114 protein-coding genes (2 of these 114 cut by a window edge) are annotated in these 115,343 nt (G+C 46.2%); 101 read left to right on the forward strand and 13 right to left on the reverse strand.

Features of this window, described 5'->3' with window-relative positions; genetic code table 11:
* The 18 genes from MKX40_RS10655 to MKX40_RS10740 all read left to right on the forward strand — a co-directional run.
* Positions 1-3,043 carry the 3' portion of a phage tail tape measure protein gene (locus MKX40_RS10655; protein WP_339241409.1) on the forward strand. The gene continues 1,307 nt to the left of window position 1, outside the view, so only the last 3,043 of its 4,350 coding nucleotides appear in the window; the start codon falls outside the window, past its left edge; its stop codon occupies positions 3,041-3,043.
* Between the two features lie 4 nt (positions 3,044-3,047).
* Positions 3,048-3,608 (forward strand): distal tail protein Dit, encoded by a 561-nt coding sequence (locus MKX40_RS10660; RefSeq protein ID WP_339241411.1) that lies wholly within the window; start codon positions 3,048-3,050, stop codon positions 3,606-3,608.
* Between the two features lie 4 nt (positions 3,609-3,612).
* On the forward strand, positions 3,613-4,053 hold the full coding sequence (locus MKX40_RS10665) for a hypothetical protein (protein WP_339241413.1): 441 nt from the start codon (positions 3,613-3,615) through the stop codon (positions 4,051-4,053).
* A 13-nt stretch (positions 4,054-4,066) separates the two neighbouring features.
* Positions 4,067-5,875 carry a tail fiber protein gene (locus tag MKX40_RS10670; protein WP_339241414.1) on the forward strand — a complete coding sequence of 603 codons (1,809 nt, stop codon included), beginning with the start codon at positions 4,067-4,069 and terminating at the stop codon, positions 5,873-5,875.
* A gap of 5 nt (positions 5,876-5,880) precedes the next feature.
* Positions 5,881-6,213 carry a hypothetical protein gene (locus MKX40_RS10675; protein WP_339241418.1) on the forward strand — a complete coding sequence of 111 codons (333 nt, stop codon included), beginning with the start codon at positions 5,881-5,883 and terminating at the stop codon, positions 6,211-6,213.
* A gap of 55 nt (positions 6,214-6,268) precedes the next feature.
* Positions 6,269-6,400 (forward strand): hypothetical protein, encoded by a 132-nt coding sequence (locus MKX40_RS10680; RefSeq protein ID WP_315937635.1) that lies wholly within the window; start codon positions 6,269-6,271, stop codon positions 6,398-6,400.
* A 48-nt stretch (positions 6,401-6,448) separates the two neighbouring features.
* Complete coding sequence (locus tag MKX40_RS10685; RefSeq protein ID WP_339241420.1) at positions 6,449-6,970, forward strand: hypothetical protein; 522 nt, start codon at positions 6,449-6,451, stop codon at positions 6,968-6,970.
* A gap of 10 nt (positions 6,971-6,980) precedes the next feature.
* Entirely contained in the window at positions 6,981-9,098 is a 2,118-nt protein-coding gene (locus MKX40_RS10690) for a prophage endopeptidase tail family protein (RefSeq protein WP_339241422.1), read from the forward strand.
* Positions 9,099-9,138: 40 nt separating this feature from the next.
* Positions 9,139-9,690 carry a copper amine oxidase gene (locus MKX40_RS10695; RefSeq protein ID WP_339241424.1) on the forward strand — a complete coding sequence of 184 codons (552 nt, stop codon included), beginning with the start codon at positions 9,139-9,141 and terminating at the stop codon, positions 9,688-9,690.
* 68 nt (positions 9,691-9,758) lie between these two features.
* The gene (locus tag MKX40_RS10700; protein WP_339241427.1) at positions 9,759-9,947 is read left to right on the forward strand and encodes a hypothetical protein; all 189 of its coding nucleotides are present in this window, start codon (positions 9,759-9,761) and stop codon (positions 9,945-9,947) included.
* A 21-nt stretch (positions 9,948-9,968) separates the two neighbouring features.
* Positions 9,969-10,439: a phage holin family protein gene (locus tag MKX40_RS10705; RefSeq protein ID WP_339241430.1), complete on the forward strand. Its 471-nt coding sequence runs from the start codon at positions 9,969-9,971 to the stop codon at positions 10,437-10,439.
* A gap of 14 nt (positions 10,440-10,453) precedes the next feature.
* Positions 10,454-11,185 carry an N-acetylmuramoyl-L-alanine amidase gene (locus MKX40_RS10710; RefSeq protein WP_339241433.1) on the forward strand — a complete coding sequence of 244 codons (732 nt, stop codon included), beginning with the start codon at positions 10,454-10,456 and terminating at the stop codon, positions 11,183-11,185.
* A 162-nt stretch (positions 11,186-11,347) separates the two neighbouring features.
* A complete protein-coding gene (locus tag MKX40_RS10715; RefSeq protein WP_339241434.1) occupies positions 11,348-11,632 on the forward strand; it encodes a hypothetical protein in 285 nt (94 codons plus the stop codon).
* 12 nt (positions 11,633-11,644) lie between these two features.
* Complete coding sequence (locus MKX40_RS10720; RefSeq protein ID WP_339241436.1) at positions 11,645-11,977, forward strand: YolD-like family protein; 333 nt, start codon at positions 11,645-11,647, stop codon at positions 11,975-11,977.
* Between the two features lie 78 nt (positions 11,978-12,055).
* On the forward strand, positions 12,056-12,718 hold the full coding sequence (locus MKX40_RS10725) for a hypothetical protein (protein WP_339241437.1): 663 nt from the start codon (positions 12,056-12,058) through the stop codon (positions 12,716-12,718).
* Positions 12,711-13,196 carry an accessory gene regulator B family protein gene (locus MKX40_RS10730; protein WP_339241439.1) on the forward strand — a complete coding sequence of 162 codons (486 nt, stop codon included), beginning with the start codon at positions 12,711-12,713 and terminating at the stop codon, positions 13,194-13,196. The genes MKX40_RS10725 and MKX40_RS10730 overlap by 8 nt, the downstream gene beginning before the upstream one ends.
* A complete protein-coding gene (locus tag MKX40_RS10735) occupies positions 13,189-13,317 on the forward strand; it encodes a hypothetical protein (RefSeq protein ID WP_278294830.1) in 129 nt (42 codons plus the stop codon). The genes MKX40_RS10730 and MKX40_RS10735 overlap by 8 nt, the downstream gene beginning before the upstream one ends.
* Positions 13,318-13,326: 9 nt before the next feature.
* Complete coding sequence (locus MKX40_RS10740) at positions 13,327-13,692, forward strand: hypothetical protein (protein ID WP_339241443.1); 366 nt, start codon at positions 13,327-13,329, stop codon at positions 13,690-13,692.
* A 255-nt stretch (positions 13,693-13,947) separates the two neighbouring features.
* On the opposite strand, the gene MKX40_RS10745 is transcribed toward MKX40_RS10740, so the two are convergent.
* Complete coding sequence (locus tag MKX40_RS10745) at positions 13,948-14,166, reverse strand: helix-turn-helix transcriptional regulator (RefSeq protein ID WP_339241444.1); 219 nt, start codon at positions 14,164-14,166, stop codon at positions 13,948-13,950.
* Positions 14,167-14,270: 104 nt separating this feature from the next.
* Here MKX40_RS10745 and MKX40_RS10750 point away from each other — a divergent pair, with 104 nt between their 5' ends.
* Entirely contained in the window at positions 14,271-14,522 is a 252-nt protein-coding gene (locus MKX40_RS10750; RefSeq protein ID WP_339241446.1) for a hypothetical protein, read from the forward strand.
* A gap of 14 nt (positions 14,523-14,536) precedes the next feature.
* On the opposite strand, the gene MKX40_RS10755 is transcribed toward MKX40_RS10750, so the two are convergent.
* Positions 14,537-14,716 carry a hypothetical protein gene (locus tag MKX40_RS10755; RefSeq protein WP_339241448.1) on the reverse strand — a complete coding sequence of 60 codons (180 nt, stop codon included), beginning with the start codon at positions 14,714-14,716 and terminating at the stop codon, positions 14,537-14,539.
* 88 nt (positions 14,717-14,804) lie between these two features.
* On the opposite strand from MKX40_RS10755, the gene MKX40_RS10760 reads away from it, so the two are divergent.
* From MKX40_RS10760 to MKX40_RS10795, 8 genes are all read left to right on the forward strand, one after another.
* Entirely contained in the window at positions 14,805-15,155 is a 351-nt protein-coding gene (locus MKX40_RS10760) for a hypothetical protein (protein ID WP_339241450.1), read from the forward strand.
* 17 nt (positions 15,156-15,172) lie between these two features.
* Positions 15,173-15,886 (forward strand): class I SAM-dependent methyltransferase, encoded by a 714-nt coding sequence (locus tag MKX40_RS10765; RefSeq protein WP_339241453.1) that lies wholly within the window; start codon positions 15,173-15,175, stop codon positions 15,884-15,886.
* 67 nt (positions 15,887-15,953) lie between these two features.
* Positions 15,954-16,118 (forward strand): hypothetical protein, encoded by a 165-nt coding sequence (locus MKX40_RS10770; RefSeq protein WP_339241455.1) that lies wholly within the window; start codon positions 15,954-15,956, stop codon positions 16,116-16,118.
* Positions 16,119-16,302: 184 nt separating this feature from the next.
* Positions 16,303-16,740 (forward strand): GNAT family N-acetyltransferase, encoded by a 438-nt coding sequence (locus tag MKX40_RS10775; protein WP_339241456.1) that lies wholly within the window; start codon positions 16,303-16,305, stop codon positions 16,738-16,740.
* A gap of 215 nt (positions 16,741-16,955) precedes the next feature.
* The gene (locus MKX40_RS10780; RefSeq protein WP_339241458.1) at positions 16,956-17,414 is read left to right on the forward strand and encodes a MarR family transcriptional regulator; all 459 of its coding nucleotides are present in this window, start codon (positions 16,956-16,958) and stop codon (positions 17,412-17,414) included.
* Entirely contained in the window at positions 17,411-20,578 is a 3,168-nt protein-coding gene (locus MKX40_RS10785; protein ID WP_339241460.1) for an MMPL family transporter, read from the forward strand. Before MKX40_RS10780 ends, MKX40_RS10785 begins: the two co-directional genes overlap by 4 nt.
* Positions 20,579-20,784: 206 nt before the next feature.
* Positions 20,785-21,411 (forward strand): GDSL-type esterase/lipase family protein, encoded by a 627-nt coding sequence (locus tag MKX40_RS10790; protein WP_339241461.1) that lies wholly within the window; start codon positions 20,785-20,787, stop codon positions 21,409-21,411.
* Between the two features lie 92 nt (positions 21,412-21,503).
* Positions 21,504-22,565 carry a phosphotransferase gene (locus MKX40_RS10795; RefSeq protein ID WP_339241462.1) on the forward strand — a complete coding sequence of 354 codons (1,062 nt, stop codon included), beginning with the start codon at positions 21,504-21,506 and terminating at the stop codon, positions 22,563-22,565.
* A 113-nt stretch (positions 22,566-22,678) separates the two neighbouring features.
* On the opposite strand, the gene MKX40_RS10800 is transcribed toward MKX40_RS10795, so the two are convergent.
* From MKX40_RS10800 to MKX40_RS10810, 3 genes are all read right to left on the reverse strand, one after another.
* The gene (locus tag MKX40_RS10800; RefSeq protein ID WP_339241465.1) at positions 22,679-23,356 is read right to left on the reverse strand and encodes a tetratricopeptide repeat protein; all 678 of its coding nucleotides are present in this window, start codon (positions 23,354-23,356) and stop codon (positions 22,679-22,681) included.
* A 14-nt stretch (positions 23,357-23,370) separates the two neighbouring features.
* Positions 23,371-25,359, reverse strand: coding sequence for a translation factor GTPase family protein (locus MKX40_RS10805; protein ID WP_339241467.1), 1,989 nt, complete (start codon positions 25,357-25,359; stop codon positions 23,371-23,373).
* A 141-nt stretch (positions 25,360-25,500) separates the two neighbouring features.
* Complete coding sequence (locus tag MKX40_RS10810) at positions 25,501-26,376, reverse strand: AraC family transcriptional regulator (RefSeq protein WP_339241469.1); 876 nt, start codon at positions 26,374-26,376, stop codon at positions 25,501-25,503.
* Positions 26,377-26,568: 192 nt separating this feature from the next.
* Here MKX40_RS10810 and MKX40_RS10815 point away from each other — a divergent pair, with 192 nt between their 5' ends.
* Positions 26,569-28,086, forward strand: coding sequence for a tagaturonate reductase (locus MKX40_RS10815; protein ID WP_339241471.1), 1,518 nt, complete (start codon positions 26,569-26,571; stop codon positions 28,084-28,086).
* Positions 28,083-29,597: an altronate dehydratase family protein gene (locus MKX40_RS10820; RefSeq protein WP_339241473.1), complete on the forward strand. Its 1,515-nt coding sequence runs from the start codon at positions 28,083-28,085 to the stop codon at positions 29,595-29,597. Before MKX40_RS10815 ends, MKX40_RS10820 begins: the two co-directional genes overlap by 4 nt.
* Before the next feature lie 102 nt (positions 29,598-29,699).
* Here the strand turns inward: MKX40_RS10820 and MKX40_RS10825 are convergent, their stop codons facing one another.
* From MKX40_RS10825 to MKX40_RS10835, 3 genes are all read right to left on the reverse strand, one after another.
* Positions 29,700-30,386: a hypothetical protein gene (locus MKX40_RS10825; protein WP_339241475.1), complete on the reverse strand. Its 687-nt coding sequence runs from the start codon at positions 30,384-30,386 to the stop codon at positions 29,700-29,702.
* A 38-nt stretch (positions 30,387-30,424) separates the two neighbouring features.
* Entirely contained in the window at positions 30,425-31,378 is a 954-nt protein-coding gene (locus MKX40_RS10830; RefSeq protein ID WP_339241478.1) for a WYL domain-containing protein, read from the reverse strand.
* Between the two features lie 440 nt (positions 31,379-31,818).
* Positions 31,819-33,846: a beta-galactosidase gene (locus MKX40_RS10835; protein WP_339241480.1), complete on the reverse strand. Its 2,028-nt coding sequence runs from the start codon at positions 33,844-33,846 to the stop codon at positions 31,819-31,821.
* Positions 33,847-33,974: 128 nt separating this feature from the next.
* On the opposite strand from MKX40_RS10835, the gene MKX40_RS10840 reads away from it, so the two are divergent.
* The 16 genes from MKX40_RS10840 (at position 33,975) to coaD (ending at position 53,833) form a co-directional block, all read left to right on the forward strand.
* Positions 33,975-34,808, forward strand: coding sequence for an AraC family transcriptional regulator (locus MKX40_RS10840; protein WP_339241482.1), 834 nt, complete (start codon positions 33,975-33,977; stop codon positions 34,806-34,808).
* 144 nt (positions 34,809-34,952) lie between these two features.
* Complete coding sequence (locus MKX40_RS10845; protein WP_339241484.1) at positions 34,953-35,741, forward strand: alpha/beta hydrolase; 789 nt, start codon at positions 34,953-34,955, stop codon at positions 35,739-35,741.
* 36 nt (positions 35,742-35,777) lie between these two features.
* Complete coding sequence (locus tag MKX40_RS10850) at positions 35,778-36,440, forward strand: SGNH/GDSL hydrolase family protein (RefSeq protein ID WP_339241486.1); 663 nt, start codon at positions 35,778-35,780, stop codon at positions 36,438-36,440.
* A 15-nt stretch (positions 36,441-36,455) separates the two neighbouring features.
* Complete coding sequence (locus MKX40_RS10855) at positions 36,456-37,337, forward strand: SMP-30/gluconolactonase/LRE family protein (protein WP_339241488.1); 882 nt, start codon at positions 36,456-36,458, stop codon at positions 37,335-37,337.
* A 427-nt stretch (positions 37,338-37,764) separates the two neighbouring features.
* Positions 37,765-40,818, forward strand: coding sequence for a X2-like carbohydrate binding domain-containing protein (locus MKX40_RS10860; protein ID WP_339243018.1), 3,054 nt, complete (start codon positions 37,765-37,767; stop codon positions 40,816-40,818).
* Between the two features lie 273 nt (positions 40,819-41,091).
* Positions 41,092-42,636 carry a response regulator transcription factor gene (locus MKX40_RS10865; RefSeq protein WP_339241489.1) on the forward strand — a complete coding sequence of 515 codons (1,545 nt, stop codon included), beginning with the start codon at positions 41,092-41,094 and terminating at the stop codon, positions 42,634-42,636.
* Positions 42,637-42,654: 18 nt separating this feature from the next.
* Complete coding sequence (locus MKX40_RS10870) at positions 42,655-44,424, forward strand: sensor histidine kinase (protein WP_339241490.1); 1,770 nt, start codon at positions 42,655-42,657, stop codon at positions 44,422-44,424.
* Positions 44,425-44,766: 342 nt separating this feature from the next.
* The gene (locus MKX40_RS10875; RefSeq protein ID WP_339241492.1) at positions 44,767-46,059 is read left to right on the forward strand and encodes an extracellular solute-binding protein; all 1,293 of its coding nucleotides are present in this window, start codon (positions 44,767-44,769) and stop codon (positions 46,057-46,059) included.
* Positions 46,060-46,192: 133 nt separating this feature from the next.
* Positions 46,193-47,092 (forward strand): sugar ABC transporter permease, encoded by a 900-nt coding sequence (locus MKX40_RS10880; protein ID WP_253433650.1) that lies wholly within the window; start codon positions 46,193-46,195, stop codon positions 47,090-47,092.
* Positions 47,085-47,915: a carbohydrate ABC transporter permease gene (locus MKX40_RS10885; RefSeq protein WP_339241495.1), complete on the forward strand. Its 831-nt coding sequence runs from the start codon at positions 47,085-47,087 to the stop codon at positions 47,913-47,915. Before MKX40_RS10880 ends, MKX40_RS10885 begins: the two co-directional genes overlap by 8 nt.
* 159 nt (positions 47,916-48,074) lie before the next feature.
* Complete coding sequence (locus MKX40_RS10890; protein WP_339241496.1) at positions 48,075-51,122, forward strand: glycoside hydrolase family 2 TIM barrel-domain containing protein; 3,048 nt, start codon at positions 48,075-48,077, stop codon at positions 51,120-51,122.
* A gap of 168 nt (positions 51,123-51,290) precedes the next feature.
* Entirely contained in the window at positions 51,291-51,596 is a 306-nt protein-coding gene (locus tag MKX40_RS10895) for a hypothetical protein (RefSeq protein WP_339241499.1), read from the forward strand.
* A 40-nt stretch (positions 51,597-51,636) separates the two neighbouring features.
* The gene (locus MKX40_RS10900) at positions 51,637-51,918 is read left to right on the forward strand and encodes a hypothetical protein (protein WP_339241501.1); all 282 of its coding nucleotides are present in this window, start codon (positions 51,637-51,639) and stop codon (positions 51,916-51,918) included.
* A gap of 62 nt (positions 51,919-51,980) precedes the next feature.
* Positions 51,981-52,415, forward strand: coding sequence for a hypothetical protein (locus tag MKX40_RS10905; protein WP_339241503.1), 435 nt, complete (start codon positions 51,981-51,983; stop codon positions 52,413-52,415).
* A 301-nt stretch (positions 52,416-52,716) separates the two neighbouring features.
* Positions 52,717-53,325: a 16S rRNA (guanine(966)-N(2))-methyltransferase RsmD gene (gene rsmD / locus MKX40_RS10910; protein WP_253433670.1), complete on the forward strand. Its 609-nt coding sequence runs from the start codon at positions 52,717-52,719 to the stop codon at positions 53,323-53,325.
* 1 nt (position 53,326) lies between these two features.
* Positions 53,327-53,833 (forward strand): pantetheine-phosphate adenylyltransferase, encoded by a 507-nt coding sequence (gene coaD, locus MKX40_RS10915; RefSeq protein ID WP_085981453.1) that lies wholly within the window; start codon positions 53,327-53,329, stop codon positions 53,831-53,833.
* On the opposite strand, the gene MKX40_RS10920 is transcribed toward coaD, so the two are convergent.
* On the reverse strand, positions 53,811-55,148 hold the full coding sequence (locus MKX40_RS10920) for a nucleoside recognition domain-containing protein (RefSeq protein WP_339241508.1): 1,338 nt from the start codon (positions 55,146-55,148) through the stop codon (positions 53,811-53,813). The two genes, coaD and MKX40_RS10920, sit on opposite strands and share 23 nt — an antisense overlap.
* Before the next feature lie 314 nt (positions 55,149-55,462).
* Between MKX40_RS10920 and MKX40_RS10925 the strand changes: the two genes are divergently transcribed.
* Complete coding sequence (locus MKX40_RS10925; protein ID WP_339241510.1) at positions 55,463-56,503, forward strand: SepM family pheromone-processing serine protease; 1,041 nt, start codon at positions 55,463-55,465, stop codon at positions 56,501-56,503.
* Between the two features lie 282 nt (positions 56,504-56,785).
* On the opposite strand, the gene MKX40_RS10930 is transcribed toward MKX40_RS10925, so the two are convergent.
* Together MKX40_RS10930 and hmpA are read right to left on the reverse strand one after the other, a co-directional pair.
* Positions 56,786-58,018, reverse strand: coding sequence for a nucleotidyltransferase (locus MKX40_RS10930; protein ID WP_339241512.1), 1,233 nt, complete (start codon positions 58,016-58,018; stop codon positions 56,786-56,788).
* A 172-nt stretch (positions 58,019-58,190) separates the two neighbouring features.
* Entirely contained in the window at positions 58,191-59,426 is a 1,236-nt protein-coding gene (gene hmpA, locus MKX40_RS10935; RefSeq protein ID WP_339241514.1) for an NO-inducible flavohemoprotein, read from the reverse strand.
* A 462-nt stretch (positions 59,427-59,888) separates the two neighbouring features.
* On the opposite strand from hmpA, the gene MKX40_RS10940 reads away from it, so the two are divergent.
* From MKX40_RS10940 to MKX40_RS11040, 21 genes are all read left to right on the forward strand, one after another.
* Complete coding sequence (locus MKX40_RS10940; protein ID WP_253433686.1) at positions 59,889-60,395, forward strand: DUF177 domain-containing protein; 507 nt, start codon at positions 59,889-59,891, stop codon at positions 60,393-60,395.
* Between the two features lie 65 nt (positions 60,396-60,460).
* Positions 60,461-60,634 (forward strand): 50S ribosomal protein L32, encoded by a 174-nt coding sequence (gene rpmF / locus MKX40_RS10945; protein WP_017689233.1) that lies wholly within the window; start codon positions 60,461-60,463, stop codon positions 60,632-60,634.
* Between the two features lie 373 nt (positions 60,635-61,007).
* Entirely contained in the window at positions 61,008-61,556 is a 549-nt protein-coding gene (gene fapR / locus MKX40_RS10950; protein WP_047842457.1) for a transcription factor FapR, read from the forward strand.
* The gene (gene plsX, locus MKX40_RS10955; RefSeq protein ID WP_339241517.1) at positions 61,553-62,548 is read left to right on the forward strand and encodes a phosphate acyltransferase PlsX; all 996 of its coding nucleotides are present in this window, start codon (positions 61,553-61,555) and stop codon (positions 62,546-62,548) included. Before fapR ends, plsX begins: the two co-directional genes overlap by 4 nt.
* 8 nt (positions 62,549-62,556) lie before the next feature.
* Positions 62,557-63,546, forward strand: a complete 990-nt coding sequence (locus MKX40_RS10960; protein ID WP_339241519.1) for a beta-ketoacyl-ACP synthase III — start codon at positions 62,557-62,559, stop codon at positions 63,544-63,546.
* Positions 63,547-63,570: 24 nt separating this feature from the next.
* Positions 63,571-64,512, forward strand: a complete 942-nt coding sequence (gene fabD / locus MKX40_RS10965) for an ACP S-malonyltransferase (protein ID WP_339241521.1) — start codon at positions 63,571-63,573, stop codon at positions 64,510-64,512.
* A 210-nt stretch (positions 64,513-64,722) separates the two neighbouring features.
* Positions 64,723-65,472: a 3-oxoacyl-[acyl-carrier-protein] reductase gene (gene fabG, locus MKX40_RS10970; protein WP_017689228.1), complete on the forward strand. Its 750-nt coding sequence runs from the start codon at positions 64,723-64,725 to the stop codon at positions 65,470-65,472.
* 152 nt (positions 65,473-65,624) lie between these two features.
* On the forward strand, positions 65,625-65,858 hold the full coding sequence (gene acpP / locus MKX40_RS10975; RefSeq protein WP_024630176.1) for an acyl carrier protein: 234 nt from the start codon (positions 65,625-65,627) through the stop codon (positions 65,856-65,858).
* Between the two features lie 176 nt (positions 65,859-66,034).
* Complete coding sequence (gene fabF, locus MKX40_RS10980) at positions 66,035-67,273, forward strand: beta-ketoacyl-ACP synthase II (RefSeq protein WP_062833763.1); 1,239 nt, start codon at positions 66,035-66,037, stop codon at positions 67,271-67,273.
* Positions 67,274-67,286: 13 nt separating this feature from the next.
* Positions 67,287-67,991, forward strand: coding sequence for a ribonuclease III (gene rnc, locus MKX40_RS10985; RefSeq protein WP_091031948.1), 705 nt, complete (start codon positions 67,287-67,289; stop codon positions 67,989-67,991).
* A 371-nt stretch (positions 67,992-68,362) separates the two neighbouring features.
* Entirely contained in the window at positions 68,363-71,932 is a 3,570-nt protein-coding gene (gene smc, locus MKX40_RS10990) for a chromosome segregation protein SMC (protein ID WP_339241525.1), read from the forward strand.
* Between the two features lie 112 nt (positions 71,933-72,044).
* Positions 72,045-73,058: a signal recognition particle-docking protein FtsY gene (gene ftsY, locus MKX40_RS10995; protein ID WP_253433698.1), complete on the forward strand. Its 1,014-nt coding sequence runs from the start codon at positions 72,045-72,047 to the stop codon at positions 73,056-73,058.
* Between the two features lie 144 nt (positions 73,059-73,202).
* Positions 73,203-73,850 (forward strand): hemolysin III family protein, encoded by a 648-nt coding sequence (locus tag MKX40_RS11000; RefSeq protein WP_253433701.1) that lies wholly within the window; start codon positions 73,203-73,205, stop codon positions 73,848-73,850.
* A 262-nt stretch (positions 73,851-74,112) separates the two neighbouring features.
* Entirely contained in the window at positions 74,113-74,463 is a 351-nt protein-coding gene (gene ylxM, locus MKX40_RS11005) for a YlxM family DNA-binding protein (RefSeq protein WP_339241527.1), read from the forward strand.
* A 69-nt stretch (positions 74,464-74,532) separates the two neighbouring features.
* Positions 74,533-75,909 carry a signal recognition particle protein gene (ffh, locus tag MKX40_RS11010; protein ID WP_253433704.1) on the forward strand — a complete coding sequence of 459 codons (1,377 nt, stop codon included), beginning with the start codon at positions 74,533-74,535 and terminating at the stop codon, positions 75,907-75,909.
* Positions 75,910-75,962: 53 nt separating this feature from the next.
* Complete coding sequence (rpsP, locus tag MKX40_RS11015) at positions 75,963-76,235, forward strand: 30S ribosomal protein S16 (protein WP_017689219.1); 273 nt, start codon at positions 75,963-75,965, stop codon at positions 76,233-76,235.
* A gap of 23 nt (positions 76,236-76,258) precedes the next feature.
* On the forward strand, positions 76,259-76,489 hold the full coding sequence (locus MKX40_RS11020; protein WP_024630185.1) for a KH domain-containing protein: 231 nt from the start codon (positions 76,259-76,261) through the stop codon (positions 76,487-76,489).
* Between the two features lie 330 nt (positions 76,490-76,819).
* Entirely contained in the window at positions 76,820-77,332 is a 513-nt protein-coding gene (rimM, locus tag MKX40_RS11025; RefSeq protein ID WP_339241531.1) for a ribosome maturation factor RimM, read from the forward strand.
* 1 nt (position 77,333) lies between these two features.
* Positions 77,334-78,101, forward strand: coding sequence for a tRNA (guanosine(37)-N1)-methyltransferase TrmD (trmD, locus tag MKX40_RS11030; RefSeq protein WP_339241534.1), 768 nt, complete (start codon positions 77,334-77,336; stop codon positions 78,099-78,101).
* Positions 78,102-78,289: 188 nt separating this feature from the next.
* Positions 78,290-78,664: a VOC family protein gene (locus MKX40_RS11035; RefSeq protein ID WP_339241537.1), complete on the forward strand. Its 375-nt coding sequence runs from the start codon at positions 78,290-78,292 to the stop codon at positions 78,662-78,664.
* 148 nt (positions 78,665-78,812) lie between these two features.
* A complete protein-coding gene (locus MKX40_RS11040; protein ID WP_339241539.1) occupies positions 78,813-80,060 on the forward strand; it encodes a hypothetical protein in 1,248 nt (415 codons plus the stop codon).
* Between the two features lie 3 nt (positions 80,061-80,063).
* Here MKX40_RS11040 and MKX40_RS11045 read toward each other — a convergent pair whose 3' ends face one another.
* Entirely contained in the window at positions 80,064-81,029 is a 966-nt protein-coding gene (locus MKX40_RS11045) for a polysaccharide deacetylase family protein (protein ID WP_339241541.1), read from the reverse strand.
* Between the two features lie 394 nt (positions 81,030-81,423).
* Between MKX40_RS11045 and rplS the strand changes: the two genes are divergently transcribed.
* The 10 genes from rplS to MKX40_RS11095 all read left to right on the forward strand — a co-directional run bounded on the left by rplS (position 81,424) and on the right by MKX40_RS11095 (position 90,158).
* Entirely contained in the window at positions 81,424-81,765 is a 342-nt protein-coding gene (gene rplS / locus MKX40_RS11050) for a 50S ribosomal protein L19 (RefSeq protein ID WP_024630190.1), read from the forward strand.
* Between the two features lie 358 nt (positions 81,766-82,123).
* Positions 82,124-82,744 (forward strand): signal peptidase I, encoded by a 621-nt coding sequence (gene lepB, locus MKX40_RS11055; RefSeq protein ID WP_339241544.1) that lies wholly within the window; start codon positions 82,124-82,126, stop codon positions 82,742-82,744.
* 30 nt (positions 82,745-82,774) lie between these two features.
* Positions 82,775-83,638 (forward strand): ribosome biogenesis GTPase YlqF, encoded by an 864-nt coding sequence (ylqF, locus tag MKX40_RS11060; protein ID WP_339241545.1) that lies wholly within the window; start codon positions 82,775-82,777, stop codon positions 83,636-83,638.
* A 462-nt stretch (positions 83,639-84,100) separates the two neighbouring features.
* Positions 84,101-84,802, forward strand: coding sequence for a ribonuclease HII (locus tag MKX40_RS11065; RefSeq protein ID WP_339241547.1), 702 nt, complete (start codon positions 84,101-84,103; stop codon positions 84,800-84,802).
* A 30-nt stretch (positions 84,803-84,832) separates the two neighbouring features.
* Positions 84,833-86,899 (forward strand): DNA ligase, encoded by a 2,067-nt coding sequence (locus MKX40_RS11070; protein WP_339241550.1) that lies wholly within the window; start codon positions 84,833-84,835, stop codon positions 86,897-86,899.
* On the forward strand, positions 86,896-87,207 hold the full coding sequence (locus tag MKX40_RS11075) for an EscU/YscU/HrcU family type III secretion system export apparatus switch protein (protein ID WP_253433732.1): 312 nt from the start codon (positions 86,896-86,898) through the stop codon (positions 87,205-87,207). The genes MKX40_RS11070 and MKX40_RS11075 overlap by 4 nt, the downstream gene beginning before the upstream one ends.
* Entirely contained in the window at positions 87,201-87,599 is a 399-nt protein-coding gene (locus tag MKX40_RS11080) for a YraN family protein (RefSeq protein WP_339241553.1), read from the forward strand. Before MKX40_RS11075 ends, MKX40_RS11080 begins: the two co-directional genes overlap by 7 nt.
* A 319-nt stretch (positions 87,600-87,918) precedes the next feature.
* Positions 87,919-88,080 carry a paeninodin family lasso peptide gene (locus tag MKX40_RS11085; RefSeq protein ID WP_339241556.1) on the forward strand — a complete coding sequence of 54 codons (162 nt, stop codon included), beginning with the start codon at positions 87,919-87,921 and terminating at the stop codon, positions 88,078-88,080.
* Between the two features lie 56 nt (positions 88,081-88,136).
* Complete coding sequence (locus tag MKX40_RS11090; protein ID WP_339241558.1) at positions 88,137-89,312, forward strand: carboxypeptidase-like regulatory domain-containing protein; 1,176 nt, start codon at positions 88,137-88,139, stop codon at positions 89,310-89,312.
* A gap of 294 nt (positions 89,313-89,606) precedes the next feature.
* Positions 89,607-90,158: a nitroreductase gene (locus MKX40_RS11095; RefSeq protein WP_339241560.1), complete on the forward strand. Its 552-nt coding sequence runs from the start codon at positions 89,607-89,609 to the stop codon at positions 90,156-90,158.
* A gap of 183 nt (positions 90,159-90,341) precedes the next feature.
* On the opposite strand, the gene MKX40_RS11100 is transcribed toward MKX40_RS11095, so the two are convergent.
* The gene (locus tag MKX40_RS11100; RefSeq protein WP_339241562.1) at positions 90,342-91,952 is read right to left on the reverse strand and encodes a YifB family Mg chelatase-like AAA ATPase; all 1,611 of its coding nucleotides are present in this window, start codon (positions 91,950-91,952) and stop codon (positions 90,342-90,344) included.
* Positions 91,953-92,351: 399 nt separating this feature from the next.
* Between MKX40_RS11100 and MKX40_RS11105 the strand changes: the two genes are divergently transcribed.
* From MKX40_RS11105 to fliM, 24 genes are all read left to right on the forward strand, one after another.
* Complete coding sequence (locus MKX40_RS11105; RefSeq protein ID WP_339241564.1) at positions 92,352-92,807, forward strand: MarR family transcriptional regulator; 456 nt, start codon at positions 92,352-92,354, stop codon at positions 92,805-92,807.
* 242 nt (positions 92,808-93,049) lie between these two features.
* A complete protein-coding gene (sucC, locus tag MKX40_RS11110) occupies positions 93,050-94,210 on the forward strand; it encodes an ADP-forming succinate--CoA ligase subunit beta (protein WP_339241565.1) in 1,161 nt (386 codons plus the stop codon).
* A gap of 63 nt (positions 94,211-94,273) precedes the next feature.
* Positions 94,274-95,203, forward strand: a complete 930-nt coding sequence (sucD, locus tag MKX40_RS11115) for a succinate--CoA ligase subunit alpha (RefSeq protein WP_036609382.1) — start codon at positions 94,274-94,276, stop codon at positions 95,201-95,203.
* A gap of 245 nt (positions 95,204-95,448) precedes the next feature.
* Positions 95,449-96,579, forward strand: coding sequence for a DNA-processing protein DprA (dprA, locus tag MKX40_RS11120; protein WP_339241567.1), 1,131 nt, complete (start codon positions 95,449-95,451; stop codon positions 96,577-96,579).
* Between the two features lie 116 nt (positions 96,580-96,695).
* Entirely contained in the window at positions 96,696-98,795 is a 2,100-nt protein-coding gene (topA, locus tag MKX40_RS11125; protein WP_339241569.1) for a type I DNA topoisomerase, read from the forward strand.
* A 62-nt stretch (positions 98,796-98,857) separates the two neighbouring features.
* Complete coding sequence (gene trmFO / locus MKX40_RS11130) at positions 98,858-100,195, forward strand: FADH(2)-oxidizing methylenetetrahydrofolate--tRNA-(uracil(54)-C(5))-methyltransferase TrmFO (protein ID WP_036609377.1); 1,338 nt, start codon at positions 98,858-98,860, stop codon at positions 100,193-100,195.
* Between the two features lie 26 nt (positions 100,196-100,221).
* The gene (gene hslV, locus MKX40_RS11135) at positions 100,222-100,764 is read left to right on the forward strand and encodes an ATP-dependent protease subunit HslV (RefSeq protein ID WP_076208907.1); all 543 of its coding nucleotides are present in this window, start codon (positions 100,222-100,224) and stop codon (positions 100,762-100,764) included.
* Positions 100,765-100,880: 116 nt separating this feature from the next.
* The gene (gene hslU, locus MKX40_RS11140; RefSeq protein ID WP_339241570.1) at positions 100,881-102,281 is read left to right on the forward strand and encodes an ATP-dependent protease ATPase subunit HslU; all 1,401 of its coding nucleotides are present in this window, start codon (positions 100,881-100,883) and stop codon (positions 102,279-102,281) included.
* A gap of 977 nt (positions 102,282-103,258) precedes the next feature.
* Positions 103,259-103,666, forward strand: coding sequence for a flagellar basal body rod protein FlgB (gene flgB / locus MKX40_RS11145; protein WP_339241571.1), 408 nt, complete (start codon positions 103,259-103,261; stop codon positions 103,664-103,666).
* 6 nt (positions 103,667-103,672) lie between these two features.
* Complete coding sequence (flgC, locus tag MKX40_RS11150) at positions 103,673-104,122, forward strand: flagellar basal body rod protein FlgC (RefSeq protein ID WP_253433759.1); 450 nt, start codon at positions 103,673-103,675, stop codon at positions 104,120-104,122.
* 58 nt (positions 104,123-104,180) lie between these two features.
* The gene (gene fliE, locus MKX40_RS11155) at positions 104,181-104,492 is read left to right on the forward strand and encodes a flagellar hook-basal body complex protein FliE (RefSeq protein ID WP_253433762.1); all 312 of its coding nucleotides are present in this window, start codon (positions 104,181-104,183) and stop codon (positions 104,490-104,492) included.
* 137 nt (positions 104,493-104,629) lie between these two features.
* Positions 104,630-106,213: a flagellar basal-body MS-ring/collar protein FliF gene (fliF, locus tag MKX40_RS11160; RefSeq protein WP_339241576.1), complete on the forward strand. Its 1,584-nt coding sequence runs from the start codon at positions 104,630-104,632 to the stop codon at positions 106,211-106,213.
* Between the two features lie 11 nt (positions 106,214-106,224).
* The gene (gene fliG, locus MKX40_RS11165; protein ID WP_047842476.1) at positions 106,225-107,241 is read left to right on the forward strand and encodes a flagellar motor switch protein FliG; all 1,017 of its coding nucleotides are present in this window, start codon (positions 106,225-106,227) and stop codon (positions 107,239-107,241) included.
* Positions 107,234-108,097 (forward strand): FliH/SctL family protein, encoded by an 864-nt coding sequence (locus tag MKX40_RS11170; protein WP_253433768.1) that lies wholly within the window; start codon positions 107,234-107,236, stop codon positions 108,095-108,097. Before fliG ends, MKX40_RS11170 begins: the two co-directional genes overlap by 8 nt.
* Positions 108,084-109,403, forward strand: coding sequence for a flagellar protein export ATPase FliI (fliI, locus tag MKX40_RS11175; protein WP_339241579.1), 1,320 nt, complete (start codon positions 108,084-108,086; stop codon positions 109,401-109,403). Before MKX40_RS11170 ends, fliI begins: the two co-directional genes overlap by 14 nt.
* Positions 109,404-109,414: 11 nt before the next feature.
* On the forward strand, positions 109,415-109,867 hold the full coding sequence (gene fliJ / locus MKX40_RS11180; protein ID WP_339241582.1) for a flagellar export protein FliJ: 453 nt from the start codon (positions 109,415-109,417) through the stop codon (positions 109,865-109,867).
* Positions 109,868-109,910: 43 nt separating this feature from the next.
* Complete coding sequence (locus tag MKX40_RS11185) at positions 109,911-110,852, forward strand: kinesin (RefSeq protein WP_339241584.1); 942 nt, start codon at positions 109,911-109,913, stop codon at positions 110,850-110,852.
* Between the two features lie 40 nt (positions 110,853-110,892).
* Positions 110,893-112,281: a flagellar hook-length control protein FliK gene (locus tag MKX40_RS11190; RefSeq protein ID WP_339241586.1), complete on the forward strand. Its 1,389-nt coding sequence runs from the start codon at positions 110,893-110,895 to the stop codon at positions 112,279-112,281.
* A gap of 19 nt (positions 112,282-112,300) precedes the next feature.
* Entirely contained in the window at positions 112,301-112,858 is a 558-nt protein-coding gene (locus MKX40_RS11195) for a flagellar hook capping FlgD N-terminal domain-containing protein (protein WP_339241587.1), read from the forward strand.
* Positions 112,855-113,238, forward strand: coding sequence for a TIGR02530 family flagellar biosynthesis protein (locus MKX40_RS11200; protein WP_339241589.1), 384 nt, complete (start codon positions 112,855-112,857; stop codon positions 113,236-113,238). The genes MKX40_RS11195 and MKX40_RS11200 overlap by 4 nt, the downstream gene beginning before the upstream one ends.
* Positions 113,239-113,319: 81 nt before the next feature.
* On the forward strand, positions 113,320-114,138 hold the full coding sequence (gene flgG / locus MKX40_RS11205; protein WP_036609361.1) for a flagellar basal body rod protein FlgG: 819 nt from the start codon (positions 113,320-113,322) through the stop codon (positions 114,136-114,138).
* A 70-nt stretch (positions 114,139-114,208) separates the two neighbouring features.
* Positions 114,209-114,430, forward strand: a complete 222-nt coding sequence (locus MKX40_RS11210) for a flagellar FlbD family protein (protein ID WP_076208897.1) — start codon at positions 114,209-114,211, stop codon at positions 114,428-114,430.
* Positions 114,430-114,888: a flagellar basal body-associated FliL family protein gene (locus tag MKX40_RS11215; protein WP_339241590.1), complete on the forward strand. Its 459-nt coding sequence runs from the start codon at positions 114,430-114,432 to the stop codon at positions 114,886-114,888. The genes MKX40_RS11210 and MKX40_RS11215 overlap by 1 nt, the downstream gene beginning before the upstream one ends.
* 40 nt (positions 114,889-114,928) lie before the next feature.
* Positions 114,929-115,343, forward strand: the 5' portion of a protein-coding gene (fliM, locus tag MKX40_RS11220; protein ID WP_253433786.1) for a flagellar motor switch protein FliM. Its footprint extends 584 nt past the window's final position; the window shows 415 of its 999 coding nt (coding positions 1-415); its start codon is at positions 114,929-114,931; its stop codon lies beyond the right edge, outside the window.

A 115,343-nucleotide genomic window follows, 5' to 3' on the forward strand; every position in this document is an offset into this window, starting at 1 on the left:
TATCGAGGAATTCAAATCCGCCATGGAAGCTGTAGCGATAACGATTGGTGACAAATTCGCGCCAACAGTTAGACAAGTGACGGACCTCGTTACGGGATTGATGTTATCGTTCAATAATTTGAGTCCAAGCACGCAGAATGCCATTGTAGCGTTCGTGGCTATGTCGTCCATTGTGGCAGGCGGAACGGTGGCTGTGTATGCCCTACGCACAGCGTTGATTGCTCTTCAGGTAGCATTTCCGCCATTGCTTGCTGCATCACTTGCTATTGGTGCAGTTGCGGCGGCTACAGCTTATTTCAGAGGCAAAACAGATGAGGCGGTTGTCTCAGCTCAACAATTCGCACAGGCTCAAGAAGAAGTTAACCAAGCGCTTGGGAAAAGTCCTTTGACTAGAACGGTTCAAGAGGTTCAGGATTTGCAAGACCGAACCGCAAAATTAAACGTTGTTTTGGAGGAACGCGCTGTACTCCAAGAACGATTAAATGAAATTGAGGCCTTGCAATCTGAAGGTTTGGGAACGCCGCAATTGGTAAACGAGTTGTTTGAAATAAACGATCAACTAGCGGAAATGGATCAGAAGCTACGGGATATGGGCTTTGATGGCGTGGAGCAAGCGCAGATCAAGCTGGAGCAAATGAAAGATACGATTGACGAATCAGTGCCGGCACTACTGAAAATGAAAGATGCCGAAATTACTGATTTGGCGGCCAAGTACCAAAAGGTCGAAGCGATGGAAAAGCTAACGGCCAGATACAAAGAATTAGCTTCAGCTCAGACGTTGGATGCATCCCAAAAGCAGGAATTGATCAACACCACGGAGCAACTGAAGAAGCAATATCCAGATTTGAATGCTCTGCAAGATGAATCCGGACGGATCACGATTAAAAATATCGACATCATAGAAGACCATATCAACGCAGAGCGCAGTTTCATTGATATGTCGGCCAAAGCAGCCAACGCCTACCTGACACACCTGGAAGCGATGGCAAAGGCCAACAAAGCATCAGTGGAAGCTCAGATAAAGAACTTTGAAGCGCTGGCCCGTGCAATGAGCGCCGTCAGTAAGGCCAACAACACAAATCCGATGTTCAAAAATAAGGTCACGGGTATCGGCGGGGTGAGCGCAAACCCTACGTTCGAGAACTTCGCTAACGGCGGAGTGGACGAACAACTTACAGGACTCTATGACAAACAGAATATTGCTACTCAGAATCTATTGGAGGTTCAACGAGCAAAGGATTCACTAACATCGGGCGAGGCCTTCAAACCAGTGTCTGGCGGCGGCATTGACTTGTCCAAACCTCAGAAAGAAAAGAAAGCCAAAGCGGCCAAAGCTAAGAAGGAGAAGAAAGGGAAATCCGATGCTGAACTTGCCGCAGAAGCTAGGAAGAAAGCCTTTGATGCCGAAATGGCTACGGTACGTTACCAGGCGGATATGTATGATTGGTCTGCTGAGAAACAGATTGATGCGTACAACAAGGTTGCTTCAAAGCACAAACAGCATCTGAAAGAGACGGTAGAGGATCAGCGTACCTTGAATCTACAGATCAAACGTCTGCAGGAGGATAGTGTCAAATCCCGGTATGAATTTTCTGCGGAATGGATTGATAAAGATCAGCGCCGGATGGAAGAGTCGGGAAAAACGGAAGTCCAAATGGCTTCGGCTAAGCTAAGTGCCTGGACGCGTGTCCGGGATCGGTATAAAAAAGATTCGGAGCAATACAAAAAGGCCGATGAACAGGTGTACCAATCCAAAAAGGAACTAACGCGGCAGCTTGAAGCTGAGGAACGAAAACAATACCAAGCCTCTTCCGAATGGATCATCAAAGAAGAACGCCGCATGGAGGATTCCGGGAAAACAGAGCAAGAGATTTTAAAGATGAAGCTGGAGGCATGGACGCGGGTTCGGGACCGATACAAAAAGGATTCCGAACTATACAAGCAGGCTGACGAACAGGTATATCAAACCCGTAAAGCGCTACTACAGCAAACACAAAAGGAAACTGAAACGCTGCTCAAGAAGCAGAAGACCGCTGTTAACGATGCCAAGAAGGCCGAACTAGCGGCTATTGACGCGCGCAAAAAGGCATTTGTGGATGCTCAAAATGAAAAGATCAAAGCCATTGATGATCTGGTTAAGAAGGAGCAGGAAGCGAACAGCGATGCGGATTATGAAACGGAGCTTGCGAAGAAGCGGGCGCGGGTGGATCTGCTTAGTACGGCAGTAAGTCCGGAAGGAATCAAAGAACGGAACGACCTGATAGCTGAAATTGAACGTATGCAGCTTGAGCATTCGCGCGACTTGCGGAAAAGAGATCTGGAAGATCAGAAAGACAAGCTTGAGGATGAGAAATCCGAACAAGAGAAGGCGTTTGATGACGAAAAAACAGCAACGGAAGCCCGTTATGATGCATTGTCCCAAGCTTTTGAGGAACATGGGAATGACGTCAAATTGATCGAGAGCGCTGTTCAAGATTTCCGAGTCAACGCGAGCAAAGAAGCTAATGACCAAATCCTAACCGACCTAGACACCTTTGTAAGCCAATATCAGTCTAAGATGTCCTCTGTATCCAATCTGACTGGAAACTCGCAGCAGGCGCTAGATTTGCAGGAGTACAACGCAAACAAGGATGCATATAACGCAGCCAAGGCGACAGGGAACAAAACTGAAATGGAGCGACTGGCTCAACGCAATCAGGCAATACGTGATCTATACAAAGTTGATAAGGATACGGGCAAGATGGATAGTTTCGATGTGGGCGGCGTGGTTCCGGGTGCTCCTGGACAGCCTATGCAGGCCGTTGTTCATGGTGAAGAAGCAATTTTCAATCGTCACCAGCTCAACAATCTATTCCGATTGCTGGAGGTTCCAAAACTTACACTCAAACCCGAACAGGCTCCGGTGCCTGCCGCTCAGGTAACGAACCATATTGACCTGTCCACCGATACAGTCGTGCTGGAAGACAAGGCGGATATGGATATGTACAACAATGGCAAAGAGCGGTTGGCACGGAGTCTACAGCGACTTGGAATGAAGGGGTGATGATTTGAGTTATGACATTGATGTAAAAGTGAACGGGCAATGGATATCGGAACTTGGCGCGGTATTGGTCGGGCGAACATTGCCCACCTTGCCTGAAGCTGAGGAAAACACGGTCAAGCTCGCTGGGAGAGATGGAGAACTGGATTTCGGATCAACATATGCCACCCGACCACTTGAGTTGAGTTTCTATGTCATGGGTGACCGGACCGAGTATCACGGCATTGTGAACCGGCTGGCGAACATCTTTCATGCTAAACGCGGGGATCTGGAGTTGATCTTTTCGGACATACCCAAAAAGAGATACATGGCCCAATACCGGGATTCAGTTGATTACGATCAATCTTCGGTGAATCACCAGGTGAATTTTCCACTCAAGATGTACGATCCGTTCCCGGAGTCCAGCACAGAATTTGTTTTTGAAACAACTGTTACCCAACGATCAGCGGTAGTTAATATTCCATCTTCAGGCGATATTCCCACGCCTCCAAAGATGGTCCTGACCAATGTAGGCTCTACCACGATCCGAAATTTGAGACTGACCAATGAATATTTATTAGAGGGGTGAACCGATGAACATCAGTAAATATTTAGCGACCAAACAACTGAATGTATCAGCAAGAGGGGAAAAATTCACATTCCCAGATAGGCTATATGTCGCTCTTTATAATTCCGATCCGACCTGGAATGACACGGGGCAAGAGGTGGCTGGTGGAGGTTACGGCAGGCAAGTGATAACCTTTGCCGAACCTGCTCAAATTACAGTTCAAGAGTTTAACCCGATCACGGGTGTATTGATGAATAACATACAAAAGATGGCCATCAAGTCAGCGGCAGATGTAGCTTTTGCGGTAGCGACAGCCAATTGGGGCACGGTTACACACTTTGGACTGCGGGACGCTGTTACAGGTGGAAACCTTTATTATTTTGGGACGCTCGAAACACCACGGAGCATTTTGAACAATGACATTTTTAAATTTTTAACTGGGCAAGTGGAGATCCGATTGAACTAAGGAGGTATAAACGATGATTGAAACAATGTATCCGGCAGCCGTCAACAGTAGGCAGACGGAGCTGGCGACAGACATTGACGATACTCAGACCAGTTTCACGGTGCTGGACGGTTCGGTATTACCTCCTGCGCCTAACCAACTGGTGCTTGATCCAGCTAACGAAAACGCAGAAACAATACTTTATACCGAGAAGACAGGGAATGTGCTTACAGGTGTAACCAGAGCGTTTGAAGGAGTAGCTCAGTCATGGGGGGCAGGGACAAGGGTTGCCCGATTTTTCTCGGCTTATGATCACAACACATTCAAGGCCAACATTGAGGACTTAAACGAGCGATTAGAAAACATCCCTGCACCACAGGATGCATCTTTAACAGATAAGGGTATCGTCCAACTATCTAAGTCCACAACTGGCGATAGGGATACCATAGCAGCTACGGAATCCGCTGTAGGTGCCGTACAACATCAAGTCGGTAATCTGGCTGAATTACAGACCACGGACAAGGACAACCTGGTTGATGCGCTCAACGAGGTTTTTACACATGTCGATGAGGGGAAAGAGATTGTCAAAACCGCCGTCATCGTCAAAGGGGGAACGGTAGCAGGGACTTCCCCACACTCTTTTGCAGAGCTTGCGGATGGGATCGGGACGATTGAGACTGCAACGGTAATTAACGGCCAAGTGAAAACAAAGGTTACTTATGCAGAAAGCATCAATAGTAACGATCCCATCTATGCGAATATTGCTATTGGTGACGTAGTTGATTTACCGGATAGACCGCCTGGATCTTACAGCAGAAGTGTCGCATACAGCAAAGATGGTAAATACGTGGCTTTTGCTTTAGGTGTATCGCCTTTTGTTGCCATATACAAAATAACTAATGGGGAGTATACAAGACTTCCTGATCCATCGGTACTGCCAACTGGAGATGCGTATGCAGTGGCATTCAGTCCTGAAGGGGACTTGGTTGTCGGACACTCAACAACTCCATTCATTACGATTTATAAACGCAGCGGTGATACGTTTTCTAAAATAGCTAACCCTACTGTGCTACCGTCAGGTACCTCCACATGCATTGCATTTAGCCCTGATGGGATGTACTGGGCCATAGGACATAGCGGCGGCAGTCTGCTTACAGTTTATAAACGTAACGGAGACACCTTTACCAAATTAACAGCTACAGGGCACCCGAGTACGGTTAACGGTGTTGCATTTAGTCCGGACGGTGAGTATTTGGTCTTGGCGCATGTAACAACTCCATTCATGACAATTTTCAAGCGTAGTGGTGATACTTTTACAAAAATATCGAATCCATCTGCCCTACCAACCAGTAACGGAAGAGCCGTATGTTTTACCTCCGATGGGATACTAATAGTAGCCTATGAAGGGTCACCGTTCATTAGTTTGTATTCCCGGTCAGGTGACGTATTTACCAAAATGAGTGATTTGCCTGGTGCAGTGATGACTAGACCAGACGGTGTTGCGCTGAGCCCAGAAGGAGATGTGCTTGGCATAGCACATGCGGGGTATCCTTTTTTCACTACCTATTTACGCAAAGGGGTATCTTTTACTAAAATGACAGCCCCTGCAATCTTACCCGTAGCTAATGCGTTTAGCGTTGCTTTTAGTCCAGATGGCATGCGAGTTGCACTGGCATCTAATAGTTCCAGTGGAAGCCGATTTATCACTATGTACAAAAGAACGCTACAAGCATTCAAGAGCGACAACTCACTAGCCGGTGCTGTATCCGCTAATAGTTTGGGCTATGCTTTGGAAACTGGCGTGGCTGGCGAAGAAAAAGACGCAATCATTATTTGGAGGTAGATAGCATGTTATTTTACTTACAGTTAGACGGTGACATCATTCGGGATGTTATCCAATACGAACATGAGGGTTATCAACCAGCCGAACTATCAACACCGTTACCGATTGGCATCAACGCAGGCTATTACCGTTTGCAAGATGGTGTCCCGGTGTTGGATCAAGCGCTCAAGGATGAAGCGGACAAGGCAAGCCGCCCAGCCGATTACGTTGAACTGGAACGTAGGCTTGCGGAGTCTGAATCACGTAATGAGCAGCTTGCGGCAGAAAGCAATGCGAACCAATTAGCGCTCATGGAGCTTCACATGCTGGTACTGAGTGTATTGCCTGATGAGGGTTAAGCTTGCTCAGTTGTTGATCCGTTGGGTTGTAGCACTCATGAGAGGGGGTGACACCATGTTAGCTGTATACGTAATGATGATTCATAAAGGTTTGATCAAGCTGGAGCAAGTGCCAACAGGCAGCCGGGATAAAGTGGCTGCCGTGCTGGAAGCGGCAGAGATGGACCAAAACGGGAATATCGTGTAACAGGCGTTCCGACATCGGAGCGCTATTTTTTATGGAGAGGTGAAGGCCATGTTTAACAGAGGGGCTTTTAACCGCATGGCCTTTAACCGCCAAATATCCGTATTCGTCTTTGGCCGGGCAGTTGCTGACGTATCCGGTTCAGCCGTTGCCGCAGCCACGATGGAAATGACGGGTTCGGCGGTTATGGATGTCAGTGCGGGAGCGGCAGGAGATTTTGTCCGTGAAATCTCATTTGGGGCTGTTATGGATGTAGCTGCTGGCACCAAGGCGGATTTCATTCGGGAGATTACCAAACGGGCTGTGATGGATATTGGTTTTGGGGCAGTCGCTAAAGGTAGTAGGTACCATGTGGAGTTTCTTGAATTCACTGGACCATTCCGGCCAGGTGACAAAATCGAGATCGACGCCAAGACATTCCGGATTACTCAAAATGGTATCAATGCGGCTGGCCTTATGGAAGGTGATTTTTTCAATCTCAATGTAGGCGATAACCGAATCACATATACAGATCCAGAAACAAACCGTCAGGTGTTGCTAAGAATCACACACCGGGACCGGTTCTTGTATTAGGAGGATGTCCATGAAATACCTGAAGGTACTGGACAAGGATTTAAAACCAGAGGGATTCTTAACCCATGCATATGAGGTAGAACGGCGTAGACGGCTCAATTCTGATTATGAGCTGTCTTTTTTTGTGCCTATGACTTCGGATGATTACCGAGAGAAAATCAAGATCAAGGGCCATGTGATGGACGAGAACGGCCAGTATTATGTGATCCAAACGCGGGAACGTGTTCGGGATGGCAAGAAACTTACGGCTAGGATCGTTTGTACCCATATCATGTTCAAGATGAATGAATTCAAAGTGCCTTATGACCAATATCTCGAAGAGGCATATGGGGTCCATATCAGCCAAATGATTTCCCGTCTCTCACCGATCATGAACAACAAGTACACGTTTCGGGTAGATGACGTATTTGAATTGCAGGACATCAAGGATTGGGGCCGTACAACGGCACTGGAGGCATTCAACCATATCGTCAGATCCTATGGGGCTGAGGTGTGGGCAGATAACTTCACCATTCATTTGCGTAAGCGAGTGGGCGAGGATAAAGGTAAGCAGTACCGGATAGGCAAGGATATCATTCAGGATCAGTTCAAGGATGAAGGCAGCAATCTGGTTACCCGAATGTATTCACAGATGAAAGATGGCCGGACGTTTATTGGCATGTCTACAACATATCTGACAGCGGAGGAATTAAGCCTGCTGCAAGGTGTACCAGGAGCAATCCAAAATGGTAAACTCACTGTCAACTATCTGATATCGCCTTACGCCCAGTACTGGACCAACACAACTAACGTTTTCTATGATGGCGAAATGATTGATCAGGATATCGAAGATCCTGAGAAGTTGCTAAAGGCAACCCGAGAGGAATTGCGTAAGAAAGAGATTCCGGAAATCGAGATTGCCATTAACGCTGCGGACATCCATAAGATAGACCGAATCGAGTCGCCGCCGGACATGGGTGATATCGTATACGCCTATGACCCAGAAATGGAAATGCCCAATATTGAAATGCGGGTTATGGAAATGACTGAGTATCCGTTTTCGATGGATAAGCACACACAAGTTGTTCTGGCCAACTTTAAAGTTCAGGACTATGACGACATCATTGCAGACCTGGAACGATCCAAGCGGATCATGAATGACTTGCTATCTGGCGGTAAGATTCGTACAGACGTATTTGAGACGTTCGCCAAACAGGCTGTAATTGATATCAACAATTCCAAAACAGAGATCATATACGATCAGAGAGGCATATTGCTTCAGAGCAAGGCGATATCCCGGAACCAGGTCATTCTGACGTCAGACGGTATTATGTTGTCTACAGACGGAGGGTTAACGCCAAGGGTTGCCATTACAGCTAACGGTGTGGTGGCTGAGGCTATACGGGGCGTACTGGGTGATTTTGTTTCTATGGTTATTGGTAGCGGTAACTTGGTTACTAAGATCAACACGCAGGGGATCAGCTCAGGTCATGCTAATTACAATCAAGCGCCGTTCAGGGTGGATATGCAGGGCAATGTAGTTGCACGTTCAATTAAACTCACCGGGGAAATAGAAAATTCTGAAATGTTCAGTTCTGTAATTAGAGCATCAAAGATAATCGGTAATGAGATTGAAGGCGGAACGATCACAGGGGCATTAATCCGAACAGCGGCAAATGGTCGGCGTGTTGAACTGGATGTTCAGGGTTTTCGATCTTATGACGCGAATGGCCGGACAAGGATACAGATTGCTACAACTGAAGACGCAACTGCGGCAGCCCTTATTTTTAGGGATGCGAACGGTTCTTCAGTTGGTGAAATAAACTCTTATCTCAATAGCGGAACTCTAACAATGTACGGAAATTCGATAATAATCGGATCAAACAGCACGGGTAACCCTATCAGACTCCAAGGAGCGACTACTTTTGGCGGATCAGTAACGTTCGCAAATTCTAATATACTCGGAATTAATATATCAAATATCAATGGCCTTCAATCTCAGTTGGCTAACCTTCAATCTAATATCGACAACCTGTCACGGGCATTTTACAACCATACTCATAGTGTTACAACGGCGAATCACAACCATGGCAATAACGCTAACCTACCAGGAACAGGTGGCGGAACCTTTACCACCACTACTCCGTAATGTATCATAATAGGAAAATCGAACCAAAACGGAGGAGAATATGAAGAAGGTCGCATACATCGCAGGTGGGGTACTGATAGGATTAGTTGTTTCGACAGCGGGCGGAGCGTTTGCCGATACAGTTAAAAGCTTGGTTGGGAAAAAGGTGACAGGAGAATATACAGTTACTGTTGATGGAAAAAGGCTCACGGATAAGGGAGCGGTCATAGACTCAAAAGCAAATGTGCCTGCACGGGCTTTGTCTGAAGCGTTAGGAGCTGAGGTTAAGGTGGAAGGGAAAAATATATTTATAACATCCAGTCCTGAAAACAGTAATATAACAAGTCAATCTGATGTAGTTAATTCCGATAATAAGTACATGAAAGACACCAAGAGCAGTTTGGAAGCGCTAAAAGAAAGCACCGTCAATAGAGTGTTGGAGCCACTTATGGAAAGTCGGGCGCAAGTAGCAAAATGGCTTGAAGAGTCTGAGGAACAAAACAACCAATTGGCTGTTGAGGGCTGGTCAAAGCAATTGAAAGAATATGATGCCGATATAGCAAAACACAATGCAGAATTAAAGCTTATTGAAGAGGCACTAGCTACCAAATAACAAAATACCCACACTAATGAGTCCGTTACCCACGGGCTCTTTTTTTATGCCCGAAAGGAGGCGAGACATTGAAGGCGACACATCAAGTAGTGATAACAGCTGATATTTCCCGACCAGTTGAAGAGATTTCCGAAATCATTTCATTGTTCATCGGGATGCACCCAGCAGAAAAACAACAAGAGATATTACAGGCAGTGGATCAGTTGGTAGGCGATGCTTTAGCGGGATTGGTTTCAGATACAGCTTCAGATAAATAGAGAGAGAAAGTGGGGATTGCTATGCAAGAGGGGATGTCTGGTGTCATTAAAATGGTATCCGCAGCAGCAGGGGCTGGCGCGGGGTACCTCTATGGAGGTTGGGGCATTTTGATTAATGTACTACTGATTTTTGTTGTTGTAGATTGGATAACTGGATGGGCAGCAGCCTGGATTAAACATGAGCTGCGTAGCCGTGTAGGTTTTGAAGGAATCGCACGGAAAGCAGCCATTTTTTTGGTGGTGACCATTTCGTATTTTGTGGATATTATCGTAACCGGTGGAACGGGTATCATACGAGATGCTGTTATTTTCTTCTATTTAGCAAATGAGCTTTTGTCCATCACAGAAAACTTGGGTCGCATGGGCGTCCCTATGCCAGATGTGTTGCGTAATGCAGTGAAGATTTTTGAGTCTCGAAGTGCAGTCCCGGAAAATCCGAATCTCCCAGATCCACCGCAAGAAGAAACAACTACTCAAAAACCGGCAGTTTAGAAAGGGAGAGTACTATGACGAAAAAAGTATATATTGACGCAGGACATGGTGGTAAGGACCCTGGAGCGGTAGGTAATGGGCTTCAAGAAAAGGACATTGCATTAAAGGTGTCTCTCGGTATTAAGGCACGGCTGGAGTCGGCATATGAGGACGTGCAGGTGCTTCTTTCCAGATCGACAGACGTATTCTTGGAGCTGAAGGAACGGACGGTCAAAGCAAATGCTGCTGGTACTGACATCCTTGTTTCTATTCACTGCAATGCTGGAGGGGGCAAGGGCGGGTTTGAGACGTTCAGATATACATCAGCTTCCCAGAATAGTATTAAGCTTCAGGACACATTGCACAAAGCTATTATGGCCAAACTAGGCGGAACAGATCGGGGGCAGAAAGCACAGAACCTTCACATGGTCCGCGAATCCAAAATGCCGGCAGTTTTGACCGAGAACCTGTTTATTGATGTTGCGTCCGATGCGGATCGTTTAAAGCAGGCTATTGTGATTGAAGCGATTATTGATGGTCACGTCCAAGGAATCGCGACCTATCTGGGCCTAACAGCCAAGAAATCGAGTTCAGGTAAAGCGGATAACGGCGTAACGGCCATTGTTAACGGCAAGGAAATCGAGGGGGCTGTTCTTAATGGCGGAACAGTTTTAATCCCGTTGAGAGCCACAGGCGATAACATCCCTGGAGCTAAGGTCAATTGGGATAAGGCAACCAAGACTGCAAGACTTGATACACCTCTATAATCCCAATCGCTTGGGATTTACAAAAATTGAATAATGCATTAAGATGGAATTTAATCCGAAAGTATCGGTGACAAAGGCACTTCTGGCATAAAGCTGGAGGTGCCTTTTTTTGTTATTGATAAAAGAACGTGTGTTCGCATATAATATTCACGAGGTGATATCATGCTAACGGATTATCAAAGAAAGGTTCTTCGGATCTTATACAACTATAATAGTGGGCGGCGGCGATTACCAACAGTCCATGAGCTGACGGTTAAGACTGGCAAGCATAAGCCTGATGTTATGGCGGCACTGGATACACTTATAGCAGAGAGGTATATACATTGGGATGATAAGTCGGACACGGCCAATATCGTCATTCTGGAAGGCTGGGAGCGCGAAGGGGAACGTCCTAAAGTTGAACCAACTCGTTCGCAAGGAAACACCGATTACTGGACCCAATACTAAGGAGGGGTTATCATGAGCATCAAGTTGGCGGGAAACGGATTGTTTGAGTCGTCCAGAATGATATTGCCTGAACATAAGGAGGCTTGGTTGACACACGTCAAGGAACAGAAAAGACGTGTGAAGCCAGAATTAGATGAGCAGGAAATACAGCGGATCAGTGAAATTTTGGCGGAGTCATACAGTAGTAATTGTACAGTTGACTTGGTGTTGTTCAGCCCATTCGATGATGAAACTGTATCCGGTGTGGTTGTAGGTTTAAATACCTCCCGGCGTGAAGTTAAATTGATGTTAGATGAAGAATATCGATGGATCAAGTTAATTGAAATTATATCGGCTTCTACATAGTGTATTTGTATTTAATTGGCTATGTAATTGCCACTCCATCTATTATAATTGAGTCATTATTATAGTGGAGGGTTTTAAGTGGGGGTAATTGCTTATATCTTAATCGGCGCGTTTGATGTATTTGCTGTCCTGGCTTTAATGTTAAGGCTTTATCGTTTGCCAGTAAGGGACAGACTGTTAGAAAAGATTGTCTTTGCTATTTTAGCAGCAGTAGCATCTTATTTCATAAGGATTGTAATTGGAATACCTATGATAGATACTGCGGTTTTAATGCTCCTGGTTATACTTTTTATGCGTTATGTACTGGAGATCAAGCTATTTTACGCGGCTCTCATGTCTAGCGCGGGAATGAGCGCGTATGTTGCTATTCAATTAGCGTTAGCTATGGGTTACATGGCTATCGGCGGAAACGCCCAGGCAGTCATTGTGGAAACACATGGATACAAGGTGCAGTTGCTTCAGATCACAGCGATATGCATTGCCTACATTGTAGCATCTGTGATGACGCTGTTCCGCTGGGGATTCTCATTCATACCTCTACCGCCGCACGACTTCAATATTGCAGTCAATTATGAGAAAAACAAAGGGCTTTTAATTACTACAATTGGTGTGCTAATCTTCGTTTCATTTGCCATGATGCTATTGCTTAACTACATGATCGTTTTGTTGGTTCCGGCTGCATTATTGAGTTTCGGTATTTCATATTACTTCTCAAACCGGAGGGATTTGCAAATTGATTGAAACAATCTCTCGTAAGTATGCAATGTCCATAAAGAGAGCTTATCCCCCAGCAGATGCGGAAGTTATTGCCTATGAAGTTGGCCGGAAACTAAACTTTAATGCCACTATCATATTAACTCTGATTTTATCCTGGTTCACTGGACATTTAATAGGTTCGATTATTGCTATGAGTACATTTGCATTTGCTCGGAAAATTACTGGCGGTCTGCATCTTAATTTGACAATGTGCACTATCGTATCGGTGTCTTTATTTTCCATGGCACCTGTAATTCCCATGAGTACATTTACTGTGGTAATATTAAGCATACTCTTATCCATTTTTTACATGATGATCAATGCCGATCTATCACGTTGGTCAATAGTTATTGTCTGTCTTGCAAACATAAGCATCCTATCAGTCGAGGTTGTATTTGTATTGGCCGCGCAAATATTACTGGTATGGATACATCGAATGAAAGGGGGTGAACAGCATGAATGAAAAAAAAGCCAAAATGCTTTCACTAAAAATCGAGAAGCAAGCTGCCGATAATGTAGATAGCATGAAAGTGTTCATCGGATCACAACCAATGCCGGAGGCGCTTAAAAAGTTAAAAAAGTAGTGTGAATCTATGGATGAACTAAAATACCGCATCGCTGGATCGAGAACAATGAATGACAAAGAGATAGGGGAATATGATTTCTATAGTTTGACTGATCTATGTTATATTGACATGTTCAGTCCAGTTAAAAATTATTTAGTTCCGCATTATCATACAAGCAAAATATCTTTTACAGATGCTCGCAAATATGAGGCCGCTAAACAATTATTCCCCAATCTAGTACAGTTAGACAGCGGGTTGCTTGTAAACATGGATCAAGTAGAAACAATTGAAAAGACAAGGTTTGGCCTCATGGCTCATTTCCACGGTGGTCTTCAAAGGGAAATAGCAAAAAATAAAATCCACATGGAGATTGTCCGAGATAAAATGAGATAAGCCCGATATCCAATGGATAATCGGGCTTTCTTATATCATAATGTAATTGTAAATGTCAAGAAATTTCGATCCTAGTATAGGTTTATGGCAAGAGTGTATAAAATGTGACACTCTTCGACATATTCCACAAATTTCATGTGATATGCTTTATTTGGAAGTGAAGGGGGAGCTTTGAAAGGAGCTGTTAGATGATTTTTAATTGAAAAAGTATCTACCCATCTATACTTTTTCCCGGGGGACGCCTGCTTAAGGGCGTTAGAGTTCGATATGCCAGATGTACAAATCCTCAGCGTGGCAGTTGAGGATTCTAGATATAAGAACAGCGGCTTCGTAAGGCATTGGCTCGCGATTGTTGGCCCAATTAGAGATCCGTTGGGGAGTATACCCGGTTCTCCTAGATAACTGCGCCTGTGTTGTACGAGCCTCCTTAATCCTAACTTTAAGCAGACATCGGCCCCGGGAGATTTTAGTCACTTCAAATACTCCTTAGTCGGGGAAAACAATTTAGTTTCGAGGCACATTATAACACGATGGCAAATAGAGGTAAACATCTATACTTATATCATGGGGGATAACGGATGGATAATATTGATTCAGCATACATTGAAACTCAGTCCAAAGAGTTGACGGATATACTATGTGAAGAAAGACAGGAATTTTATAGAAAGCATACGATTTTGTTTCAAAGGTTACGTTTGCGACTACCTCTAGAGGCACGTGATGAATTAAGTCAACTTGAAGAACTTTTTAACGAAGGAATTATCAATGGAGTTGAAATGTATGCGATAGGATTAAAAGAAGGGATCATGTATAAAACAAAAAGCCCGTAATAACGGGCTTTTTTTTATACTGACAACATAATGGAACAGATACGTTTGTACCAACGGAAATGGTGTACAGGTTGTACGAAGCTTGCCCAACCAAAAAGGAATTGCTGACCGTCCCCCGTGCGGGTCATGGCACAGCGTTTCAAGTTGATCGCACCGGATATGAGGCGGCACTGGAATCCTTTATGAAGAACCATCTGTCGCATCCAGCATCGGTAATCCATTGATTTCTTATATTGTATTATGGGTATTCATGGATAGGACAGATGTGGAAGGGGGCGGAAGATGGCACGCACACAAAGGAAATGTTCTTACTGCCATGAAGGAATGGCAGAAGATGAGTTTAAGTGCAAATCTTGCGGTAATCTGGTTGCCACAAAAACGGCAATGCCTGAACAACCTTATATGACTGAATATGAAGAATCGGTATTGGATCGTTATTCCATCGTTTTGCTTGTACTGATTACACTTTTTCTCGCTCCGGTGGCTATTTCCATAGGTGGAGTCATGTTGTTTAACGACAGTTCATACAAGAGAGATACGGGTAAATTACTTGTAACGGCTGGATTGGTCATCATGTTCATTTTTTCAATCCTTTTATTCGCTGGTACCGGGACATTGACGTTTAATTTCTAAACTTTGGGGGTGTCTTAATGGGAAATGAACAATTTGAGGCTGCACGAAAAGCAGAGGCAGGTTATCATTCTAACTTCTATGAGAATAATGAATTATTCGCCTCGGGTACTTGGATGTCAAGGCCAATGCCTATGGTTATGGATATGCTGGAACGTATCCTCGCTCACAAGGAGGAACTGCGTGTCCTTGATCTGGGATGCGGAGTAGGAAGGCATACGATACCCATTGCACAGCGTCTTGCACAGACGAACAGTGAAGTCATCGGTGTGGATTTGCTGGACGAGGCTATAGATGGACTTCGCAAGTATGCGAAAGAATATAAGGTGGATCATCTCGTGCAAGCTGTAAAAGCAGACGTTGAGCATTATGCCATCGAGAAGGATCATTTTGACTTTATAGCTGCTTGTTCTTGTCTGGAACATGTATCGAATAAACTAGCATTCAAAGAAGCGCTAGAGCGGTTACAAGCAGGAACTCGAACAGGTGGCATTCATTGTATTACGATGAGTACCAATGTGGAGGAGAAAGAAATGAACTCAGGCCGTGATGTCGAGCCGTTAATTGAATTGAACCTGCCCACAGCCGAGGCTATCGCTATACTTGAGGAGGCTTATAAAGGCTGGAATATTCTGCTTCAAGAACATGTCACACAGACGATTGAAGAGGATAAGTATGATGAACCGACACAATTTCGTTGTGAACTGCTACGTTTCGCTGTGCAAAAGCAATAAATTCTCTGCCGGGACCTGATTAAAGCCCCGGCACTCTTATTGTTCCGTTGGGAGGGAGAAGTTAGGGATGAATACATACGTAATTGGGATGGATGGAGGAGGGAGCCACACCCGTGTGGCTGTCGCCGATCAGAACGGAAGGTTGTTATCCTATGTGCAAAAGGGAGGTTGCAATCGTTATCACGATATCCATGCCGAGCAACATGTGTTGGAAGGTATCGCGAGTATGTGACTCCGCTGCCGATAAGGCTGTTGGGGGCGCACTGTTGGATGCATATCATTTGGCGCAGATCAACGTTTCGGATAACATCTCGACTGTGCTTCAATCGGAACTGAATCGTTATACGACTTGAACTTTGCGAGGCTAACGACTACAATACGATAACGGAAACAAGCAAGGTATAGGAGGAATAAGGGTGTTAATTAATTTGAAATCACGCATAGAAGAACCGGTAGTACAGGAGCTGTTATCTTACTCGGTCTTTCCTGATCCGGATCATCTAAAACGTGCGTTGAAACAATATGTAGAGAATGACGAACTGTATCTGGCCGGATATGAAGCAGAGGAGCAATTGATCGGTCTGATCGGTTATGAGCATACAGGCTCCAGCGAGATTACCATCCACCATATTGCCGTTCTGCCGGAGAACCGCCTCAAAAATTATGGTCGCGGCATGATTTCACAGCTGCTGGAGAAATACAATCCTGACACTTTGATTGCAGAGACGGATCTGGAGGCCCTGGAGTTTTACCGGAATACGGGATTCATCGTATATAGTCTGGGCGAGCTTTATCCAGGTGTGGAGCGGTTCCGTTGTGTACTTGAAAAAGAGGAAGATACAGACGAAGAATAACGCAGAAGTGTTCTACTACTTTATAAAATAAATAGAGCATACGCATTACAGGATGTTGGATTTGGCAATTAGCTGAGTCGGACGTCCTGTTTTTTTATTGTTCTCATCAAAAAAAGCAGGAGTAAAGTATTGCTTTTTAATATAGTTTCATTATAGAATAGTTTCACAGGAGAATAGTTCGTTAAGCGAACTATATTGCGAAAGGAGAATGATGAATGAACAGACCGGATGCTGGAAGTTTGGTTAATCGCTATTTGGATGCTTCTTTCTTGGTAACCAAACGGTTTGATACCCAGATACGTGAACGTGTAGGGCAGATTTTGACGATGGATCAGTTCTGTTCCCTTCGACTTATTAATGAGAAGCAGACTTGTACACCCTCTGATCTGGCAGAACTATTATGTATAGGCAAGAGCAGTATTACTGCTCTGGTCAACAAGCTGGTGGATCGTGATCTGGTCGATCGTGCAGGGGATGAACGTGACCGCAGGGTCGTATATTTAACTCTGACGGACAACGGGCGACAGGTGTACAGGGAGACAGAACAGGAAATACAGCAGATTCTGGAGCCGTATCTGGTTCATTTTACACCGGAAGAGGTTCGGATTTTCATTGAATCTTTTGAGAAGCTGGCAGCTTTGCTAACGCATGAAGGAGGACAGGAGAACGAATGAGAGCGATACTGAAAGCAAGATGGTGGTTAATGGGGCTATGGGTGGTTGTAGCTGCCGTATTGATGTTTACCGCCCCTAACATGAGTGAGTTAATCCGGGAGAAGGGACAGTTTTCGGTTCCTGAAGGGTATTCTTCCACCCAGGCTGCAAAGATTCTGAATGAAGCTGCGGCACAAAAAGGAGAACAGCAGGGCAGCCAAATTGCTCTTGTATTTTATAATCCCGATGGTCTGGGTACCACGGGCAAACAAGAGGCAGAGAAGGCTGTTAAACAATTGGAGGCCGACAAAGAGAAGCTGGGCATTCTGTCCATTCTGGAACCTTTCTCCCAACCTGAATTGTCCGAGAAGATGATCTCGGCTGATGGCAAAACGATATTAACGTCGCTATCTATTGATCAGGGAGATCGTACAGTCAAGGAAATGCGGGAAGACCTGAATGAAACATTGAAGACCGTCAATGTGGAGCACTACATAACCGGTAAAGGTCTGATTGACGAGGATACCATTGAAAGTTCCCAAGAGGGGCTCAAGAAGTCAGAATATATTACCGTTGTCTTTATTTTACTCATTCTGTTCCTGGTGTTCCGTTCGTTTGTAGCTCCGTTTGTACCGCTGCTGACGGTGGGGATCAGTTACATTGTATCGCAACAGATTGTTGCATTCCTCGTGGATGGAGTCGACTTCCCGATATCAACGTTTACACAGATCTTTATGGTCGCCGTTATGTTCGGGATTGGTACGGATTATTGCATCCTGTTAATCAGTCGGTTCAAGGAAGAACTGGCTCATCATGAAAATACGTGGGACGCCATCATTGCTACCTATCGTACTGCGGGTAAAACGGTACTCTTCTCAGCACTGGCCGTGCTGGTTGGATTCATTGCGATCGGCTTTGCCCAGTTTATGTTGTATCGTTCTGCAGTTGCCGTAGCTGTGGGTATTGCCGTAATGATGCTCGCCTTGGTGACGATCGTTCCCTTCTTCATGGCGGTATTAGGCAAGAAGTTATTCTGGCCGTCGAAGGGTTCGCTTGAACATGCGGAGAGCAAGATCTATGGTGTAGCTGGCCGCTTCTCACTGAAACGTCCATGGGCTGCGCTGCTCATCGTTGCGGCTGTCTGTGTGCCTTTATTGGCAACCTACGATGGCAAACTGTCGTTCAACAGTCTCGATGAGATTGGGGAGAAATATGATTCCGTAAAAGCATTCAACATTATCTCCGACAGCTTTGGTCCGGGTGAATCGCTGCCGGGTCAGATCGTCATTCAGAACGATGAAGCGATGGATAATGCGAAGTATATGGCTGTAGCCGAGAAAATTAGCCGTGAAGTAGAGAAAGTGGCCGGAGTCTCTGGTGTCCGCAGTATGACACGACCTACGGGTGATGAGATTAAAGATTTTGAAGTTACACAGCAAGTGGGAACATTATCGGATGGACTGGGAGAAGGCAAGACGGGTCTGGACAAAATCCGTGATGGTCTGAGTGAAGCCAGCAGTCAGCTAAGTAAAAATGAACCCCAATTAAAAGAAGCTGCTGATGGGGCAGGAAAACTTACCCAAGGGACCTCGCAGTTGCAATCGGGTATCACGCAACTCAGTGAGGGACTTGGGCAGATTGAAAAAGGTATTCGAGATGGTTCCGCAGGTGCCGGTGAATTAAAAGCCGGGCTTCAGCAAGCCAAAACGAGTGCAGATCAACTTGCGCAGGCGAATAATCAGTTACTTGAAGCTTATCGTCAGGCGGGAGCTGGTGTCGCTGCACTGGGGGAAGGAACTCGTGAACTGGAGCAACAACTAAGCGGGGTCTCAACAGCTTTGACCAGTCTCTCCGAATCCTTCACAGCACTTGAAGAGCGATATCCTGAATTACAGCAAGATGCTGATTACCAGCGTATCAAAGGTACGATTGGTGAAACAGGTTCTGGTACAGCGCAGCTCGCTCAAGGTTTGGGTCAGATTCAGACCAAGCTGGGAGAAGCCGCTGCTGGAATTAATCAGGCCAATGAAGGTTTTGCCTCCGCAGCAGCCGGACAGAAGGCTCTTGCTGATGGTCTGGGCCAAATTGTAACGGGAATCAATCAGTTACAATCCGGTCTTAAACAGGCTGCTGATGGTCAGGGGAAAGTCATTAGTGAGATTCCTTCCATTCAGGATGGACTTGGCCAGCTTCAGGGTGGTCAGGAGAAAATGCAGCAAGGTTTCACGGATCTGAGTGGTCAGCTGACACAACTGACAGATGGACTGAACCAAAGTGTCGATGGCATCAAACAGGTTTCAGGAGGATTGGATTCGGCACAGGATTATCTGACGCAATTGCAAAATTCACCGGATTCGGATCTGGCAGGCTGGTACGTTCCTGAAGAAGCTCTGAACAGCAAAGACTTCAAACAGGTATTTGATACGTATCTTTCCGAAGATCGAAAAACGATGACGATTGATGTTATTTTTGCAGAGAATCCATACGGCACAGAAGCTATTGACCGTGTTCCTGACATTGAAGCGGCAGTACATCGTGCGGTACAAGGCAGTACGCTTGAAAAAGCAGACATAGCTATAGGTGGCGTGACAAGTACATTTGCAGATTTGCAGGAGATCTCGAATAATGACTATACACGTACTGTCATGCTGATGCTGGCGGGTACATTTATTATTCTGGTCGTGCTGCTTCGTTCGGTCATTATGCCATTGTATCTAATCGTTTCCTTATTACTGGCTTATTTCACATCAATGGCGTTAACCGAAGTGGTCTTTGTTAATATCCTTGGATTCGCAGGCATCAGCTGGGTTACTCCGTTCTTCGGATTTGTCATGCTGATTGCACTCGGTGTGGATTATAGCATCTTCCTGATGGATCGTTTCAATGAGAACAAAGCCATGAAAGTACAGGATGCCATATTGTACGCGATGAAAAACATGGGAACCGTTATTCTATCTGCAGCGGTCATTCTGAGCGGAACTTTTGCTGCGATGTATCCATCCGGTGTTCTCTCAATGATGCAGATTGCTACAGTAGTTCTTAGCGGGCTGATCCTGTACTCTCTGCTCTTCCTGCCATTCTTCGTGCCAGTGATGGTGAAGATGTTTGGCCGGGCGAACTGGTGGCCGTTCCCTAACAAGAAACAGGCGGATTCCGTTGAGTCGGATCGGACCATAGGCATGTAATATAATGCATTGCAATGAATGGATTAGGCTCTGCCGTGTTATGCGGCAGGGCTTTTTCTTTTTTTAAATCTGTAGAAAAACCACATCTTGTGCAAAAGAAAGGTGCTTGCCTAAGGACACCATCCCGCGCCTTGTCTTGCCACTCATCATAAGATATAGAGCAGTTCATTATTGTTCAGGAATTCACAGCAGAGAGGGGCGACGGGATGGTATATCGATATGTGGCTATAGGAGATTCATTAACGGTCGGTACAGGAGCGTTGCTGGGCACCGGCTTTGTTCCTTTATATCGGCGAATGGCAGAAATGAATGTTCGTACATTTGTATCTATGGAAAATATGGGCGTAAATGGACTGACGTCTGGGGGGATGTTGCAGATGATTTCTTCGCATCCCCGCGTACGGCAATCGCTGAGTGAGGCGGATATCATTACATTATCCATTGGCGGGAATGATCTGATTCGTACCTTTAAATCAAGTGGCGGCATACCCAATGCCAGTAAAATGACACAGGTGCTTGGAGAAACCCGCAGTAATGTATCCCAGATCATGAGGCACATTCGGCAGTTAAAGGGCAATAGTGAGTATATGGTCCGATCTATCGGATTGTACAACCCGTATCCACAAGCGACGGAAGCAGCCTACTGGGTGCGCCAATATAATTCATTTTTGAATGGAGCGGGATCGGGCAACTATGCGTGTGCTCAGGTTTATGACAAGTTCGAAGGTCGTGAGCGTGAGCTGTTGTTCTGGGACAGAGTGCATCCCAATGCGAGAGGCTATCGTGTTATTGCAGAGCAGCTTAATCGAACTGGATATTATCCGTTCTCATGATCACATTGGAACAGAACTAGACCGAGCGATGGACTTCCTTTAAGATAAATAAAAGACCGTTCCATTTTGAGAGATAAAGGGGTTAATTTTTGGTGCAAAATATCGAATCCGGTTCCCTCCATCATTCAGAGCAGCAACGTATATCCGAAGTGTTGGCCTCCTATGGTTTCACATCGGACTGGATAGGTGAGCGTGGAAAAGGTGGGATGAATAATTCTACCTACATGCTCCATATAGACGGAACGAGTTACGTAATGAGACAATATGAAACACATAATGATCCGATGAAAATCACCTTTGAACACGAGGTGCTGGAAGCCCTCCAACGTTCGAACTTTAAGCTTCATACACCTTCACCTGTAAGGCGGTTATCTGGCGAGGGGGATACCTTTCTTCCTGTAAAAGATACCCTCACAGGTCATACCAAAATTGCGACGCTGTTTCATTATCGGGAAGGTGTCAATCCCATCTGGCATAAGCCAGACCAATTATTTGGACTCGGTAAAGCGGCGGGGGCCCTGTCTTCTGTTATGGCAACGCTGGATATACCACTTGAACCTGTGTATCCACCGTACTATCGAATTCAGGACGCATATCCGCTCTGTTCACCAGAACGATTATTACAACTATGCGCATCGCCGCCAGAGGCATTAATCGCATGTGCGCATGAGCTGAAGCAACTGGGAGATGCGCTGCCAGATCTGTTTGATGCCCTGCGGGGAATGGAACAGTTGCCGCATCAATTGGTCCATGGGGACGTCAATGCCTCGAATGTTTTGTCAGATCAGCAAGATGGTGAAATCTGTGCCATTTTGGATTTTGAATTTGCGACATGGGATTTGCGGGTCATGGAGTTAGCTGTTCCGATGTCTGACCTTCTTACCATGGACAAGAGTGAAGATTGGATGTGGCAGGCACAAGAGGGACTGATCAGGGGATTTCGGGAACAGGTCAGCCTTGAACCGGAAGAGTTGTTAGCCATTCCTCGATTAATTCTGCTGCGCAGTCTGGATGTGGTCATGCATTTCATCAGTCGGATGTTCGAGGGCACAGATGAGCCGGAAGTGGCTGTGGATCAGATTAAGAAGCTCAAACAGCGGATGGACTGGATGCGTTTGAATGAAGAACGCCTGCGTGAGATTTTGGTATATTAATATCATTTTTATGAAAAAAGTGCACTGTTTCTGCTCATACGAGGGCAGAGATCAGTGCACTTTTATTAGTTAGAAGAGTGATATCTGAAGATTACATCGGATAACGGATGACACTACAATCCACGTTTGCGGAACCAACTGCGGACAGCCCAGCGGCGCTCCTGACGTTTCTTGTATTTGGGCAACGAACGATATACGTTCAACGATTGCTCGTAGGCCTGCTTCGCATCTGCATTACGTCCGAGGGAGCGATGAACCGAGCCTAGCAGATAATACGCTTCACTGGAAGAGGAATGAATCTCCTGAAATTGATGCACATAATCCAGCGCTTTATCTTCATGCGTATCTTTGAAGGCACCAGCAAGGGTTAGGTACGGGCGTCCGTACTTGACTCTGGGGTTGATCTCGAGGGCTTTTAAAATATGACGTTCTCCCTGTTCGATGTTACCCAGATGAAGCTCAGTCGTCCCCAGTGCCTCCCAGTACTCAGCTGATTGTTCGTATGGGCGCTCCAGTTCAAGCAATAAGGCATGTGCCTCACTGTAACGCTTGCGTTCAATTAACAGGCGAGCCAGTTCCAGCTTGGAAGAAACTTCATTGGGATTCATGGCAAGTTGTTGTCGAAGCCGGGAGATGTTACGCATACGCTTGAGAGGTTTGGTGAAGCTTGGGAACACCCCAACGTAACGACGATCCAGGAAATACAGGATAACGAGTAAAATGAGGATGGCAATGAACGGATTACCTACAATCCGCCATAGAAGGCCAAAGATAAGAAATTTAATAAGCACAGGTTCAACTCCATTTATGATGTAATCGCATTTCGTACACTTAAAATATATTTCGATTGGTCCAACGGATTAACTCCTCTACGTTTGCGAGCAGGGTTCACATCCGCAGGACAATCCTGGTATCCGGCAAATGAAGTGGTAAGCACTCCGCGGCCGCCAGTCTCGGAACGCAGCTTCACCGGATAATCCATTGACGTTGCAAGAGGCATTACTCCTTCAATGATACAACGTCCGCTTCCGATGACGGGGGCTTCGAAGGTTGCACGCATATGTACCAGATCGCTGAGGGCCTTACCGCCATATTCCTCCGGGACCGTTAATCGGAACTGAAGAAGGGGTTCCAGCAACGTGGTACCTGTTCTCGCTAATCCATCCATGATTCCCATAGGCGTGGCTACGACAAAATCCAGCGGATGGGTATGCCAGACATGATGTTCCCCTTCCACCAGTGTGATGCGCAGATCGGTTACTTCCCAACCAAGCATACCTTGAGACAAGGCTTCCGGAATCCGCCGTTCGACTTCATTCTGATAACGTAACAGCAGATCATCGGTCCTTACGGTTGAGGCATAGATCAGACCGCTTCCGCGAGGCAAAGGTTCAATCTTGAAGCGGAGGATGGCCCAGCAAGGCTTGGGCATCGTATAAGCGATGTAACCTTCTCCAGCTGTACAAGGCGTTTCCTTATAGATAACGGATGGCGGATCAAACACAACATCCAATCCGAAACGACTCCGTAACAGGCTGGATAAAATCTCAAGCTGAATGGTTCCCATGACCTTGAGATGCAGCTCTCGTTCCTCTGGCAACCATTGCAGGTCGAGCAAGGGGTCTTCGTCGGTCAACTCCTGCAATGCTGTCACAAGATCGGGGTAACGAGCCGGGTCCTTGCCATGTACTTGTACGGTCAACAAAGGCACAGCCATCTGTGGCAGAGGAGGCACACCCTCGGGACTGCCAATAATGTCCCCCACATGGGTGTCGCTCAGTCCGTACAGAGCAGCAATCTGTCCTGCGTGAACGCTACCTGTGTCGGCCCATTTCCGTCCATCCATACGGCGAATCTGCGTCACTTTCTCTTCAAGTTCCCGCGTCGAATTATGGATGGTGTCACGGTTGTGGAGACTACCACCATACATGCGAACGTAAGCCGTGCGTCCCATGGTGCGGTCACGTTCAATCTTGAACACAACTCCCGATACGGGAGAATCCACAGGTTGTGCAGGTGGAGGCAGAAATGCAAGGACTGAATCGAGCAGTGCCGTGACGCCGATGCCTTTGCTGGAAGCACCATAACATACCGGGAACATCTCACCCTGATGTACATAGTGCAGGAACGCTTCATTTAGATCGCTTTGGGATAACAAAGTCTCTTGGATGTAGGCTTCCATGACTTCTTCGTCCAGTTCAGCAAGTAATTCGATAAGACCTGGGATGGATGGTGTGTGATCTGACAGTGCAGCTTGATCATTATTCCATAGGGATTCGATGCCATGAAAAGTATCTTCATGGAGCTGATACGTTTGGATTTCGCATGCGAAAGGGGACAGGGTGGAACGAATCTGCTCCATGACTGCCGGGGCAGATGCGCCAACCCGATCCATTTTATTAATATAGATGATGGTTGGGATGCGAAGTGAACGAAGAGCATGCCAGATGGCTTCACTCTGGGCTTGAATTCCCTCTACTGCCGACAGAATGAGAATAGCACCATCCATCACTCGAAGTGTTCGCTCTACTTCAGAGCTGAAGTCAATATGCCCAGGCGTATCAATGAGGTCGATGATGGTATTCTTCCAGATCAGAGAGGTCATGGCTGCCTGAACGGATATGCCACGTTCTTTCTCAATGTCGAGTGAGTCTGTGGCTGTTGTTCCGTCATCTACACGTCCCGGACTGCGAACGACACCACTCTCATATAACATATGCTCGGTGGTCGTTGTTTTCCCTGCATCCACATGGGCGAAGATGCCAATATTCCTGCGATTCAATTCGTTTAACATGGAATGCCAAGCTCCTCTGACAACGGAATGCAATGTTTCCGACAAGTAATAATCCAGATTATCATACCACATCTTCCATATGGAAGAATATGTGGATATATATGATTCGTGCCAGGAACCTTCGACCAGGCTGATTCAATTTTAATGTGAACTGTTCATGGTTCTGCGGTAAGCTGCGGGCGTTGTACCGGTTAATTTTTTGAATTGACGATAAAAGTGGGGCAGACTGTCGAACCCGCAAGCATCAGCAACGGCTGCCATCGTCTCATCGCCCTGCACCAGATGTTCTTTCGCCATAATAACTCTTCGGGCTAATGCGTAATCCGTTAGAGTCATGCCCGTGTATCGTTTGAAGGCACGACTGAAGTGGGCTGGTGATACCGCAGCATACTGAGCCAGTTCATTCAGGGATAGGCCATTTCGAAGGTTATCGTCAATATGAGAGATCGTAGAAGAGAGCCATGAGGGTCCCGCAGCGGATTTCCCCGGGTTCGCAGGTCCCGCAGCTTCCAGACGTTCCAGAAAAATGAGCAACAGTTGTAGCCTCAACAGGGCCGCATGTGCGCTTAGATGATGACCGAGCTGAAGTTCGGTCTGTATATCATCAATAAGGGCTGCTACCTGTGATTGCTCTTGTGTACTCAGATGTCTCTTATACACTCGTTGTCTGCGACAACGTTCAAACAGGCTTAACATAGAAGAAGCAGCGCCTCCAGCGGTCGAGGCCAGCAATCCCGGGCTGAAGAACAATGCGGAAGATGTGACAGGATTTCCAGCATCCGGCAAGGCTCGATGAACTGTGCTGCCCGGAATAATGAACAGATCTCCTTCCTGCATATTTTCAAGTCCTGTATCAATAAAGATGCTTCCCTGACCCCGATATACATAGATAATTTCATGCCAGTCATGAAGATGATCCGGCAATTCATTCTGGGGAGATTTGGTGTCGCTGTACACCAGGCGGAACGGGATACCGGATTCTGCCTGAATAGTTGTACGAACAGGTGAACGTTCCATAAAGACTCCTTTCCAGACAATCGTCTTCAACGAGATGTTATACCTGGTCATGAGAGAGTATATTTACCGCAATATAAGCAATTTAATTTCCTTTTATTGATGATACAATGAATTTAAAGCGTTTACAATAAAAGGGTGCAGAGCCTTCGAACTGCATTCCGACAGTACAAATAATCGATGAGGTGAGTGTCCATGTCGGCAAGCACGAAACGGCCAGGGTTGAAGCTGAATTTACTGGGGAGCGACGGTCAGCGCAAGTGCAAGGAGATTATGGAGCGCCCCGTGAAGGTTTTGCAGATCGGAGAAGGTAATTTCTTGCGGGGATTTGCGGACTGGATGCTTCATGAGAGTGCCAGACAAGGCAAATTCCATGGAAGTGTAGCTGTTACCCAACCACGACCGGGAGGCAAGGCCAAGCTGGAACAGATTCGCGATCAGGATGGATTATATACGATGATTACGAGAGGTCTGTCTCAAGGGAAGCCGGTTGAGCGGACAGAGTTGATCTCCATTTTTTCACAGTGTATCAATCCGTATGAGGAATGGGATGCCTTTCTGAACTTGGCAGAACTGCCTTCACTTGAGTTCGTTATTTCCAATACAACTGAATCAGGATTGAAATATTCGTATGCGGACTATATCGAGGGTGAACCGGTTCAATCCTTTCCGGGGAAATTAACGGTGTTTCTGCATCGGCGATATTTGAAATTTGATGGTGACCCATCCAGAGGTTTGATTCATCTGCCATGTGAGCTGCTTGAAGGCAATGGGAATGTGCTGCGCAGTTGTGTCCTCCAGCATAGTGAGGATTATGGGTATTCAGATGGTTTTCGTTCATGGATCGAGAATCATAATCATTTCCTGAACAATCTGGTAGATCGAATTGTGACAGGTGCGCCGACCCGGGAGGAAACTGATTCATTGACGAATCGCTGGGGGTATGAGGATCAGTTGATTAATACGGCAGAGCCATATCATTTCTGGGCTATTCAGGGCGATGAATCATTGGACAAAAAACTTCCTCTTAAGCAGGCAGGTCTCAATGTACATTGGGTGAAAGATCTGAAGCCTTTCCAGATACGCAAGGTTCGTATTTTGAATGGGGCACATACCTTAATGTCATCCCTCGGCATTCTGCAAGGCAAGCAGCATGTGAGAGAAACGATGGAAGATCCGCATTTTGGCTCATGGATCAGGGAAGCTGTGCATCAGGAGATCGTTCCTGCCCTGGATATGCCCGATCATCAGCTGGACCAGTATGCGGAAGAAGTCTTCGAACGCTTCCTTAACCCGTACATTGATCACAAATTGCAAGATATTGCATTGAATACGATCGGAAAATTCAAGGTTCGTGTGCTGCCTACACTGTTGTCTTACGCGCAAAATCAGGGAAGTTGGCCAGTACGTTTAATTGAAGGATTTGCTGGATTATTATGTCTCTATCGTCCTGTGAATACGCCAGAGGGTTACAAGGCACAACGACTGAATGGGGATGACATTCTGTTGCGGGATGACCCCGATGTGCTGGGTGCTTTGGCCGCACACTGGGACGGTTATGACACGCTCAACAGGGATCAGAAGCAACTGGATCACCGGGTAGCGGCTGTGTTGTCGGATACTCTGATCTGGGGCGAAAATCTAGATGCAAGAGAAGGGCTGCGTGCAGCACTTGTTCGTGAAATCGGTTTGTTGGAAGGTGAAGGGAAATGAACACAACAAGTACAATCAATGATTGGATTGCCATTCAACCACAGGATGACGTCATTATAGCGCTTCGGGATTATGCCAAAGGAGAACAGATTACACTGCCAGACGGAGTTTCTTTTAATTTGCTGGATGACGTGCCCAAAGGGCATAAGATTGCTGTTCATACGCTGGCACCGGGTGATGATGTGATGAAGTATGGTTTCTCCATCGGGATTGCGAAAGAGCAGATTAGGCAGGGAAGCTGGATTCATAGTCACAACCTGAAGACGGGTCTGCACGGATTACTTGAATATGAGTACCAACCGGGAGTCCAGATTCAGACGGACATGCCTCCGGAACATCTGCGCTCATTCGATGGATATTTGCGTCCCAATGGTGAAGCAGGTATCCGTAATGAAATCTGGATTGTGAACACGGTTGGATGTATCAATAAAGTGTGTGAAGCTTTGGCACGTATGGGTCAGTCCCAGTTTGGAAGCCGGGTAGATGGTGTATTTCACTTTCCACATCCATTCGGGTGCTCACAGCTTGGCGATGATCTGAAGTATACACAACAGTTGCTGGCCTCTTTGGTGGAGCATCCGAATGCTGGAGGTGTGCTGGTCATCGGGCTGGGCTGTGAGAACAATCAGGTCGATGAATTCCGTGAGTGTATCGCTCCGGAATACCGAGGCAAAGTACGGTTTCTCAAAGCGCAAGAAACGGATGACGAGCTTGAGGAAGGACTTCGACTGATGGAAGAACTTGTGGAGATCGCCGAACATGAACAACGGCAGCCGCTTCCGCTCAGTAAACTCAAGATTGGTTTGAAGTGTGGTGGTTCGGATGGTTTATCCGGCATTACAGCCAATCCGCTGGTCGGTGCGGTTGCTGATATGTTGGTTGCTGCCGGGGGGACGGCTATTCTGACGGAAGTTCCGGAGATGTTTGGTGCGGAGACGATCTTGATGAATCGTGCTGCCAATGAGCAAGTATTTCACGATCTGGTGGACCTCGTGAACGGCTTCAAGCAATATTTTGTGAACCATGGCCAGAATATCTATGAGAATCCTTCACCTGGTAATAAGGCAGGTGGCATTACCACACTCGAGGAAAAGTCACTTGGATGTACGCAAAAGGGAGGGCGTTCTTCAGTCGTTGACGTTCTGCGCTATGGCAAACGTGTAACTCAAACTGGTCTGAATATTGTAGAAGCACCGGGTAATGATCTGGTGTCTGTCACGGCACTGTCTGCGGCAGGTGCACATATCGTGCTCTTCACAACAGGACGGGGCACTCCATTCGGAGGCCCGGTACCTACCGTCAAGATTGCGACTCAATCCGATCTTGCGAATCGAAAAAAACACTGGATCGACTTCAACGCAGGCCAACTGTTGGAGGGGCAGACGATGGATGAGGTCAAAGTACAGCTGTTCAGCCAACTGATTGACATTGCTTCAGGACGGTCTCATACACTCAGTGAGCAGCATGGATTCCGAGAGATTGCCATATTCAAGGATGGCGTGATTCTCTAAATCCATGCTGGATGGAGAGGACTATCGTCTGAGATGCATTATAAGGTAAACCACACAGCCAATTCCGGTTGAAATTTGCACGACAACCGGGATTGGCTTCATTTAGATTCCACGGATGCCCATTGCTTTGGTAATGCTTGATAATGCGGCGGAAGATGCGTGTTGCTGCAGTTGTGTAACCAGCAGCTCACGTGCTTCTTCTACGCTGCCTTCAAATGGTGTAATGCCATGACGTTGCATCCAGTGATCTGCGGTCTCATATGCGGAGCTGTTCCATGCGACTTTGCCTTCAACGAGGCCCTCTTTTTCTTTAGTTCCACTGATCACAATGGCAGCACAGCTCTGAAGGTCCAGTAGCCCGCGGTCAAATGCTTTTTTATCCTCTTTTGCCCCGAAACCGGCTTGTGATCGCAAGGCACGTCCATCGATACCTTCCTGATCTGCAATTAACGCATGGAGTTTGAACGCTTCACGGGAGAGCAACCCTGCTTCATACTGCTCCTGGGCGGTTCTGGAGTCGGAAAGCAGTCGGTGGACCCAAGGGAAGTATTCACGCGATACAAGAAGCGCTTTCTTTTTGACGAATTTTCCATATGCAGCGATGCCTTCTTCAGCCAGGCGTGAACGCCATAACCAGGGATCGCGTTCATCATCCTTGTGCCAATGTTCTTTGGGAGTTAGCGACGATAGAGAAGGGTATTCGGCGAATAGTGGTGCCAAAGGCAGCATCCCTATAGACTGGATGCGTTGTACTGCTTCTTCGTATGTTATAACGGGTTCATATGTCATGATATCAGCAGGCTCCTTTGAAAAGTATGATGAAGCGATTATTGGGTTGAAGCAATATATCTTCGGCTCACTTCCTCGGCATGCTGACGAATCTCGCTCCGGAGTTTGAGGGGCTCGATCACTTCAGCCTCACGTCCCAATCGGTAAAAAAACCGTACGGCCCAGTCCCATTCTCCTGGTGGACAGAGAAATGACAATTCCCAGAGATCTGGGGCAATTTCAATCATTTTTTCACCGATATGCTCGTCCTGTTCGGCTTCAACCATACCCCGATAACTCAGTCGTACTCTAACCAGAGTTGGCGGTTGTTCGGGAGGGATCGGCTTGTTGCGCTGTTGCTCTGCCTGTTCGCTTAACGCCTGTTCTTCCTGTGGCTCGATCGCCTTGACATCCATTATTCGATCGACCCGGAACAGACGCTGTTCACCATGTTCGATGGAATATGCTTCACAATACCAGAAGCCGGAGGAAGCATATACCCGTGTGGGACAGATATGTAGCCATCGCATACGTGATACGGAGCGGTACAGCACACTTAACCATCCTTGTTCAGGTATACAGGCCAGCAATGGATCGAGGTGATGAAGGATGTAATTGCGATCTGGAATGTGATGATGCAGTTGTTTGAGCATGGGATCAATTCGGGCCATGATATCATCTGGAATAATGGCTTTAACTTTGTTCATCAGAGTCCAGCGTTTCTCATGAAAGGGCGTGTCAGCGTAGCGACTCAGACCCTCAAGAGCGAATATGAGCGTCGCTGCCTCTACCGGGTCCAGTTGTAATGGGGGCAATACATAACCTTCCATTAAACTAAAACCACCTCCCGGACCCGAAATGGCAATAATGGGCACATTCATCTCGGAGAGGGACTGAATATCCCGGAGGATTGTACGACGGGAAACTTCGAATTTCTCACCTAATGAGTGTGCCGTTTCGTGACCATGCTGTAGTGCCATTACGATGGCAGCAAGCCGATTTGTTCTGTTCATGTCAGCCACTCCGTTTCGATCTTTGCGCCGCCGGAAAGTGATGTCGTAGTTATACTTACTATTGTAACAACGATTAAGTGACATCATGAGTGTCACCAATATTTCAGCTGTTCATCATTTTATGATAGTTCAGCAACAGGGTTCACAAGCAAGTTCCGGCAGGCATTGTTAAAATGTATGTCTCGTCCAATTCGCTTTGCAATGTGATATTTCCTTCTATTAATTAAACCACAGATCATGCCAAAAACCCGTATCCAGTGTGAACGGATACGGGAAGTAGCAGCTTATAGATTGCAGAAGAGGATAAAGGTATGAAAATTATACCAATATCCTTGCTGAACACAATAACAAGCACAAAAGGAATAAATATGTGACACTTTGTATCACGGGTATTTCTGCCACATGATGTGCTTCCAATGATTCGAATGAAGCGAAATTACTTATTTCATTTCGAGCAATTGCACCCCGCGGGCCTCAATCTCAACATTTTCCGACAGTTCGCGTTGGGTGAGCAGATCATGAGCCTGGGCTGTACCGAGATCATAGGATTGCGTAGTTGCGTTATGGTTCATGACAAACAGGTAAGGTTTGCCGTCTTTGGTACGTGCGCTTACTTCAACACCTTCCGGTGTCTCAAGCAAGGACTCTACATTCTTGGCTGCTGCAAGCTGTCCCAACAAACCATCCAGGAAGCGTTCATCCGGGTCGGATGCAACGTACCAAGCTTCACCTTGGCCAAAGGTATTCCGTGTCACCACAGGCATGCCTTTATAAAAGTCGTCTCCATACTCCGCGATGACTTCGGCTCCTTCACTGTGCAGCAGGTCACACAGCATGCCGCAGCCATATTCTCCTTTGAGATCGCCGTAGGCTTCTTTGAGAACAATGCGATTCTTTTGCTCCGGCAGCAGGGCATCAATCTCCTCCACCCAGATACCGAGCAGTTTACGGAGTTCTCCCGGATATCCACCTGTGGTTACGAGATCGTTCTCATTCACAATGCCACTGAAGAAGGTCGTCAGGAACGTTCCACCTGCTTCAACATACTTCTCCAGTTTGGCGGCAAATCCTGGTTTAACCATGTAAAGGACAGGGGCAAGGACAATGTCGTATTTGCTCATATCCGTATCCACACTGATGATATCTACTTGTATGTTGCGGCGGAAGAAGGCTGCATAATATTTATGGATCTGATCCACATAGTTCAGGGCAACTGTAGGTCCGCTTGATTTTTCAATGGCCCACCAGTTATCCCAGTCGAACACAATCGCTACTTTGGATTCAACAGATGCATCCAACGTGGTGTCACCAAGGATCTGCAATTCCTTGCCGAGCTCAGCGACTTCGCGGAATACACGTGTATTCTCGTGTCCAGCATGTTCGATAACTGCACCATGATACTTCTCACAGGCACCGATGGAGCGGCGAAGCTGGAAGAACATGATGGTATCGGCCCCGTGCGCAACAGATTGATAACTCCACAGACGCATGACACCTGGACGTTTCAGCGAATTATACGGCTGCCAGTTCTGCTGACTTGGTGTTTGTTCCATAAGCATGAACGGTTGACCATCCTTCAATCCGCGCATAAGGTCATGAGCCATGGCCGTGAAGCTGACAGGTGTTGCGAGACCGGGATAGCTGTCCCACGAGACGATATCCATATGTTTTGCCCATTTGAAATAGTCCAATTGCTTGAAGAAGCCCATCAGATTGGTCGTCACAACGGAGTCCGGAATGTGTTTTTTGATCGCATCGTACTCTAACAGATAACAATCCAGCATGCTGTCGGAGTTAAAGCGAGAGTAGTCCAGCGAGATTCCCTGGAATGTTGAATTGTTGTTCCCCCAATGTTCGCTCAGGTTGCTTGGAAGTACAATCTCGTCCCAATCGTAGAAGGTATGCCCCCAGAAATTCGTGTTCCATGCTTGGTTGACCCGTTCCAGAGTCTGATAACGTTCCTTCAGATACACGCGGAATGCTTTCTCACAGTTATCACAGTAACAATCACCGCCATATTCATTGGAGATGTGCCATACGAGAACTGCGGGGTGATCCTTGTATCGTTCGGCCAGTTTATCTGCAATCTTCTCAGCGTATTTGCGATAGGTTGGGCTGTTGGGACAGGAATTATGTCGCCCGCCGAATTTGCGTTTGCGTCCGTCAGCATCTACACGAAGCACGTCTGGATATTTCTTCGCCATCCAGGCCGGATGGGCAGCCGTACTCGTTGCAAGGCATATATAGACACCATTCTCATATAGACGATTAATCAGTTGGTCGAGTTCTTCAAAACGGTAAGTAACTTCATCAGGCTGAATCAATGCCCATGAGAATACGTTGATCGTGGCAATATCAATGCCTGCCAATTGGAACATGCGCAGGTCTTCAAGGTGGGTTTCGTGATCCCACTGTTCCGGGTTATAATCGCCGCCGTAGAACATTTTGGGTAGTTTGCTGCTAATCAATGTGTTCACCTCTTGTATAAGAATAATCCTATACTATATGATACATATGACTTTTAAAATATAATAAAAGTAATGACTCATATAAGAATACGGAAGTCTAATTCAGCCTATACCTAAGGAGGCATCCCATGTTTATCTCACCCCGACATCAACGATATTTCATGACATCACGTGATCACCCGCTGCCTCTTTATATTGAGAGTCTGGGTTATAACGGCAATCAGGAGAAGGTGTCCAGACCTGCGGGGTATCCCTGTTATCACTGGCTTCAGACCGTGAAGGGAGCCGGAGAATTCAAGTTTGTTGGGTCCACGGTCATACTGGGGGAAGCATCCGGTATTTTGCTGCCTCCGAATGAACCGCATGAATATGTGCGCGCTCAGGGGGAGTGGGAGACACTATACATTACATTTGGCGGTTCGCAGTGTCCGGCAATCATGGAGTCACTTGGTCTGGGTGAAGCGGCATTCCATCAGTGGGAGAAGGGCAACCCATTTAACAATTACGGCCAGGAGGTACTGGAGTCAATCAGCAGTGATCAAGATTTGTCGGGACTCGAAGCGTCAGCGGATATATACCGATTTCTGATTATGCTCAAAAAACATGGTATGACGGGCAATCGTCATTCCATCTCACATGCCGTGGAGAGATTGGCCCCACTCATTGCATTCATGGAGCAGCATTATGGGAATCCCGAGATTGGGCTTGAACATATGGCTGCCGTTACGGGGATCTCATCCAGGCATTTGAACACCTTGTTCAAACAGTCTTTTGGCATGACAGCCTATAGTTATTTCATTCTGCTGCGTATTCGCAAAGCCAAGGAAATCATGACAGGTGATACTGCCCTGACGATTAAGGAAACTGCAATTCGGGTTGGCTTTCGGGATTCAAGCCATTTTGTTGCTACTTTTCGCAGGATTGAGGGAGTGACTCCCGAACAGTTCCGTAATTTGTACTAACTTGTACTCAAATGATTAAAAAGTGATGCCAGGAAGGTATTGATGCATGAGGGTCATTGCCGTTATGATGGTATCGATTCCTGAGATTCGAAAACGTTTAAACGGACACTTAGTATCCGTTCTACTTGGAGAGGATGATTGAAGATGACAACCACGATACCCTTATGGGATCATGCTGCACCTTATGCAGCGCAGGGTCATGAAGACGACATGCCACATTTGATTCCATTTATTCAGCCCGGTTCCGAGAGCGCTGTCATTGTATGCCCTGGTGGTGGCTATGGATTTTTGGCTGATCATGAAGGTGCTCCAATAGCCGAATTGCTGAACCGTGCAGGCATCAGTGCATTTGTCCTGAAATATCGGGTGGCACCTCACCAGCATCCAGCACCGATAACAGATGGTCAGCGTGCCATACGTTATGTTCGTGCGCATGCCGAGCAGTACGGCATCAATCCTGCCAAGATTGCAGTACTTGGTTTCTCCGCAGGAGGACATCTTGCAGCAACACTGGGAACGCTGTATGACGAGGGACAACACGATCATGAGGATCGTATTGAACGCCAGAGTTCACGCCCGGACCGGGTTATTCTCTGTTATCCGGTCATTACGATGGAGTCCTATGGACATGCCGGTTCCCGTGAAAATTTGCTTGGATCTGATGCGTCTGCCGAGCAGATTAAAGCTTTCAGCGCGGAGCAGCAGGTGAGAGCGGATGCTCCTGAAGCGTTCATCTGGCACACCAGTGATGACCAGGCAGTACCTGTAGAGAATAGCTTGCGTTATGCACTGGCATTGGGTGCGCATGGCATTCCTTATGACTTGCATGTTTTTGAAAAGGGCTCACATGGACTTGGATTGGCTGAGGACAACCCCGCCGTTCGGGTATGGTCGGATCTATGCTTGACGTGGCTTAAGAACCAAGGCTGGTAATTATATTAGCGCTTTAGAGCGAAGGAGTAAATGACAATGAAATTGCAGAAAAATGATAAGCTTCTGTTTATCGGAGATTCGATCACAGACTGTGGTCGGGAACATCCTGTAGGCGAAGGAAGTTCAGGTCTGGGCCATGGTTATGTAGCGCAAGTCTATGCCCTGTTGCGATCCATCTATCCGGAATTGATGTTGCGTGTCCAGAATGTGGGTAATAGTGGGAATACGATTCGTGATCTGAAACAGCGCTGGGATCGTGATGTGCTGGACCTTAAACCGGATTGGCTCACAATCATGATCGGTATTAACGATGTATGGCGTCAGTTTGATAACCCACTCTCAACAGACTCCCATGTGTTTCTTGAAGAATACGAATCCACATTGCGTGAACTGGTGGCTTCGGTTCGTCCCAACCTAAAAGGACTGGTATTGATGACGCCTTATTACCTTGAGGCCAATCCGGAAGATCCGATGCGGGCCACGATGGATATCTACGGAGAAGCGGTACGCAGGGTTGCCAGCGAGTATGATGCGGTGTATGTGGATACACAGGCTGCATTTGCTCCATTTTGGGATCATTTCTATACGTCTGTGCTGACTTATGACCGGGTACATCCGGATGCAACGGGCCATATGGTACTGTCCAAAGCATTTTTGGATGCCATCGGATTCGAATGGTCGGGCGGCGTCAAATCTTAAAAAGGACGTGATGGCATGAGCAATGTAACTATTGCAGTACAAACCCCCGCATTGCTAGGGGAAGGGCCGAGCTGGGATGCGGAGAACAATCGATTATTGTGGGTAGATATTGAAAGTTTCAAGGTGCATGTGTATGATCCGGCTACAGGTCAGGATCAAGCTTATGATGTGGGTGAACATGTCGGCGCGGTTGTTCCGTATCGGGGTGACGAGGTTGTGGTTGCATTACGCAGTGGGTTTCATACGTTTCACCTGATTACGGGTGAGCTGCATGCCATTGAGGACCCCGAACAAGATAAGGATACCAATCGGTTTAATGATGGCAAGTGTGATGCAAAGGGCCGTTTCTGGGCAGGCACGATGAGCATGAATAATAAAAGCAAAGCCGGATCATTGTATTGTTTGGAGGAAGGACAACCTGTTCGCACGATGGTACAAGGTGTATCTACATCCAACGGTCTGGGTTGGAGTCCGGACCGGAAGACCATGTATTATATTGATACTCCTACACGTTCGATTGACCGGTTTGATTTTGATCTGACAGCAGGTACGATACAGAATCGGACAAGTGTCATTCATATACCGGAGGAATTCGGTTTTCCGGATGGCATGACGGTTGATGGTGAGGGCATGCTGTGGGTTGCACATTGGGGCGGAGGAAGAATCACTCGCTGGAACCCGGATACATCTGAACTGTTGCAACAGATTGATATACCGGCAGATCAGGTAACCTCCTGCTGTTTTGGCGGACCCGATCTCGAAGAACTTTACATTACAACAGCACGTATAGGGATTAAGGAAGAACGTCTGAAAGCGACGCCGGATGCGGGTTCACTGTTTGTCGTCAGACCGGGAGTTAAAGGTCAGGAGACTCATGCCTATGGTAGCTCGAAATAAACAGGTGCCAATCATGTAGTGAACTTCTGTCTGGTCGGCCAGGTAAGAAATGATTCATTTTGTACTCTTATATAAAATATAACATGTCGAAAGGTGCTGTTCTAACAGCATCTTTTTTTATTGTACAGACAAGTTTAAACACTAAAAATATTTTACAAAAAACGATTTCGACAGAGGGGTTTAGGGATTTCCATCGAATGTTATTTATTGAAAGTATTATCCATATAACCGTGAATTAAGAATGATTATGTAAGCGCTTAACAATAAGGCTGGAGGGAGGTGAGGCTTCTTGTATCAAGGGATGCATTGATTCGTCTGGCACGCCATCATCAGCACGATGAGACAGCGGGGATAGACCAAAATGCAGTAACAAAGTTAAAGAGGAGGATAAGTTGATATGAGAACGTTTATGGGGAAATTACGAATCATGAGCCTGACAGTTGCTGTAGTAACTGCTTCGCTGGGAGGACTTGCTGGAACTACATCGGCGGCGCCGAGTGAAGCCTATGAGTGGAAAAATGTGGTGACAGGTGCAGGAGGCGGGTTTGTACCGGGTATTATTTTCAACGAATCTGAAAAGGATCTGATCTATGCCCGTACGGATATCGGGGGAGCCTATCGCTGGAATGCGGATGACGAGAGCTGGATACCCTTAACGGATTTTGTTGGCTGGGATGACTGGAACAAGAATGGTGTGGACGCACTGGCTACGGACCCGGTTGATCCTGATCGCGTGTATATGGCAGTTGGGACGTATACGAACTCGTGGGACCAAAATAATGGTTCCATCTTGCGTTCTACGGATCGGGGAGGTACATGGCAGACTACAACACTTCCGTTCAAAGTGGGCGGTAACATGCCAGGACGTTCGATGGGCGAACGCTTGAGCGTGGATCCGAATGATAACCGTATCCTGTATTTCGGTGCACGAAGTGGTCATGGATTATGGAAAAGTACTGATTACGGTGTGACCTGGAACGAAGTCACAAGCTTCCCGAATCCGGGGAATTATGTGCAAGACCCTTCGAATGAGTATACCAGTGACATCGTAGGCCTGGCATGGATTACGTTTGACAAAACAACAGGTTCGGCAGGGCAGGCAACCCAGACTATCTATGTGGGTGTTGCGGATAAAGCTCAGAGTGTATATAGAAGTACGAATGGCGGCCTGACCTGGTCAGCTGTTGCGGGTCAACCAACAGGTTATATCCCGCATCATGGTGTGTTTGATTCAGATGGAAGCCTCTATATTACGTACAGCGATGGTGTTGGACCCTATGATGGGACAAAAGGTGACGTTTGGAAACTGAACACGTCAACAGGTGTCTGGACCAACATCAGCCCTGTTCCAAGCAGCAGCACGGATAATTATTTTGGATATGGCGGATTGGCTGTCGATGCCCAGAATCCCGGTACATTGATGGTTGCGACATTGAATTCCTGGTGGCCTGATGCCACGTTGTTCCGCAGTACAGATGGGGGAGCGACATGGACACGCATATGGGAATTTGATGGATATCCGAACCGGAAGTTACGGTATACACAGGATATTTCGGCAGCGCCATGGCTCACATTTGGCACGAATCCTGCCCCACCCGAAACTACTCCAAAACTGGGCTGGATGATCGGTGATCTGGAGATTGATCCGTTTGATTCGGATCGCATGATGTATGGAACAGGTGCTACGATCTATGGAACAAAGAACCTGACAGACTGGGATGATGACGAAAAAATCAATATTTCAGTGATGGCTAAAGGTGTTGAAGAGATTGCAGTACTGGATCTGATCAGCCCGCCAAGTGGTGCACATTTGGTAAGCGGATTGGGGGATGTCTCCGGATTCCGTCATAACAATCTGGACCAGGCGCCAGCGACCATATTTACGAGTCCGAACTATCCTTCCACAGAAAGTCTGGATTTTGCAGAGTTAAGTCCGAATACGATGGTTCGCGTAGGGAAAGCAGATTATGCTGCCGATCCAAATGCAAGATCCATTGGTTTGTCCAGTGATGGAGGCACGACATGGTATAAAGCAAGTGCAGAACCTGCCGGCACAACCGGAGGGGGGACTGTAGCCATCTCTGCAGATGGTAACCGACTGGTATGGAGCACGTCAGACAAAGGTGTACATTACTCGACTGGTGGCAATTCCTGGACGGCAAGTACGGGGATACCTGCACAGGCGAAAGTGGTTTCAGATCGTGTCAACCCTAACAAATTCTATGGATTCGCAGCGGGCAAAATCTATGTGAGTGTGAATGGTGGCGCTACCTTCACGGCATCATCTGCGACCGGACTTCCAGTGGAAGGAAATGCCGATCTGGATGCCGTTCCAGGTGTTGAAGGTGAACTATGGTTTGCAGGTGGTAGTGAGGAAGCAGGTCCTTACGGATTGTGGCATTCCACGGATTCAGGAGCGACATTCACGAAGCTTGCCAATGTAGAGGAAGCAGACAGTATCGGATTTGGTAAAGCGGCCCCTGGGCAGAACGTTGTTGCGTTATATACGGTTGCACAGATCGATGGAACACGTGGATTCTTCCGCTCCGATGACGGTGGGGCCAATTGGGTTCGTATCAACGATGATCAGCATCAGTATGCTCGTGTAACCACAATTACAGGTGATCCACGTTTGTATGGCAGAGTATATCTCGGAACGAATGGCCGTGGAATTTTGTATGCTGACCGTGTTGGAGGTAACAATGGCGGAGGAGACGGCGGGGGTACAACACCAGTAACCAACTCTGCGATTACACCAGTTACAGCCGAATTTGATCGCAAAGCCGATAATCAGGTTAATATTCCAGTCACGTTAACGCTGAACGGCAATACACTTGTATCCATTCGTAATGGGAATGCAACGCTGGTTTCGGGTACAGATTACACGTTAACAGGCAATGAGGTCGTATTGAGTAAAAATTATCTGGCTTCCCTGCCAAATGGCGCAGCGGCACTAACCTTTCAATTCAGCGCAGGCGCTCATGCTACCTTGAATCTGCTCATCAAAGACACGACAGCTGCACCAGCTGGAACCATCCGCATTGAAATGTTTAATAGCAACACATCGGCAACGGGCAACTCCATCAGCCCCAAATTCAAACTGACGAATACGGGCACTACAGCATTGGATCTGTCTGATGTGAAAATCAGATACTATTACACGATAAACGGTGAACAGCCTCAGAACTTCTTCGCTGACTGGGCGACAGCCGGCAGTTCGAATGTAACAGGTACATTCAGTGCACTCAATCCAGTACGGACGGGTGCTGATCACGTGCTTGAGATCGGCTTCACAGCCTCGGCTGGAATATTAAATGCAGGACAAAGCACGGAAATCCATACTCGCATCTCCAAGAGCAATTGGACCAACTATACGCAAACGGATGATTATTCTTTTGCAGGCAGTCAGACCGCCTATACGGAGTGGTCCAAAGTCACGGGTTATATCGCGGGAAGTCTCCAGTGGGGAATTGAACCATAAGGGATAGATTTAACATAATAAAAGATTGAAAATAGGGGTCCTGATTCGCCAAATGATCGAAAGGCGATTCAGGACTTCTTATTTTGTCGAAATATAGTGTAAACTATAGATAGTTACCATTGAATATACGATCGTTTTAGGATATAAAAAGATGTACAATCAATTTAATTTTAATGTAACCGCTAACACTGGAAAGTGTTTATAACCGATATATAATAAGTTGGTATAGCCTGTACAGATATAGAGGAAAGATTAGACAAGGGGGTCGCGATCATGAACCGGTTGTGCAAGGTGCTGATTGTTGACGATGAGTTTCTGGTAAGGCAGGGCATAAAGCATCATATGAACTGGGAAGCAGAAGGATTTATCATTGTGGGTGAAGCTTCCAACGGTGAAGAAGGATTACAGCAGGTGAGCCTGTTAAAACCGGATATTGTGATTACTGACATTGTCATGCCTGTCATGGATGGTGAAACGTTTGTCCGTACACTAAAAGCCAATAATCCGCAGATTGAAGTTATTGTACTTAGCAGTTTCAGTGAGTTCGAATATGTACGATCTACGCTTCAGCACGGAGCAGCAGATTATATACTGAAACCGAAGCTGGACACGAATGAATTATTGCAGGTCCTTCAACGCACAGCGGGTAAAATTCCGGAGCTGCAGTTTGAGCCGTCGCACGATGGCTGGAGACTTGGACAGCTGATGGAGAAGATGTTATCCGGATTTACATTGGATGAAGATAGTGAAATGGCGATGATACGAGATACCTTTCCCCACAAATCCTTCCGTTTACTTGTGTATGAACCGATGGATGCTGGGAATCGACTGAAGCTGGATCAGGAACAGATGGAATCCAGGCTCCGCAGTGATCTGCCTGAAGTGGAATGTGCTATGGTTCCGGCAGAGGGTACATTACCTGTGATGCTTCTTAATGTCGATCCCGCGAGAGATGGCTGGTTGGTTGAACGGATTAGACAGTTGGCGAGTGAAAAAGCTACAGGAGAAGGCGGTCCTGGTTGGGTACTTAGTGAAAGCTTTACTTCATTTGAACAGATGGGTGTTGTCTATCGCGAACGCCTGATTAAACTGATGGAATATCGCTTCTATTATAAGGATCGACCCATTCTGGTGTATGGTGAACTGCCTCCACTGCATCCCGCTGGTTATCAGTTTAATGTGAATATGTTCTTACAGCATGTGAAGCGTAACCGGGTCGAAACGGCAAGAGAGTATCTACAGGAACATGCGACAACCCTTGGACGGGATTATATTGCCGATGTGTTTGAGATCAAATCATTTCTCGGTAACTTGATCTTCAATGTGACCATTACCCTCGCGGATATGGATGTTCAGTCTTCCGGGTTGGAAGAGAGCAAATATACGTATTTCAAAAATGTGGACGGGGCTTTGAGTCTGGACGAAGTCATGACTGTACTTGATCAGTTTATGACGGAAGTTCAGGAGTGCACCGCTGGTGCAGGTGGAAAACGAAGTGACCCGAATATGAAGATGCTGCTGGACTATATGCATGAGCATTTTGACCAGCCACTCGGACTTGCTGAAGTAGCCAAGCACTTTCATTTCAATCCATCGTATTTATCCAGTTATTTTTCATCTCACAAAAAAGAAGGATTTAATGAATATCTGAATAAAATTCGGATTGAAAAAGCCGAGGAACTGCTGCGATCCGATGATGTAACGATCTCTGAAATTAGCAGTATGGTAGGCTATTCCGATCATAGTTATTTTTGCAAAGTGTTCAAAAAATTCACCGGACTATCACCAAGCCGATACCGGCGCAAATTCTGGGCATAAAGTCAGAAGGATAAGATCATGAAGAAATGGATGAACAGATTATCTCGTCTCGGTTTATTTCCCAAGTTGTTTCTGGTTATGGTCATCAGTATTGTTCTCGTCTCTGTACTCATCTTATGGACGACCATTCATATGTCTACCAATCTGTTTACCGAGACGTTCAGTATCACAAACTCCAAAGTGCTTAATCAGATCAAGACCAATTTTGAGTCTTTTAATGAATCGATTGCTGCGGTTACCAATAATGTAACTCAAAGTGGTGCCATTCGGGGATTTCTGTCTGAGGGGGATGCAGACTCAGTCTCAACGGCCAAATCTTTCTATAATATGCGTGAAACCATGAACCGGGTTCAAACCATTATCGAGTCATATGAAGTGGGGATTACCATTGTGGGTGTGAACGGACGAAGTTTCTCCACCAATCCGGCTTACATTAAGAAGACAGGAGATGAATTGAAGCAGGAGCCTATTACTAAAGAAGCGCTCGAGTCGCCGAGTCGGCTAATCTTTGACTATTACCGTGGTGATACCAGTGAAGGCGAACTGCAGATGATTTCTGCAACAAAGGCATTGACGGATCGAACAAGAAGTCATATATACGGGACACTTTATGTCACGATGAGAGAAGTGGAGTTCCAACAGTTCTATTCCAGTTTCACGAGTCGGGGTAATGATGTGGTCATTATGAACGAAAAGGGCGAAATCATATCTTCAAACCGTATGGACTGGATCGGAACAATTCAGCCGGAGCTACTCACATATGCTAAGGATTTGAGTGGGGACGCTTCGAAAAGTATTAATGCTCGTGTCATGGGGCAGGAGAGCATTGTTCTATCCGAGTATTTACCCTTTTATCGGTTTTACCTGATTAATGTGGTGGATAAAGATATGGCGATGGGGCAGCTCATTGACATGAAGACGGTTGCGTTGATCTGTACAGCGATCGTTATCGGTGCGCTTGTTCTGGTGTTTCTGATTACCAGCCAAATCACCAAATCACTGCGCAGACTGGTGAAGCAGATGTCTAATATCACGAAAAGTGATCTGGATAACTACATACCGGTTAGTGGCAGTTACGAGAGTCGGCAACTGGGCCATGCGTACAACTACATGCTTGATGAATTGCATGATTATGTGGATCAATTAGTACAGACACAGCATGAACAACGAAACGCAGAGCTTGCGGCATTACAGAGTCAGATTAATCCTCATTTCTTGTACAATACACTTGCATCTGTCAAAGTGCTGGTGCAACAAGGCAACAAGGACAGGGCTGCGGATACCATTAATGCCTTGATTGGATTGCTGCAAAATACGATCAGTGATGTGAGTCAAACGGTTACAGTGGAGCAAGAAGTCGAGAATCTGAAAAATTATGTCTTCATTAATCACGTCAGATACGGTGGCCGGATTAAAGCAGCTTTTTACGTTGCTCCGGATTGTACACACTATCATGTACCCAAACTGATGATCCAGCCGTTTATCGAGAACGCATTTTTCCATGGATTTATCAAGAAAGACACGGGTACGATTCATGTCATGGTGTCCAGAGCAGGAGAATCACTTATCTGTGAAATTATGGATAATGGCGATGGTATTGAAGGATTTGTCATGGGAGAAACGTTGCCCAATCCGAAAAATAATCGTCAACTTTTCAGCGGAATCGGTATTCGCAATGTACATGACCGTATTGAGTTATTATATGGTTCGCCTTATGGTGTTACCATTATGAGTAAAGTCGGGGAAGGGACGAGAGTCACCGTTACACTGCCTTTAATCACGGGTTGAATTCTAGCCTGTTTCAATTGAATACGATTAAAATCATGATCCCTCGTGGCTGTATTTTTGCAGAAACGGGGGATTTTGGTGTGTCAGAGTTGCAATGAAAACACATATTTGTACGATTTCAAGATCAAGATAATACAAAATCAAAAGAAATTACAAAAAACCAAATTTAATGCAAACGGTTTCTGTAAAGGTTTTCATTGTGGCAATAAGATGACAAATCCGCACAAAATTATTACTAACGAATGGAGATATGGGAATGATAAGATGAATACATCGAAAGCAACCGCTTTCAGAAAACGCAAACAAATTACACACAAAGAGGTCGAAGGGGAGTTGAACGTTTTGAAAAAAATGTGGGTATTGATGCTCGTTACAGTACTGCTGTTGTCCGCATGTTCATCCGGTGGTGGAGGTAATTCTGCCAGTGGTGGAGATGAAAAAACAAACGAAATTACGATCTGGGCTTGGGACAAAGCATTTAATGTCGCTGCTCTTGAACAAGCAAAAGAAATTTATCAAAAAGAAAATCCTGATTTGAAGATCAACATCATTGAGAATGCTCAAGATGCGATTATCCAGAAGCTGAACACAGGATTGAACTCTGGAACAAGCAGCGGTCTTCCAAACATTGTATTGATTGAAGACTATCGTGCACAAAGCTTCCTGAGTGCGTATCCGGATGCGTTTAAAGATTTGTCTTCTACAATTAAAGCTTCCGATTTTGCAGATTACAAAATTGGACCAACTTCTTATGAGGGCAAACAATATGGAGTTCCATTTGACTCCGGCGTAGCAGGTTTGTACTACAGAACGGATTTGTTGGAACAAGCGGGCTACAAGTCTGCTGACCTGCAAGACATCACTTGGGATGATTACATCCAAATCGGTAAAGATGTAAAAGCAAAAACAGGTAAAGAGCTGCTGTCTCTTGACCCGAATGATCTTGGAATCATTCGCATGATGATCCAAACAGCAGGCAAATGGTACACTGCAGAAGATGGCAAGACACCTGACATCAGCAGTAACCCTGCATTGAAAGAAGCTTTCGAAACGTACAAAAAAATGATGGATGCCAACATTGTTAAATTGCACTCTGACTGGAGTCAATTCGTTGCCAACGCCAATAACGGTAGCGTAGCAACAATTCCTACAGGTAACTGGTTCTCACCATCTGTACGTCAAGAAGCATCCCAATCCGGTAAATGGGCTGTAGCTCCAATGCCGAAAATGGCTGGTCAATCTAACTCTGTACATGCATCCAACTTGGGCGGTAGCTCATGGTATGTTATGAACAATGTACCTGGTGCAGATCAAGCAGCTGACTTCATGGCTAAAACATTTGGTTCTGACAAACAATTGTACCAAGACTTGTTGACAAACATTGGTGCGATCGGTACCTACAAACCAGCTACTGATGGTGATGCGTACAACAAGCCAGATGAGTTCTTCAGCGGTCAAAAAATCTTCAGTGATTTCGCAAATTGGACCAAAGAAATTCCAAATGTAAACTATGGTAGCAACACATATGCAATTGAAGACATTCTGGTTGTTGAAATGCAAGCGTACCTGAATGGTAAATCAATTGATGAAGTTTTGGCTGAAGCACAAAAACAAGCTGAAGCACAATTAAACTAGGATACCCAAGGTAACTTATAGAACCCAAGGTAACTCGGAGCCGTCTCCCTTGTCTGGCGCAAGTCGAACCGGATAAGGCGAGAGGCTCTGTGGGTTCTATCCATGTTCCGTGGAGAGAGAGAGGAGCCATACTGTGAAAGCCATAAATACAGGAGACAGTCTCCAAAAGAAAAGTAATTTGACTGGATGGGCTTTTGTTTTGCTGGCTGTTATCGGAATTGTAGCATTTTACTTCTATCCGATGATTCAAGCGCTGCTCTTATCATTCAAGTCTGGCAAAGGGGCCAATCTTGAATTTTCGGGCCTTGCGAACTACAAAAGATTGTTAGTTGATACCACGTTCCGCACAGCATTATCGAACACATTCATCTACTTGATCATTCAAGTGCCAGTAATGATTATTCTCGGTTTGTTTATTTCCGTATTGCTGAATGACAGCACACTGCGCTTCCGGAGTTTCTTCCGCACAGCCATTTTCTTGCCTTGTGTAACTTCATTGGTAGCCTATTCTGTTGTATTCAAATATTTGTTTGCACCGGATGGAATGGTCAATCAATTCTTGATGGGCTTGCACATAATTGGTGATCCAATTCAATGGATCACAGACCCGTTCTGGGCTAAAATTACGATCATAATCGCCGTTACTTGGCGTTGGACCGGATATAACATGATTTTCTATCTGTCATCTCTGCAGAATATCGATCAATCGATCTATGAAGCAGCCAAAATAGACGGAGCCAATGCATTCACCCAATTTTTCAAAATTACAGTTCCTTTGCTCAAACCCATTATCCTCTTCACGTCGATCACATCAACGATTGGTACTTTGCAAATCTTCGATGAGATTATGAATATTACGAAGGGTGGTCCAGGTAATGCGACCATGTCGATCTCACAGTATATCTACAACCTTTCGTTCAAATATTCACCGGACTTTGGATATGCAGCAACGGTTTCATATTCCATCGTAATTTTGATCATTGTATTGTCCATTATCCAGTTTAAAGTGGCAGGTGATAATAAAAATGGCTAAATTTAAAGCAAAACGAATTTTCACTTATGTGTTCCTGTCCATCGTCGCTTTTGTATCCATTTTTCCATTCTTCTGGATGTTGGTCAGTTCAACGAATGCGTCTGTTGATGTAACCAAAGGAAGATTGTTACCGGGTTCGGCTTTCATTGATAACTTCAACAAACTGCTTGATTCGACAAATCTCGTGCAGGCTCTAGGGAACTCGGCTATTATCTCGATCGTCTCGACTGCTCTGGCGCTATTGATTGGTTCCATGGCAGGTTATGGATTCGAGGTATTCCGTACGAAGTCCCGTGATATCGTGTTTAATATCCTGTTGTTATCCATGATGATCCCGTTTGCAGCAATCATGGTACCCCTGTACCGCATGTTCGCAACAATCTCCGGTGTTGCACCAGTGATCGGTATTAATACAATGGCAGCAGTTATCCTGCCAACCATTGCAACAGCGTTCCTGATCTTCTTCTTCCGTCAGAACACCAAAATGTTCCCGAAAGATTTGCTGGAAGCTGGACGTATTGATGGTTTGAGTGAACTCGGGATCTTCCTGAAGATCTATATGCCAACAATGAAAACAACTTATGCAGCGGCAGCAATTATTACATTCATGAGTAGCTGGAACAACTATCTGTGGCCACTCATTGTATTGCAAACGCCTGACCAACAAACGATTCCGCTATTGATCTCAAATCTTGGTGCTGGTTATGCTCCGGATTACGGAGTAATCATGACAGCGATCGTTATTGCAACACTACCTACAGCAATCGTATTCTTCATCATGCAGAAACATTTTGTTGCAGGTATGGTAGGTTCCGTGAAATAAGCATAACCGCATAATGCGTCCGTATCGGACGAGTGCAGGAAAGAGAAGAGGACGCCTGTCAGGCGTGCCTCTGTCTTTTTTGTATTTTGTATGAATGCAAATGGAAATCCACATGAACCTATAAGCCAAACTATACCGTTTTAAAGGGAGAGAGAGCCGATGAAAGCAACAAAGGCAGATATCAACTGGTTGGGAGACGTAAGTGTATTTGAGGTGAACCGTCTTCATGCCTATTCCGATCACCGTTATTACCAAACAATGGACGAGGCAGTGGGTTCAGGCGCCATGTCCATGCGTTATGATCTGAATGGAACGTGGAAATTCAACTATGCGATTCGTCCAGACAGCCGTCCTGAGTTTTTCTATACATCCGATTTTCCTAGTGAGGGCTGGGATGACATTGAAGTTCCGGGACATATCCAGTTACAGGGATACGGACAGATTCAATACGTAAACACACAATACCCTTGGGATGGCCTGAATGAAATTCGTCCACCGGCATTGCCACAGGATAAAAACCCTGTTGGAAGTTATATTCGCACGTTCCACCTGCCGACAGGTTGGGAGTCAAATCCGGTTTATATTTCTTTCCAAGGTGTAGAGTCTGCATTCTATGTATGGCTTAACGGACAATTCGTAGGATACGGGGAGGACAGCTTTACGCCGTCTGACTTTGACCTGACGCCATTCCTTCAGGATGGTGAGAACAAACTGGCAGTCGAAGTGTATCAACGCAGCACAGGCAGCTGGCTGGAAGATCAGGATTTCTGGCGTTTCTCCGGTATTTTCAGAGATGTGTATCTGTATACGGTCCCTGCTGCACACGTACGTGATGTTCATGTTCGCACAGATCTGGACAAGTCCTATACGAACGGTACCTTACAACTCGATTTGAAACTGGAAGGAAAAGCGGGTGCTGGAGCACGTGTAGAGGCTGAACTTCGTGATCGTGAAGGCAATACCGTAAAAACGTTTGAATCCAAGGTTAACGATGGTCAAGTAAGTCTTCGTGAAGACATTGGTACAGTGAACCTGTGGAGCGCAGAGATTCCATACTTGTATCGCCTCTATATTCGTGTATATGATGCTGCGGGTACACTGGTTGAGGTTGTTCCTCAAGCCGTTGGTTTCCGTACATTTGAAATGATTGACAAAGTCATGCACATTAATGGTAAACGTATTGTATTCAAAGGTGTGAATCGTCATGAGTTCAACCCGCGTCGTGGACGTGCGGTTACGAAGGAAGACATGCTGTGGGATGTTCGTACCATCAAGCAAAACAATATGAATGCCGTACGTACGTCACACTATCCTAACCAAAGTCTGTGGTATGAGCTATGTGATGAATATGGACTCTATGTTATTGACGAGATGAATCTGGAGACACACGGATCTTGGCAGAAGCTTGGCGCCGTTGAGCCTTCTTGGGTTATTCCAGGTGACAAACCGGAATGGCATGATATCGTTATGGATCGCGCTGTATCCATGGTGGAGCGTGACAAAAACCATCCGTCCATTCTGATCTGGTCTTGTGGTAATGAATCCCATGGCGGTGAAGTCATCTATAAAGTATCCCAGTACTTCAAATCGGCTGATCCAACCCGTCTGGTACATTACGAAGGTGTATTCCATGATCGCCGTTTCGATGAGACAAGTGATATGGAGAGCCGCATGTATGCCAAACCGGCGGACATTGAAGAATTCCTGAATGCCAACCCGATCAAACCTTATATCAGCTGTGAGTACATGCACGCCATGGGTAACTCTATTGGTGGCATGCACAAATATACGGAATTGGAAGACAAATACCCGATGTATCAAGGTGGATTCATCTGGGATTACATCGACCAATCCATTTATAAAAAAGATCGTTATGGCAAAGAGTTCCTCGCCTATGGCGGAGATTTCGGTGATCGTCCATCAGACTATTCGTTCTGTGGCAACGGTATCGTTCATGCTGATCGTAAAGTAACTGCGAAAATGCAGGAGGTCAAATTCCTGTATCAGAACATTAAGCTGTTCCCGGATCGTGAAGGCGTTAAGATCGTGAACGGTAACCTGTTCGCAGATACATCTTCGCTGGAACTGGTATACAGCCTGGAACGCGAGGGGCATGAAGTGCTGCGTGGAACAATGGAAGTGAACGTGGATGCGCAAAGCGAGACGGTAGTGAAACTCCCGCTGGGTGCAGAAGCTTTGGTGGGTGGCGAGTACGCTGTGAACACTGCTTTTGTGTTAAAAGAAGCTACACTGTGGGCCGACAAAGGCGAAGAAGTGGCATTTGGACAGTTTATTTTCACTCAGGATCAAGTAAATGATGCAGTTGAAGTCGACTTGAACCTTGTAAGTGATGTACAGGTGGTTGAAGGTGACGTTAACATCGGTGTTCGTGCTGGCAAAACGCATGCGTTGTTCTCCAAACAGTTTGGCACACTGGTTTCCCTGAAATTGTCCGGTCGTGAGACCATTGCTGTACCACCTGCACCGCTCTTCTGGCGTGCAATGACGGATAATGACAAAGGCATGGCGATGGGCTTCGAACTGGGCGCTTGGTATGCCGCGAGCCTGATGCCTCGTTCTGTGGAGTGGAAAGCTGAACAGAAACCGGATCAATACCGGATTGAATTCACGTACAAACTCAACATTTCCGAGGATGTACAAGTCAAAGTGGTGTACACCGTTCATGCAGATGGAAGCGTACGTGTGCATAATACGTACAAAGGTACAGCCGGATTGCCGAACCTGCCAATTCATGCATTGTCCTTCAGAACATCACCTGACTTTGAAAACGTGGAATGGCTTGCGATGGGACCGGAAGAAAACTATGCAGACCGTGCATTTGGCGCACGTCTGGGCATCCATGGCAGCAAGGTTGCGGATACCATGGCTCCATATCTGGTACCACAGGAATCAGGCAACCGCACTGGCGTACGTTGGGCTAAATTGACTGACAACGCGGGACGTGGCTTCAAGATTGAGGCATCCGGAACTCCGGTTGAGCTGAATGTATCACCGTATACCGCATTTGAGCTGGAGAACGCACAACATGCGTACGAATTGCCTCCTGTGCACTATACAGTCGTGACTGTAGCGGGTAAACAAATGGGTGTCGGCGGTGATGATAGCTGGGGTGCTCCGGTTCATCCGGAATATCTGATCCCTTCGGACGGCGAACTGACATTTGAATTCGTCATTCGTGCACTGTAAGCACCAGAATCGTACAGAAAAATAATGTATTAAATAAGAACAGAGGTCTTCGCTTGTCGGAGGCCTCTGCTTTGTTATGTCAATGTGCAGTTTGAGAGGCGTTGTATGAAACCGTTCTCGTTCCGATCTCGTAATGTACAACACAGGAAACATAAGAGGGGGTTCAAGATGAGTAGAAAAGCAAAGACAGGTATATGGGTGACGGTGTTGGTCTTTCTGGGCATCATTGTTGGATGTTTAATATGGTATTTCAATACGGCTTCGGGTGAACGTGCACTCAAAACGATGAGGTCCAACAACTCGGGCGGCCTGGAGAGGGTCGTTAAAGTGTACAGCAATAATGGTGAATTGATTCAGACCTATGATGGCAAAATCGATGTGGAAGATACGGAATACGGCAATAAAGTATTATTCGATCTGAATGGGAAACGTGTCGTGATCTACAATGCAACGATTGTAGTAGAAGAGAAGTAAGGCAAAATTAAGGTGATGACTTAGAGGTGTGGTGATTTTTATGATGGATATGTACCTGATAATTCTTGTTGCCATCTTGGGCATGATCTTGTTCTATGGTTTAATCGCTTATTTCTTGGTTCGCTTTATTTCAAAAAAAGCATTCAAGCTTACGTTAACCAAATATGAAATGATGGAAATTATGACCTGGCTTGCGGTGTTGTTCATTACCTTCATGATGATTAAGACAAGTTCCATGAATCTTCTCTTGCCGGTTGTAGTACTTATCATTCCATTGATTAATTTGCGGCGATCCAATCGGAAACAAAGAGAGATGAATTAGTATAGCTTGCTAAGTTAACTAATGCACAAGAAGAATGAATTATGAGCGAAGGGAGCTTAATCATGATCTTGGGCAAATCAACGGACACGTCAGGATTAACGCAAGTTGCCAATCTTTCGGATGAGTTACAGTCTGTATTTGATAAAGCAGAAAGCAAATATCAAGTCGTTGATATAGAACTCTTCTTTGTTTTCAGGTGCCTTCCTGAAGAATACGATAGGAGATCAACGGCCAGGCATGTGAAGAAGGATAATGTCATCTATTTTGATCTGGTGGTCAGCGAGGATCAGTTTAAGATATTAAGTAAAAGCAAACAACGGTATGTGTTAAGCCATGAGTTCTATGCTTTTTTGAGCGAAAAAATACAGAAGTATAAGATTGAACATCTAAACACAAATGAATTTATCGCAGATATGGGCATGTGGCTAAGGGAGATCGGATGGCTGCAGACCGAAGAGGAAGCAGAAATAAGTGAATTTGAAGAAAAGGTTAACTAACATAACAAATTAAAATAAAAACAACAAAAAGAAGCCCTCTTTCGAGAGCTTCTTTTTCATGGGAGAGGAGAAACCGGACGAAGAGCTTATGGGGAAACGTAAGTCTTCTCCGCGGTTGTCTACGACACTTGTGATGTCGATAATTATAGAATCGCCCGATTGTTTCCTTTTTATACATATGCGTCAGCAATTCGGCAACAATTTTCCAAGGGGAATGAAGACCGCGCATTTTTCAAACGGAACCCGAATGTGGTACGATAGCCTTATCAATAAACTTACATAGAGAAAAGGTGACTCGTCAGTGAGAGTGGTATCTGGGAGTGCGAAAGGCAGGCCGCTGAAGGCTGTTCCTGGCACGGGTACGCGACCGACCACCGACAAGGTGAAGGAAGCGTTATTTAGCATGGTTGGTCCTTATTTTGAGGGCGGCACAGCATTGGATCTGTTTGCAGGCAGTGGGGGTCTCGGTATTGAGGCGCTGAGCCGCGGCATGGACAAGGCTGTTTTTGTTGATTTGGAATCAAAAAGTATTGAAGTCATCCGCATGAACCTGAAGGCGACCAAGCTTGAAGACCAGGCGGCGGTATACCGTAATGATGCAGGTCGTGCATTGAAGGCACTCGCCAAGCGAGGCACAACGTTCGATCTGGTATTTCTCGACCCGCCATATCGCATGAAGAACGGACACGAGTTGATGCTGACCATGCACGAACTGGAACTTCTGGAACCGGAAGCAACCATTGTGCTTGAATATGAATCCAAACATGATTACCCTGAGCAATTCGGCCCGTTTGAACAAACGCGCAAGGCTTTGTATGGGGAGACGGCAGTATCCATCTATTATTATGCGCCTGAAGCATTGGAAGATGGGGAATCCATTACACCGAAAGAGGAGGCTCCTCATGACTGAAATGATACATCGACAGGAACGGATCGCCGTATATCCTGGAAGTTTTGATCCCGTAACGATGGGGCATCTAGATATTATCGCCAGAGCGTCAAAGCAATTTGATCGCGTCATTGTGGCTGTGTTGAACAATATGAGCAAAAATCCGCTGTTTACGGTGGAGGAACGCAAAGAACTGATCACGGAAGTAACCCGCCATCTACCCAATGTGGAGGTGGACAGTTTCCGCGATCTGACAGCCAATTATGTCCGGCAAAAGGAAGCGCAGGTCATCGTTCGTGGTATACGCTCGGTAACTGATTTTGAATACGAGTTGCAGTTGGCATCGACCAACAGCAAGTTGAATCCGGATGCGGAAACGATATTTATGATGACCAATCCGAAATATTCCTATTTAAGTTCCAGCATCGTCAAAGAAATCGCTCATTATCATGGAGATGTTACAGATCTTGTATCACCTGAGGTGGAAGCAGCGCTCCGTCAGAAAATCAGCGAGAAAACCGGCGGTTAAACCAGAAGGTAATACCTGATAGACTAATCATGACTGCAAGAAGTAACGCAAGACCCATGCATGCAGCAGGGAAGACGCTCCAAATGGTGTTGATCGTGTATGTGTTACCTGGACTATGTATGAATAGCCAACCGAATGGTGTCGAGAGGTCCTGCTCCCCATTCGTCTGTAATGTGGTCCAGACTTCTGTGCTGTAACGGCTGAACGGCATCCACAGGAACAGACTGATGAAAAAGGCGATTAATCCATGAGTCAGACGAACGCCAGCAAAGTACAGCATCGCTTTGCTGTTTGGACCCGTTGTTTTCAGGACGGCAGAGACTTGCAGGTGGGAGCATAAACCGCCCCATCCAAGAACGGCTGCAAGTAGAGATATGAGCAGCGCGGGTGTAAGTGAAGTCTGGCTCAAATGATAGGTGCCCAGGTGAAGCTCAAAGAAGGCTGGCCACAGCGCAGCAGAGGACCCGGGAGTCAGATACAGGGAGACCAACCGGATAAACACGGCAAAACCGATCATGTATCCTCCAGTCATCATCAAGGTCTGCACAGCTTGGGATACAGTGTCACCGAGCAGTTTGCCAAACCCTCTTCCATCACGACTATGGGCTTCCCTCGCTGTAATCATCAGTTCAGACCATATACGGCGTCGTTTGTATGTAGAGTGGTGGGGTGCAGATGAGCGACTTATGGAATTTGCAGGACTTGCAGGCTGAGAATCAAGAGAGCTGTTATCTGCTTGCGCAGTTGTCAAGCCAGCCCGGTTTGTTTGGTTACCCGGTGCAGGCAGGAGACGCATGGCAAGAATGGAAGCGATCCAGCCGCTGATCCAGTGGACTACGAGTAGAAAATATCCGGCCGCTGGCTGGTGAAGAAACGCAGCACCAACGACCAGTATGATCATCATCGGATTGGCAAAATGAGACGCCGCCGCAAGGACAACCGCCTGCTTGGCGGTAATTTGTCTATCCTGAAATAAACGGGACACCGCATCTGCTCCTGCGGGGAATCCGCCGCACATGCCAACGGCAATCGCCAGACCTGCGTTGCCCGGAAGTCTGAACCACCGTTGCATTAACGGTCCGAGCAAGGCGCCGATCGCATGGGTGAAGCCAAACGCAGTAAGCATTTGGGATAACATGAGGAATGGGAGCATGGCAGGGAAGATGATTTTCCACCATATATCCAGACCTTGAATAGAGGCGTCAAACGCTTCTTTGGGTGAGGCAACTACCGCAATGACCAACATTAAAGCGCCGGTACTTAGGATTATCGTTCGTAATGGGCCAGAATCTCTAACCTCGCTCTGTAATGTCATCGTTTCACCTCATATCAGATAACGCTGCTTCGGCATCTGAATCGTTATGGACGGCCGAATGACGCCCAAAGGGCGGTTCGGCCTTGACCGGACAGGCTATTGTATACAGCGGCCTATCCGGCCTGTACCATTGTATGCACAGGGACCAGAGTGTTAGACTTGAAAAAAAATGATGAAACAAGATGAGCTGAATATCTGCATTACACAGAGCGAGTATCTACCGGAGAATGGCAGTATTCACAAGGTGGAATTACGATCGCTTATTAGTGTAAAGTTTAGCTTATATAGAGATACAAAGAACGGAGGCTCATGCGATGAATCGGATTCGGAAATCTGGCGGATTCAGAGCTTCGATCTTTGTGATCGTGGTGGCTCTGGTCGTCTATGTTGCCGTGTACATGCCAACGCCGTATATCATATATATGCCTGGCAGTGCAGATGAAGTAAAACCAATGGTAACGGTTAAAGGTGGGGACCAGGAAGAACGCGGTGTGTTCATGATGACGACTGTGTCGGCAACATATGCCAATGTGTTTTTGCTAGGAACCTCTCTGTTCAATCAAAATGCTCAAGTGGATAAAAAGGAGGACCGACTGCGCGGTAAAAGCGAAGCGGAATACTCTGCCGAACAGGTGTGGTTCATGAGTGACTCACAATCCTCTGCAATGGAGGCTGCATATGAACAGGCTGGTGTGGCTTACTCTATTGTACCTGAACATATCTTTGTATTTGGACTGTCCGAAGATCCAAAACCCGATGGAGACATTGCTCCGGGCGATATTATTCTGGGCGTGAACGGAACAGCTACGCCGGATAATACGGTGCTTTCTGCCCAGTTAAAAGATAAAAAGGTTGGAGATACCGTCGAAATGCAACTGGAACGTGGCGGAGAGACCATTAGCCGGGACGTGAAACTGATTCAGGTAAAAGACAATAAAACGGGAGAAACCCGCCCGGGACTCGGCGTAATGATTGGTGCGGTTCAGAAGGTGAAACCTGAAAATCCGGACAAACAGATTTCCTTTACAGATACTCAGGTTGGTGGTCCGTCTGCCGGCTTGATGTTTACGTTGGAGATCTATAACCAGTTAACACCTGGAGATCTGACCAAGGGGCATCGAATTGCGGGTACAGGTACCATTACCAAGGACGGTGTGGTGGGTGCCATTGGTGGTGTAGTGCACAAGATTGTAGCCGCTGACCGGAAAGAAGCGGAGATCTTCTTTGTGCCGAAGGATAACTATAAGGAAGCAGCAGCCAAGGCTGAACAGATCGGCACCAAAATGAAACTTGTGCCTGTGAGCACGGTGGATGATGCGCTGGCGTATCTGAAAACCTTATCCGTGAAATCCTAGGATTATGATCGGGCGTGAATAGATAGAGTCCAGTTGAAAAGAATGGATAAAGTCCGGACGAAATCGGACTGAATGGATTACAGGGAATGAAGTGTGATCAAGAGATCTGAGAAGGTCAACAGATTCAAAGGATTACAATGAGAGAATCCCCTTGTTGCGATGTGCCTGAGCGGCGCGCAGCAAGGGGATTTTATAGTTGTATAGTTTAGTTTTCAGTAGTCGACATGAATGATCTGTTTGATGATGGAATGAAAAGGATTAAAACTTATGGTCAAAAGCGGATTACACTCTCACAGGTGACTCATAGTAGTCACTGAACATCCTGCGTGTGTCCTTATGCTCGCAAGCTAGCCCATACGCTACCTGAGCCTGGATATCCAGTTCCAGTTGATGGTGCGTGAACGTCGAAGGTTTCAGCACAACAGGCAACGACGCAGTCTTCTTCATTTGTTTAAGCAGGCTCTGCCCTTGAGTATTGAATCCGAGGACTCGTAGATATCCGGGTCCGGCAGCCAATTGCTCTGGTGAACACTCGGCTTTGGTGTGATTCAGGAGCAGGTGGGCGAGCATACGCTGGAGTTTGGTGCGTGTGTATCGTTTGGTCTTCAGTGCATTCAGGAGTGCTTCGACTGAAGGCTCCGGGAGCTGAGCGAGTGTACGGATCAGCCGGTGCTCCAGGCCTTCCGTGACTTCGGCGATGCGTTCCAGCTCGGAGGCACGGCGTGTGGCCGCGAGGTGAAACAGCGGCTGTGCAAAGCGCTCCCAGTGCATGGGAGCGCGGTTTTCCTGCCATTCGCGATGCAGAATGGCAAGAGTGGCCGCCGGCACGTATGGCGCGGCGGCGCTGGGCCCGTCCGCCATCAGCAGGCGGCGGACGGCTGTGGCACTGGCGATCGCCCCCGGGCCGGGCGTCGCCTCATGATACGCGGCACCGGTACGCGCCGCCGTAAAGGGCTGGATCGCGCTGCCGAGTCGTTGCAGCGCGATCAGGTAGTGCAGCCCAAGCGAATTGTTGGGCTGCTCCAGCAGTGCAGCGGCGTCGCGAACATCGACGCCGCCGGGCGCCAGTGCCGCCGCCGCGCCTGCGTACGCGGCGGGGTAGCTGGCGCCTTCCCGCAGGCGGCGCGCGATGTCCTCGCGCATCCCTGCGGGCTCCACAGCCAGCACGCGCGCAATGCGCTGCAGGCTGTCCAGGTCGCCGGACTCGCTGCCAAAGCAGAGCGAGTCCACAACGCCGGTGCGGTCCAGCAAGGACACCGCACCGAAGGCAAACCACTCCGCCGGCTGAACAGCATAAGCCACCGGCAGTTCAAGTACCAGATCGGCGCCTGCGTGCAGCGCCATCTCGGTGCGCGCCCTTTTACCCACGATGGCGGGTTCGCCACGCTGGAGGAAAGGGCCGCTCATGACCGCAACAACGGCGTCTGCGCCGCTTAGTCGCCGAGCTTCCTGCAAATGATAGACATGCCCATTGTGCAAGGGGTTATATTCAACAATGACGCCTACGGCTCTCATGATTAGACGTACTCCTTTCGATTGGATAACCGAGTATGTATAACATCCATTCCATCATAGGGGATGTCATGTATTAGATCAAATCATGCACCCATTCAGACAAGAAAAAGCACAAATCCGACATCAATGGATGTCAGACTGTGCCAATCACATCTTCACAATCTCAGAACAGTTAGACATTTTCCGGTGCGGAAGAAAGACTTGCTTTCGGCCCAAAAAATTCATAATGAATGTGGTCTGCTGGAACACCAAGCGCCTGCAGCTCCGTATACACTGAACGCATGAACGAAACGGGTCCGCACAGATAATAGGTGGCATCTAGTTCATCAATCACTTGGCGAAGCCAGACTGCATCCATATAACCTTCCTTATGAAAAAACTCATTTTCACGATCAGAAGCAGCGGGTTGAGTGTAGCAATAATAGGCTTTAACGCTTTGATAACGTTCGGCCAGACTGTTCACATGATCACGGAACGCATGAGATTGACCATTCGGACTTGCATGCAAAAATGTAATTTTGCGGTTTTTGTCCAAGTTAACCAGTGTATTTAACATGCTGATCATGGGGGTTAGACCAACGCCACCGCTCAAGAGAACAATATGGCGTTTATCGTCTCTATCCAGCGTAAAGTCACCAGCAGGAGCGGATAGCTCCACCAGACTACCTTCTTCAATGTGATCGTGGAGATACGTGGATATGACTCCATCAGGACGTTCTAATCCACTCAGCTCGCGTTTAACGGAAATGCGGTAGTAGGGTTTACCCGGTATATCTGAAAGGCTATACTGACGAATCTGGGTAAATGACTGTGCCTCCGGTTTGATCTTGATGCTGATGTATTGTCCTGGTTCATAGCTGGCAATTGGTTTACCATCATCTGGGACGAGGTAAAAGGATGTGATGATTCCACTTTCCTGCACTTTCTTGGCAACCTTGAAGGTACGAAATCCTTCCCAGCCACCTGTCTGGTTCTCTGCTTCCGCATACATGTCCTGTTCGATCCCGATAAAGGCATCTGCAATGACATTGTAGGCTTCGCCCCACGCCGTAATGATCTCATCGGTAGCCGCGTCTCCAAGCACATCTTTGATCGCTTGTAACAGATAGGTGCCCACAATCGCATATTGCTCGGGAACGATACCCAGACTGCGATGTTTATGGGCAACTTGCCGGACGGCAGGCAGGATGGAGGACAGATTATCGATATGCAGGGCGGCGGTGTATACCATATTGGCGAGGGCGGCTTGCTGTCGTCCCTGTTTCTGATTTGCGTGATTGAAAATATTCAGTAGTTCCGGATGAGCTGCGAACATCGTTTCGTAAAAATGGCGTGTGATCGCTTCACCGTGAACTTCAAGTACGGGTACTGTAGATTTAATGACTCTAATAGTGTGTTCACTTAACATACATTTTCCCTCCCGATATAATATGAGATAGTTGAATAATGAATTGTTATGGAGCTGATTGTGCTTCGGTTTATAGCAAGTATAGGTAGGTGCCGAGAGGGACTGTGTGACATAGATCACACTAAACGTTAACGAAATGTGACCGCGGTTTGCAAGAAACTACAACTAAAATGACGACTTGTAGTTTATCTTGAAGTGAGTCTATAATAGACCAGATGGAGTAAACGGTTCTGAGCCATTGGTTTTAAAATAGGGTGTAAAGTTAAAAGTGTTGACAAACGTCTTGAAAAATCGGTATAATGATTTTTGTTTGTTAAGTCAATTTCATAATACTTTTAACGATGAATCGTCAGAATACATACAGTCAGGATTTATTGCTTTACAAGAGCAGGCTTGACCTGTATAACTGTCGTGATACGTTTGACATGAATTATGAAATTGGTTTCGTTTGGAGTGATGGAAATGTTAATGCCATTTCGCAAAGTGGCTACCAGTGATGGCCCCCTGAAGTTTAACGAACAGTGGGATATCAAGGAACTGGTTTCTAACCGACAAGATATCACAGCCGTTACCCCCCTGACTGCGGATTTATCTGCAGAATTCAGAGAAGGTGACGTTGTGGATGTTCATGGCAAGCTGACCGTAGGAGTGGACATGTTGTGCTCCCGTTGTCTTAAGCCGATCAATGAACATTTTCATATTGATTTTCATGAGCAATTCAAGCAGGGAAAACAGCCAGAGGAATTACATGAAGACGACGATACGCTCTATGTGGATGGGGATAGCGTTGATCTGAAAGGTTATGCCGAGGAAGCTTTTCTGCTGGATCTTCCGTTTATACCGCTATGCAGCGATACATGCAAAGGGTTATGCCCCAAGTGTGGCCATGAGCTGAACGAAGGTGACTGCGGTTGTGATAACCAGGTTATCGATCCGCGGCTTGCAGGGCTCAAGGATTTTTTTAAATGAGCATGATTGAAAATCGAACGTAACAACTACCTGCAAAGGTTGATTTTGATAAGGAGGTGGGAATAATGGCAGTACCTCAACGGAGAACGTCCAAGACGCGTCGCGACAAACGTCGCACTCACTTTAAATTGGCTGTACCGGGCATGGTGAAATGTGAACAATGTGGCGAACTTAAACTTAGTCACCACGTGTGCAAAGTGTGCGGAACGTACAAAGCAAGAGAGATCATCTCTCAATAATAGTTGGACATTAAGTAGCACTTCATTTCGATGAGGTGCTACTTTTTTTCGATTAGATAGTGTAGGTAGAGGGAGTTAACAAGCATGAAATCTTTGCTCCACAGGGGTGAATTGTTTTTGTTCAGCCAGCCTTTCTTTTTGACACGGGATGAGATATACTATAGTTTAGTACCAGGTTCTAAGATTTGACGTTACATATATGATGAACCATAATCCGTTTGAGAACGACCCTGGTGACCAGGGATGCATCTATAGAAGCAACACGAAAGAATGGTTGAACTGGCCGGATGGGACGGTTCCGTAAACGATACAGCGGGGGGTGTCAGGCATCGAACGTGTACCGAAGAGACAGAGGCAACAGCAGTTAACCAAAATGATAGAAGAGAACCCGTTTGTGACGGATCAGGAACTTACGCGCCAATTGAAGGTGAGTATTCAGACGATTCGTCTTGACAGACTGGAACTTGGAATACCCGAACTTCGGGAGCGGATGAAACTGATGGCAGAGCTCTCGTATGATCAGGTGCGCTCGCTGCCCCTGCATGAGATTATCGGTGATATTGTGGATCTGCAGCTGGACAAAAGCGGGATTTCCCTGTTTGAGATTAAGGAAGAGCATGTGTTTTCCAGAACAGGGATTGCACGTGGGCACTACGTCTTTGCACAGGCCAACTCCTTGGCTGTAGCCATTATTAATGACGAGATCGCGTTGACTGCATCAGCAGACATTCGCTTTGTCCGTTCGGTTCATTTGGGAGAGAAATGTATTGCAAAGGCTTATGTGAGATCGATTCCGGGTCAAAAGGGCAAAGCCAAAGTGGAAGTATTCACTTATGTAGGTGAAGAAATGGTGTTTCAAGGCAACTTTGTAATCTACCATTCAGGTGGAGAAGACAGCGGAGAAGGAGGTCATTTGGAATGAAAATCGTCATTGATGCCATGGGAGGCGACAATGCACCTGCATCAACGGTAGAAGGTGCGATCGCCGCAGCCACGGAATGGGCGGATACACAGATCGTCCTGATCGGCGATGAAGCCAAGCTGGAGCCTCTTTTGAGTCAGTCAGGTGTGAGACCTGCCAATCTTACGGTCCGGCATGCTTCCGAAGTTATTGGTTCGGATGATGAACCCGTAAAAGCAGTACGTCGCAAGAAGGATGCCTCCATGGTAGTTGCAGGCCGTATGCTGAAAGAGGGCGAAGCGGACGCGATGATCTCGGCAGGCAATACCGGAGCGCTGATGACAGCAGGTTTGCTTGTTGTAGGTCGAATGGAAGGCATTGAACGTCCGGCGCTTGCGCCCATGATTCCAACGATTGATGATGTAGGTGTACTTGCGCTGGATCTCGGAGCGAATATGGATGCCAAACCGGAGCATCTTGCGCAATATGGCCTGATGGGCAGCTTGTATCGGCAAAAAGTACAGGGCATAGCGTCCCCACGAGTGGGTTTGCTCAATGTAGGAACAGAGCCAGGCAAGGGAAATGAGTTAACCAAACATGCATATCCTTTACTGGAACAACTCCCCATTCGTTTTGTCGGTAATGTTGAGGCGCGTGATGTGCTGACTGGTGCTTGTGATGTGCTTGTATGCGACGGTTTTGCAGGAAATATACTGCTGAAGTCGCTGGAAGGCACAGCAGGTGCCATTTTCGCCTTGCTTAAGGAGCAATTCTCATCTTCTCTTAAAAGTAAACTGGCTGCAGCTGTATTGATGCCTGAGTTGCGTGGGCTGAAACGAAAGCTGGATTATACGGAGCATGGCGGAGCGCCGCTCCTCGGTTTGAGCAGACTGGTTGTAAAAAGTCATGGATCTGCTGATGGCAATGCCATCAAAAATGCTGTGCGCCAAGCTCGGATTGCAGTGCAGAATCAGCTGGTAGAGAGCATATCTAAGGAAATTAGCGGGAAGTGAGTGACGACATGAATAATTTGCGCCCAGTAGGGGTTATTGGTACAGGGAAATATGTGCCTGAGAAAATTTTGACGAATAGCGATCTGGAGAAAATGGTCGATACCAATGACGAATGGATCGTCAGTCGTACAGGAATCAAAGAGCGTCACATTGCTGCACCCGAGCAGGCAACTTCTGATCTGGCATATGAAGCAGCTCTTAAAGCACTTGAATCTGCTGGCATGACAGGCAGTGATCTGGATCTGATTATTGTTGCAACCATTACCCCGGATTCTTCGTTCCCATCAACAGCCTGCATCTTGCAGGACAAATTGGGTGCAAAAGGTGCGGCGGCATTTGATCTGTCGGCAGCTTGTTCCGGATTTGTATATGGGTTGGCAAGTGCTACCAGCTTCATCCAAAGCGGCATGTACAACAACGCACTTGTTATTGGAGCTGACTGTTTGTCTCGTATTACGGATTATACAGACCGTAACACATGTGTCCTCTTTGGGGACGGGGCAGGCGCGGTAGTCGTTGGTGAAGTTCCAGAAGGTCGCGGATTCAAAGCATTTGATCTCGGTGCCGAAGGTGCTGGCGGTAGTCTTCTTCAGATGGAAGGCGGCGGTTCCCGTCTGCCTGCTTCCGCAGAGACCGTTGAAAATAAAAAGCATTATATCTACATGAATGGTCGTGAAGTGTTCAAGTTTGCAGTCCGTGTCATGGGTACGGCTACCATTGAGGTATTACGCAAGGCTGGTATGGAGCGTACGGATGTGGATCTGTTTGTTCCGCATCAAGCGAATATTCGGATTATCCAATCTGCGATGCAACGACTGGAACTTCCTGAAGAAAAGGTTGTAGTCAACGTGGATAAGTATGCCAATACATCGGCTGCTTCCATTCCGCTTGCTTTGGTAGAAGCCGCAGAGGAAGGTCGCATGAAAGCCGGAGATACCGTTCTGATGGTTGGATTCGGTGGCGGTTTGACATGGGGAGCATCGGTACTCGTTTGGTAAATAGACATCTGGGAGATGAATGAGATGGGTAAAATAGCATTTGTATTTCCCGGACAGGGATCACAGGCTGTAGGCATGGCCAAGGATGCGTATGAGTCCGTGCCTGCGGCAACCGAGATTTTTCGCACAGCAGATGAAACATTGGGTTTCTCGCTGAGCAACCTTGTATTTGAAGGACCGGAGACCGAGTTGAAACAGACATCAAATACACAACCAGCTCTGTTGACAGCAAGTATTGCCTTGCTTGAAGCTTTCAAAGAAAAAGGAATTCAGCCAGACTATATGGCTGGACACAGTCTGGGAGAATACAGTGCACTGGTGGCAGCGGGCGTTCTTTCGTTTGCTGACGCTGTGAGCACTGTGCGGGCGCGAGGTCAGTATATGGAACAGGCAGTACCGGGTGGACAAGGAGCGATGGCTGCTGTGCTTGGTGCGGATCGGGAAGCGCTGGGGGTGCTTTGCCGTGACGTATCTGAAACTGGTCATGCGGTTGAACTTGCCAACATGAATTGTCCGGGACAAATCGTCATCTCTGGTGTGAAGGAAGGCGTAGCTGCTGTCGCGGAACGAGTGAAAGAAGCAGGCGGTAAACGCGCCATTGCTTTGGAAGTAAGCGGACCGTTCCACTCTTCACTGATGAAGGGTGCGGCTGAGAAGCTGGAAGAGAAACTGAAAACCGTTACGTTCTCACCGGCAGCGGTTCCTGTAGTCGCTAATGTGACTGCAAGACCTGCAGAGGATGGACAGGTTCGGGATTTGTTGACAGCTCAGGTCTATTCTCCTGTATTATGGGAAGACAGTGTGACATGGCTGATTGAGCAGGGTGTGGATACGTTCATCGAGATTGGATCTGGCAGTGTATTGACCGGTTTGATTAAAAAAACAGATAAAACCGTAAAACTGTACAATGTGAACAGTCTTGAAACGCTCGAAGCAACGGCAAGTGAATTAGAAGGAGTTATATGAGTTAAACTAAACTTTTTACACGAGAACGGAGAGGACAGAAAAAAACTGAAGAAGCGGAGCGTTCGCCTTTATCACCGGATTTTCCCATTAGAAAAGGGAATCAAAAAATCTGGGGATAACAGTGATCGGAAGTTTATTCTGTCATCGGAGTGGCAAGTGTAAACATTCTTTGGTTGAACTGATATAGATTTGGGGAAAGGAGGAATGATTATGTCTAAACCATTAGAAGGTAAAAATGCACTCGTTACCGGGGCATCCCGGGGCATTGGACGCAGTATTGCATTGGCACTGGCTGAAGCTGGAGCGAACGTAGCCGTGAATTATGCGGGTAGCCAAGCGGCAGCTGAGGAAGTGGCGGAAGCGATTCGTGCCAAAGGAGTCAAGGCGATTACACTTCAAGCCAATGTGGGCCTGATGGATGAAGCTGAACAAATGGTCAAAGCTACACTTGAAGCTTGGGGCAACGTTGATATTCTGGTGAACAATGCCGGTATTACCCGTGATAATCTGATCATGCGTATGAAAGAGGAAGAATTCGATCAGGTTATTGAAACCAATCTCAAAGGTGTGTTTAACTGCCTTAAGGCGGTTACACGTCCAATGATGAAACAACGGTCGGGAAGAATTATCAATATCTCCTCGGTTGTAGGTGTGCTCGGTAATGCTGGACAAGCGAACTATGTTGCTGCCAAAGCAGGAGTTATTGGCCTGACAAAGGCATCTGCTCGTGAACTGGCTTCACGTGGAATCACAGTCAACTGTGTTGCACCAGGTTTCATTGAGACGGATATGACAAAAGAGTTGTCCCAGGAGCTGGTGGACGGTATGCTAAGTGGTATTCCGTTGTCCCGTTTGGGTCAGCCGGATGAAATTGCCGGTGTAGTCACTTTCCTGGCTTCACAGGCTTCATCTTATATGACAGGGCAGACGCTGCATGTCGATGGTGGCATGTACATGTAATTCTTCCCGGACTTGAACAATAGTCGGGGAACAGGCGCTGGACGATCCGAAATGCCGGAAAAAGGCCGGGTTCCCCGGCCGGGAGCCGCATATGTCTTCTATGGCATTTTGCCTGCGATTCTCGTATAATACCAAAGAAGGAGGTGAACCGGATGTCCGATGTATTGGAGCGTGTAAAACGCATCGTCGTCGACCGCTTGGGCGCAGACGAAGCTGAAGTTACACTTGAAGCATCTTTCAAAGAAGATTTGGGTGCTGATTCTTTGGATGTAGTGGAATTGGTCATGGAATTGGAAGATGAATTTGATTTGGAAATCTCTGATGAAGATGCAGAAAAAATCACGACCGTAGGTGAAGTTGTAAACTACATACAATCTCATACCTAAAGTCATTTTAGTCCCGCACATGTTTTCGAACAGGCGGGACTTCTCATCATTCATTGGTTTTTCTCATTCCGCAAGCAACTCTACTCAAGCGGGCTTATCTTGGTTGAATAGATGTCTGTTTGCGGATATTCCCACAAAATACTTGCGTAATGCAGTCGATATAGAGGTGACTCGGTTTGAAACAAAGAGTAGTAATTACCGGAATGGGCGTAATGACATCGCTCGGAAAAGATTTGGAAACGTTCTGGGGCAGTTTAATGGCAGGAAAGTCCGGAATCTCTCAGATTGAGGCGTTTGATGTTAGTGAATACACGACACAGATTGCAGCTGAGATCAAGGATTTCAACCCGGAAGAATATATGGATCGCAAGGATGCTCGCAAAATGGACCGTTTTGTACAGTTCGCTGTAGCAGCCGGCTTCAAAGCCGTTGAAGACAGTGGTCTGAAAATTAACGAGAATATTGATGCAGAGCGTTTCGGTGTATCCATCGGATCAGGTATTGGTGGATTGGGTACGTGGGAGGACCAACATAATGCATTGTTGCAAAAAGGTCCAAAACGGGTAAGCCCATTCTTTATTCCCATGATGATCTCCAACATGGCTTCAGGCCAAATGTCCATCTCTCTTGGTGCCAAAGGTCCCAACATTAACGTGGTTACCGCTTGTGCAACAGGTACACACTCCATCGGAGATTCCTTCAAGTTGATTGCCAATGGTGATGCAGATGCCATGATCTGTGGTGGTGCGGAAGCAACAATCAGACCAACGGGTCTTGCAGGGTTCTGTGCTATGCGCGCAATGTCTACACGTAATGATGATCCTGCGAAATCAAGCCGTCCTTTTGATACAGAACGTGATGGTTTTGTTATGGGCGAAGGCGCTGGTGTTCTGATTCTGGAATCCCTGGAGCATGCTCAAAAACGTGGTGCACGCATCTATGGTGAAGTGATAGGTTACGGTCTGACAGGCGATGCACATCACATGACAGAACCAGATCCGGATGGAGCAGCACGTTGCATGAAGATGGCACTTCGCAATGCGGGTATTGAGCCTGAAGAAGTGGATTACATTAATGCACACGGAACCTCAACTCCTGTAGGTGACAGATCTGAAACGCTTGCGATCAAAAAGGCGTTTGGTGATCATGCGTACAAGCTCGCAGTGAGTTCCACGAAATCCATGACGGGCCACATGCTTGGCGCTGCTGGTGGTGTAGAAGCGGTTATCTGCGGATTGTCACTGACACATCAGACATTGGCACCAACGATCAACCTGGAAAATCAGGACCCGGAATGTGATCTGGATTATGTTCCAAATGTTCCACGTCAAACTAAAGTCAATATTGCCATGTCCAATTCATTTGGATTCGGCGGTCACAATGCCACCATTATTCTCAAAAAATTTGAAGCATAAGGGGCTAGTTCGTTTGAGTGAAGATCTGAAGCAGTTACAACATAAACTTCAAATCAAATTTGACAACAGGCAGCTTTTAAAACAAGCGTTTACCCATGCTTCTTATGTAAACGAACACCGGTTCAGTCAGCATCAGGACAACGAGCGTCTGGAGTTTCTGGGCGATGCCGTGCTGGAACTGACTGTATCGGAATACTTGTATCATTTGTATCCTAACCGTCCGGAAGGCGAATTAACTAAGCTGCGGGCATCCATTGTCTGTGAGCCTTCCCTCGTCAAATTTGCTGAAGCGTTGGGTTTTGGTCAGTATGTACTTCTTGGTAAAGGTGAGGAACTAACGGGAGGACGGACACGGCCGGCTCTGCTGGCGGATGTGTTTGAATCTTTCATTGGTGCATTGTATCTGGATCAGGGGCTTGCGCCTGTCCGGGCATTTCTCGACCAGCATGTCTTTCCATTAATCGTGTTGGGCAGCAAGCTGCAAATGAGTGATTACAAAACGGAACTGCAGGAACTGACTCAGCATCACAATATGGGAGCTTTGGAATACCGTATCGTTGAGGAACGGGGACCTGCCCATGAACGTGAGTTTGTCTCGGAGGTCCATATGGGTCAAGAACGGCTTGGCAGAGGTACAGGGCGTTCCAAAAAGGAAGCGGAACAACAGGCTGCATCTGCAGCACTTGATCGACTGAAGCTTCCGGAAGCCGGAGCTTAACCGATAGCGCATAGACAAACGAAGAGCAAAGAGCAGCCCGCGGGTCCGCCCCGGCGGAAGTAATCGGCCGGACTGCTTTTTGCTCTTTTTTTTGTAAAGAGGTTCAGGGGGAGTTAGCCTGATCGTTAACTAAATAAGTGAACTCTATTTTACACAAAACGAAGAGTGCAGAACCAATCTGAAGAAGCAAAGCGTGCGCATTTATCAACGGATTTTTCCCTTGGATAAGGGAATCAAGAAAATCTGGGGATAAGGGCGATCGGAGGATGGTACTGCAATCGAAGTAGTCATGTGTAATAGCAATGGTTCAATTTATTTAGGCGCTGGAATGCAATACTTGAAATTTGCAAGAGGAGGTGACGAGAAACCCTATGTTTTTAAAACGGATTGAATTGGGTGGATTCAAGTCATTCGCCGACAAAACGGAGATGGAATTCGTTCGTGGCATTACGGCTGTTGTAGGTCCGAACGGAAGTGGCAAGAGTAATATATCGGACGGAATCCGTTGGGTTCTGGGGGAACAAAGTGCCAAATCGCTGCGTGGTGGCAAGATGGAAGATATCATCTTTGCAGGTAGTGATGCACGGAAGGCTGTTAATTTTGGTGAAGTGTCGCTAACACTCGATAACGAGGATCACGCACTTGCACTGGATTTCGGTGAAGTGACGGTGACTCGTCGTGTACATCGCAGCGGAGATAGTGAATATTTTATTAATAAACAATCTTGTCGCTTGAAGGATATTACGGAGTTGTTTATGGATACCGGTATCGGTAAGGAAGCCTACTCGATCATTGGACAGGGACGAATTGAAGAGATTCTGAGTACCCGTTCAGAGGATCGCAGGGGCATCTTTGAAGAGGCATCAGGTATCGTTAAATATAAATCCCGTAAGCGGGATGCTACGCGCAAACTGGATGAGACAGAGCAGAATTTACTGCGTATTCATGATCTGGTGACCGAACTGGAGGATCAGATTGGACCCTTGAAGGAACAATCGGAGAAAGCGATCCATTATAAAGAACTTCGTTCGCAGCTCAAATCACAGGAAATTTCCATGTATGTGTACCAGATCGAACAGATTCATGCATCTTGGAGTAAGGCCAACGAAAGGCTGCAATCGCTAAAACAGGAAGAGGTTGGACTGGCGGCGATTGTCTCTACGCATGATGCCAAGCTGGAAAATGATCGGAATGCGCTGCGTATCCTGGAAACAGAGACAGAGCAACTGCAATCCGCCTTATTGCAATTCAGTGAAGCGACGGAGAAAAGTGAAGGCCTTGGAGAACTGCTCAAGGAGCGCTCGCACCATCTGCAAACAAATCAGGAGCAACTCAAAGTAACGCTTGCCGCCAGTGAAGAGAGACATCGCGAACGGGAAACCGAGCTGATTGCACTGCGTGAGAAGTTTGGCAAGCTTGAGCATGAACTGAATGATGTGAGAAATCAGTTGTCGCAGGAAGAAGCCAAACTCATCGGTGTCACAGGCGGTATTAGCCAGCAGCAAGAGGAAAGCCTCAAAGGCAACTTGCTGGAACTGATGAATCAGATGGCTCAGACACGAAATGAAATTCGTTATGTGGATCAGCAGAAAGAAACGCTGGAGCGCAGAATGAATCGCGCGGCTGAGGAATCAGGCAAGTGGGAAGAACAGAAAGAAACACTGGAAAGTCGCAAAGCGGACATTGAGAAAAAAGTTGTTCGTTTGGGCAAAGAAATCAGTGATCTACGTGGTGGTTATATTACGGAAAGTGAACGACTACAATCACTGCAGAAGCTGCTCGAAGAAAGTCGAGGCACGGTCCGTAAATGGGAACAAAAGCGTGAAGCTCAAGTTTCCCGCCGCGATACAATGAAAGAGATGCAGGATGATTTTGACGGATTCATGCTGGGTGTCAAAGAGGTCCTCAAGGCTTCACGTAAAGGTACGCTGAGCGGTGTTCATGGAGCTGTAGCTGAACTCGTTAAAGTTCCTGAGAAGATTGAACTTGCGGTAGAGACAGCAATGGGAGCATCCTTGCAGCATGTGGTCATGGAAAATGAATCAGTTTCCAGACAGGCGATTGCTTTCCTGAAGCAGCGCCAGTTGGGACGTGCAACGTTCCTGCCTCTCGATGTCATTCGTCCTCGTGCCATTGGAGCGGCTGAACGTTCCATGATCGAAGGTATGGAAGGTTTTGTGGGGATCGGTGCTGATCTTGTACAATTTGAATCCAAGTACGCTTCGATCATTGGCAGTCTGTTGGGTAATGTTATTATTGCCGAAACGCTGGAGGTGGCCAATAAAATTGCGGCTCGCTGCCAGTATCGTTTCCGGGTCGTGACGCTTGAAGGTGATGTGGTTAATGCGGGTGGTTCCATGACAGGTGGTAGCCAGCACAAGAAAAATGTGAGTCTGCTCAGTCGTAAACGGCAGTTGGACCAGCTCGATCAGGATATCTTGGATACCGAAAATCAAATTGTGAAACTGCATCGCAGTGTGGATGATGTAAAAGTTCAACTGGAGCAGTGTCAGGACAAACTGGATGAACTTCGCCAGTCTGGTGACGATACCCGAAATGCAGAACAGCAGGCTTCGATGGAAATGAAGCAGGTAGAGCATGAGCTTCGCCACGTGCTTGAACAGGTTGCCGTTGCCGGGCAGGAGAAGAGCGGATTCACCGAAGAGATCAAAGAGCTGGATACGGCTCGCATCGTCGCTGTGAAGAAGCTGGAGCAGCTTGAAGAAGAAGAAAAAGCGACTCATCGTGCCATTCATGCAGCCGAGTTTGCTCGGAAAGCCAATGAATCCGCGAAGGAAGAATTGCAGAGCCAACTCACCGAGTTGAAAGTACGGGAAGGCAAGCTCGATCAGGAGCGATTCTCCAATGGGGAACAATTGCGACGTCTGGAGCGGGAAGTGGAGTCGCTGGTCAAAGATCTTCGTCAGAATCGCACCTTGTTAGCTTCAATGGAAGCAGATCTTAAGAAAACACAGACCGAAAGTGTTAAGCAGATTGAAGATCTGAACCAGTACAAGCTGAAAAAAGCGGAAACTTCTCAAGAACTGGACTTCAAACGTGCTGCCCGAAGTGAGTTGTCGAAAAAGCTTGAGCTTGCCGAGAGTGAAACGAAGGAACAGCGCACGCAGTTGAAAGCTGTGGAAGAACAGATGCGACAGACCGAAATTTCCGTGAACCGGTTGGATGTTGAGCTGGAAAATATACTTCGAAAGCTGACGGATGAATACGAACTGGGTTATGAACTGGCCAAAGAGCGTTATCCGGTGCCGGAAGATGTAGAGCATACACAGGCAGAGGTACAGAAGCTGAAACGCAGTATATCCGCCCTGGGTGATGTTAACCTGGGAGCGATAGAAGAGTTCCAACGGGTCAATGAGCGATACGAGTTCCTGAGCGAACAGAAGAATGACCTGGTGGAAGCCAAAACAACGTTGTATCAGGTTATTCGGGAAATGGAAGACGAGATGGCGAAGCGATTCAAGATCACGTTCGATGCAATCCGCCGTGAGTTCGGTACCGTCTTTACCAAGCTGTTTGGCGGGGGACGAGCTGACCTTGTTCTGATGGACCCGGAGCGCTTGCTTGAAACGGGAATAGATATTGTGGCTCAGCCACCAGGCAAGAAACTGCAAAACCTGCAACTGTTATCCGGTGGGGAGCGGGCTTTGACGGCAATGGCTTTGTTATTCGCCATTCTGCACGTCAAACCTGTACCATTCTGCGTACTGGATGAAGTAGAGGCAGCGCTGGACGAAGCTAACGTGGTCCGTTTTGCCCAGTACTTGCGTGAATTCTCCGAACAGACACAGTTCATCGTTGTTACCCATCGTAAGGGTACGATGGAAGAGGCTGATGTGCTGTATGGTGTTACGATGGAAGAGGGCGGAGTATCCAAGCTCGTTTCGGTTAAACTGGAAGATGAGGAAGCGGTCATTGCCTGATCGATCCAAGGCTGTGGGACCTATGAACTCATTATCATTATTAAATATTAAAATTCATTTAGATTGAGCATTATTGCATAGCGCTAGATTATGTACACGATGGAGGGGCTTTATGAGTTTTTTTAAAAAGCTGAGAGACAGCATTGCAAACAAAACAGAGTCAGTTACCAAACAGTTCAAGGATGGATTGGAAAAGACACGTAAAGGGCTAGTGGAGAAAGTTTCGGATCTCGTGATCCGCCGCAAAAAAATCGATGAAGAGTTCTATGAAGAACTGGAAGAGATTTTGATCGGAGCAGACGTTGGCGTGAATACGGTCATGAATCTGATCGAAGATCTGCGCGTTGAGGTGAAAAAACGCAAAATTGAGGACGCGGCTGAGCTGCAGCCTGTGTTGTCTGAGAAACTGACGGATCTTCTTCGTGGTGAACAGAATAACGAGCTGAAAATGAACCCGGACGGCATTACTGTCATTTTGTTTGTTGGTGTTAACGGTGTTGGTAAAACAACGACAATTGGCAAGCTGGCGCATCGATTTAAACAGCAAGGTAAGAAAGTCATCATGGCCGCTGGAGATACGTTCCGTGCCGGAGCCATCGAACAGCTGGAAGTATGGGGACAACGTGCCGGTGTCGATGTGATCAAACAGCAATCCGGTTCTGACCCGGCAGCGGTTATGTATGATGCGGTGCAGGCAGCAAAACAACGGGGTGCCGATGTTCTCCTCTGTGATACAGCAGGTCGTCTGCAGAACAAATCTAACCTGATGGACGAGCTTAACAAAATCTATCGTGTCATCCAACGTGAAATTCCGGATGCTCCACATGAAGTGCTGATGGTTTTGGATGCGACCACAGGTCAAAATGCCTTGAATCAGGCTAAACTTTTCGGTGAGAAAAGCGGCGTAACCGGCCTCGTACTAACGAAACTGGATGGAACAGCCAAAGGCGGGATCGTTGTAGCAATTCGTCAGGAGCTGGATTTGCCAGTGAAGCTTGTGGGACTGGGTGAAAAGATCGATGATCTGCAACAATTTGATTCAGAGCAGTTCGTTCATGCCTTGTTCGCCGGATTGATCCAAGAGCAACCAGCTGAAAGTGCTGAAGAAGAGGAAACGAACTCGTAGAACCATGTTAATTAAGATAAATTCATAGCGTTAAGCGTAATTGCCAGTGATAGACGTGATAAGTGTCACGTGTAATGTCACTGGCAATACGTGTATAATGGGAATAAAGCAGGCAATGCTAAAGGGCTGGAAAGGACGGTTGAAATGGCCAATACTCATACCTATTCTCGCCGTGAAGAAGTCGCCAATGCGGTGACACATGGAATCGGCGCTGCACTCAGTGTGGCTGCACTGGTGATATTGATTGTATTTTCTAGTATAAAAGGAACGGCTTGGCATGTGGTCAGTTTCACGATCTATGGGATCACCATGTTGCTGCTCTATACAAGTTCTACTCTCGTACATGCATGGAAAGATGGAAAAGTGAAAGATTTATTTGAGATTTTCGACCATTCTTCCATTTATTTGTTTATTGCGGGATCATACACTCCGCTGTTGTTTATTGCTGTTCGCGGTACACTTGGATGGACCCTGTTCGGCATAATCTGGGGAATCGCATTATTCGGCGTGATCTTTAAGGCATTTTTCACGAAAAGGTTTCTGTTCATGTCCACGATTTTCTATGTTGCGATGGGCTGGCTCATCGTAATTGCCTGGCAACCGCTGATGGCTGCCATACCTACAGGCGGAATTGTGTTGCTGGTTGCTGGAGGCCTGATGTATACACTGGGTACACTCTTTTATGTGTGGCGTGGATTCCCTTACCATCATGCGATATGGCATCTCTTTGTACTGGCAGGCAGCATTCTTCATTTCTTTATGGTACTGTTGTACCTGACACCACTTCGCTAGAACGCTATAAACGGATGCATCTCCACGGACTGAGACGCGTTCGTTTTTCTTTTACATAGAGGTGATCTCGTACAGGTAAAGATAGTATGTGCTTGTTGTGAAATAAGGTATATATCACATGTTAAACATCGAAATAACATATCATCAAAGCTGTTTTTATTGTGACAAGTATTTTTGCTTGACAACCTGATTTGTTTTAGGTATTATTAGGAACGTTGCAAGAGTGTAAAGTGTTTTTCCTTGACGAAGGGAGTGCCCCGATGTGAGTCAAGAAAACCGGCTTGAGAAGACAAACCGGATTAACTTGCTGTTTGCTTTTTATGAGTTGTTACTTACCGAGAAACAGCAGACTTTTCTAAAGTATTACTTTCATGACGATTTTTCACTTGGTGAAATTGCAGCCGAGTTTGAGATCAGCCGCCAGGCGGTATACGAGCATATCAAGCGTGCCGAACAAGTGCTGGAGAATTACGAAAGCAAGCTGGGCTTGTTGGAAAAGCATGAACGGCGTAATCGCAATCTTGAAGATTTGCAAAATGCATTGGAACGCGCAGGCGTCTCCATTGATGACAACAAACAAATACACGATATCGTTGCTCAGCTCAGCGAATGAGAAGATTATAACGGCTCAGTGGAACGTATCGGTCTTAAAAACAGTAATAAAGCTTAAGGAGGTGGGATCATGGCATTTGAAGGATTAACGACCCGATTACAGAATGTGTTCAGCAAGCTGCGCGGCAAAGGCAAGGTGTCTGATGAAGATGTAGCCGAGGCTATGCGCGAGGTACGTCTGGCATTGCTCGAAGCGGATGTAAACTTCAAAGTGGTCAAGGAATTCATCGCCAAGGTGAAAGAGAAGGCTGTTGGCAAAGAAGTGATGGAGAGCTTCACGCCAGGAATGGTCATCATCGACATCGTTAACAAGGAACTGACGGATTTGATGGGTGGAAGCCAGGCCAAACTGGCTAAAGCGAACAAACCGCCTACGGTGCTGATGATGGTTGGTTTGCAGGGTGCTGGTAAAACAACCACATCGGGTAAACTGGCTAAAATGCTGCAAAAGCAAAACAGTAGACCATTGCTTGTTGCAGGAGATATTTATCGTCCGGCAGCGATCAAACAGTTGCAAGTACTTGGCGAGCAGATCAAAGCGCCGGTATTCACACTGGGTGATCAGACAAGCCCTGTGGAGATCGCACGTCAAGGTCTTCAACATGCCAAAGATAACGGTAATGACTATGTTATTATCGATACAGCTGGACGTCTGCATGTTGATGAAGAGCTGATGGAAGAACTTCGCCAGATTCACAGCGTAGTGAATCCGGATGAAGTACTGCTTGTGGTGGACAGCATGACAGGTCAGGATGCGGTTAACGTAGCAGAACACTTTAACCAGCAGCTTAATCTGACCGGGGTTGTCCTGACGAAGCTGGATGGCGATACTCGTGGTGGTGCTGCACTTTCTGTCAAAGCCGTTACGGGGTGCCCAATCAAGTTTGCTTCCCTTGGAGAGAAACTTGACGCTTTGGAGCCGTTCCACCCGGAACGTATGGCTTCACGGATTCTCGGTATGGGAGATATGTTATCTCTGATAGAGAAAGCACAATTAAACATTGATACCGATAAAGCCAAGGAAATGGAACGGAAGATGCGTAATGCAGAATTCACGTTTGAAGATTTCCTGGAGCAGATGGATCAAGTGAAAAAGCTGGGACCAATCGATCAGATCATGGATATGATTCCCGGCATGGGCAAGATGAAACAAGCCAAGGACCTGAAGGTTGATGATAAACAGATGGGCCGGATCGAAGCGATCGTATACTCAATGACGACCGAGGAGAAACGCAACCCGGACTTGATCAACCATAGCCGTCGGAAGCGTATTGCTACCGGAAGCGGAACATCTCTGGCTGAAGTAAATCGTCTGATCAAGCAGTTTGATGAGATGCGCCGCATGATGAAACAGTTCTCGGATATGATGGGACCTAAAGGCGGTAAAAATAAAGCGATGAAGCAGCTTAAAGGTATGGGCAAAGGAATGAAGTTTCCTTTCCGTTGATTTAAGCGAAGCTGGATCATATACAGATTTCATTGAAGGAGGTGAATTTTCAAATGGCAGTTCGTATTCGTCTGAAACGTATGGGTGCTCACAAAGCTCCTTTCTACCGCGTAGTGGTATCGGATTCCCGTTCCCCACGTGACGGTCGTTTTATCGAGGAGATCGGTTACTACAACCCGGTTGAACAACCGGCTGTTGTTAAGATCGATGAAGATAAAGCATTGGCATGGCTTCAAAACGGTGCACAAGCATCTGACACTGTCCGCAACTTGCTTAGCAAAGCGGGCGTGATGAAGAAGTTCCACGAGTCTAAATTATCTAAATAAAGTGCTGATTCGGAGGGTCATCTATGGAAGAATTAGTAAGCATAATTGCTAAGGCTTTAGTCGATCATCCGGAAGATGTGGCGGTTCGGACGGTTGAGAAAGACCGGCTTGTCGTTTATGAGTTAACCGTTCATCCTGACGATGTTGGGAAGGTAATTGGTAAACAGGGACGAATCGCAAAATCACTTCGTACGGTCGTCACATCAGCAGCAGTTAAGATGGATAAACGGGTTACCGTTGATATCATATCTTAAAGATATACGAAAGGGGGTTAGGATGCATGTCCTAGCCCCTTTTCGTGCATGCTGAAACTTAAATAATATGATTGAAGTAGTTCGTCAAGTATGATTATTTGCGGAAGTAGTGAAGGGGACGGAATCGATTCTGAAGAAGCGTCAGCGCTCGCCTTAAAGCTTTCTGAAAGAAAGCTACATCGGAAGCATACGCTATCACCGGATTTTAACATTTAAAAATAATTAAAAAAATCAGGGGATAACAGCGATCCGAGGAACGATCCGTCACCGGAACGGTCGCAGGAAGATCATCAAATATGAGTACCATATGAATGGATTGTAGGAGGAAATATGGCAGAGTTTATGAATGTAGGTAAAATCGTTAATACGCATGGAATTCGCGGTGAGGTGAAAATCATGCCTTTAACCGATTTCCCGGAAGTACGTTTCGCGAAAAATGCGGAGTTGTTTTTCTTTACACCAGATAACCATCCAGTGATGGTTAATGTGGAATCTGCACGTTTGCATAAAAATATGTATATTCTTCGTCTGAAAGAATATGGCAATATTAATGAAGTAGAGAAGTTTAAAGGCGGTATGGCCAAAGTATTAAAAGAGAACCTGGCTGAGTTGGAGGAAGGCGAATATTACTTCCATCAAATCGTTGGCTGTTCTGTCATCACCGAAGAGGGTGAAACGCTCGGAACCATCTCTGAAATCCTGACTCCTGGTGCGAATGATGTATGGGTTGTCAAAACGCCGGCTGGCAAAGAAGTGCTGATTCCTGTTATTGATGATGTCGTGCTTGATGTGGACATCGAACAGAAGCAAGTGAAGATTCACCTGATGGAAGGGCTGCTGTAACATGAAAGTGGATGTATTAACGCTATTCCCTGAGATGTTTGACGGTGTATTCGGTGCAAGCATTCTGGGCAAAGCTCAAACGAAGGGACTGGTATCCCTCGGTGCAACCAACTTCCGCAATTATGCGACCAATAAACACAATACAGTAGATGATGCTCCTTATGGCGGGGGTGGGGGTATGGTGCTCAAACCAGATCCGATCTTTGCTGCTGTGGAAGATGTTCTGGAGCAACGCGGAGAAGCTGCGGCAACGATGAAACCTCCACGTATCATTCTAATGTGTCCGCAAGGTGAGACGTTTACACAAAAAAAAGCAGAAGAACTTGTTCAGGAAGATCATCTGATTTTTATATGCGGACACTATGAAGGTTACGATGAGCGAATTCGCGAATTTCTCGTGACGGATGAACTATCCATTGGGGATTACGTACTCACGGGTGGGGAGCTACCTGCCATGGTTGCGATTGACAGCATCGTACGTCTGATCCCAGGTGTGCTTGGAAATGAGACAAGCGCCGTAACGGATTCATTCAGTACTGGACTCCTGGAATATCCGCACTACACACGTCCACCCGAATTCAGGGGCATGAAAGTACCGGATATGCTATTGTCTGGGCATCATCTGAATATTGAGGCGTGGCGCAGGGAACAGTCGTTGCTTCGTACGTTAGAGCGCAGACCGGAAATGTTGGAAACGGCTGATTTGACGGACAAAGAGCGAATTTGGTTGAAAAAGATACGCTCAAACCGTAAAAATAATACAGAGTAAATAGACGTATCATAATCTATATGCACATTAATATAATTTTCGCCATTCTAAAAGGTCGACCTTGATACCAAAGGTTGGCTTTTTTTGTATATAGAAAAGAAGCTGGATTTTGATTGGTTTATTCTATAAAATGGAAGTACAATTATTGAAACTAGGTTTCATTAAGTGAAACTAAAGGTGGTGTATGAATGACGTATAGAATTATTGGTCTAGACCATATTCAGCTCGCAGCACCGGAAGGTTGTGAATCGGAAGCACGTCATTTTTTCAATGAAGTATTGGGATGGACAGAGATTCCTAAACCTGAAATTCTAAGAAAACGGGGTGGTGTATGGTTCGAGTGTGGCAGACATCAAGTACATATTGGAATACAAAAAGATTTCGTTCCAGCAACAAAAGCTCATCCAGCATTTCATGTAAAGCATTTGGATCAGCTGCGTAATCATTTGATTGATAATCATATTTATATTGTCGATGACGAAGCAAGGGAAGAGGAGGGGGTAAGGCGTCTTTATATCTATGACCCTTTTGGCAATCGTCTTGAGTTCTTGGAATGGATTTAAATCATTCGTTAAAATATCGTTCATGTTGACATGTACAGTTTTGCAACTTTGAACTTTTTTGCATAAGCACTAGACAGGGTTGTAAAAGAAAGGAATTTTCTATATGGTGAACTCAGTTGGAGCTGAATCACAACTGAGGAGGAAGGTTATGAATCATCAACCCTATGAAATTGCCAAAATAGATATTAGCCAAGCCGGAGAACGCTGCAAAATGCTCTTGGGAGATCTGAATGGAGATGGCAGACTCGAGATGTTGTTGGTACAGGCAGATGGGGACATAGATGATCGATATGTTCCGCATCAGGTATGCTGTTTGACTGCATTTGATCTGGAAGGGACTTTAATATGGCAGGTAGGAACTGCTGATCCCCATGCAGGTGGGCCGGGCTCAGACTACCCTGCACAGATCGCAGATTGGGATGGTGATGGGCATAATGAAGTACTATGTGTTATGAATAAACAATTTCTCGTGTTAGATGGCCGGACAGGAGAGATCAAAGAAACACGTGATCTGCCAGGTGATGAAGCGCATGACTGCATTATTCTTGCCAACCTGACTGGTAACCAATCCAAAATGGACATTATACTGAAAGACCGCTATAAGACGTTATGGGCACTTGACCATGATTTTAATTTGTTATGGAAGCATGAGGGGAATCCGGGACATTTTCCGTGGGTGTTTGATATTGATGGAGATGGAAAGGATGAAGTGATGGCCGGATATGACCTGCTGGACCATGATGGGACGGTATTATGGTCTTGTGAGAACTTGGATGATCATGCCGACTGTATATGGTTTGGAGACGTTGATGGTGATGGGGAAGTCGAGGTAGTTATCGGTGGCAGTGTCACGGTTATGATGGACCGTTATGGCAATGAGAAATGGCGTTATGAAGATTCGATTGAATCACAGCATATTGCGCTGGGCCATTTTATTGCTGAAATGGAAGGTTTACAGATTGCAGGTCTGGATCGGATCGTCCGGGGCGATGAGCGTGGTAAGGATGGAATGTTCATGCTGAACAATGATGGGCAAGAAATATGGAAAGAAAATCGCACAACTCGTGGCTGGTTAACTATTATAGAGCCTGTAAGTAACTGGGATGAGGGTGGACTCGATTATATTTTGGCTTATCGTCGAGGTGGTGATGTCTTGCCTTCTTTGGTCGATGGAAACATGAAAACGGTTACCGAATTTCCGAAAGAGGGATATGCCGTACATGCAGATCTGGTTCAGAGTGGACTGGAACAGATCATCATCTATGACGCACAAGAAGCGTTGGTTTACGCCAGCTCTCCGATGACATTATCACTAACCGATGCCAAAAGAGCCAAACCACAGCTCAAAAGGCTGTATAGCTCGACTCTGTATCCGGGCGGTGAAGTTAAACTCTAGGTTTTATCGGTCATTCTCCGATGGGGGTAATTCATTCTGCGGACTGGATTCGGGTTGAAGCAAGGTTGCCAAATCAGTACCTGTCGTGACCGTCAAGCGAGGTAGCTTCATGAGATCATCTCCTGGATGCACAAATCCAGACTTTACAGTAAAGGCCATGCGATATCCGTGTTGCTGTAACTTGTAAATCATCTGTGTACTGGTATACCCAAAAGGATAGGCCAGATAAGGTGTATCTATTCCGGTTTGCTTCATTTGCTGAATATCATCATCCAGAAGACGGGTGTCTAGACCGACAGGTACACTGTTTCCACAGCGCATAAATCCCTTGTGATGCAGGTTATAGGTATGGCTGTTAAATTCAAATACGTCAGTTGCCGCCTGCATTTCTGGCTTGGAGATGAAACTGTCAATTGCGGGGGCAGATTCTGAAGGCTGATCTTGAATTTTACTACCAATGACAAACAGTGAGGCATGAAAATTATATTTTTGAAGCACAGGGAAAGCTAACGTATAATTGTTCTGATATCCATCATCAAAGGTAATTACAATGGACTTCTTTGGCAGGGAGAGCTTCCCGTTTACATACTGTTCAAGCTGATCCAATGTAATCGTGTGGTAGCCTTCGTCGTGCAGGTATTTCATGTTTTGCTTGAAATCTTCCAGACTAATGATGGATTTGTTATCTATCTGGTGATCGTTCAGTTCGGGCTCTATGTAATGATACATGAGTACAGGAACTTCTGTAGCCGTACCTGTTTCTATCTTGAAGGTGGAACGATCCAGTGCATTTTGACGGGTGTAGTCAGTGTGTGACAGCTGGAACGCTTTGCGTTTAACGATGTCCCAGGAGGTACAGGCTTTGTGTGACATGGCATTTGTAGGATGGGTTACGGCATAGGCATACAGTGTAATGGAGCATATGAGCATGGCTAGTACAGAAAGCGTGATCTTTTTCCAATATTTCATGAGTCTTTGGGTTCTCCTTTTAAAGTGATCAATAAGTTATATCATAGACGATATTTCAATAGGGGAAGTTACAGTATTTTTTCCTATATCAGGTTGACTTGCAGATGAGAGCGCGGAGAAAGAGGAGACGGCATATCTGAACCCCTAGCTAGTTGTAAAAATTAAAATAGTTCAACGTTCTGCTGTCCATGAATATGCTTTAGGGGAATGATAGGGAGTTCCAGTGTTGCTGATGGCTCCATAGACATTTTGTTTAATTTCTCTTGTGTTTTGATATGCTGCGTGATACAATAAGTCTGTTATGTGGAATACGGCGGTCCTCTATGGATAATGAAGGAGACAAGGTGATCTCTGGAAGAAGTATGAACGCCTGTACGGAAGGAGGGAGTCATAGATGAATATCGTTCAAGCGATTACACAAGAACAACTTCGTAAGGATATTCCGAGTTTTCGTCCTGGTGACACTTTGAAAGTGCACGTTAAGGTAATCGAGGGAACTCGTGAGCGTATCCAATTGTTCGAAGGTGTTGTGATTAAACGCCGTGGTGGTGGAATCAGTGAGACTTTTACAGTTCGTAAAATTTCTTACGGTGTAGGTGTGGAAAGAGCTTTCCCGCTTCATTCCCCAAAAATCGATAGAATCGAAGTGGCTCGCCGTGGTAAAGTGCGTCGTGCGAAGCTTTATTATCTTCGTGAACTACGCGGTAAAGCAGCGAGAATTAAAGAAATTCGTTAATATAACGGATACCGGGAAGGGCTTGGAGACAAGCCCTTTTCGTTTTTGTCCGGGAAAAGTTGAACCGGAGGTACACTTCCGAGTAAAATGGTATGGCAACACATGCGTGGGATAGTCCGGGAGGCTTGTAAAATCAGTTATCGAAGTGCGTGTTCGAAAAGACCGGTTTTCAGTACCGACTTTTTGAACAACCGCTGAAGACATTTGAATTGTGGATTAAATGTATTGTAATGCTTGGTGTAAGATTACATAACTGATGTGAATGTTTTGTATCCATCCCTAGAGTTATTGGAACGATACAAAATGCTGGATGTGTGTACTGCTATAATCATGTACTGTGAAGAGAGGAAGATCTTGAATGGAACAAGAAGTTCAACAGGACCAGGGCAATCCTGCCGAAGAGAAAAACAGTCGATCCAAAAAAGCCAAAAATGAAATTGTTGAATGGCTCAAAGCCATTGTTATTGCATTAGTTCTCGTCATTCTGATTCGGTGGTTGCTCTTCAAACCGTTTGTTGTGGATGGACCGTCCATGCAGCCGAACTTCGAAACGGGCGAACGTGTAATCGTCAACGAAATCTTATATGATATCCGAGAACCGAAGCGCGGTGAAGTTATCGTCTTCCACGTACCTTCCGAAGGTCGGGATTTCATCAAACGTGTTATTGCTGTTGAAGGTGATACGGTTGAGGTTCAGGACGATACGGTGATGGTTAACGGCAAAAAGGTTGATGAAACCTATATTCAAGGTGCCATTGATGCAGCTGAAGCCAATGGTGGAACATATAACGTGAAGGATTTCCCGAATGAGCAGTTCCCTGATGGCAAAGTGCCTGCAGGTCATGTGTTTGTCATGGGAGACAACCGTCCAAATAGTACAGACAGCCGTATGATCGGTTACGTTTCGTTAGAAGATATTATTGGTCGTGCAGATGTTATTTTCTGGCCGATCGGGCAGATTAAGTGGATTAACCACTGAAATTGAAGTAAACAATGAGGTGAAGACAAGTTGACGATACAATGGTTTCCAGGTCATATGACTCGAGCCAGACGCCAGATTCAGGATAAGTTAAAGCTCATCGACGTGGTCATCGAACTATTGGATGCCCGTCTGCCTGTCTCCAGCCGTAATCCGATGATTGACGAAATATTGCTGGATAAACCCCGGATGATTTTGTTAAACAAAGCGGATTTGGCAGATGCCAAAGTGACGCAAGAGTGGATTGAATATTTCAAAAAAGAAGGAATTACCGCCTTTCCCGTGGATGCCTCAACAGGCACCAACGTGAAAGACATTCCGGTACAGGCGAAGCTTCTTCTGAAAGAAAAAATTGATCGTCAACTGGCCAAAGGAATTAACCCTCGTGCGGTTCGCGGATTGATTGTGGGCATTCCAAATGTGGGGAAATCAACATTGATTAACCGACTGGCTGGACGGAGTATTGCGTTGACAGGAGATCGTCCTGGTGTGACGAAGGGGCAACAGTGGATTAAGGTAGGCAAAGAAATGGAGTTATTGGATACTCCGGGTATTCTTTGGCCCAAGTTCGAAGATCAGAATGTAGGTTATCGTCTTGCCGTAACGGGTGCTATCAAAGAGGAAATTCTGAATGCAGAGGATATCGCCTTTTTTGGAATCAGTTACCTGATGCGTTATTACTGGGACGCTCTGGAAGAGAGATACGGACTTCAGGAGTTCTCCAAGGATGCAGATGATTCAGACAGTGTTATTGCGATTATGGAACAAGTCGGCCGTATACGTGGTTGTGTTGTAAGCGGTGGACGTATTGACTTGGAAAAGGCATCGCGAGCATTTCTGCGTGAATTGCGAGCGGGTAAAATGGGACGGTTCTCTATGGAAGCCCCCTATTAAAAAAATGGACTCTACACGATGAAGAACATTATCTTGATCTGTTCATTTCATATATCCAAGTGCCGAAAGAAGCGGCCGTGACCGGATTACCGGGAACGGTCTTTTTTTTGTGTATAAAACGCGAAATTGGAGCTGGACTTACGTCCAAAACGATAAAAATGGAAGAGGATTGAAGAAAAGTGCGATTTCTGGAATTCGCTGACCCATATATCAGGTGCATCTAAATCGTGCTATGATGAATGGTGGTGCAATTTAGATTAGACGAGGTCTGATATATTCAATTTAAACCATCAAATACCGATAAATGAAGACATCACTATCTTTATTATTGTAAACCTCAAGGAAAAGTTTTGCTGAGATGATAGGTTGTACAGAACAAAGACAGAGGATCTACGTCTATATTATAAACAAGTTGTAAGTGATACGCATGCTGAAGAAGCGTGGGTAGAGGAGATGAGTATTATGGTTGAAAAGAATGAAGAGATCGGGTTCAATTTACTGGATCCCCCGATTGAAACAAAGAAGAAAAAAGAAGCCAGTGAACCGCGGGATCTGTTGCTCTACGAACGAGAGTATTGGGACAGTGGATTTGAACGGATTGCTGGTATTGATGAGGTAGGTCGGGGATGTTTGTTTGGGGATGTTGTCGCAGCGGCGGTTATTTTACCCAAGGACCTCATTCTGGAAGGTGTGAATGACTCCAAGAAATTGACGGAGAAAAAACGTGATGCACTATATGACGTTATTATGGAAAAGGCACTGGCGGTAGGTATCGGGTACGCGGATGCAGAGACGATTGATCGGCTAAACATCAAGCAGGCTGCGAGACTTGCGATGAAACGAGCTGTTGAAGCGTTGGGAGAAACGCCTGATTATATGCTGGTGGATGCCGAGAAGGTGGATGTGAATGTGCCTCAACTGTCCATTATTAAAGGGGATGCCAATAGTCAATCGATTGCAGCGGCATCTATCATTGCCAAGGTAACGCGAGATCGACTCTGTAAGGAAGAATGGGATACGTTATATCCGGAATATGGTCTGTCGATACATAAAGGATACGCAACAAAAGTTCATCGGGAGCAAATTATGGCTTTGGGGGCAACCCCGATGCATCGCCGCAGTTTTCTGGGCAATCTGCTTGGTGAGCAGCAATCGTTGTTTTAATACAGGCTTGAAGGAAGGAGGGGGAGAGATTTGAATATCGGTTCCGTGATCAAGGGATTATTGGGAGACAGCAAGCCAGGGAATGCCAAGCCGCTTGAATTAAAGGAAGGTCAGGTGGTTCGTGGCTCCGTGGTAAGTGTATCCGATGATGGAGGGGATGCGGTTCTACAGATTCAAGGTGTGCAGGTGCGCGCCAAATTGGAGACTCCACTCCGTCCGGGTGAGACCACATTGCTCCAAGTACAGCCTCCAGGTGAAACTGGCATTACGGTCATGAAGCCAATGTCGGGTACACTTGCTGAGCTGCCACAAGCTTCGTTGAACAACCTGCTACAGGATGTAGGGCTACCGGATACAAAAGGGAATCGGGAACTGTTGCTTGCCATGCAGCGTAGCGGTTTGCCGCTCACGAAGGATAATGTGGCTATGGTTCAGAATATGATGAATGCCAAACCCGCACAGGTCCCTGTGGAAGAATGGGTGCAGGCGACGGGAATTGCTTTTCAGCGTGGTCTTCCGGTTACGGCCGAAACGGTAAAAGGATTACACCAGACGGTGTTTGGTCCCCCTCTTCACCAGTTATTAAGCGGTTTGGCTGATCAGTTGGAAACGATGCTGACTCAAGCTACAGGTAAACCGGCACTGACTGGGGAACAATCTGCTACGCTGAAGCCAGCAGCCATGGCTGGTGCACCTGTATTGCCGAATGCAGCGCAGTTGGAAGAAGGGTTGGCTTCATCAGGCAATGGTCGTCAGGTAACAGGGACTGGAACTGGAGCACCTGTTCTGTCGACGCAGCAAGGACAAGCGGCATTGGCAGGAGCAACACCCATGACGGATGATGGGGCAGAGGTTGCAGGGGCTGCTGTGAAAGGAAACATACAGACGGCTGGAGGCACAGGAAGTGTTGAAGCTGCGGCGAAGCCAGTTGCCAACAACGTTGAATTGGCTGGCAAAGGTGGTGCGAGTATTCCGTCAGGAACCGGAATACCTGGAGAGAGCCCGCGTGGGACTGACGCGGGTGAAATGGGTGGTAGCCGCCCGGGTACACCAGGGGCGGCAGCTGAATCTATGGCTGGCCGTGCAAGTGCAGGCCAGTCTGAAGCAAACGCGGCCGGCCGGACTGATGGCCGCGCTGAAACGCCTGCTGCTGCGGGGACGCCGTCCGCAGCAGGCCAGGCGGCGCCAGCAGCGCCTACGGCAGCGCAGCTGGCGCCCAAGCTGCTGGCGCTGCTGGACGCCTTGCGCAGCGCGTCCACTGCCGCACCGGCACAGCCTGGTGCGGCAGCACAGGCCGCCCCTGCATCGCAGGGCGGCCAGGCGGCTGCGGCTGCCGGAGGCGTGCCGCAGCCAACGCCAGCCGGCGCTGATGCGCCGCCGGCTGGCGGTAGTGCCGCAGCACCTGCGGGAGCTGCGGCAGTGCACGCGCCTGTCACCCACGAGGGGGACCCGTGGGTGGGGCGCGTGCTGAAGCTGCTCGGTGCGGAGCACGAGCAGCAGGCCGTTCACGGCCCGGCAGCGCAGCCGCGCGTGGGGGAAGCGGCGAGTCCGGCTAATGCGGACACGCTGAAGGGTTTGCTGCTGCAGCTTGCCAGCAGCGAAGGTGCACCGGCGGGGCTTAAGGATGCCGCCGGGCAGGCCGTGCAATATCTGACAGGTCAGCAGTTATTGCTAACGACAGATCGCAGTGCTACGTTTGCACAGATGCACTGGTTTATTCCGATCACTGGACCGGATGGGGAAGAAACGGCATCTGTTCAGATTCAGTCACGTCGTGGACCACGCGGAGAGCTGGATGCGTCCAACTGCCGTCTATGGTTCGATCTGGACATGAAAAGTCTTGGGCCAACGCTGGTAGATGTGCATGTGGTTAACAACATTGTCAGTCTGCGTGTATTAAATGATCGCGAAGGAATGGGACCGCTTCTGGAGAGTGGACGAGGGGTAATCCATCAGGCGCTGGACAAGCTGGGTTATCAACTGCTGACTTTCAAGTCAGAACCGTGGCCTGTGGGCCAGGAACCGGGTGCAGAACGAAAAACGAAGGCCTCGGACTATAGTCCTGAACGATACAAAGGGGTGGACTTGAAAGTATGAAAGACGAGTCGTCACAACCGGACCTGCTCTCCAAAAAGGCGGTTGCCCTAAAATATGTCCCTGGAGAGAGCGAAGCGCCTGTTGTTGTGGCCAAGGGGCGCGGCAAAGTGGCAGAAGCCATATTGGATAAAGCCAGAGAAAACGGCGTCGCTGTTCAGGAGGATGCAGCACTTGTGGAGGTGCTCTCCAAGTTGGATCTGGATGAACAGATTCCGGCTGAACTGTATCAACTGGTCGCGGAAGTACTAACGTATGTCTACCGTGCAGATCGAATAGCCTCAGGACGTGAGGAAAATGAGTCATGGTAGAACGTAAATTGGGACAGGGGCTGGGTCTGAAGCTCACACGACAGCAGAAGGGCCGATTAGGTGAAGAGGCCGCCCGTCAATGGTTGCTAGAGAATGATTATCGGATCATTAGACAGAACTGGCGTTGCCGTAGCGGTGAGATTGACATCATTGCTTCTTACGAGGGACTGATTGTTTTTGTAGAAGTAAGGAGCAGAAGTGGAGCCGCTCAGTATGGTACACCTCAGGAATCGGTTGATATGCGTAAAATACAGCAGGTGCGCTCAACTGCATCCGTTTATTTGCAAATGACGGGAGAGATGGAACATCAGATTCGTTTTGATGTAATTGCCGTAATGCTTGATCAAGCAGGAGAGACGATATCTGTGAATCATATTGTTAATGCTTTTTAAGCATGACACGTAAATCAATGCTGTAACTTAAGATACGAAATGTATCATTTCGATATGGAAGTTCGTTTATTTCAAAATCCAAGTTTAATTATGTCTTATTATTGCATTCCTTGAAGTCTTGAAATTAGTTATTATACTTAAGCCGCAGTTCCTCATCATGCAGGAAGTGTGGCTTTTTTTAATTTTACGATGAAATGATAAAACAGAGGAGACAAACACTGATAATAAAATCAGTGTATTTCCTAAAAATATAGATACAAAATGTATCATTTGTTATAAACTAAAAAAGTTGAAATTTAAAGAGAGGTTGGTGGGATGTATGAAAGAGCTTCAGAATACGTCGAACAACACAGGAAAACGAGTATGGGAGTGTCCTCGGATGGAAGTGCTGGATATCAGCGAGACCATGAACGGTGGGCAAGGCATTTGGCAATATGTTTGGGACGGGGAGTTCTGGAAGCTTGAGCTTTTAGAAAGTTAAAAGAGGTTAGAGGGAAACGTTAGATTCATAAATATATCGTGAGGTGTAGTGAGAAGATGAAGACAAGTATCAAATGGATAATTCGACTAAGTACACTATCTTTATGTTTCATTATGTTTGGAATCATGTATTCTGGCGTTTCTTATGCAGCTGATCCGTCTACACAGGCAAAGGTATCAGGTAAAGTTACGGATCCTGAAGGATTTCCTATCCAGGATGCAACAATTAAGTATTCTCTTAGATACCAAGGGGAAAATACTGAAAAAAGCGTGAAGACAGATGCCACTGGAAGTTATTCCATCCTGGAGTCTGTTCAGGATTATACGGAAATCAGTTTTATAATTGAAGCAGAAGGATATGTGACAGACAGGCATCGTAATACCTACTATTTGTCAGAAGGGGAACAGATTTTGGTTAATTTTGAGCTTTACGAACCTTCTACGATTGTAGGATCTGTAACCGATCAAACAGGCAAGCCGATTCCGGATGCCCTGGTCAAAGTAACAGGGGCGTCGAATCGCCCGGTTAAAACGAATGAGCAAGGCCGGTATGCCGTTACTGGGCTTGATTTCGACTATAATCCGAACATTGCAATCTGGGTAGATTCTGCGGATTATATGCTTTATGAACAGGATCGTTTGAATGTTCAAGCTGGAAAAACCTTAATCGTAGATGTTGTTTTGACAGAAGCAGCACACGTCCGCGGAAAAGTAGTAGATGAGGAGGGCAACCCAGTCACTGGAGCTAAAGTGAATGCTGGAGTCTCGGCAACAACGGATGCTCAAGGCAACTATTTTATAAAACGCGTGCCAACAGGCGCCAGAACAATAACGGGGGAAGCATCAGGATACTTAAAAACTAGCCTTAACGTTACCCTTGTACAAGGGGATCATAATACGTTTAATATCGTACTTAAGAAAGATGCAGATGTTACTCCCCCAGTAACCAAGTACAGATTAGTTCCAATCACAGACACCGTAAATGGGAAGACATACATCAAAGGATTTACCTTTAGACTCCAGGCTACCGACGAAGTCAAAGGATCAGGTGTAAAAACAACGCAATATCGAATCAATGGAGGAGCATGGAAGAACTATGAAGGGCCTGTCCAATTTTTTGCTCCCGAGGTCAAGGTGGTAGAGTATTACAGTACTGATGTTGCTGGTAACCAGGAGAAGTACAACAAAATGGATTTTGTTAAAGGTACTTTTGAAGGAGCAGGTCCATACTGATTCGAGCGTTGACGTGATCGTAATTTCCTGACGGTGCAAATTGGCTGGTTCAAAATAGACGGCTCTGACTTGATGATCGCCATTAGTGGATCAGGATTCGGAGTCGTCTTTTTCATTCTTGCGCCTGTAGTCATAGTTTTCGGAGCCATCCCTTTGAATCTCCTGAACAGAAGGGTGTATAATCAAGGATGTAATCTGGAGTTATAATCTTTTGATTAGTCATAAACGAGTTATACAAGACCGTAAGTCTTTGTTACGGTTACAAGTGATATTATAATCAGGGAGGTACGGCCGATGAGTAAAGTTACAAAAACAAGTAATGTAGTCAGAGAAGCGATTCAAAATCGTCGCACGGTGAAAAAATTTAAAAAAGAAGCTGTTCCTACACAGCAAATTATAGAATTGCTGGACACTGCAGTCTGGGCTCCTAACCATAAACTGCGTGAACCTTGGAGGTTCCTGTTATTTACCGGGAATGGGCGGAAGAAACTGGCTGAGGCCATTGACGCAGAAATGGGAGAAGACAATAAATTTTCAGCGAATATTATGCAAGTTCCATCCGTTATGCTTGTTGTTCTGGAGGAAGATCCAAGACAGAATATCTGGGACGAAGACTTCGCTGCGGTAAGTGCATTGGTTCAGAACTTTATGCTTGCAGCCTGGAGTGAAGATATTGGTACATTCTGGGTGACCAAGCCATTCCTTTACGCTCCCAAATTCCGCAAACCTCTTGGCATAGAGGCGGGTGAGAAGATTATAGGCATGGTTTACATGGGATACCCCGATGTTATTCCTTCTGCCAAAGAACGTACACCTGCGAAGGACAAACTGACTCTTTTTGAGTGATGAAAAATTGACGTACAAGTACCTCTCCTCAAAAGAGAGCCACTTGTACGTTTTTTTGTTGTGAGGACATATTCCTATATTAAAACCTGCATGAAATATTTGTCTTGACCATGCTATTCAGTCTACAGGTTGATGATATCGCGTTGTGATTTTTGGTAAACCTGTTCTTCCCTCGTAAACTTCTCAAAATAAATTAAGATCCAATTGACGATACTGTATGGCTTCAGCCACATGGGCGGTCACAATTTCACCATCATGGTCAAGATCAGCAATGGTCTGTGCCATCTTGATAATCCGATCATGTGCACGCATGCTCAGGTTCAAGGTTTGCAGTGTTTGCTCTAACAGCTGCTCTGCCTCATGGGGGAGATGGATCGTTCGTCGCAAAAGTGTGCCCGAGAGCTGGCTATTCCAGCGAACCGAACTTTGGGCATAACGGGTGGACTGAATCTGATGAGCATGGATGACTTTTGACTGCATTTCTTCAGAGGAAGGGGAAGCAGCAGACTTGCGCCACTCGCCTGGTGGAGGAACCTCAACCTGAAGATCAATACGGTCCAGCAATGGCCCTGAAATTTTGGCCCGATACGCCGCAACACGAGCGGGACTGCATATACAGCGCTGCTCCTCCGAATGAGCGGACAAATATCCGCAGGGGCAGGGATTCATGGAACATGCGAGCATGAACTGGGCTGGGAAGGTGAATGCTGCCCGCGCCCGGCTAATCGTCACTGTGCGATCCTCTAACGGCTGCCTTAATACCTCCAGCACTTGACGCTGGAACTCAGGTAATTCATCCAGAAAAAGTATGCCTCGGTGGGCAAGGCTAACTTCACCCGGTTTTGGTATACCACCGCCTCCAATCAGACCAGAGGTGGAAATCGTGTGGTGAGGGGAGCGAAAAGGTCTGTCTGCAATCAGGCCTTGAGGCGCTTCTTTTAACTTGCCTGCGGCACTTAATACTTTGGTTACTTCTAACGCTTCATCTTCTGACAGTGGTGGAAGGATGGTAGGCAAACGTTTGATTAACATCGTTTTGCCCGTGCCTGGTGGTCCAACGAGCAGTATATTATGCATGCCGGCTGCAGCAATCATAAGCGCGCGTTTGACATGATGCTGTCCCAGAACATCACTATAGTCATCTGCAAATGATGGTATTTGACTCGTATTTCTATCCGCCTTCTTGTAAGTTTTATCTGTTATAGGAGCAACGAGGTGAGCATAGTTTTTCAACACAATGGGTCCTGAATTTGAATGATGTGGTGTTCCCGCTGAACTAGTTGATTGGTCTGGGTTTTCCGGAGCTATATCCTGCAAATGCCGAATGCCATACACCTGGATACCTCGAATCAGTGACGCTTCCTCCACGTTATCATAAGGAAGGAGCATGGACGTAAAGCCTTGTCTTTTGGCCAGATCCACCATGGATAAAATGCCGGGTACGGATCTGATCGAACCGTCCAATGCCAGTTCGCCAACCACGAGTGTCCGTTCCTGGGGAGGAAGTACAAGCTGGCCGCTTGTCATAAGTAAACCAATAGCAATGGCTAGATCAAAGGAAGATCCTTCCTTGCGCAGATCGGCAGGGGCCAGATTGATTGTGATCCGCTGTAAAGGATACTGATATCCGCAGTTTTTAATCGCTGCACGAACACGTTCAACAGCCTCACGAATGGCTGAATCCGGTAAGCCGATGATGGAGGTCTGTGGCAGACCATTGGATAAATCGGTTTCCACCTCAATCAGAACGCCATCGATTCCGTACAAACACGCACTGTGTAATTTTCCGTACATGACAAAGAAACACCTCACTCGATTCTTGACTCCGCATAACACGGGCCAGTCTACGAATTAAGGTGCTTCCTCAGCTTCTATTAAGCATTTTATATAAAAGGAATCATGGAGTCAACCTGTCATTATCATAGCTGTAAACATCATTCCTGATCCCTGAATTTTATTTTTGGAAGCAAATCATTCAATAGCTTTGGCGAAAATGGCCTACGTATAAACTTTAATTATGGTTATCAAATATTTGAATTTTATATTTTACACAATCTAATTTAACATAATTAAATTGAATAGTAAAATCATTTGTGCTCAATTATTCTGTTTTTTTTCTAATTTGTGATAAGATAGATTTATAGTTCCTTTCTATAAGGAATAGAATGCACAATAGGCAGGTGAGAAAGACATATGCAGACTGACAGTTTGAAGCTGGATAACCAATTATGCTTTGCCATATATGCTTGTTCACGTGAGATTACGAAGATGTACCAACCTTATTTGGAGGTACTTGGCGTAACATACTCCCAGTATCTGGTCTTGATGGTATTGTGGGAACGTGAAGAATGTACGGTTAAGGAGATCGGGGAGGCGCTCTATCTCGATTCGGGAACATTGACACCACTTCTCAAACGGTTGCAGTCAGCAGGACTTATTAATCGCGAACGCTCGGCTCAGGATGAACGAAAAGTATTAATTACACTAACTGACTCCGGCCGTGAGTTGCGGAACAAGGCATTGTCCATACCTGCAGCCATTCAGGGAGACGCGTGTTTGAACAGTACAGAGTTTGAAGCTTTATTGGGTCAGTTCAAAGGGTTGCTGGAAAAAGTTCACGAAACCAACACGAACGCAGTCAAAAAATAAAAGTAGTTTTACATCAAGGAAACCTTAGCTTTTAGCTGAGGTTTTTTCCATATATACCCAAGCATTCACAATATGGGATCATACTCATATCAAAATACTGTCTATTAACCATTAATTTTTTAAGGAAAGCGTTTTAAAAACGTGTTACAATGAATTGGGTTTAAGTGAAAATAGTCAACATTTGTCTTTTGTTAGTCTACCAACCCGCCTTGTTGCAGTCATGTTGATAGGAGGATTCGAGAATGAATATCCATGAATATCAAGGAAAAGAAGTACTGAAACAGTATGGAGTTACCGTTCCAAACGGAAAGGTTGCTTATACAGTCGATGAAGCGGTTGCGGCCGCAGAGGCACTGGGCAGTCCGGTGACTGTTGTTAAAGCGCAAATTCACGCAGGTGGCCGGGGTAAAGCCGGCGGCGTAAAAGTGGCGAAGAGTACGGATGAAGTTCGTGCCTATGCTTCCGAAATTCTGGGTAAAGTATTGGTAACACACCAAACTGGACCAGAAGGGAAAGAAGTAAAACGTCTTCTGATTGAAGAAGGATGCGATATCCGCAAAGAGTATTATGTGGGTGTTGTTGTGGACCGTGCCACAGGCCGTGTAGTTATGATGGCTTCCGAAGAAGGCGGTACTGAGATTGAAGAAGTAGCTGAAGCTACACCTGAGAAAATTTTCAAAGAAATTATTGACCCTGCCATTGGATTGCAAGTGTTCCAGGCGCGTAAACTGGCCTACAGCATTAAGATTCCGAATGAATTGGTGAACAAAGCCGTTAAGTTCATGCTCGCGCTGTACACTGCATTTGTCGAAAAAGATTGCTCTATTGCCGAGATCAATCCTCTCGTTGTTACCGGAGATGGAAACGTTATCGCTCTAGATGCGAAATTAAACTTTGACTCCAACGCCTTGTTCCGTCACAAAGACATTATGGAACTGCGTGATCTGGATGAAGAGGATGAAAAAGAAATCGAAGCTTCCAAATACGACCTCAGCTACATAGCACTTGATGGCAACATCGGCTGTATGGTCAATGGTGCGGGACTTGCGATGGCAACGATGGACATTATCAAATACTACGGTGGAGACCCGGCCAACTTCCTTGACGTTGGGGGCGGTGCTACAACGGAGAAGGTGACAGAAGCATTCAAAATCATCTTGTCCGATGCCAAAGTAGCTGGGATCTTTGTTAACATTTTCGGTGGTATCATGCGCTGTGATGTTATCGCCAATGGTGTTGTTGAAGCCGCGAAGCAGCTTGGCCTGACCAAACCGCTGGTTGTTCGTCTTGAAGGAACTAACGTGGAGCTTGGCAAACGTATTTTGGGTGAATCTGGCCTGAATATCGTTCCTGCTGATTCCATGGCCGATGGTGCACAGAAAATTGTTGCCCTCGTAAAATAAGTTCATTCCTTAGTACCGGAGCTGTCCGGGAATTGAAAAATAACCGTAAGGATGTGAAGCAACGTGAGTATTTTGATCGATAAAAATACAAAAGTCATTACGCAAGGCATTACGGGTTCAACGGGAATGTTCCACACGAAGGGCGCATTGGACTACGGAACCCAGATGGTAGGCGGAGTTACACCGGGTAAAGGCGGAACTAATGTGGATATCACGCTGGAAGACGGTACAGTAGCCAGTCTGCCGGTGTTCAACACTGTGCAGGAAGCGAAGGAAGCTACAGGCGCAACAGCGAGCGTCATTTACGTTCCTCCTGCATTTGCAGCAGATTCTATTATGGAAGCTGTTGACGCAGAGCTGGACCTCGTAATCTGTATTACAGAAGGTATTCCGGTTCTTGACATGATCAAGGTTGACCGCTTCATGGAAGGTAAAAATACCGTCCTGATCGGACCGAACTGTCCAGGTGTCATTACACCAGGCGAATGTAAAATCGGTATCATGCCTGGTTATATCCATATGGCAGGGCACGTTGGCGTTGTTTCCCGTAGTGGAACACTTACCTATGAAGCCGTTCATCAACTGACGACGCGTGGCATTGGACAATCTTCTGCTGTAGGAATCGGGGGAGACCCTGTAAAAGGCTCCGAGTTCATTGATATCCTCAAACGGTTCAATGAAGATCCACAGACTCATGCAGTCATCATGATTGGTGAGATTGGTGGTACAGCTGAAGAAGATGCTGCTGATTGGGTTCGTGAAAACATGACCAAACCGGTTGTGGGCTTTATCGGTGGCGTAACAGCGCCTCCAGGCAAACGTATGGGCCATGCTGGCGCTATTATCTCTGGTGGTAAAGGTACAGCCAAAGAAAAGATTGCCAAGCTGGAATCGTGCGGTATCAAAGTAGCCCCAACACCTGCTGAGATGGGCTCGACTTTGGTGAGTGTACTTGAAGAGCGCGGTATTTTGAATTTGTGCACGACACATTAATTCCTTTTCGTTATAATAGAAGAAACGGCTCAGAAATGATGTATTTTTGGTAAGCCGACTATTATGGATACGGAAAAGGTAAGCAACCTTTTGTCCTTAAACAGGGCGAAGGGTTGCTTTTTTGCGTTTTTTTACGGGAAAAAGAAAGTGAAGTTACTTCTTATCTACGTAAACGCTTGCAATCCGTGACCACATCACACACAATATGAGGGAAGATTCTCTTCCCGCTCTGGGAGGTTTATGGTATGGAAGAACGATGGATCTTGTTTGGTTTGCATGAGATGGAAGGGATCGGCAAGAAAACAATCTCGAAACTAGTTCATGGACAACATGAATTGTCCGATCTCTTGAATTATGAAGAAGGGGATTGGGCTACGGCTGGCTTGCGTAAAGATCAGGCTGCCCGTTTGGCTAGTCAATTTAACCAGAACTGGATTGAGTGTAGAAGAGAACACGTTTACAATCAGGGAATAGAGGTTATTACTTATCTGGATCAGAATTATCCCATATTAATGAAGGAAACCGTTCAGCCTCCTTGGGTAATGTATGGTCGAGGAGATGTTAGTTTGTTACATACCCCTTCGATGGCAATGGTGGGAACTCGTATGCCGACTGTGTATGGGCGCAAAGTTGGTGAGAAGCTGGCAGAACAATTATGCAATGCAGGACTGACGATCGTAAGCGGACTTGCCCGTGGTATTGATAGCGCATGTCATGATGCAGTATTACGTGCTAAGGGCAAAACGATTGCAGTATTCGGAACAGGGATTGATAATATATACCCGCCTGAAAATACAAGCCTTGCCGAGCGAATTGCGGAGACGGGTCTGCTTTTGTCAGAATATCCACCAGGTACTAGAGCACGTCAGGGACTATTTCCGGAACGGAATCGCATCATAGCCGGACTGACCTTGGGAACATTGGTTGTTGAGGCTGACATTCGCAGTGGTTCACTTATCACAGCAGATGCTGCGCTTGAAGCAGGAAGGGATGTATTTGCAGTGCCTGGACCCATCACCTCACCGAAGAGTAGGGGAGCACATAATCTAATCCGTCAAGGGGCCAAATTGGTTACTTGTGCAGCAGATATATTGGAAGAGTATCGTTTGGGCTTGCCAAATGCAGATCAACTTCCTTACAATAGAGGACGTTCGACTGAAACAACGGAGCCTTCCGGGCAAGGGATATTCACTGAGGTTAAGGTCTCTCCCGATGAACAACGTGTGATTTATCTGTTGGAACAGGAGGAGCAATCCCTTGATCAATTGGTTGAACAGCTAGGTTGGGATTTTGGACATTTGCATTCAGTTCTGTTATCTTTAATCATAAAAAAGCAGATTAGCCAATTACCAGGCACTAAATATGCGAGGGTATGATGATGCTGCAACCTAAGCAGCGTGTGGAAATATATAATTAGCTGAAGTTATTACCTATGCATAAGCATACAGAAACAGTTACATGACAGTTTCATGACTGAGAGGAGGATGAACCTATGGCGGATGCACTCGTAATCGTGGAGTCGCCCTCAAAGGCGAAGACGATAGGCAAATATTTAGGCAGCAAGTTCATCGTGAAAGCTTCGATGGGACATGTTCGCGATTTGCCAAAGAGTCAGATCGGCGTTGAGGTGGAGAATGATTTTAATCCGAAATATATTACGATCCGCGGCAAAGGTTCAATTTTGAAAGAACTGAAGGATGCACGAAAGAAAGTGAAAAAAGTGTATCTCGCAGCTGACCCGGATCGCGAAGGTGAAGCTATTGCATGGCATTTGGCCCATGCTCTCGAATTGGACGATACGGCAGATTGCCGTGTAGTATTTAATGAAATTACTAAACAGGCTGTCAAGGATGCGTTCAAAACGCCGCGGAAAATCAATATGGATTTGGTGAACGCGCAGCAGGCAAGACGTATTCTGGATCGGCTTGTTGGATATAAAATTAGTCCATTGTTATGGAAAAAAGTTAAAAAAGGCTTATCTGCAGGCCGGGTTCAGTCCGTAGCTGTCAAAATCATTTTAGATCGTGAAAATGAAATTGATGATTTTGAACCGGAAGAATACTGGAGCATTACCGCTAAACTGACAGCAGACGGCAATCCGTTTGAAGCTAAGTTTCATAAACTGAACGGGGCCAAAACAGAACTGGGTAGTGAAGCGGAAGTGCAAGCGATCTTGAAACAGATCGAAGGTGCAGACTTTACGATCAAGGAAGTGAAAGAGAAAGAACGCAGCCGTAACCCTTCAGCTCCGTTTACGACGAGTTCTTTGCAACAGGAAGCAGCTCGTAAATTGAATTTCAGAGCTTCCAAGACGATGTCGGTCGCCCAACAACTATATGAAGGTGTAGACCTTGGAAAAGAAGGCACAGTAGGTCTCATCACGTATATGCGTACGGACTCCACACGAATTGCGGCATCTGCACAAGAAGAAGCCAAAGAATATATCGTTGGGAAGTACGGGGAGTCATTTGCGCCTGAGACACCACGGAATTATTCCAAAAAAGCTACTAATGCTCAAGATGCGCATGAAGCAATACGTCCAACTTCAATTTTGCGTGATCCCGATTCAATCAAGTCATTCATGAGTCGCGATCAGTTCCGTCTGTATAAACTAGTTTGGGAACGTTTTGTGGCGAGCCAGATGTCTTCAGCCATTTTGGATACACTTTCTGTAGATATTGCTGCGGGAGACACGATTTTCCGTGCAGCAGGTTCGAAGGTGCGGTTCCAGGGCTTCATGAAGGTATATGTTGAAGGGAACGATGATGGTACAACTGATGAAGATCGTCTGCTGCCTCCGCTGAAAAGTGGAGATGTGCTGGAGAAGCAGGAAATTGAGCCAAAACAGCATTTTACACAACCGCCACCCCGATATACGGAGGCAAGGTTGGTTAAAACGCTTGAGGAATTGGGTATAGGGCGTCCGAGTACATATGCGCCAACACTGGAGACCATTCAGAAGCGCGGATATGTTGCGATAGAGGAAAAGAAATTCATGCCGACCGAGCTGGGTGAACTGGTCATTGAGCAGATGGAAGAGTTCTTCCCGGAAATTCTGAATGTTGAATTTACCGCAAACATGGAAGGTGACCTTGACCATGTGGAAGAAGGTTCGGAGGATTGGGTTAAAGTACTCGCAGAATTCTACGAATCTTTTGAGAAACGGCTTGAGTTTGCGGAAGAAGAAATGAAAGAAATCGAGATTGAAGATGAAGTATCGGATGAGATCTGTGAGAAATGCGGCAAACCGCTCGTTTACAAGCTTGGACGATTTGGCAAGTTTCTCGCGTGCTCTGGCTTCCCTGATTGTCGGAATACCAAACCGATTATTAAGGACATCGGTGTAACTTGTCCGAAATGTAAGGAAGGTCATGTTGTTGAGCGTCGTAGTAAAAAGGGACGTATTTTCTACGGATGTGACAAGTATCCTGAATGTGATTTTGTCTCATGGGACAGACCTTCAGCCAAACCATGTCCAAGTTGTGGATCGTTAATGATTGAAAAGCGGAACAAAAAGGGAGCACGATTGCAGTGTACTTCATGTGATCATCAGGAGCCGGTGGATGAACCGGATGACGAATCAGCGGATTAGCATATATGTGAATCAAATCAATTATAGTGAAATATGAAATTGCTTTATGGGGGTAAATGATTTTGACGAATGAACAACAAGTAACCGTTATTGGTGCCGGGCTGGCAGGAACAGAAGCGGCCTGGCAGATTGCAAGTCGCGGCGTACGCGTAAAATTATACGAGATGAGACCTGTGGTGAAAACGCCAGCTCATCATACGGATAAATTTGCAGAACTGGTATGCAGCAATTCGCTGCGTGCGAATGGATTGACCAATGCAGTGGGTGTGTTAAAAGAAGAAATGAGAATGCTCAATTCTCTCGTATTGTCAGCAGCAGACAAACATGCGGTTCCCGCAGGTGGAGCACTTGCTGTGGACCGGGATGGATTTTCAGGCGAGATTACATCCACATTGCACCAGCATCCGCTCATTGAAGTGGTAAATGAGGAATTAACTTCTCTGCCGGAAGATGGCATCGTTGTTGTTGCAACGGGGCCGCTGACTTCACCTGCATTGTCTGAGCAAATTAAGGCACTAATGGGGGAAGAGTATTTCTACTTCTATGACGCAGCTGCACCGATCATTGAAAAAGATTCAATTGATATGAACAAGGTGTATCTGGCTTCCCGTTATGATAAGGGTGAAGCAGCATATCTGAACTGTCCAATGACAGAAGAAGAGTTTGATGTCTTCTATGAAGCTCTCATTACTGCTGAAGTCGCTCAATTAAAAGAGTTTGAGAAAGAAATCTACTTTGAAGGCTGTATGCCAATCGAAGTGATGATGAAACGCGGAAAACAGACGGCTCTGTTTGGTCCAATGAAACCGGTAGGTCTGGTTAACCCGCATACAGGAGAGTTACCACATGCGGTTGTTCAGCTTAGACAGGACAATGCAGCTGGAACCCTGTATAACCTGGTGGGCTTCCAGACGCATCTGAAATGGGGAGAACAAAAACGTGTCTTCTCGCTTATTCCGGGACTTGAAAATGCAGAGTTTGTCCGTTATGGTGTAATGCACCGTAATACATTTATTAATTCTCCTAAACTTCTTCTTCCGACATACCAGTTTAAAGAGCGTCCAAACCTGTTCTTTGCAGGTCAGATGACCGGTGTAGAAGGATATGTGGAATCTGCTGCATCAGGGCTTATTGCCGGTATGAACGCAGCCAAAGCAGCGCTTGGGCAGGAACTGGTGGTACTGCCGGTAGAAACAACACTTGGCAGTATGGCTCAGTATATTACAACTGCTGACTTCAAGCACTTCCAACCCATGAATGCAAACTTTGGTTTATTGCCGAAGCTTGAAACGAAAATCCGTAACAAAAAGGAAAAAAATGAAGCTCTTGCACAGCGTGCACTGGATGGTATCACTAGTTTTGCTGCGGCAGAAGGTCTAACTGTTCCGGAACGCGTATAAATTATTCGTGGGAGGAGGCTGATATCGTGGATATGTCATTTCATGCTACAACGATCTGTGCTGTTCGTCATAATGGTAAGGCAGCAATCGCCGGAGATGGTCAGGTGACCATGGGCCAAAGTGTTGTGATGAAAAATACAGCCAAGAAGGTAAGACGTTTGTACCGCGGACAGGTTGTTGCTGGCTTTGCTGGTTCTGTGGCTGATGCGATCACCTTGTTTGAGAAATTCGAAGGTAAGCTGGAGGAGCATCATGGTAACTTGCAGCGAGCTGCTGTGGAGCTTGCCAAGGATTGGCGTCAGGATCGGATCTTGCGTAAGCTTGAGGCATTGTTGATTGTCATGGACAAATCAGGCATGTTGCTCATTTCAGGCGGTGGAGAGATTATTGAACCGGATGATGACGTTATTGCGATCGGATCAGGTGGGAATTTTGCATTATCTGCAGCACGAGCGTTGAAACGTCACGCTGTAAACCTGGAAGCGAAAGACATTGCGCGTGAATCGCTTCAGATTGCCTCGGAGCTATGTGTATATACCAACAGTAATATTATTGTAGAAGAGCTATAAGCCAAAGAAATCTCCCGTAGTGGAGCATGATTACGTAATCTGCTCCAGGACGTCTAGGGGATTCTTTGTCCTTGTTAGGTAAAATTAATTCAACATACTGGTAGGAGGGAAGCAATATGAATACTCAAGCGCTAACACCGAGACAGATTGTTGCAGAGCTTGACAAGTATATTGTAGGTCAAAAGAAAGCTAAAAAATCGGTAGCTGTAGCCCTTCGTAATCGTTATCGGCGGAGCCTTTTGCCTGAGCATACTCAGGACGATATTGTACCTAAAAATATCCTGATGATTGGACCTACCGGTGTGGGTAAAACGGAAATCGCCCGTCGCCTCGCTAAACTGGTAGGTGCACCATTTGTCAAAGTGGAAGCAACCAAGTTCACGGAAGTAGGTTACGTTGGTCGTGACGTTGAATCCATGGTGCGTGATCTAATTGAGACATCCCTGCGCATGGTGAAACTGGAGCGGACTGAAAAAGTGAAGGACAAAGCTGAAGAAGCTGCCAATGAACGAATTGTACATATTTTGGCTCCCTCACAGTCCAAGTCCAAGAATCAGCGTAATCCTTTTGAGATGATCTTTGGTAATAATGGGAACAACGCTCAGGAACAGGATGATCCAGCACCCGATACTGGGATTGCGGAGCGTCGGCGTAAGATCAAGTTTGATCTGTTATCTGGCAAGTTGGAGGATGACATCATTGAAATTGATGTCGAAGACACTGCACCTAACATGATGGACATGTTTGCTGGTCAAGGTAACGATCAGATGGGCATGAACATGCAGGAAATGTTTGGTAGTTTGTTGCCTCGTCGTACAAAAAAACGTAAGCTCGCTATTAAAGAAGCACGCAAAGTGTTGACCCAGGAAGAAGCAGGGAAATTGATTGACATGGACGATGTTATCCAGGAATCCATTCGCCGGGCCGAGCAGACAGGTATCATATTCATTGATGAAATTGACAAGGTTGCCAGTCAAGGACGCGGTAGCGGGCCTGATGTATCCCGGGAGGGGGTTCAACGGGACATTCTGCCTATTGTGGAAGGTTCTACGGTGATGACGAAATATGGCCCTGTTAAAACGGACTATATTCTGTTTATGGCAGCTGGCGCATTCCATGTGGCCAAACCCTCTGATCTGATTCCCGAGCTTCAGGGACGCTTCCCGATTCGTGTAGAATTGAGCAGTCTTACATTGGAGGAGTTTGTATCCATTCTGACTGAGCCTCAAAATGCACTGACCAAGCAGTATGTTGATCTGCTGCGCACCGAAAATATTGAGATTGAATTCTCGGATGAAGCGATTCGCGAGATTGCCAAATTGGCTGAATCCGTGAATCAAAATACAGAAAATATAGGTGCTCGTCGATTGCATACGATTCTTGAAAAGCTTTTGGAGGATCTGTCCTTTGAGGCACCCGAGCTTACACTGGAACGTATGGTGATCACTCCAGAGTATGTCCGGGAGAAATTGAATGATATTGCGCTTGATCGTGATTTAAGTCAGTATATCCTGTGACAAGGGTTTAACAATGAAATGTTAAAATGATGCTATATATGAACGGTATGCACGAGAGTAGAGTACATTTGCGAGATCGACAAAGGGTAGCAATCCTTTTACGAATCACAAGAGTCTCTTACTGTATGCATATCGTTTATTTTTATTTCCATCTAAAGGATTTGAGTGTTACAACCGATAAAAGAGGTGGGGTTGTTAACGGATCGACAAAACCTAGGACTTGTGCCGCATGTATACGGAATTAAAACCTATCGGAGTGGTCGTTATTCGTCGTATCTGTATCCAATGATTACCATTAAAAGAATTCTACTTATTCCAAGTCTGGTTATCGGTTTAGTCGATAGATTGGTAAATGTTGCGTAAATGCGCAAAATGATGAATTATAGAAAACTGTGAAGTTACAATTTATTTTCTTGAGATTAAAATATATAGACTCTGCTTAATTGTTAAGAAAGTGTTGTGTGGGAAAGTCGAGTTTTCTTAATTGTTGAAACATAACTTGTCAATTGATTAAGATACAGCTTTATATGCATACCTATGATAATGCACGTAAACCCTTAGTATAACGGCAAAAAATTCTAACATTAACAACGATGAAATATTCGGAAATATACATAATAACGAGCGCTATACGCTCTTGTAGGGACTTGAAAGTATTTTTTTATTTTAAGAATGTTTAAGGACAATAAGGAAGAGTATTAACAGACTTTTGTTTTGGGACTGAACATTTACGAAAAAATTCATAATTTGCAGAAAATACACAAAAAGCCCTGTCTTTCAGAAAAGATAGGGCTTTTTTCTTATTGTAATAAATCCCAAACTCGAAGAAACTTATGTTATACGACAACATCAGAGTTAATTCTACTTAAGTCCTAGAAAACCGTGTAAAGACGAATGTTTTTGTCGAAAAAACATAAGAATTTTCAAGGGGAAATATTCAATGTTTTTCCATAACTTCTAAAGAGAGGAGGGGGATTGTGAATCTTTTAAATGATATCAGCTTTAAAAGATTGCAGGGTGCACTCGATGCGTCCAATATCAGACAACGAACGATTGCTGACAACATCGCGAATGCCGATACCCCGTATTTCAAGCGCTCAGACGTTTCTTTTGAAGAAATGTTGCAAGGGCAAATGAATGGAGATATGCCTGTTCTTAAAGGTAAAGTCACTGATGCAAGGCATTTTGTCATAGGTCCTTCCTCTTCCGTACCAACGCCAGTAGTTAATATGGACCAGTCAACATCCATGAATAACAACCAGAATAATGTCGATATCGACAGAGAAATGAGTCTTCTGGCGGAGAATCAGTTGCGTTATAACGCTTATATTCAGCAAGTGAGCGAACAAATTAAAATGATGCGTGTTGGCGTGGAAGGGAGATAACCTAAATTGAACATTAGTAATAGCTTTAGTATTAGCAGCTCAGCATTGACGGCCCAACGGTTGCGAATGGACGTTATATCTTCTAACATTGCCAACGCAGAGACGACGCGCGCGAGCGTATCCAATGGTGAAGCGGTTCCTTACAAACGCAAAATGGTCGTACTTGAGCCGAATAAAACGTCATTCGGTACGATGCTGCAAAATCAGATGAGAGGTAGCGGCTCAGGAGATGGTGTTAGAGTAACCGAGATTCGTGAGGATCAGTCACCATTGAAGCCTGTGTATGACCCTACTCATCCAGATGCCAACGCTGAAGGATATGTATTTATGCCTAATGTGGATATTGCAAAAGAAATGGTCGACATGATCTCTGCTTCGCGTTCCTATGAAGCAAACGTGACAGCACTGAACTCAACCAAAGCGATGATCTCCAAAGCTTTGGAGATTGGAAGATAATTTACTTCGAAATAAAAATAAGAAAGATACAAACCAGGGATGAAGGGGAGGGACATTAATGATTCAGAACAACATGTTTAGCACACAAGGTATACAACCGCTACAGATGAAGAATGCAACCGAAAGTAAGCCTTCTACACCAGCCGAAACCATTCAGAGCTTCGGTACATACTTACAGAATGCATTAGGGTCCGTCGCCGCACAAGAGACTCAATCGCATGAAATGTCGAATCAATTTTTGGTCGGCAAAGCGAATGTGGATCAGGTGATGATTGCTTCAGAGCAGGCCTTGTTAAGTCTACAACTCACAACTCAAGTCCGAAACAAAGTGGTCGAAGCATACCAGGAAGTTATGCGAACGCAATTATAAGATAACCTACTTGCGCTTCGATAATAGCGCTGATCATTACAACAAAGCAGCTGCGATGCTGCTCCTGATCCTCAACCTGTGGAACGGCTAAGGTTGAGTAAGGACAGACTAAGCAAAGTTTCGGATGGGGTGACAGAGTGAATGAGAGAATTGCCCAGTACAGGGATAAGGCATCCCAGTATTGGAATAGTTTTAGCAAAAAGCAAAAAGTATTATTTATATCCACCTTCCTGTTTCTGATTTTGGCTGCAGTTGTACTCACGATGCAATTGTCCAAGACCGAATATGAAGTTGCTTTTACAGACTTGAATGCAAGTGATTCAGCGGGCGTTATCAGTTATCTCGATTCATCCAGCATTCCATACAAATTAAGTTCAGATGGCAAGACCATATCCGTACCAAGTACAAGTGTTGCAATTGCAAAGGTGAATGTCGGATCTCAAGGGATTATTCAGAATGGTTCATTGGGGTATAAGTCATTCGAGGAGTCATCATCCCCCATTGGGATGACGGATAAAGAGTTTGATGTAAAATACAACAACGCTATAAACGGAGAAGTAGAACAGTTACTTCAGCGGATGCAAGGCATACAGGATGCTAAAGTACTGGTGAATATGCCGAAAGATAACATTTTTGCCGGTTTAGAAGAACAGGACAAAGCATCAGCATCGGTAGCTCTCCAATTTAAACCGGGGTATCACCCAAATCAGGCAGCAGTAGATGGCTACTTTAACTTGGTTAAGACTGCAATTCCTAATCTGCCTATTGAGAACATCACCATTACAAACACAGATGAAGCAGAATTGATTCCAACTGCCCGTGGTGGCAGTGGCGGGTTGTCTTCCGAAGTTCAAGAAAACATGGCTTTACAGAAAAAGTTTGAAAACGATGTCCGCAATAACGTAAAGCAATTTCTTTCCCAGATTGTAGGCGAAGACAAAGTTAATGTGTTGGTAGCCTCCAAGCTTAATTTTGATAAAGAAACACGCAAAGAAAATCTGGTCACACCTGTTGATGTAGAGAATATGAAAGGCATCGAGATCAGTGTGCAGGAGATTCAAAAGAGCTACACTGGGGCAAGCAACCCAACTGGTGGTGTTGCTGGCACAGGACAAGAGGAAGTTCCTGGTTATCCATCATCTGATGCAACAGGTAACTCCACCTCAGAAGAATCATCAAGTACTATTAACTACGATGTTAATCGAATCGCCAAGGATATTATTTCCAGTCCGTATACTGTAAAAGACTTAACCATTAACGTTGCAGTTGAACCACCGGATGGAGAAACAGAATTACAGGGACCTGTTCAAGACGCGATTGAGAACATTCTGGTTAACATTGTGCGCGCTTCATTGGCAGACTCAGGCACTGTAATAAGTGACGCTGATCTGACAAAGAAAGTTTCAGTCATGTCACAAGGGTTCCAGGCTGCATCAACAGCAAATACAGGCTTCCAGTTGTCCCCAGCCATGATGTGGGGCGGAGGCGCACTCATAGCGGCATTGATCGCAGCGGTTGTTATTTTGTTAGTACGCCGTCGCCGCAAACAAAACGAAGTCGAAGAAGAAGAGATTCCTCTTCCAATAGCAACAGAGTTCCCGTCCATTACGCTGGACAGTGTAACGAACGAAAGTCAGGTGCGCAAACAATTGGAGAGTTTGGCCAAGAAAAAGCCAGACGAATTCGTCAATCTGCTGCGTACATGGCTGGCTGACGAATAGAGGTGAACGCATTGGCGAAGGCAAGCAGTCAAGGTTTGACTGGAAGACAAAAAGCAGCAATTTTGTTGATTACATTAGGTCCGGAAGTGTCGGCTCAGATCTTCAAACATCTGCGTGACGAAGAGATTGAGCAATTAACGTTGGAGATTGCCAACGTTCGCAAGGTTGATTCTTCTGAAAAGGACATGATTATGGCCGAGTTTCACCAGATCTGTCTGGCGCAGGAATATATCTCTCAGGGCGGTATCAACTATGCGAGAGAAATCTTGGAGAAAGCTCTGGGTTCATCAAAAGCACTTGAAGTCATTAACCGTTTGACAGCTACACTGCAAGTCAGACCGTTTGACTTTGCACGCAAAGCGGATCCGAATCAAATTTTGAACTTTATTCAGAATGAAAGTCCGCAAACGATCGCGCTGGTTCTCTCTTATCTTCAGTTCGAACAGGCTGCAGCGATTCTATCATCTTTGCCACAAGAGAAGCAGGCAGATGTTGCTCGCCGAGTGGCGGTTATGGATAGTACTTCGCCAGAAGTCATCTCTCAAGTGGAGCGAGTTCTGGAACAGAAGTTATCTTCTACCGTAACCCAGGATTACACCAATGCGGGTGGTATTGAATCGATTGTACAGATTCTGAACGGAGTCGATCGTGGTACAGAGCGTACCATTTTGGACTCGCTTGAAATTCAGGATCCGGAGCTTGCAGAGGAAATCAAAAAACGCATGTTTGTATTCGAAGATATCGTCAATGTGGATGATCGTTCTATCCAGCGTATTATTCGTGATATCGACAACGCTGATCTGCAACTCGCACTCAAGGTGGCAAGCGAAGAAGTTCGGGATGCGGTGTTCCGGAACATGTCGAAGCGGATGTCCGAAACATTCAAAGAAGAGATGGAGTTCATGGGTCCTGTGCGATTGCGTGATGTTGAGGAAGCTCAGACACGCATTGTAGGCACGATACGCAGATTGGAAGAAGCCGGTGAGATCATTATCGCACGCGGTGGAGGAGATGATATCATTGTCTAATTTGATTAAATCTTTCCAGTATGTACCCGTTGATGACCACAAAAAACTTGAAAACCATCATCATTATGGTGGTGACGAAGAGTCTGAGACGGAATTATCCGGTGATCGTGCTGAAGGTTCTGAAGCAGAGACGCTTCAAGCACGCGTGGACGAAGAAACACAACGTCTTACCGCAGAAATGCTGGAAGATGCCAAGGAGTTTGCAGAAAAGCAAGTACGTGAAGCTTCAGAAGAGGCAGAGCGCATGCTTCAAGAAGCCCGTGAACAGATCGACAGCTGGTGGCAGGAACAACGACAACAGGATGAACATCTGACCGAAGCGCTTCGTTCACAAGGTTTCCAACAGGGTTTTGAAGAAGGAAAAGTACAAGCTGAAGTAGATCTCCAGGTGCAGATCGATAAGATGATGATTGAAGCTCAGGAAGTACTCAAGGAAGCTTATGTAGCTAAAGATCAGATCATTCAGGAAGCCGAACCGTTCCTTGTGGATCTCGCTTGCGGGATTGCTGAGAAAGTCATTGATAAGCAACTTACCATTGAACCTGATCATACACTGGAATTGATTCGTCAGAGTTTGTCACGTAAACGGGAGCAGGGGTTAATCACACTTTGTGTGGCGCCCGATCAGTTTACATTTGTACAGGCAGCTCGTGAAGAATTGTCTCTGTCTATTGACTCTCAGGCAGAACTGCAGATTTTGCCTGATTCAACAGTCAAAGATAAGGGATGTGTCATTCGTTCTTCGTTCGGAAGTGTAGATGCTAGAATTGATACACAGCTTGCTGAGATTAAAAAAGAACTGGTCCGCATAGCACTTGAGGATGAGGAGCGAAGAAATCAACATGAAGGTTCTTAGTTCACAGCGATATATGGAACATTTGAAGCAATTCGATCCTGTTCGTATTAACGGCAAAGTTACTCAGGTCATTGGTCTTATGGTGGAGTCAGAAGGGCCAGATGCAAGTATCGGTGACGTATGTTATATCTATCCAGGTAAATCGGCCAAGCCTCTTCAAGCCGAAGTCGTTGGGTTTCGGGATAACAAAGTGTTGCTTATGCCGCTGGGTGAACTTCAATCCATTGGTCCTGGTTGCGATGTAGTAGGTACGGGCAAGCCACTGGGTGTTCAGGTGGGCTCCGAATTGCTCGGTAAAGTATTGGACGGACTTGGACAACCGCTGGACGGCTCACTCCTTCCATCAAGAATGCCAATGTACTCCACCTCCAATACTCCGGTCAATCCAATGGATCGTCCACGTGTACTTGAAACGATGGGTGTTGGTGTAAGAGCTATCGATGGATTGCTGACTGTAGGTAAGGGACAGCGTGTGGGCATTTTTGCTGGTTCTGGTGTTGGTAAGAGTACATTGATGGGCATGATTGCTCGTAATACAGCAGCGGATGTTAACGTCATCGCGCTTGTGGGTGAGCGTGGACGTGAGGTGCGCGACTTTATTGAACGGGATCTGGGTCCGGAAGGACTGGAACGCTCCGTAGTCATTGTTGCAACTTCAGATCAGCCTGCTCTGATTCGGATCAAGGGAGCAGTTATTGCGACCACGATTGCAGAGTATTTCCGAGATCGTGGAATGAACGTGATGCTCATGATGGATTCGGTCACTCGATATGCGATGGCACAGAGGGAAGTTGGTCTGGCCGTAGGTGAACCTCCGGCAATGAGAGGATATACGCCATCGGTTTTTGCAAGTTTGCCCAAACTGCTTGAACGAGCGGGTACAGGACCTACAGGCTCGATTACAGCCTTTTATACGGTGCTGGTTGATGGTGATGACATGAATGAACCGATCGCGGATGCGGTAAGGGGTATTCTGGATGGCCACATTGTGTTAAATCGATCCATTGCGAACAAAGGACATTTTCCAGCGATTGATGTGCTAGCCAGCATAAGTCGTGTTATGAAGGATATTGCTCCGGAAGAGCAGTTGGAAGCTGTTAATAATATGAAACGTTTGATGGCTGTGTACAAAGAATCGGAAGATTTGATCAATATTGGGGCTTACCAGCGGGGATCAAATGCAGCCATAGATGAATCGATAGACCAGATTGATAGTATATGGAACTTTACCAAGCAGAAAGTCGACGAGAAAGTCACCTTAAGTGAAGTGCAGGAACGTTTGATTCTTGAATTTGCAAGGAGATGAATGGGTAAACGATGAAATTTCGATATCATTTCCAGAAAGTTGTTGACTTGAAGAGTAATGAAAAAACACAGGCAGAATGGATGTTATCCACAGCGATCGGTAAACTTCAGACGGAGGAAGAACATCTGATACAACTTCTTAATGACAGAAGTAATCTGGTCGCCATTATCCAATCTGCTACGGAAAATAAAGCGTCTGTAAACAGTCTGCAGGAGATGCAGCGTTATGTACATCACCTTGACGAGTGCATTTCACGCAAAAACAGTGATGTTAAACATGCTCAGGTCAACGTGCAGCGGAATCAGACATTTCTCAACGGTAAGATGATTGACGAAAAAGTATGGCTTGGAGCGAGAGACAAGGCCAAAATCAAATTTCAGCAGGAGATGCTCCTCCGGGAACAGAACGATCTGGACGAGATGGCTACTGTACGCTTCGCTGCCAAAGCCGGACGCGCGAATTGATGTGAGCCGGACGCGAAGTTGTCTCGTGAAGGAGGAATGAACGATGGCTGTTAAAGATGATAGCGACATGGAAAAAGAGTCGGGAGGCGGTTGGGAAAAGTTTCTCATGATTTCAATCCCGATCGTATTCACCGTAGTATTGCTAGGTGTATTACTTACCCTATTTAATGTAGATATTCGTAATAACTTGTTTGAATTCGCCAACAAAATACCGGTAGTCAAGGAATGGGTACCTGATCCTGTACTGGATCCAGAGAAAGAAAAGCTGGAGAAGAGTGAGCAGCAGGTTGAAAGTGCTGAAGCCACAATCGAAAAGCTGAAGTCCCAGGTGACGGCTAAAGAAACAGAGCTCAAAGCAGCACAGGCAGCGACAACCACCGAAGCGAAGAAAGCAACGGAGCTTCAGAAAAAGTTGGATGATGCGGAAAAAGCGGCTGAAACCGCAACAGCGGCAGCGCCTGAAACGGAATCCGATTATCAAAAGCAAATCAAAGATTTGGCAAAGATGTATGCTGATATGAGCCCGAGCAAAGCTGCACCGATCCTGCAAAATATGACGAATGAAGAAATGGTTTTGTTATTGAATGCCATGCAATCATCTGCTCGGACCAAGGTGCTTGAAAAGATGGATCCGAAAACAGCAGCCGATGTGACCATGATGATGAAGGATGCCAAACCGTCCGGCGATCTGGCACTGGATGCACTGCAATCCCGATTGAAGAAGGAAACCGCAGCAACTTCAACTGCATCCACAACGACAAGCAAAAACCTGGATAAAAATCAGCTTAGTCAAACATTTGCTTCGATGTCTGCTTCAAGTGGTGCCAAGTTATTATTGGAAACATACAAGTTAAGTCCTGATAAAACATTGACCATCCTGAATTCGGTAGATGATGCAACACGCTCTCAATTGCTTGAGAACATGTCTTCAGAGGACTCGGTTGAAACTGCAAAAATTTTGAACAGATTAATGGGCAACAAATAGATCTCATTACACTGAACTAACCGAGAGGAGGTGAAAATAAATGTCGATTGTATATCAAATGGCATCCACAGCATCTGCAAAAGCAACGGGAACAGGTCAGGCGACTGGAGCACAATCGAAAGGTTCAGCTGCAGGGGCTAGCGGTGAATTTCTCCAAACTCTTGCACAATCGTTATCTGGAGGAAACACAGAAGGTGATAGTTCAAGCGCTGCTGGAAGTTTAACTGCTAATCCGCTGATGTTTTCCTTTGCTGCGAGTGAAGAAGGGGAAGCGACATCAATCACGGATATACTGAATTCGTTGTTCACGGACTTGGATTCACTTGACGAAGCTTTGGAAAATGATCCAGCTCTACTTGCAGGTTTACAAACTCTGATTCAACAGATGTATACACAATTAAGTAATCCTTCAGGTTCTAATGCGGAAGGCTCCGACGAACCTTCGAACGGAGCGGAAAGCATAAATACAGTACCTGCAATTGAACTGTCCCAACATCCGGCAGCAGTACGTTTTGTTCTGCAGGATATGCTTACACAATTAGTAGCCGGAATGAATGATCCTGAGAGTAACGTTGCGAAGAACGCTCCGGAATTCAAGCAACTACTACAATCTCTGCAGGGTCAGCTTCAAGAGGCTGGAGTGGATACTAGCCATAACAAAGGATGGACTCAACTGAAATCCATACTGGAAACATTGACTGCAGTTAAGGATCAGACTGCACAAGTCGCTCCAAGTACTTCACTTCAAGCACCCAAACAGGATTTGGTCGTACCTCAGGTTCTTGTTGCGGCAGTGGCAAACACTGGAAGCCAGGTGAAAGATGAGACGGAGACGACATCTGCTTCGAATGCAGGTGGAGAAGTCGAACACTCAACGATCATTACTGCGGGAGAACTGTCCTTGCGTTCATCAGGTACAACAGCAGGGAAACCGGCTGAACCTGTAATGCAAACATCACAGTTTGCCAAAGAAATGACACAATTTGTAGTCAACAAGCTGGATATTGTGCAGCAAAAAGGATTTTCCGAGGCGACCATCTCACTGCGGCCTGAGCACCTAGGGAAGTTGGATGTTCAAATCACCTTGCAGAATGGGCAGTTGGTTGCACGGTTTATGACTGAACATACGATGGCCAAAGACATGCTTGAACAGCAAATGACACAGCTGCGTTCTTCACTTCAAGCCCAGGGAATTCAAGTGGAACGACTTGAGGTTACCCAGAACAGTTCAATCGGATCACAGATGTATCAGGACGGAGGCCGTCAGCCGGGAAGTAATTCTCAGCAACAACGCCGTTCGCGTGAGCGTGAGGAACAATCGGATGATGCTATAGCTACAGCAGGAATTCAGGAAGAATTGCGTAACTGGCGTAGCGAACAAGTCGATGGAAATGAATTACAGAGAGATACGTTTAGTGCAGAGGCTTAAACAGAAATGAGGTGAGCAAATGGCTAACGAAATTGTTTCAATGAATAATACCTGGCCGAATTATTCGGCAGCCAATAAAGCAACCACAAGTGCTGCAACAAAAGAATTGGGCAAAGATCAGTTTCTAAAAATCCTGATTACCCAGCTGCAAAATCAAGATCCTATGCAGCCGATGGAGGATAAGGAATTTATCGCTCAAATGGCACAGTTCAGCTCCGTGGAGCAACTGGTCAATATTTCTACACAGCTTAAAACATTGAACCAGTCACTTGGTGCTGTATCCGGCATGATTGGCATGGAGGTAAGTTGGCTTTCTTCTAATAAAGATGACAACGGAACTCTTCGTCAGGGTATTGTGGATTCCATCATTGTAAGAGATGGTGTTCAATACGCAAAAGTGGGCAACGACGAGATTAAGCTGGAAGAGATCATTCAGGTGAATTATCCAAAACAGGCAGAAGAGAGTCAAACTCCGGTACAGAACGTTCAAGGCGTAGCCCCTGAAACGAACGAGAGCCAGGAAGTTGAATCATCCGCTGAACCGGGTGATACGGAAGATAGCGGGAAAACGATATGAGTGATCGCATAACGGTTGGACAATTATATGGAGGCCCGATTACACCGAATATGCTTCAAAGACCCAAAACGGGAGAATCTTCGGCTGTCCCGGAAAAACCCTTTGCCAAGGTGCTGGAAGACAATCTTCTGAAATTGAGCAATCATGCTGCCAAACGATTGGAACAGCGAGGTATTGAGCTCAAGACCGAGCAAATGGAACAGATTGGTTCTGCTTTGGACAAAGCTGCTGCCAAAGGAGCCAAAGAGTCATTGATTTTAATGCAGGATATGGCTTTTATCGTCAATGTCAAAAATCGTACTGTGGTTACAGCTATGGATAGTGAAAGCATGAAGGATAATGTGTTCACTCAGATTGATAGTGCTGTAATCATTTCTTGACCGGCTGGCCCTTCTCGGGAGCCGGAATGCCGCTGACCGACTGATGCGGTAACCAAATGAAGACTGGGAGGATTTTTAAAAATGTTGAAATCAATGTACTCAGGCGTTTCCGGGATGCGGGGTTTTCAAACAAAACTCGACGTAATTGGTAACAATATTGCGAACGTAAACACGGTTGGCTTCAAAGGCAGTCGGGTTATGTTCAAAGATATTATGAGCCAAACGACCGCAGGGGTAACTGCCCCGACTGATGCTCCCTCTGGTGGTGTCAATGCAAAACAAATCGGTTTAGGTGTATCGGTAGGATCTATAGATACACTGCATCTCGCAGGAAGCCCAATGACTACAAACAATCCGACGGACTTACGTATTAATGGAGATGGCTTTTTCCTTGTCTCCTTGGGTGGAGATCAGGAAATTCCTTACTTGACACGTGCAGGGGACTTCCATGTTGATGCTGCTCGAAATCTTGTAACTTCAGATGGTTTGTTCGTCTTAAGTAGTGAGGGAGAGCCTATTACAATTGGGGATGATGTTGTTTCGTTCACCATCGGTCAGAACGGTATGATTAACCAGACTATGGCTGATGGAACAATTGAAGGTGATACTCAGATTGGAATAGGGAAGGTAGTTAACCCAGAAGGATTGGAAAAAATAGGCGGAAACCTATATCGTATGACAGCTAACGCTAATCCTGACGGTACTCTTGATCCTTTGACAGCAAACAGTGCTGAGGACGGAACAGGAGCGATCATTGCTGGACAGCTCGAAATGTCAAACGTGGACTTGACTGGTGAATTTACTGAGATGATCGTAGCTCAGCGTGGATTCCAGGCCAACTCCCGGATCATTACAACGTCGGATGAAATACTTCAGGAAGTTGTTAACCTGAAACGTTAATAGCTGATTAATGAATTTTTTTAAAATGTGGGGGAGCTTGCTCCTCCCACTCTGATCAAGGGGGCTTAGCATGATTTCGGTTACGCGGTTAAATGGTTCTCCCATGTGGTTAAATGCGCTGATGGTTGAAATAGTGGAAGAGACGCCGGATACGTATATTACTCTGGTAACTGGAAAGAGACTGATTGTGCTTGAAAAAGCCGATGACGTTATTTCCAAGATTAAAGATTACAACCGTGAAATCGGGGTTCAGGCAGCCACTATTAAAGTGCAGCAAACGGAGGAATCCTGATGAAAAAAATGATGCCCTGGCTTGCAACGATGTTGCTTGCAATAACACTCATTGTGGTGGTTGTGTTTGTATTTATGCAAGGACAGAACGGGAATAAGGACGACACACATACGGCGGCAGCTTCAGAAAAGAAGATGACTGCGGATGAGATTGTAGAGGTTTCCTCTGAGCTTGGAGAAATTAAAACCAACTTGGCTGATACGGATCATGTTGTAGTTGTCAGCTTCTCATTCAAGTTGTCAGACAAAACAGCCAAAGAAGATTTTGAGAAAATTAAAGAAATTACAGTGAAGCCTATTATCATTCAGACGTTTGCGGATACAAAGTCTGAGGAGCTGGCTACAGCGAAGGGCCGAGTACAATTTAATGAGAGATTGACCGGACTAATTAATGAAGCTTTACCTGAAGGTAAGTTGAGCAGCACCAGTTTTTCAGCTTTTGTAATGGCGCCAATGTAAATGAACAGAACACGCTGTAGACCTGTAAGGGGGTGAGAACATGGTGGATGTATTATCACAAAATGAGATTGACGCCCTATTAGCAGCCCTTTCTTCTGGTGAGATGGATGCGGAAGAATTGAAGAAGGAAGAAACTCAGAAGAAAATCAGATCGTACGATTTTAAGCGGGCAGTGCGTTTTTCCAAAGACCATATCAGAAGCTTGACTCGTATTCATGAAAACTTTGCACGCTTTCTCACCACTTATTTTTCAGCCCAACTGCGGACGTTCGTTCAAATCAATGTCGTTCAGGTCGAACAGTTGCCTTATGATGAGTTTATCCGTTCTATTCCTAAGATGACGATATTGAACATTTTTGAAGCGGAGCCACTACAGGGAAGAATGGTGATGGAAGTCCATCCGAACGTGGGATATGCGATGTTGGATCGCCTGCTTGGTGGAACGGGGAGTGCTC

The organism is Paenibacillus sp. FSL R5-0517, assembly GCF_037974355.1.
In the GTDB taxonomy this organism is placed as follows: Bacteria; Bacillota; Bacilli; order Paenibacillales; family Paenibacillaceae; genus Paenibacillus.

Excerpts from the sequence above, each read along its gene's own strand:
- MKX40_RS10665 (WP_339241413.1), top strand. The coding sequence starts at position 3,613 with ATGAACATCAGTAAATATTTAGCGACCAAACAACTGAATGTATCAGCA.
- MKX40_RS10670 (WP_339241414.1), top strand. The coding sequence starts at position 4,067 with ATGATTGAAACAATGTATCCGGCAGCCGTCAACAGTAGGCAGACGGAG.
- MKX40_RS10675 (WP_339241418.1), top strand. The coding sequence starts at position 5,881 with ATGTTATTTTACTTACAGTTAGACGGTGACATCATTCGGGATGTTATC.
- MKX40_RS10680 (WP_315937635.1), top strand. The coding sequence starts at position 6,269 with ATGTTAGCTGTATACGTAATGATGATTCATAAAGGTTTGATCAAGCTG.
- MKX40_RS10685 (WP_339241420.1), top strand. The coding sequence starts at position 6,449 with ATGTTTAACAGAGGGGCTTTTAACCGCATGGCCTTTAACCGCCAAATA.
- MKX40_RS10690 (WP_339241422.1), top strand. The coding sequence starts at position 6,981 with ATGAAATACCTGAAGGTACTGGACAAGGATTTAAAACCAGAGGGATTC.
- MKX40_RS10695 (WP_339241424.1), top strand. The coding sequence starts at position 9,139 with ATGAAGAAGGTCGCATACATCGCAGGTGGGGTACTGATAGGATTAGTT.
- MKX40_RS10705 (WP_339241430.1), top strand. The coding sequence starts at position 9,969 with ATGCAAGAGGGGATGTCTGGTGTCATTAAAATGGTATCCGCAGCAGCA.
- MKX40_RS10710 (WP_339241433.1), top strand. The coding sequence starts at position 10,454 with ATGACGAAAAAAGTATATATTGACGCAGGACATGGTGGTAAGGACCCT.
- MKX40_RS10715 (WP_339241434.1), top strand. The coding sequence starts at position 11,348 with ATGCTAACGGATTATCAAAGAAAGGTTCTTCGGATCTTATACAACTAT.
- MKX40_RS10720 (WP_339241436.1), top strand. The coding sequence starts at position 11,645 with ATGAGCATCAAGTTGGCGGGAAACGGATTGTTTGAGTCGTCCAGAATG.
- MKX40_RS10735 (WP_278294830.1), top strand. The coding sequence starts at position 13,189 with ATGAATGAAAAAAAAGCCAAAATGCTTTCACTAAAAATCGAGAAGCAA.
- MKX40_RS10740 (WP_339241443.1), top strand. The coding sequence starts at position 13,327 with ATGGATGAACTAAAATACCGCATCGCTGGATCGAGAACAATGAATGAC.
- MKX40_RS10750 (WP_339241446.1), top strand. The coding sequence starts at position 14,271 with ATGGATAATATTGATTCAGCATACATTGAAACTCAGTCCAAAGAGTTG.
- MKX40_RS10755 (WP_339241448.1), bottom strand. The coding sequence starts at position 14,716 with ATGGTTCTTCATAAAGGATTCCAGTGCCGCCTCATATCCGGTGCGATC.
- MKX40_RS10760 (WP_339241450.1), top strand. The coding sequence starts at position 14,805 with ATGGCACGCACACAAAGGAAATGTTCTTACTGCCATGAAGGAATGGCA.
- MKX40_RS10765 (WP_339241453.1), top strand. The coding sequence starts at position 15,173 with ATGGGAAATGAACAATTTGAGGCTGCACGAAAAGCAGAGGCAGGTTAT.
- MKX40_RS10770 (WP_339241455.1), top strand. The coding sequence starts at position 15,954 with ATGAATACATACGTAATTGGGATGGATGGAGGAGGGAGCCACACCCGT.
- MKX40_RS10780 (WP_339241458.1), top strand. The coding sequence starts at position 16,956 with ATGAACAGACCGGATGCTGGAAGTTTGGTTAATCGCTATTTGGATGCT.
- MKX40_RS10785 (WP_339241460.1), top strand. The coding sequence starts at position 17,411 with ATGAGAGCGATACTGAAAGCAAGATGGTGGTTAATGGGGCTATGGGTG.
- MKX40_RS10790 (WP_339241461.1), top strand. The coding sequence starts at position 20,785 with ATGGTATATCGATATGTGGCTATAGGAGATTCATTAACGGTCGGTACA.
- MKX40_RS10805 (WP_339241467.1), bottom strand. The coding sequence starts at position 25,359 with ATGTTAAACGAATTGAATCGCAGGAATATTGGCATCTTCGCCCATGTG.
- MKX40_RS10810 (WP_339241469.1), bottom strand. The coding sequence starts at position 26,376 with ATGGAACGTTCACCTGTTCGTACAACTATTCAGGCAGAATCCGGTATC.
- MKX40_RS10815 (WP_339241471.1), top strand. The coding sequence starts at position 26,569 with ATGTCGGCAAGCACGAAACGGCCAGGGTTGAAGCTGAATTTACTGGGG.
- MKX40_RS10820 (WP_339241473.1), top strand. The coding sequence starts at position 28,083 with ATGAACACAACAAGTACAATCAATGATTGGATTGCCATTCAACCACAG.
- MKX40_RS10825 (WP_339241475.1), bottom strand. The coding sequence starts at position 30,386 with ATGACATATGAACCCGTTATAACATACGAAGAAGCAGTACAACGCATC.
- MKX40_RS10830 (WP_339241478.1), bottom strand. The coding sequence starts at position 31,378 with ATGAACAGAACAAATCGGCTTGCTGCCATCGTAATGGCACTACAGCAT.
- MKX40_RS10840 (WP_339241482.1), top strand. The coding sequence starts at position 33,975 with ATGTTTATCTCACCCCGACATCAACGATATTTCATGACATCACGTGAT.
- MKX40_RS10845 (WP_339241484.1), top strand. The coding sequence starts at position 34,953 with ATGACAACCACGATACCCTTATGGGATCATGCTGCACCTTATGCAGCG.
- MKX40_RS10850 (WP_339241486.1), top strand. The coding sequence starts at position 35,778 with ATGAAATTGCAGAAAAATGATAAGCTTCTGTTTATCGGAGATTCGATC.
- MKX40_RS10855 (WP_339241488.1), top strand. The coding sequence starts at position 36,456 with ATGAGCAATGTAACTATTGCAGTACAAACCCCCGCATTGCTAGGGGAA.
- MKX40_RS10860 (WP_339243018.1), top strand. The coding sequence starts at position 37,765 with ATGAGCCTGACAGTTGCTGTAGTAACTGCTTCGCTGGGAGGACTTGCT.
- MKX40_RS10865 (WP_339241489.1), top strand. The coding sequence starts at position 41,092 with ATGAACCGGTTGTGCAAGGTGCTGATTGTTGACGATGAGTTTCTGGTA.
- MKX40_RS10870 (WP_339241490.1), top strand. The coding sequence starts at position 42,655 with ATGAAGAAATGGATGAACAGATTATCTCGTCTCGGTTTATTTCCCAAG.
- MKX40_RS10885 (WP_339241495.1), top strand. The coding sequence starts at position 47,085 with ATGGCTAAATTTAAAGCAAAACGAATTTTCACTTATGTGTTCCTGTCC.
- MKX40_RS10890 (WP_339241496.1), top strand. The coding sequence starts at position 48,075 with ATGAAAGCAACAAAGGCAGATATCAACTGGTTGGGAGACGTAAGTGTA.
- MKX40_RS10895 (WP_339241499.1), top strand. The coding sequence starts at position 51,291 with ATGAGTAGAAAAGCAAAGACAGGTATATGGGTGACGGTGTTGGTCTTT.
- MKX40_RS10900 (WP_339241501.1), top strand. The coding sequence starts at position 51,637 with ATGATGGATATGTACCTGATAATTCTTGTTGCCATCTTGGGCATGATC.
- MKX40_RS10905 (WP_339241503.1), top strand. The coding sequence starts at position 51,981 with ATGATCTTGGGCAAATCAACGGACACGTCAGGATTAACGCAAGTTGCC.
- coaD (WP_085981453.1), top strand. The coding sequence starts at position 53,327 with ATGATACATCGACAGGAACGGATCGCCGTATATCCTGGAAGTTTTGAT.
- MKX40_RS10920 (WP_339241508.1), bottom strand. The coding sequence starts at position 55,148 with ATGACATTACAGAGCGAGGTTAGAGATTCTGGCCCATTACGAACGATA.
- MKX40_RS10925 (WP_339241510.1), top strand. The coding sequence starts at position 55,463 with ATGAATCGGATTCGGAAATCTGGCGGATTCAGAGCTTCGATCTTTGTG.
- MKX40_RS10930 (WP_339241512.1), bottom strand. The coding sequence starts at position 58,018 with ATGAGAGCCGTAGGCGTCATTGTTGAATATAACCCCTTGCACAATGGG.
- hmpA (WP_339241514.1), bottom strand. The coding sequence starts at position 59,426 with ATGTTAAGTGAACACACTATTAGAGTCATTAAATCTACAGTACCCGTA.
- MKX40_RS10940 (WP_253433686.1), top strand. The coding sequence starts at position 59,889 with ATGTTAATGCCATTTCGCAAAGTGGCTACCAGTGATGGCCCCCTGAAG.
- rpmF (WP_017689233.1), top strand. The coding sequence starts at position 60,461 with ATGGCAGTACCTCAACGGAGAACGTCCAAGACGCGTCGCGACAAACGT.
- fapR (WP_047842457.1), top strand. The coding sequence starts at position 61,008 with ATGATAGAAGAGAACCCGTTTGTGACGGATCAGGAACTTACGCGCCAA.
- plsX (WP_339241517.1), top strand. The coding sequence starts at position 61,553 with ATGAAAATCGTCATTGATGCCATGGGAGGCGACAATGCACCTGCATCA.
- MKX40_RS10960 (WP_339241519.1), top strand. The coding sequence starts at position 62,557 with ATGAATAATTTGCGCCCAGTAGGGGTTATTGGTACAGGGAAATATGTG.
- fabD (WP_339241521.1), top strand. The coding sequence starts at position 63,571 with ATGGGTAAAATAGCATTTGTATTTCCCGGACAGGGATCACAGGCTGTA.
- fabG (WP_017689228.1), top strand. The coding sequence starts at position 64,723 with ATGTCTAAACCATTAGAAGGTAAAAATGCACTCGTTACCGGGGCATCC.
- acpP (WP_024630176.1), top strand. The coding sequence starts at position 65,625 with ATGTCCGATGTATTGGAGCGTGTAAAACGCATCGTCGTCGACCGCTTG.
- smc (WP_339241525.1), top strand. The coding sequence starts at position 68,363 with ATGTTTTTAAAACGGATTGAATTGGGTGGATTCAAGTCATTCGCCGAC.
- ftsY (WP_253433698.1), top strand. The coding sequence starts at position 72,045 with ATGAGTTTTTTTAAAAAGCTGAGAGACAGCATTGCAAACAAAACAGAG.
- MKX40_RS11000 (WP_253433701.1), top strand. The coding sequence starts at position 73,203 with ATGGCCAATACTCATACCTATTCTCGCCGTGAAGAAGTCGCCAATGCG.
- ffh (WP_253433704.1), top strand. The coding sequence starts at position 74,533 with ATGGCATTTGAAGGATTAACGACCCGATTACAGAATGTGTTCAGCAAG.
- rpsP (WP_017689219.1), top strand. The coding sequence starts at position 75,963 with ATGGCAGTTCGTATTCGTCTGAAACGTATGGGTGCTCACAAAGCTCCT.
- MKX40_RS11020 (WP_024630185.1), top strand. The coding sequence starts at position 76,259 with ATGGAAGAATTAGTAAGCATAATTGCTAAGGCTTTAGTCGATCATCCG.
- rimM (WP_339241531.1), top strand. The coding sequence starts at position 76,820 with ATGGCAGAGTTTATGAATGTAGGTAAAATCGTTAATACGCATGGAATT.
- trmD (WP_339241534.1), top strand. The coding sequence starts at position 77,334 with ATGAAAGTGGATGTATTAACGCTATTCCCTGAGATGTTTGACGGTGTA.
- MKX40_RS11035 (WP_339241537.1), top strand. The coding sequence starts at position 78,290 with ATGACGTATAGAATTATTGGTCTAGACCATATTCAGCTCGCAGCACCG.
- MKX40_RS11040 (WP_339241539.1), top strand. The coding sequence starts at position 78,813 with ATGAATCATCAACCCTATGAAATTGCCAAAATAGATATTAGCCAAGCC.
- MKX40_RS11045 (WP_339241541.1), bottom strand. The coding sequence starts at position 81,029 with ATGAAATATTGGAAAAAGATCACGCTTTCTGTACTAGCCATGCTCATA.
- rplS (WP_024630190.1), top strand. The coding sequence starts at position 81,424 with ATGAATATCGTTCAAGCGATTACACAAGAACAACTTCGTAAGGATATT.
- lepB (WP_339241544.1), top strand. The coding sequence starts at position 82,124 with ATGGAACAAGAAGTTCAACAGGACCAGGGCAATCCTGCCGAAGAGAAA.
- MKX40_RS11065 (WP_339241547.1), top strand. The coding sequence starts at position 84,101 with ATGGTTGAAAAGAATGAAGAGATCGGGTTCAATTTACTGGATCCCCCG.
- MKX40_RS11075 (WP_253433732.1), top strand. The coding sequence starts at position 86,896 with ATGAAAGACGAGTCGTCACAACCGGACCTGCTCTCCAAAAAGGCGGTT.
- MKX40_RS11080 (WP_339241553.1), top strand. The coding sequence starts at position 87,201 with ATGGTAGAACGTAAATTGGGACAGGGGCTGGGTCTGAAGCTCACACGA.
- MKX40_RS11085 (WP_339241556.1), top strand. The coding sequence starts at position 87,919 with ATGAAAGAGCTTCAGAATACGTCGAACAACACAGGAAAACGAGTATGG.
- MKX40_RS11090 (WP_339241558.1), top strand. The coding sequence starts at position 88,137 with ATGAAGACAAGTATCAAATGGATAATTCGACTAAGTACACTATCTTTA.
- MKX40_RS11095 (WP_339241560.1), top strand. The coding sequence starts at position 89,607 with ATGAGTAAAGTTACAAAAACAAGTAATGTAGTCAGAGAAGCGATTCAA.
- MKX40_RS11100 (WP_339241562.1), bottom strand. The coding sequence starts at position 91,952 with ATGTACGGAAAATTACACAGTGCGTGTTTGTACGGAATCGATGGCGTT.
- MKX40_RS11105 (WP_339241564.1), top strand. The coding sequence starts at position 92,352 with ATGCAGACTGACAGTTTGAAGCTGGATAACCAATTATGCTTTGCCATA.
- sucC (WP_339241565.1), top strand. The coding sequence starts at position 93,050 with ATGAATATCCATGAATATCAAGGAAAAGAAGTACTGAAACAGTATGGA.
- dprA (WP_339241567.1), top strand. The coding sequence starts at position 95,449 with ATGGAAGAACGATGGATCTTGTTTGGTTTGCATGAGATGGAAGGGATC.
- topA (WP_339241569.1), top strand. The coding sequence starts at position 96,696 with ATGGCGGATGCACTCGTAATCGTGGAGTCGCCCTCAAAGGCGAAGACG.
- hslU (WP_339241570.1), top strand. The coding sequence starts at position 100,881 with ATGAATACTCAAGCGCTAACACCGAGACAGATTGTTGCAGAGCTTGAC.
- fliE (WP_253433762.1), top strand. The coding sequence starts at position 104,181 with ATGATTCAGAACAACATGTTTAGCACACAAGGTATACAACCGCTACAG.
- fliI (WP_339241579.1), top strand. The coding sequence starts at position 108,084 with ATGAAGGTTCTTAGTTCACAGCGATATATGGAACATTTGAAGCAATTC.
- fliJ (WP_339241582.1), top strand. The coding sequence starts at position 109,415 with ATGAAATTTCGATATCATTTCCAGAAAGTTGTTGACTTGAAGAGTAAT.
- MKX40_RS11185 (WP_339241584.1), top strand. The coding sequence starts at position 109,911 with ATGGCTGTTAAAGATGATAGCGACATGGAAAAAGAGTCGGGAGGCGGT.
- MKX40_RS11190 (WP_339241586.1), top strand. The coding sequence starts at position 110,893 with ATGTCGATTGTATATCAAATGGCATCCACAGCATCTGCAAAAGCAACG.
- MKX40_RS11195 (WP_339241587.1), top strand. The coding sequence starts at position 112,301 with ATGGCTAACGAAATTGTTTCAATGAATAATACCTGGCCGAATTATTCG.
- MKX40_RS11200 (WP_339241589.1), top strand. The coding sequence starts at position 112,855 with ATGAGTGATCGCATAACGGTTGGACAATTATATGGAGGCCCGATTACA.
- flgG (WP_036609361.1), top strand. The coding sequence starts at position 113,320 with ATGTTGAAATCAATGTACTCAGGCGTTTCCGGGATGCGGGGTTTTCAA.
- MKX40_RS11210 (WP_076208897.1), top strand. The coding sequence starts at position 114,209 with ATGATTTCGGTTACGCGGTTAAATGGTTCTCCCATGTGGTTAAATGCG.
- MKX40_RS11215 (WP_339241590.1), top strand. The coding sequence starts at position 114,430 with ATGAAAAAAATGATGCCCTGGCTTGCAACGATGTTGCTTGCAATAACA.